The 112,989-nt window shown below is 64.5% G+C and carries 107 protein-coding genes and 1 pseudogene (2 of these 108 running past the window's edge); 51 read left to right on the top strand and 57 right to left on the bottom strand.

The features are described from left to right. From htpG to F6X40_RS05475, 3 genes are all read left to right on the top strand, one after another. A protein-coding gene (gene htpG / locus F6X40_RS05485) for a molecular chaperone HtpG (protein WP_187627065.1) crosses the window boundary here: on the top strand, positions 1-1,537 show its 3' portion. Its footprint begins 362 nt before the window's first position; 1,537 of the gene's 1,899 nt are visible here — the last part of the coding sequence; the start codon falls outside the window, past its left edge; it ends in the stop codon at positions 1,535-1,537. Positions 1,538-1,724: 187 nt separating this feature from the next. After that, entirely contained in the window at positions 1,725-2,441 is a 717-nt protein-coding gene (locus tag F6X40_RS05480) for a chorismate--pyruvate lyase family protein (RefSeq protein WP_187627064.1), read from the top strand. Beyond that, on the top strand, positions 2,441-2,932 hold the full coding sequence (locus F6X40_RS05475; protein WP_187627063.1) for a DNA-deoxyinosine glycosylase: 492 nt from the start codon (positions 2,441-2,443) through the stop codon (positions 2,930-2,932). Before F6X40_RS05480 ends, F6X40_RS05475 begins: the two co-directional genes overlap by 1 nt. A gap of 25 nt (positions 2,933-2,957) precedes the next feature. On the opposite strand, the gene F6X40_RS05470 is transcribed toward F6X40_RS05475, so the two are convergent. The 6 genes from F6X40_RS05470 to F6X40_RS05445 all read right to left on the bottom strand — a co-directional run bounded on the left by F6X40_RS05470 (position 2,958) and on the right by F6X40_RS05445 (position 6,426). After that, the gene (locus F6X40_RS05470; RefSeq protein ID WP_260336411.1) at positions 2,958-3,452 is read right to left on the bottom strand and encodes a GNAT family N-acetyltransferase; all 495 of its coding nucleotides are present in this window, start codon (positions 3,450-3,452) and stop codon (positions 2,958-2,960) included. Beyond that, positions 3,443-3,844: a cupin domain-containing protein gene (locus tag F6X40_RS05465; protein WP_187627062.1), complete on the bottom strand. Its 402-nt coding sequence runs from the start codon at positions 3,842-3,844 to the stop codon at positions 3,443-3,445. The genes F6X40_RS05470 and F6X40_RS05465 overlap by 10 nt, the downstream gene beginning before the upstream one ends. 81 nt (positions 3,845-3,925) lie before the next feature. Beyond that, positions 3,926-4,753 carry an AraC family transcriptional regulator gene (locus tag F6X40_RS05460; protein ID WP_187627061.1) on the bottom strand — a complete coding sequence of 276 codons (828 nt, stop codon included), beginning with the start codon at positions 4,751-4,753 and terminating at the stop codon, positions 3,926-3,928. 142 nt (positions 4,754-4,895) lie between these two features. Next, entirely contained in the window at positions 4,896-5,204 is a 309-nt protein-coding gene (locus F6X40_RS05455; RefSeq protein WP_316251788.1) for a contact-dependent growth inhibition system immunity protein, read from the bottom strand. 85 nt (positions 5,205-5,289) lie between these two features. After that, positions 5,290-5,583, bottom strand: a complete 294-nt coding sequence (locus F6X40_RS05450) for a contact-dependent growth inhibition system immunity protein (RefSeq protein ID WP_187611033.1) — start codon at positions 5,581-5,583, stop codon at positions 5,290-5,292. A 9-nt stretch (positions 5,584-5,592) separates the two neighbouring features. Beyond that, complete coding sequence (locus tag F6X40_RS05445) at positions 5,593-6,426, bottom strand: RNase A-like domain-containing protein (RefSeq protein ID WP_187627060.1); 834 nt, start codon at positions 6,424-6,426, stop codon at positions 5,593-5,595. A 273-nt stretch (positions 6,427-6,699) separates the two neighbouring features. Between F6X40_RS05445 and F6X40_RS05440 the strand changes: the two genes are divergently transcribed. Next, on the top strand, positions 6,700-6,969 hold the full coding sequence (locus F6X40_RS05440; protein ID WP_260336412.1) for a contact-dependent growth inhibition system immunity protein: 270 nt from the start codon (positions 6,700-6,702) through the stop codon (positions 6,967-6,969). A 106-nt stretch (positions 6,970-7,075) separates the two neighbouring features. On the opposite strand, the gene F6X40_RS05435 is transcribed toward F6X40_RS05440, so the two are convergent. Continuing rightward, positions 7,076-7,894 (bottom strand): SIR2 family NAD-dependent protein deacylase, encoded by an 819-nt coding sequence (locus F6X40_RS05435; protein WP_187627059.1) that lies wholly within the window; start codon positions 7,892-7,894, stop codon positions 7,076-7,078. 255 nt (positions 7,895-8,149) lie between these two features. Between F6X40_RS05435 and F6X40_RS05430 the strand changes: the two genes are divergently transcribed. Beyond that, positions 8,150-10,390, top strand: a complete 2,241-nt coding sequence (locus F6X40_RS05430) for an NADP-dependent isocitrate dehydrogenase (RefSeq protein ID WP_187611030.1) — start codon at positions 8,150-8,152, stop codon at positions 10,388-10,390. Positions 10,391-10,480: 90 nt separating this feature from the next. On the opposite strand, the pseudogene F6X40_RS05425 reads toward F6X40_RS05430, so the two are convergent. Further along, positions 10,481-10,771, bottom strand: a pseudogene (locus F6X40_RS05425) (flagellar motor protein MotB); the annotation flags it as partial. 238 nt (positions 10,772-11,009) lie between these two features. On the opposite strand from F6X40_RS05425, the gene F6X40_RS05420 reads away from it, so the two are divergent. The 4 genes from F6X40_RS05420 (at position 11,010) to F6X40_RS05405 (ending at position 15,248) form a co-directional block, all read left to right on the top strand. Further along, on the top strand, positions 11,010-11,945 hold the full coding sequence (locus tag F6X40_RS05420) for a spermidine synthase (RefSeq protein ID WP_187627058.1): 936 nt from the start codon (positions 11,010-11,012) through the stop codon (positions 11,943-11,945). A 260-nt stretch (positions 11,946-12,205) separates the two neighbouring features. Next, a complete protein-coding gene (locus F6X40_RS05415) occupies positions 12,206-12,448 on the top strand; it encodes a DUF3311 domain-containing protein (protein ID WP_184059463.1) in 243 nt (80 codons plus the stop codon). Further along, entirely contained in the window at positions 12,445-13,995 is a 1,551-nt protein-coding gene (mctP, locus tag F6X40_RS05410) for a monocarboxylate uptake permease MctP (RefSeq protein ID WP_187627057.1), read from the top strand. The genes F6X40_RS05415 and mctP overlap by 4 nt, the downstream gene beginning before the upstream one ends. Before the next feature lie 128 nt (positions 13,996-14,123). Continuing rightward, positions 14,124-15,248, top strand: a complete 1,125-nt coding sequence (locus tag F6X40_RS05405) for an FUSC family protein (RefSeq protein ID WP_187627056.1) — start codon at positions 14,124-14,126, stop codon at positions 15,246-15,248. A gap of 26 nt (positions 15,249-15,274) precedes the next feature. Here F6X40_RS05405 and F6X40_RS05400 read toward each other — a convergent pair whose 3' ends face one another. The 5 genes from F6X40_RS05400 to F6X40_RS05380 form a co-directional block, all read right to left on the bottom strand. Further along, positions 15,275-15,694 carry a VOC family protein gene (locus tag F6X40_RS05400; protein WP_090805641.1) on the bottom strand — a complete coding sequence of 140 codons (420 nt, stop codon included), beginning with the start codon at positions 15,692-15,694 and terminating at the stop codon, positions 15,275-15,277. Positions 15,695-15,949: 255 nt separating this feature from the next. Then, positions 15,950-16,903, bottom strand: coding sequence for a transaldolase (tal, locus tag F6X40_RS05395; protein ID WP_187627055.1), 954 nt, complete (start codon positions 16,901-16,903; stop codon positions 15,950-15,952). A 214-nt stretch (positions 16,904-17,117) separates the two neighbouring features. Further along, positions 17,118-18,338, bottom strand: a complete 1,221-nt coding sequence (locus F6X40_RS05390) for a benzoate/H(+) symporter BenE family transporter (RefSeq protein ID WP_187627054.1) — start codon at positions 18,336-18,338, stop codon at positions 17,118-17,120. A gap of 61 nt (positions 18,339-18,399) precedes the next feature. Beyond that, positions 18,400-19,575: a vWA domain-containing protein gene (locus F6X40_RS05385; protein ID WP_187627053.1), complete on the bottom strand. Its 1,176-nt coding sequence runs from the start codon at positions 19,573-19,575 to the stop codon at positions 18,400-18,402. A 28-nt stretch (positions 19,576-19,603) separates the two neighbouring features. Further along, positions 19,604-20,446, bottom strand: a complete 843-nt coding sequence (locus F6X40_RS05380) for an AAA family ATPase (protein WP_184065638.1) — start codon at positions 20,444-20,446, stop codon at positions 19,604-19,606. Positions 20,447-20,762: 316 nt separating this feature from the next. On the opposite strand from F6X40_RS05380, the gene F6X40_RS05375 reads away from it, so the two are divergent. Beyond that, the gene (locus F6X40_RS05375; RefSeq protein WP_184021535.1) at positions 20,763-21,131 is read left to right on the top strand and encodes a c-type cytochrome; all 369 of its coding nucleotides are present in this window, start codon (positions 20,763-20,765) and stop codon (positions 21,129-21,131) included. Between the two features lie 46 nt (positions 21,132-21,177). Next, the gene (locus F6X40_RS05370) at positions 21,178-21,558 is read left to right on the top strand and encodes a c-type cytochrome (protein WP_184065640.1); all 381 of its coding nucleotides are present in this window, start codon (positions 21,178-21,180) and stop codon (positions 21,556-21,558) included. 126 nt (positions 21,559-21,684) lie between these two features. Here F6X40_RS05370 and F6X40_RS05365 read toward each other — a convergent pair whose 3' ends face one another. The 3 genes from F6X40_RS05365 to rsxB form a co-directional block, all read right to left on the bottom strand. After that, entirely contained in the window at positions 21,685-22,119 is a 435-nt protein-coding gene (locus tag F6X40_RS05365; RefSeq protein ID WP_018419890.1) for a DUF1841 family protein, read from the bottom strand. 145 nt (positions 22,120-22,264) lie between these two features. Continuing rightward, positions 22,265-22,909: an endonuclease III gene (gene nth, locus F6X40_RS05360; protein WP_184021540.1), complete on the bottom strand. Its 645-nt coding sequence runs from the start codon at positions 22,907-22,909 to the stop codon at positions 22,265-22,267. Between the two features lie 43 nt (positions 22,910-22,952). Further along, positions 22,953-23,858 (bottom strand): electron transport complex subunit RsxB, encoded by a 906-nt coding sequence (rsxB, locus tag F6X40_RS05355; protein ID WP_187627052.1) that lies wholly within the window; start codon positions 23,856-23,858, stop codon positions 22,953-22,955. Between the two features lie 240 nt (positions 23,859-24,098). On the opposite strand from rsxB, the gene F6X40_RS05350 reads away from it, so the two are divergent. Then, positions 24,099-24,731, top strand: a complete 633-nt coding sequence (locus F6X40_RS05350; RefSeq protein ID WP_013088849.1) for a TetR family transcriptional regulator — start codon at positions 24,099-24,101, stop codon at positions 24,729-24,731. A gap of 123 nt (positions 24,732-24,854) precedes the next feature. On the opposite strand, the gene F6X40_RS05345 is transcribed toward F6X40_RS05350, so the two are convergent. Beyond that, positions 24,855-26,132, bottom strand: a complete 1,278-nt coding sequence (locus F6X40_RS05345; protein WP_090803645.1) for a polyhydroxyalkanoate depolymerase — start codon at positions 26,130-26,132, stop codon at positions 24,855-24,857. A 179-nt stretch (positions 26,133-26,311) separates the two neighbouring features. Further along, positions 26,312-28,201, bottom strand: a complete 1,890-nt coding sequence (locus F6X40_RS05340; RefSeq protein WP_187627051.1) for a glycoside hydrolase family 15 protein — start codon at positions 28,199-28,201, stop codon at positions 26,312-26,314. A gap of 244 nt (positions 28,202-28,445) precedes the next feature. Here F6X40_RS05340 and F6X40_RS05335 point away from each other — a divergent pair, with 244 nt between their 5' ends. Continuing rightward, complete coding sequence (locus tag F6X40_RS05335; protein WP_090803648.1) at positions 28,446-28,691, top strand: hypothetical protein; 246 nt, start codon at positions 28,446-28,448, stop codon at positions 28,689-28,691. Between the two features lie 318 nt (positions 28,692-29,009). Here the strand turns inward: F6X40_RS05335 and F6X40_RS05330 are convergent, their stop codons facing one another. After that, the gene (locus F6X40_RS05330; RefSeq protein WP_013088853.1) at positions 29,010-29,162 is read right to left on the bottom strand and encodes a DUF3096 domain-containing protein; all 153 of its coding nucleotides are present in this window, start codon (positions 29,160-29,162) and stop codon (positions 29,010-29,012) included. Between the two features lie 492 nt (positions 29,163-29,654). Between F6X40_RS05330 and F6X40_RS05325 the strand changes: the two genes are divergently transcribed. Continuing rightward, positions 29,655-30,821, top strand: coding sequence for a lactonase family protein (locus F6X40_RS05325; RefSeq protein WP_184065651.1), 1,167 nt, complete (start codon positions 29,655-29,657; stop codon positions 30,819-30,821). A 104-nt stretch (positions 30,822-30,925) separates the two neighbouring features. Here F6X40_RS05325 and F6X40_RS05320 read toward each other — a convergent pair whose 3' ends face one another. Together F6X40_RS05320 and F6X40_RS05315 are read right to left on the bottom strand one after the other, a co-directional pair. Next, a complete protein-coding gene (locus F6X40_RS05320; RefSeq protein ID WP_187627050.1) occupies positions 30,926-35,008 on the bottom strand; it encodes an FtsK/SpoIIIE family DNA translocase in 4,083 nt (1,360 codons plus the stop codon). Between the two features lie 113 nt (positions 35,009-35,121). Continuing rightward, positions 35,122-35,658: an META domain-containing protein gene (locus tag F6X40_RS05315; RefSeq protein ID WP_184065657.1), complete on the bottom strand. Its 537-nt coding sequence runs from the start codon at positions 35,656-35,658 to the stop codon at positions 35,122-35,124. 247 nt (positions 35,659-35,905) lie between these two features. On the opposite strand from F6X40_RS05315, the gene purT reads away from it, so the two are divergent. The 6 genes from purT to F6X40_RS05285 all read left to right on the top strand — a co-directional run bounded on the left by purT (position 35,906) and on the right by F6X40_RS05285 (position 43,167). Next, positions 35,906-37,120, top strand: a complete 1,215-nt coding sequence (gene purT, locus F6X40_RS05310) for a formate-dependent phosphoribosylglycinamide formyltransferase (protein WP_187627049.1) — start codon at positions 35,906-35,908, stop codon at positions 37,118-37,120. Positions 37,121-37,227: 107 nt separating this feature from the next. Continuing rightward, a complete protein-coding gene (locus F6X40_RS05305; RefSeq protein WP_090803657.1) occupies positions 37,228-37,440 on the top strand; it encodes a DUF6726 family protein in 213 nt (70 codons plus the stop codon). A gap of 125 nt (positions 37,441-37,565) precedes the next feature. Then, positions 37,566-37,949, top strand: coding sequence for an MliC family protein (locus F6X40_RS05300; RefSeq protein ID WP_184065663.1), 384 nt, complete (start codon positions 37,566-37,568; stop codon positions 37,947-37,949). A gap of 257 nt (positions 37,950-38,206) precedes the next feature. Continuing rightward, on the top strand, positions 38,207-39,859 hold the full coding sequence (locus F6X40_RS05295) for an acetolactate synthase large subunit (protein WP_187618145.1): 1,653 nt from the start codon (positions 38,207-38,209) through the stop codon (positions 39,857-39,859). Between the two features lie 30 nt (positions 39,860-39,889). After that, the gene (locus F6X40_RS05290; protein WP_187627048.1) at positions 39,890-41,326 is read left to right on the top strand and encodes an aldehyde dehydrogenase family protein; all 1,437 of its coding nucleotides are present in this window, start codon (positions 39,890-39,892) and stop codon (positions 41,324-41,326) included. 374 nt (positions 41,327-41,700) lie between these two features. Continuing rightward, the gene (locus F6X40_RS05285; RefSeq protein ID WP_184065672.1) at positions 41,701-43,167 is read left to right on the top strand and encodes a DEAD/DEAH box helicase; all 1,467 of its coding nucleotides are present in this window, start codon (positions 41,701-41,703) and stop codon (positions 43,165-43,167) included. Positions 43,168-43,211: 44 nt separating this feature from the next. Here the strand turns inward: F6X40_RS05285 and gluQRS are convergent, their stop codons facing one another. Beyond that, positions 43,212-44,102, bottom strand: a complete 891-nt coding sequence (gene gluQRS, locus F6X40_RS05280) for a tRNA glutamyl-Q(34) synthetase GluQRS (protein WP_187627047.1) — start codon at positions 44,100-44,102, stop codon at positions 43,212-43,214. Positions 44,103-44,154: 52 nt separating this feature from the next. Next, the gene (locus F6X40_RS05275) at positions 44,155-45,018 is read right to left on the bottom strand and encodes a sulfurtransferase (RefSeq protein WP_184059422.1); all 864 of its coding nucleotides are present in this window, start codon (positions 45,016-45,018) and stop codon (positions 44,155-44,157) included. A gap of 303 nt (positions 45,019-45,321) precedes the next feature. Here F6X40_RS05275 and dnaE point away from each other — a divergent pair, with 303 nt between their 5' ends. Continuing rightward, a complete protein-coding gene (gene dnaE, locus F6X40_RS05270; protein WP_187627046.1) occupies positions 45,322-48,888 on the top strand; it encodes a DNA polymerase III subunit alpha in 3,567 nt (1,188 codons plus the stop codon). Positions 48,889-48,936: 48 nt separating this feature from the next. Here dnaE and F6X40_RS05265 read toward each other — a convergent pair whose 3' ends face one another. Then, positions 48,937-49,698: a glycosyltransferase family 2 protein gene (locus F6X40_RS05265; RefSeq protein ID WP_187627045.1), complete on the bottom strand. Its 762-nt coding sequence runs from the start codon at positions 49,696-49,698 to the stop codon at positions 48,937-48,939. A 241-nt stretch (positions 49,699-49,939) separates the two neighbouring features. On the opposite strand from F6X40_RS05265, the gene msbA reads away from it, so the two are divergent. After that, positions 49,940-51,733: a lipid A export permease/ATP-binding protein MsbA gene (msbA, locus tag F6X40_RS05260; RefSeq protein ID WP_187627044.1), complete on the top strand. Its 1,794-nt coding sequence runs from the start codon at positions 49,940-49,942 to the stop codon at positions 51,731-51,733. Between the two features lie 124 nt (positions 51,734-51,857). Next, a complete protein-coding gene (locus F6X40_RS05255; protein ID WP_187627043.1) occupies positions 51,858-52,910 on the top strand; it encodes a glycosyltransferase family 2 protein in 1,053 nt (350 codons plus the stop codon). A gap of 43 nt (positions 52,911-52,953) precedes the next feature. On the opposite strand, the gene F6X40_RS05250 is transcribed toward F6X40_RS05255, so the two are convergent. Then, positions 52,954-53,970, bottom strand: coding sequence for a glycosyltransferase family 2 protein (locus F6X40_RS05250; RefSeq protein ID WP_187627042.1), 1,017 nt, complete (start codon positions 53,968-53,970; stop codon positions 52,954-52,956). Between the two features lie 181 nt (positions 53,971-54,151). Here F6X40_RS05250 and F6X40_RS05245 point away from each other — a divergent pair, with 181 nt between their 5' ends. Beyond that, positions 54,152-55,258: a glycosyltransferase family 4 protein gene (locus F6X40_RS05245; RefSeq protein ID WP_187627041.1), complete on the top strand. Its 1,107-nt coding sequence runs from the start codon at positions 54,152-54,154 to the stop codon at positions 55,256-55,258. Positions 55,259-55,303: 45 nt separating this feature from the next. Here the strand turns inward: F6X40_RS05245 and F6X40_RS05240 are convergent, their stop codons facing one another. Beyond that, entirely contained in the window at positions 55,304-56,605 is a 1,302-nt protein-coding gene (locus tag F6X40_RS05240; protein ID WP_187627040.1) for an O-antigen ligase family protein, read from the bottom strand. Positions 56,606-56,894: 289 nt separating this feature from the next. On the opposite strand from F6X40_RS05240, the gene F6X40_RS05235 reads away from it, so the two are divergent. Beyond that, the gene (locus F6X40_RS05235; RefSeq protein ID WP_187627039.1) at positions 56,895-57,740 is read left to right on the top strand and encodes a glycosyltransferase family 2 protein; all 846 of its coding nucleotides are present in this window, start codon (positions 56,895-56,897) and stop codon (positions 57,738-57,740) included. A 42-nt stretch (positions 57,741-57,782) separates the two neighbouring features. Here F6X40_RS05235 and F6X40_RS05230 read toward each other — a convergent pair whose 3' ends face one another. Next, positions 57,783-58,109: a hypothetical protein gene (locus F6X40_RS05230; protein ID WP_184065699.1), complete on the bottom strand. Its 327-nt coding sequence runs from the start codon at positions 58,107-58,109 to the stop codon at positions 57,783-57,785. A gap of 296 nt (positions 58,110-58,405) precedes the next feature. Between F6X40_RS05230 and F6X40_RS05225 the strand changes: the two genes are divergently transcribed. Next, positions 58,406-59,338, top strand: a complete 933-nt coding sequence (locus F6X40_RS05225; protein ID WP_187627038.1) for a recombination-associated protein RdgC — start codon at positions 58,406-58,408, stop codon at positions 59,336-59,338. Positions 59,339-59,341: 3 nt separating this feature from the next. On the opposite strand, the gene F6X40_RS05220 is transcribed toward F6X40_RS05225, so the two are convergent. The 5 genes from F6X40_RS05220 to F6X40_RS05200 form a co-directional block, all read right to left on the bottom strand. After that, positions 59,342-60,157, bottom strand: coding sequence for a FecR family protein (locus tag F6X40_RS05220; RefSeq protein WP_316251787.1), 816 nt, complete (start codon positions 60,155-60,157; stop codon positions 59,342-59,344). 607 nt (positions 60,158-60,764) lie between these two features. Then, complete coding sequence (locus F6X40_RS05215) at positions 60,765-61,985, bottom strand: MFS transporter (RefSeq protein WP_187627036.1); 1,221 nt, start codon at positions 61,983-61,985, stop codon at positions 60,765-60,767. Positions 61,986-62,069: 84 nt separating this feature from the next. Next, positions 62,070-62,546, bottom strand: coding sequence for a VOC family protein (locus F6X40_RS05210; RefSeq protein WP_187627035.1), 477 nt, complete (start codon positions 62,544-62,546; stop codon positions 62,070-62,072). Between the two features lie 67 nt (positions 62,547-62,613). Further along, positions 62,614-63,099: a VOC family protein gene (locus F6X40_RS05205; RefSeq protein ID WP_187627034.1), complete on the bottom strand. Its 486-nt coding sequence runs from the start codon at positions 63,097-63,099 to the stop codon at positions 62,614-62,616. Positions 63,100-63,242: 143 nt separating this feature from the next. Beyond that, positions 63,243-64,805: an SH3 domain-containing C40 family peptidase gene (locus F6X40_RS05200; RefSeq protein ID WP_187627033.1), complete on the bottom strand. Its 1,563-nt coding sequence runs from the start codon at positions 64,803-64,805 to the stop codon at positions 63,243-63,245. Between the two features lie 158 nt (positions 64,806-64,963). Between F6X40_RS05200 and F6X40_RS05195 the strand changes: the two genes are divergently transcribed. After that, a complete protein-coding gene (locus F6X40_RS05195) occupies positions 64,964-65,389 on the top strand; it encodes a molybdopterin-binding protein (RefSeq protein ID WP_187627032.1) in 426 nt (141 codons plus the stop codon). A 37-nt stretch (positions 65,390-65,426) separates the two neighbouring features. On the opposite strand, the gene F6X40_RS05190 is transcribed toward F6X40_RS05195, so the two are convergent. Continuing rightward, entirely contained in the window at positions 65,427-65,867 is a 441-nt protein-coding gene (locus tag F6X40_RS05190) for a hypothetical protein (RefSeq protein ID WP_187627031.1), read from the bottom strand. 458 nt (positions 65,868-66,325) lie between these two features. On the opposite strand from F6X40_RS05190, the gene F6X40_RS05185 reads away from it, so the two are divergent. From F6X40_RS05185 to F6X40_RS05175, 3 genes are all read left to right on the top strand, one after another. Further along, positions 66,326-66,826 (top strand): GAF domain-containing protein, encoded by a 501-nt coding sequence (locus F6X40_RS05185; protein WP_187627030.1) that lies wholly within the window; start codon positions 66,326-66,328, stop codon positions 66,824-66,826. 672 nt (positions 66,827-67,498) lie between these two features. Next, positions 67,499-67,963 carry a hypothetical protein gene (locus F6X40_RS05180; protein ID WP_187627029.1) on the top strand — a complete coding sequence of 155 codons (465 nt, stop codon included), beginning with the start codon at positions 67,499-67,501 and terminating at the stop codon, positions 67,961-67,963. Positions 67,964-68,154: 191 nt separating this feature from the next. Further along, entirely contained in the window at positions 68,155-68,877 is a 723-nt protein-coding gene (locus tag F6X40_RS05175) for a hypothetical protein (protein ID WP_187627028.1), read from the top strand. Here the strand turns inward: F6X40_RS05175 and F6X40_RS05170 are convergent, their stop codons facing one another. From F6X40_RS05170 to F6X40_RS05160, 3 genes are all read right to left on the bottom strand, one after another. Further along, positions 68,878-69,093 (bottom strand): hypothetical protein, encoded by a 216-nt coding sequence (locus F6X40_RS05170; protein WP_090803696.1) that lies wholly within the window; start codon positions 69,091-69,093, stop codon positions 68,878-68,880. It lies immediately after the preceding gene. 539 nt (positions 69,094-69,632) lie between these two features. Next, positions 69,633-69,968 (bottom strand): YggL family protein, encoded by a 336-nt coding sequence (locus F6X40_RS05165; RefSeq protein WP_090803699.1) that lies wholly within the window; start codon positions 69,966-69,968, stop codon positions 69,633-69,635. A 103-nt stretch (positions 69,969-70,071) separates the two neighbouring features. Next, the gene (locus F6X40_RS05160; RefSeq protein WP_167368630.1) at positions 70,072-70,212 is read right to left on the bottom strand and encodes a hypothetical protein; all 141 of its coding nucleotides are present in this window, start codon (positions 70,210-70,212) and stop codon (positions 70,072-70,074) included. A 48-nt stretch (positions 70,213-70,260) separates the two neighbouring features. Here F6X40_RS05160 and F6X40_RS05155 point away from each other — a divergent pair, with 48 nt between their 5' ends. Continuing rightward, positions 70,261-70,578, top strand: coding sequence for a hypothetical protein (locus tag F6X40_RS05155; protein WP_143037144.1), 318 nt, complete (start codon positions 70,261-70,263; stop codon positions 70,576-70,578). A gap of 144 nt (positions 70,579-70,722) precedes the next feature. Further along, a complete protein-coding gene (locus tag F6X40_RS05150) occupies positions 70,723-71,268 on the top strand; it encodes a hypothetical protein (protein WP_187627027.1) in 546 nt (181 codons plus the stop codon). 637 nt (positions 71,269-71,905) lie between these two features. Here the strand turns inward: F6X40_RS05150 and F6X40_RS42140 are convergent. Next, complete coding sequence (locus tag F6X40_RS42140) at positions 71,906-74,077, bottom strand: SEC-C metal-binding domain-containing protein (protein WP_187627026.1); 2,172 nt, start codon at positions 74,075-74,077, stop codon at positions 71,906-71,908. Between the two features lie 266 nt (positions 74,078-74,343). On the opposite strand from F6X40_RS42140, the gene F6X40_RS05140 reads away from it, so the two are divergent. From F6X40_RS05140 to F6X40_RS05130, 3 genes are read left to right on the top strand one after another with little or no spacing between them, the layout of a single operon-like run. Continuing rightward, a complete protein-coding gene (locus tag F6X40_RS05140) occupies positions 74,344-75,363 on the top strand; it encodes a hypothetical protein (RefSeq protein ID WP_187627025.1) in 1,020 nt (339 codons plus the stop codon). Continuing rightward, entirely contained in the window at positions 75,353-75,784 is a 432-nt protein-coding gene (locus F6X40_RS05135) for a DUF4279 domain-containing protein (RefSeq protein ID WP_187627111.1), read from the top strand. The genes F6X40_RS05140 and F6X40_RS05135 overlap by 11 nt, the downstream gene beginning before the upstream one ends. Before the next feature lie 19 nt (positions 75,785-75,803). After that, positions 75,804-76,370, top strand: a complete 567-nt coding sequence (locus tag F6X40_RS05130) for a PH domain-containing protein (RefSeq protein WP_187627024.1) — start codon at positions 75,804-75,806, stop codon at positions 76,368-76,370. Between the two features lie 720 nt (positions 76,371-77,090). Here the strand turns inward: F6X40_RS05130 and rng are convergent. The 9 genes from rng to upp form a co-directional block, all read right to left on the bottom strand. Continuing rightward, positions 77,091-78,560, bottom strand: coding sequence for a ribonuclease G (gene rng / locus F6X40_RS05125; RefSeq protein ID WP_090803712.1), 1,470 nt, complete (start codon positions 78,558-78,560; stop codon positions 77,091-77,093). 9 nt (positions 78,561-78,569) lie between these two features. After that, entirely contained in the window at positions 78,570-79,199 is a 630-nt protein-coding gene (locus F6X40_RS05120) for a Maf family protein (protein WP_184010124.1), read from the bottom strand. A gap of 255 nt (positions 79,200-79,454) precedes the next feature. After that, a complete protein-coding gene (gene rlmH / locus F6X40_RS05115) occupies positions 79,455-79,925 on the bottom strand; it encodes a 23S rRNA (pseudouridine(1915)-N(3))-methyltransferase RlmH (protein ID WP_187627023.1) in 471 nt (156 codons plus the stop codon). Positions 79,926-79,961: 36 nt separating this feature from the next. Beyond that, entirely contained in the window at positions 79,962-80,411 is a 450-nt protein-coding gene (gene rsfS / locus F6X40_RS05110) for a ribosome silencing factor (protein WP_187627022.1), read from the bottom strand. Positions 80,412-80,415: 4 nt separating this feature from the next. Then, complete coding sequence (locus tag F6X40_RS05105; RefSeq protein WP_221307877.1) at positions 80,416-81,138, bottom strand: nicotinate-nucleotide adenylyltransferase; 723 nt, start codon at positions 81,136-81,138, stop codon at positions 80,416-80,418. A 43-nt stretch (positions 81,139-81,181) separates the two neighbouring features. Then, positions 81,182-82,105 carry an oxygen-dependent coproporphyrinogen oxidase gene (hemF, locus tag F6X40_RS05100; protein WP_184072009.1) on the bottom strand — a complete coding sequence of 308 codons (924 nt, stop codon included), beginning with the start codon at positions 82,103-82,105 and terminating at the stop codon, positions 81,182-81,184. 294 nt (positions 82,106-82,399) lie between these two features. After that, positions 82,400-83,683, bottom strand: coding sequence for a phosphoribosylamine--glycine ligase (gene purD, locus F6X40_RS05095; protein ID WP_187627021.1), 1,284 nt, complete (start codon positions 83,681-83,683; stop codon positions 82,400-82,402). A 104-nt stretch (positions 83,684-83,787) separates the two neighbouring features. Then, positions 83,788-84,516, bottom strand: a complete 729-nt coding sequence (locus tag F6X40_RS05090; protein WP_018419973.1) for a YebC/PmpR family DNA-binding transcriptional regulator — start codon at positions 84,514-84,516, stop codon at positions 83,788-83,790. Positions 84,517-85,114: 598 nt separating this feature from the next. Continuing rightward, the gene (gene upp / locus F6X40_RS05085; RefSeq protein ID WP_026225693.1) at positions 85,115-85,765 is read right to left on the bottom strand and encodes a uracil phosphoribosyltransferase; all 651 of its coding nucleotides are present in this window, start codon (positions 85,763-85,765) and stop codon (positions 85,115-85,117) included. Between the two features lie 215 nt (positions 85,766-85,980). Between upp and F6X40_RS05080 the strand changes: the two genes are divergently transcribed. From F6X40_RS05080 to F6X40_RS05010, 15 genes are all read left to right on the top strand, one after another. Next, positions 85,981-86,760: an SDR family oxidoreductase gene (locus F6X40_RS05080; RefSeq protein ID WP_090803723.1), complete on the top strand. Its 780-nt coding sequence runs from the start codon at positions 85,981-85,983 to the stop codon at positions 86,758-86,760. Between the two features lie 101 nt (positions 86,761-86,861). Continuing rightward, a complete protein-coding gene (locus F6X40_RS05075; protein ID WP_013088898.1) occupies positions 86,862-87,251 on the top strand; it encodes a methylglyoxal synthase in 390 nt (129 codons plus the stop codon). A 46-nt stretch (positions 87,252-87,297) separates the two neighbouring features. Then, positions 87,298-88,272: a quinone oxidoreductase family protein gene (locus tag F6X40_RS05070; protein ID WP_184072016.1), complete on the top strand. Its 975-nt coding sequence runs from the start codon at positions 87,298-87,300 to the stop codon at positions 88,270-88,272. A gap of 180 nt (positions 88,273-88,452) precedes the next feature. Next, positions 88,453-88,563 (top strand): hypothetical protein, encoded by a 111-nt coding sequence (locus tag F6X40_RS05065; protein ID WP_018419977.1) that lies wholly within the window; start codon positions 88,453-88,455, stop codon positions 88,561-88,563. Further along, complete coding sequence (kdpF, locus tag F6X40_RS05060; RefSeq protein WP_013088901.1) at positions 88,563-88,655, top strand: K(+)-transporting ATPase subunit F; 93 nt, start codon at positions 88,563-88,565, stop codon at positions 88,653-88,655. Before F6X40_RS05065 ends, kdpF begins: the two co-directional genes overlap by 1 nt. Further along, positions 88,652-90,457 (top strand): potassium-transporting ATPase subunit KdpA, encoded by a 1,806-nt coding sequence (gene kdpA / locus F6X40_RS05055; RefSeq protein ID WP_184072018.1) that lies wholly within the window; start codon positions 88,652-88,654, stop codon positions 90,455-90,457. The genes kdpF and kdpA overlap by 4 nt, the downstream gene beginning before the upstream one ends. A 91-nt stretch (positions 90,458-90,548) precedes the next feature. Further along, positions 90,549-92,660 carry a potassium-transporting ATPase subunit KdpB gene (gene kdpB / locus F6X40_RS05050; protein WP_187627020.1) on the top strand — a complete coding sequence of 704 codons (2,112 nt, stop codon included), beginning with the start codon at positions 90,549-90,551 and terminating at the stop codon, positions 92,658-92,660. Positions 92,661-92,718: 58 nt separating this feature from the next. Continuing rightward, positions 92,719-93,297 carry a potassium-transporting ATPase subunit KdpC gene (gene kdpC / locus F6X40_RS05045; protein WP_184072020.1) on the top strand — a complete coding sequence of 193 codons (579 nt, stop codon included), beginning with the start codon at positions 92,719-92,721 and terminating at the stop codon, positions 93,295-93,297. A 152-nt stretch (positions 93,298-93,449) separates the two neighbouring features. Then, complete coding sequence (locus F6X40_RS05040; protein ID WP_187627019.1) at positions 93,450-96,344, top strand: DUF4118 domain-containing protein; 2,895 nt, start codon at positions 93,450-93,452, stop codon at positions 96,342-96,344. Then, positions 96,337-97,035 (top strand): two-component system response regulator KdpE, encoded by a 699-nt coding sequence (gene kdpE, locus F6X40_RS05035; protein WP_176109149.1) that lies wholly within the window; start codon positions 96,337-96,339, stop codon positions 97,033-97,035. The genes F6X40_RS05040 and kdpE overlap by 8 nt, the downstream gene beginning before the upstream one ends. Positions 97,036-97,137: 102 nt before the next feature. Continuing rightward, a complete protein-coding gene (sugE, locus tag F6X40_RS05030) occupies positions 97,138-97,458 on the top strand; it encodes a quaternary ammonium compound efflux SMR transporter SugE (RefSeq protein ID WP_184045877.1) in 321 nt (106 codons plus the stop codon). A 232-nt stretch (positions 97,459-97,690) separates the two neighbouring features. Beyond that, positions 97,691-98,302, top strand: coding sequence for a DUF4126 domain-containing protein (locus F6X40_RS05025; RefSeq protein WP_090805650.1), 612 nt, complete (start codon positions 97,691-97,693; stop codon positions 98,300-98,302). 101 nt (positions 98,303-98,403) lie between these two features. Then, positions 98,404-100,893 (top strand): ABC transporter permease, encoded by a 2,490-nt coding sequence (locus F6X40_RS05020; protein ID WP_262421375.1) that lies wholly within the window; start codon positions 98,404-98,406, stop codon positions 100,891-100,893. A 37-nt stretch (positions 100,894-100,930) separates the two neighbouring features. Continuing rightward, the gene (locus F6X40_RS05015) at positions 100,931-101,344 is read left to right on the top strand and encodes a group II truncated hemoglobin (protein ID WP_090803736.1); all 414 of its coding nucleotides are present in this window, start codon (positions 100,931-100,933) and stop codon (positions 101,342-101,344) included. Beyond that, complete coding sequence (locus F6X40_RS05010; protein ID WP_187627017.1) at positions 101,337-101,981, top strand: DUF924 family protein; 645 nt, start codon at positions 101,337-101,339, stop codon at positions 101,979-101,981. Before F6X40_RS05015 ends, F6X40_RS05010 begins: the two co-directional genes overlap by 8 nt. A 54-nt stretch (positions 101,982-102,035) precedes the next feature. Here the strand turns inward: F6X40_RS05010 and F6X40_RS05005 are convergent, their stop codons facing one another. The 11 genes from F6X40_RS05005 to F6X40_RS04955 all read right to left on the bottom strand — a co-directional run bounded on the left by F6X40_RS05005 (position 102,036) and on the right by F6X40_RS04955 (position 112,585). Beyond that, the gene (locus tag F6X40_RS05005) at positions 102,036-104,087 is read right to left on the bottom strand and encodes an ArnT family glycosyltransferase (RefSeq protein WP_187627016.1); all 2,052 of its coding nucleotides are present in this window, start codon (positions 104,085-104,087) and stop codon (positions 102,036-102,038) included. A gap of 281 nt (positions 104,088-104,368) precedes the next feature. Next, positions 104,369-105,115 carry an SDR family oxidoreductase gene (locus F6X40_RS05000; RefSeq protein WP_184021746.1) on the bottom strand — a complete coding sequence of 249 codons (747 nt, stop codon included), beginning with the start codon at positions 105,113-105,115 and terminating at the stop codon, positions 104,369-104,371. 65 nt (positions 105,116-105,180) lie between these two features. Continuing rightward, a complete protein-coding gene (locus F6X40_RS04995) occupies positions 105,181-105,768 on the bottom strand; it encodes a TIGR00730 family Rossman fold protein (protein WP_184072033.1) in 588 nt (195 codons plus the stop codon). A 2-nt stretch (positions 105,769-105,770) separates the two neighbouring features. After that, the gene (locus F6X40_RS04990; protein ID WP_018419991.1) at positions 105,771-106,496 is read right to left on the bottom strand and encodes a TetR/AcrR family transcriptional regulator; all 726 of its coding nucleotides are present in this window, start codon (positions 106,494-106,496) and stop codon (positions 105,771-105,773) included. Positions 106,497-106,776: 280 nt separating this feature from the next. Beyond that, positions 106,777-107,460: a diacylglycerol kinase gene (locus F6X40_RS04985; RefSeq protein WP_184072035.1), complete on the bottom strand. Its 684-nt coding sequence runs from the start codon at positions 107,458-107,460 to the stop codon at positions 106,777-106,779. Positions 107,461-107,480: 20 nt separating this feature from the next. After that, complete coding sequence (locus F6X40_RS04980; RefSeq protein ID WP_184072139.1) at positions 107,481-108,512, bottom strand: glycosyltransferase family 4 protein; 1,032 nt, start codon at positions 108,510-108,512, stop codon at positions 107,481-107,483. 48 nt (positions 108,513-108,560) lie between these two features. Then, positions 108,561-109,502: a UDP-2,3-diacylglucosamine diphosphatase gene (locus F6X40_RS04975; RefSeq protein ID WP_184072037.1), complete on the bottom strand. Its 942-nt coding sequence runs from the start codon at positions 109,500-109,502 to the stop codon at positions 108,561-108,563. A 767-nt stretch (positions 109,503-110,269) separates the two neighbouring features. Further along, a complete protein-coding gene (locus F6X40_RS04970) occupies positions 110,270-110,794 on the bottom strand; it encodes an RDD family protein (protein ID WP_187617969.1) in 525 nt (174 codons plus the stop codon). Positions 110,795-110,815: 21 nt separating this feature from the next. Then, positions 110,816-111,577, bottom strand: a complete 762-nt coding sequence (locus F6X40_RS04965) for a DUF3106 domain-containing protein (RefSeq protein ID WP_187627015.1) — start codon at positions 111,575-111,577, stop codon at positions 110,816-110,818. 16 nt (positions 111,578-111,593) lie between these two features. Continuing rightward, entirely contained in the window at positions 111,594-112,025 is a 432-nt protein-coding gene (locus F6X40_RS04960) for a DUF3619 family protein (protein ID WP_187627014.1), read from the bottom strand. After that, positions 112,022-112,585 carry an RNA polymerase sigma factor gene (locus tag F6X40_RS04955; RefSeq protein ID WP_184072111.1) on the bottom strand — a complete coding sequence of 188 codons (564 nt, stop codon included), beginning with the start codon at positions 112,583-112,585 and terminating at the stop codon, positions 112,022-112,024. The genes F6X40_RS04960 and F6X40_RS04955 overlap by 4 nt, the downstream gene beginning before the upstream one ends. A gap of 356 nt (positions 112,586-112,941) precedes the next feature. On the opposite strand from F6X40_RS04955, the gene F6X40_RS04950 reads away from it, so the two are divergent. Further along, positions 112,942-112,989, top strand: the 5' end (the start) of a protein-coding gene (locus F6X40_RS04950) for an acetolactate synthase 3 catalytic subunit (RefSeq protein WP_184028488.1). It continues 1,716 nt past the right edge of the window; only the first 48 of its 1,764 coding nucleotides appear in the window; it begins with the start codon at positions 112,942-112,944; its stop codon lies beyond the right edge, outside the window.

The raw sequence follows: 112,989 nt of genomic DNA, 5'->3' as shown, positions 1-112,989 counted from the left end.
GTTTGGCGTGGGCTTCTACTCGGGCTTCATCGTCGCGGACAAGATCACCGTCGAGACGCGCCGCGCCGGTTTGCCGGCCTCGGAAGGCGTGCGCTGGGAAAGCGCGGGCGAAGGCGATTTCGCGGTCGAGACGATCGAGCGCGCCGCGCGCGGCACGACCATCACGCTGCATCTGCGTGCCGATGAGGACGAACTGCTGTCGTCGTATCGGCTGAAGTCGATCATCCAGAAGTACTCGGACCACGTCGCGCTGCCGATCCTGATGAAGAAGGAAGAGTGGGACGCGGAAAAGAGCGAGATGGTCACGAAGGACGAGGACGAGACCGTCAACCAGGCGAGCGCGCTGTGGACCCGTCCGAAGAACGACATCACCGACGATCAATACAAGCAGTTCTACCAGCACATCTCGCACGATCATCAAGATCCGCTGACGTGGACGCATAACCGCGTCGAAGGCCGCAGCGAGTACACGCAACTGCTGTACGTGCCGGCGCACGCGCCGTTCGATCTGTGGAACCGCGAGCAGCGCGGCGGACTGAAGCTGTACGTGAAGCGCGTGTTCATCATGGACGACGCCGAGCAACTGCTGCCCACGTACCTGCGCTTCGTGAAGGGCGTGGTCGATTCGGCCGATCTGCCGCTCAACGTGTCGCGCGAAATCCTGCAGGAAAGCCGCGACGTGAAGGCGATCCGCGAAGGCGTGACGAAGCGCGCGCTGTCGATGCTGGAAGAACTGGCCAACGCGGACAACGACGCCGATAAGGAAAAGTACGCCGGCTTCTGGAAGGAATTCGGCCAGGTGCTGAAGGAAGGCATCGGCGAGGACTTCGCCAATCGCGAGCGCGTCGCGAAGCTCGTGCGCTTCGCGACGACGCATACGGGCACGGCCGAGCAGACCGTGTCGCTGGCCGACTACGTCGCTCGCATGAAGCCCGAGCAGACGAAGATCTACTACGTGACCGCCGACACGTGGCAGGCCGCGTCGAACAGCCCGCATCTCGAAGTGTTCCGCAAGAAGGGCGTCGAAGTGCTGTTGCTGACCGATCGCGTCGATGAATGGATGCTGTCGTTCCTCAACGAATTCGACGGCAAGCCGCTGCAAAGTGTCGCGCGCGGCGACCTCGATCTCGGCGCGCTGAACGACGAGGAAAAAGAGGCGCAGGAGAAGATCGGCGAAGCGTTCAAGCCGCTCGTCGAGAAGATGAAGGAAGCGTTGAAGGACAAGGCGAAGGACGTGCGTCTGACGTTCCGCCTGACCGACTCGCCGTCGTGCCTCGTTGCCGACGACGGCGAAATGAGCGGCTACCTGCAGCGTATGCTGAAGGCCGCGGGCCAGCAGGCGCCTGAGTTCCATCCGATTCTCGAAGTGAATCCGGAGCACGCCCTCGTGAAGGGTCTGCATGCCGATAGCGCGAATTTCGATGACTGGTGCCATCTGCTGTTCGATCAGGCACTGCTCGCCGAAGGCGGCGCGCTGGAGGATCCGGCGAGCTTCGTGAAGCGGACCAATGCGTTGCTGCTGTCGCGCGCGGGTTGAGCGTGAGCCGAAAGCGTTGATGTCGTTGCTGGATTGACGCCCGGTAGTTGAGAAATGCGCTGCTTCGGCAGCGCATTTTTTTGCCTTCCGGTTTGCGTCGGCTCCCCTGGCTGAAGCAGCGCGCACGATCGCCGCGGTCGTTGCCGCGAAAAATTACCGTCGGAGCACGCCGCTATAATCCGACACCATGCCTATCCGTTTCGATCCCGCCGACGCCCACTGGCGCGTCGCGCCTTTGGCCACTTTCAGCGCCGCCCAGAAAGACTGGCTGACCCGCGGCGGTTCACTGACCGCGCACCTGCGCGCGCTCGGCGCGGTCGCGGTGCGCGTGACTCGCGAAGCTATCGCGCTGCCGTGGCCCGACGAAGCCGGCGCGCTCGGACTCGCGCCGCGCGCGCCGGTGTGGGTGCGCGAAGTGGTGCTGTCGGTCGATGGCGTGCCGTTCGTCGCCGCGCATAGCGTGACGCCGCGTGCCGCGAGCGTCGGCATCTGGCAGGCGACGCGCCGGCTGCGCAACCGGCCGCTCGCGGAGTTGCTGTATAGCGATAGCAGTGTCGCGCGTTCGTCACTGGTGAGCCGCAGGGTGGGGCAGCGGCATCCGTTGTATCGGTTGGCCGCGCATGAAATCGACGGCGGCGATCGGCATGCGCCGCATGCGCTGGTGGCGCGTCGCTCGGTGTTCGAGCGGCATGGCGCGCCTTTGATGGTGACCGAATGCATGTTGCCGGCACTGTGGGAGCATTTGCGTGCGTTGGACGCGGCCGCTCGCGCGCACGCTGCCGCGTCAGGCACCGGCGCGGCGCATATCGCGCACGCGCGGGTGCGCGAGCACGGTCGTCCGCTCGATCACACCGCGTCGCGTGCGCACAGCGTGCCGCGCAGCGCCGACGAGCGGAGCCGCTGATGTCGTTCAAGCGTTGCTTTGCGCCTGTCGTCGACGCTGATACGCGGGTCTTGATCCTCGGTAGCTTGCCGGGCGAGGTGTCGTTGGCTCACGGCCAATATTACGCACACCCGCAGAACAAATTCTGGTTACTGGTCGGTGAAGCGATAGAACGGGATCTGGTTGGTATGGACTATTCGACGCGTCTCGAGACGTTGCTCGAACACCATATCGGACTATGGGATGTCGTTGCCGAGGCTCGTCGAGCAGGAAGCCTGGATAGCCGGATTCGCGACCATGCCAGCAACGATCTGATTGCTCTGATCGATACGCTGCCGAAACTGGCTACCATCGCCTTCAATGGAGGGACGGCGGCCAAAATCGGGATGAAAGCGTTGGGCGAGCGGGGAGTGCAATATCGGCTTGTCCGTTTGCCATCGAGCAGTCCCGCCCATGCCTCGGTTTCATACGCTCAAAAGCTGGACATATGGCGACGGCTAACCTGCGTCTGATCGACCGACAGGATGCCATTCGCGGTCATAGATCGAGCGCAAGAAACCGTGTGCCTTCGACTGGATTCTCGTAGTAGGGCGCGGTTTCGACGAACCCTAACCGCTCGTAGATGCGCTGTGCAAAACGGGTTTGCGGAACCGAGTCGAGAACCAGCGTCGAGAATCCCAATGTCTTCGCTTGCCCGATCACCGATGTGACCAGCGTTTCGCCAAGCGACAACCCTCTGAATGCTTCACGAACATAGAGCCGTTTGATTTCCGCAGTCTCTGCCGTATGGCGCAGCAGCCCCGCGCAACCGGCGAGCTCGCCGCCGGCGTCGGCGACGAAGAACATGCCGGATGGCAGCGTATAAACGTGTTCGAACGCGTCCATTTCTGCATCGAATCCACGGTACGACAGATCCATATCCAGCCAGCGGACATACTCGTGGATCACGGCGACGAGGTTGTGCGTGTCGGCGGGGAAAACGGCTTCGCGAACGATCGGCCGCGGCGTTTGCATGGCGGCTCTCAGATCCATACGTCGTTTTCGGCCGTTCTTTCGTTGGTCGTATCGCCGGTATTGACGACGCCGCGCGGTTCGATGAGCAGCAGCTTCACCTCGGACCCGGCATACGGCTTGTGCTCGACTCCCTTTGGTACCACCGCCATTTCTCCGGGAAACAGTTCGATCGAGCGGTCGCGGAAGTCGATGCGCAACCGACCTGCGAGGACGATGAACGTCTCGTCGGTATCGGCATGCCGATGCCAGACGAAATCGCCGACTATCTTTACGACCTTGAACTGATAGTCATTCATTTCAGCCACGACGCGCGGCTGCCAGTGGTCGTCGATCTGACTGATCTTGTCGAGCAGGTTGATGGTCTTGTATTGGCCGCGTTGCTCGGGTGTCGGCTGGGAATCGCTTTGCATGGTGGCTCCATTCGGGTGATACCTGGAACAGAGCATAGTCCCGCCGCCGGCGAGTGTCTTGAACGATCGTGCAAGCTTGCGTTAGCCGGCGCGCCGATCGCTCGTCATCGCGAGCCAACGTGCGGGCGGGATCCCGTATGCGTGGCGAAAATGTCGGGTCATGTGGCTCTGGTCGGCGAAGCCGGCTGCGGCCGCCGCGTCCACGAGGGAAACGCTGCGCAGCATCATCGCGCGCGCGGCTTCGAGCCGGCGCATGACCAGGTAGTGATAGGGGCTGGTGCCGTAAAAAGTTCGGAAATCGCGCGACAGGCTCCAGCGGTCCTGCCCGCTGACGACGGCAAGTTCATCGAGCGTGACGGTGTGCGTGCACGATGCGTGCAGATATTCGCGTGCTCGCTGCGCTGCCGCGAAATCTGCGGACTTGCGCGTCTGCCGCGCGCCCGACGCGTTATCCAGCGCGAGCGCGAGACCGGCGAGCGCGTCGTCACGTTCGAGCGGCTCCGCGTCGCCACGCATCTGGCGCAGCGCTGTCTGCGTGGCTTCGAACAGGCGCGGATCGATCGTGACGCCGCCTTCGACGAAGGGCAGGGGGCGGCCGCCTAGGACTTCCTGGATCGCGGCGGGCTGCACGTAAATCATCTGATAACGAAATCCCTCGTTCGTGCCGGCCTGACCGTCGTGCACTTCGTCGGGATGCAGGACCATGGTCTGTCCGGGTAGGCTGGTGCGCAAACCGCGCCGGTAATGGAAGCATTGGACGCCGGCGAGGGTCAGGCCGATCGCGTAGGTGTCATGCCGATGCATGGAGTACGCGTTGCCGTGGAAAAACGCTTCGATGCGTTCGACTCCGTGGGTGGATTCCGAACGGGAAATCCAGTCGGATTGGGCTTTGCTGGTATCGCCGTCCATCACACGCTCCGGCTTGGTTTGGCAGATCTGCGGGAACATCGATATCGGAGGATTGTACCGGTGCGAATGTTCGCACGCTTGGCATGCACGATGGCGCGACTGACGTCAGTCTCTCGTCGCGGGTCCGGTCCTGAGCAATTGCCTACTCACTCAGTAACCGTTTTACTTCATCAAGGAGGGAAGCCGTCGTGTAGCCCCACAAAACAGGATCGAACTGGCGGCCAAACCGCTCCTTGAACTCTGAGTCCAACGTCTCTGGATAGTCGGCTTTGAATGAATCTATGTCAGATATGAGCGCGTCAATGTCGGTCGTTGACATTTTCTCGGTATAGGAAGAAACGAGTTCTTCTACTGAGTTTCCGAAAAGGTCAAAATCTTCGTGGAAACGAGAGCGAATCAACCCCGTCAGATTGCCATATTCCTCACCGTCAACCATACGATAAGCCTTCACTCCCTGTCTGCGTGTTGAGGGGCGCGTGCGTGAAAATGCCCGCGACAATGGCGGGCCTTCTTTATAGTCTGTCCCGAGCAATTGCCTACTCACTCAGTAGCCGCTTCAATTCGTCAAGGAAGGAAGCAGTAGTGTAACCCCACAACTCCGGGCCGAACTGGGAGCCATACGCCTCTTCGAATGCATCGTCCAGATTGCTAAAGTTCTCTCTCTCGAAGTTTTCAATTTCAGCAAGTATGTTCTTTAAACTCTCTTGTGAACTATCTCTTCTGTAGCAACCTACGATCACTTTGATGGTGTTACCCCAGTACGAAAAATCCTCGTTAAGGTACACACCAAAGAGCTGGTTTAGTTCGGGGTACAGCGGATTTTCATTCATAACTGCGTCTCATAAGTCGATGAATGCCGTCAGGACGTAATAGGGCATTCCATTGTATATCTCCCGCTTAAGTACCACCAAAACCTTGTTTCCTTTCGCAAATTGTCCTGTCTTCCTGACAACCCCGTAACCCACGTCCCCAGATATGTGCCTTGTTAAACGCAACGGAGCACTCGTCGTAGACTGGGACCAAGATCTGATGCGGGAAGTTTCGCCCATCATCACTTCCGAAATGGCTTTCTCGGCAGTCTTCTGGTCTTTAAATGATGTCGCCGCTTTTATCCGCGGCTCATCTTTCAGTCTTTGTCGCAACCAGGCCTCATCCTTTCCCACATGCTTCAAAAGTGTATGCCCGCCAACCCCGCGAAGCGTCTTCGCTTCATGCATGTTCAGGTTGATCTCGCCCATCGTGATACGCGCAGCCCGCACCGCCTTGATTGACCCGGCAAAGCTGAACGGCACGACCATGTCAAGTGACAGTCCGATATTGTTGGCCATGTCAGGACTTGCCTTCATTGCCTCGGCCAGCTTCGTCGTGCCCTGCTGGGTCAATGTGGCCGTATCCTGGCCCGTCCAGACCTGACGCAAACCAGCCGCCGCCGTATCAGAACCATGTACGCCGAACACGACACACCCTGCCTTGGTGAGCATGGTCGGTTCCGGGATCACACACAACGCACTTGCGCCGACCATTTCCAGCACGTCACCGACGATTTGCAACCCGCCCCATAGCCGGTTGGAAAGCATTTCGGTCTGGGTGATTGACTGCCTTGCCAGTACCGCCGCCAATTGCGGCGCACTGAGCACCACGCGCACGCCGTCCGCATCCTGTTGATACGACATTCCGAACTTCTCCGTAGTTGTTGGGACTGCCACGCTAGCAGGCGACAACAGGGAGAGGAATGGGCGACGGATGAAAATTCGGGATCTGATTTATTCAGGCCTACTGTTATATTGCTCGTACTTCAGACATGGGGCGGGCTGCGGTCGCGGCGAATCTGTGCATCCCGTTGCGGAGAGACGCGTATGAGCGTTGTACCCGTCATTCTCAAATACGAAACGTACAACGAGACGCCATGCTATGTTCTGAGGGCGTATCTATACTGAGTTCGAGCAATGAGAAAATCTGAATACCCTGAGCTAAGTCAACTATTTGGTGTTTACCTGAACCAGGATTTCGACATATGGGGTGAGACCATTTCCGCTATTGTCGCCTGCTACAAAAGAGATAGCCCGGTGGCTGACCATAAATCAATGCTCGCAGAGATAGAGAGGTTCGAGAGAAAGCACCAGCATGATCTGGATGTCGCGTTCGATCAGGTGTACGGGCTCGAGTTTTCTCCCGTTCCATGGGGCACACGACCGCATCATTTTTTGACGAGTTGAGGCGGCTGCTGAACGAGTAGCCTCCTCCCGACCGAGTCGCCTCACGGCTCTTTTATTGCGATTGCGGCGCGAACTGAAACATCGGGCCATCAGTGCCCCAGATCGCTCAGCCCATCCTTTTGTTCAGCGAACGCAGCACATCGAGCGCGCGACCCGCTAGACCCAGACCTATGCGTGGATCGACCGCACATTCGCGTGGATTGATCCGCACGACGCGCGGTCCAAATCGTTCGCTCTGGTCACGAACGGTCGGTATCGCGCGACCCGCGCCGATTTCGATGACGACAGCTTGCTCGACGCTCAACAGCCACGCCTCGTACCGCATCCGTTGATGCCTCGTGCGAGTTTCAACCCAATGCCAGTCGTCAAACATCAGAATTGCCGGTCGTGCGACGCAGCCGCAGTTCGGGCACTTCGGCAACGGCGATAGCAGTGCACAGCGATTCACGTCCACCTCTGGCTGGAAACCATCAGCCGACCACATCTGATGCGTGCAGGACTGTCCGCATTGCAGGAAGTGGATCGATCCGTGACATTCGAACAGGCGATCGTCGGCGAAGCCGGCCTTCTGGAACTGGCCATCCACATTGCTGGTGAACACGAACCCGCCGCTTCTTTTCGCTGATGCCCAGCGGCGCAAGATCTCGAAACCCGCGTGCGGGACGGTGCGCCGGTACAGGTTGAGCCGATGGCCGTAGAAACCCCATGCGCGGACCGGATCACGCAGGAAGGCCGTTCCATTGGCAATGTCATGGAAATTGATTCCGCCGGTCTTCAACGCCGGATAAGCCGCCCAGAATCCGTGATCGCCTCGAAAGTCGGGTAGCCCGGAATCGACGCCCATGCCTGCGCCCGCCGTGATCAGAATGCCGTCGGCTTCGCGTATCCAGTCAGCCGCGATCGTCATTTGCTCTGCCGTGTCCATGCGTGCTCCCGTTGTTCACATTCCGAATTCTCCTCGCAGCCCAAAAATGAGGCAGAATCCAACCGTGCGACCCGCTGCGCGACGCAGTCCGCCGTGTTCGCTTAATCGTTCCGCTTTGGCGTTCCAGGGCCCCGCGTCGCCATCCGCCACGCACAGCGTTTGTGTCCTAGCGTTGTCGTTTTCCTGATCGACGTTTGCGCATCCTGCCCGTATCACGTGCGAGATGCCTCTCAACCGCCCGCCCAGAGCCTAGCAATGACGACCCAGCAACCGACCATCATCTACACCCTTACCGACGAGGCCCCGCTGCTTGCGACGGCCGCGTTCCTGCCGATCATCCGGACCTTCACCAGGCCGGCCGGCATCGAGGTCGAGACCAGCGACATCTCGGTCGCGGGCCGCATCCTCGGTGAGTTTCCCGAGTTTCTGACCGAAGCGCAGCGGGTGCCCGACAACCTCGCGGAACTCGGTCGCCTGACCTCGTTACCCGATACCAACATCATCAAGCTGCCCAACATCAGCGCATCGGTGCCGCAACTGACGAGCGCGATCAGGGAACTGCAGGCGAAGGGCTACAAGGTGCCCGACTATCCGGAAGATCCGAAGACCGACGAACAGAAGGCGATCCGTCAGCGCTACTCGAAGTGTCTCGGCAGCGCGGTGAACCCGGTGCTGCGCGAGGGCAACTCTGACCGTCGCGCGCCGGCCGCGGTGAAGAACTACGCCCGCAAGCACCCGCACAGCATGGCCGAATGGAGCATGGCATCGCGCACGCACGTCGCGCACATGCGGCACGGCGACTTCTATCACGGCGAAAAATCGATGACGCTCGATCGCGCGCGCGACGTAAAGATGGAACTCGTCACGAAGAACGGCAAGACGATCGTGCTGAAGCCGAAGGTCGCGCTGCAGGACGGCGAGATCATCGACAGCATGTTCATGAGCAGGAAGGCGCTGCTAGCGTTCTATGAAGACCAGATGGAAGATGCGCGCAAGACCGGCATGATGCTTTCGCTGCACGTGAAGGCGACGATGATGAAGATCTCGCACCCGATCGTCTTCGGCCACGCGGTGAAAGTGTTCTACAAGGACGCGTTCGCGAAGCACGGCAAGCTGTTCGAGGAACTTGGCGTGAACGTCAACAACGGCCTCGTCAATCTGTATGAGAAGCTCGAGACGCTGCCGGAATCGCAGCGCGAGGAGGTGATCCGCGACCTGCACGCATGCCACGAGCATCGTCCGGAACTGGCGATGGTCGATTCGGCGAAGGGTATCTCGAACCTGCACGCGCCGAACGACGTGATCGTCGATGCGTCGATGCCGGCGATGATTCGCCTCGGCGGCAAGATGTGGGGCGCCGACGGTCGTCCGAAAGACACCAAGGCGGTGATCCCGGAAAGCACGTTCGCGCGCATCTACCAGGAGATCATCAACTTCTGCAAGACCAACGGCGCGTTCGATCCGGTCACGATGGGCACCGTGCCGAACGTCGGCCTGATGGCGCAGAAGGCGGAAGAATACGGCTCGCACGACAAGACCTTCGAAGTGCCGGAAGACGGCGAGGCGCGCATCGTCGATCTAGCCAGCGGCGAGGTGCTGCTCACGCAGAACGTCGAGCAGGGCGACATCTGGCGCATGTGCGAGGTGAAGGACGCGGCGATCCGCGATTGGGTCAAGCTCGCGGTCACGCGCGTGCGCAATTCGGGCATGCCCGCGGTGTTCTGGCTCGACCCGTATCGCCCGCACGAAGCGGAGCTGATCAGGAAGGTCGAGGCCTACCTGAAGGATTACGACACCACGGGCCTCGACATCCAGATCATGTCGCAGGTGCGCGCGATGCGTTACACGCTCGAGCGCGTCGTGCGCGGGCTCGATACGATCTCGGTCACCGGCAACATCCTGCGCGATTATCTGACCGACCTGTTCCCGATCATGGAGCTGGGCACGAGCGCGAAGATGCTGTCGATCGTGCCGTTGATGGCGGGCGGCGGCATGTACGAGACCGGCGCGGGTGGTTCGGCGCCGAAGCATGTGAAGCAGCTCGTCGAAGAGAACCATCTGCGTTGGGACTCGCTCGGCGAGTTCCTCGCGCTCGCGGCGTCGCTCGAAGAACTGGGCATCAAGACCGGCAACAACCGGGCGAAGATCCTCGCGAAGACGCTCGACACCGCAACCGGCAAGCTGCTCGACAACAATCGCAGCCCGAGCCCGAAGACGGGCGAGCTCGACAATCGCGGCAGCCAGTTCTATCTGGCGATGTACTGGGCGCAGGAGCTGGCCGCGCAAACGGACGACGCCGCGCTCGCCGCGCAGTTCGCGCCGCTCGCGACGCAGCTGACCGCCAACGAGCAGGTGATCGTGGCGGAGCTCGCGTCGGTGCAGGGCGCGCCGGCTGACATCGGCGGCTATTACAAGCCGGACTTCAACAAGCTCGAAGAGGTGATGCGGCCGAGCCGCACGCTGAACGAGGCGCTCGGGGCGGTACGCGTCGAATGACGTGATGCGTGAAGTGAGGTGATGTGAAGACGAGCCGCCGGCGGGCGGCTCGTAGCAGGGAAGGGCGGCCAATGCTACCGGCGAACGCGTTCAATACTGCACGACGATCGCGACCCGCCGGTTGGCCACTCTTGCCGCCGCGTCATTGCCGGCGACCAGCGGAAAATTGTCCGCCCGTCCGATCGCGGCCAGCCGATGCGGCTCGATCCCGCGCTCGACCAGATACCTGACCACGGCCCCCGCGCGAGCCGACGACCGCTCCCAGTTGGACGCATACTTCGCGGTCGAAATCGGCACACTGTCGGTATGCCCCTCGACGAGCACATTCCCCGTCGCATCCTTTGGCAGTCCCTGCGCGATCTGATTGAGTACATCGAACGAATCGACGACCTTCTTGTCATCGTTTGCGCGTGGCGTAATGGCGCAGGTTGGTCGCGACCCAGCGGCCGCAAAAATTTATGGTTCTTCGAGGATGCCGAAGTAAATTCGGCTTCGTCGTGGGCGTGTTGTGAGTTCGTTGAAAGCAGTTTGTGAGCGGTTGATTTGAATGAGCGAACCGCAGCGAATGCTATGCTCTCGTTCGACCAAAAATATTGCGCCTGTCGCGCGACATCCCTACATGACGAATCTGATCAAGCGCGCTTCGGCCGAGGCGCGCGCTTTCCGTAACCGCGACGCCCAAGCCATCGGCGGTAAACAGAAAATGGCCCACAAAAAGGCGCCCAAATCCACGCGCAACGCGAACGGCACCGTCGAGCACGACGCACACGACGCGCCGCAAATCGAAGCGCCGCGCAAGCCGCGCTTCGCACCGGTGACGTTCTCCGAAGAGGGCGGCGTGCGCTACCTGCATTTCGGCACGGAATGGGTGCAAGGCGCGATGCGTCTGCGCAAGCCCGATCACATCGAACTCGAATACGCGCAGCAGATGATGGCCTGGCTGCTATTCCTCGAAACGCCGAAGCGCATCGTGCAGCTCGGGCTCGGCGCCGCGTCGCTGACCAAGTTCGCGCACCGCTTCCTGAAGAGCGCGAAGGTCGAGGCCGTCGAACTGAATCCGGCGGTCGTCGTGGCCGCGCGCACGATGTTCGAACTGCCGCCCGACGACGCGCGTCTGAGCGTGCATGAAAGCGACGCGTGGGACTTCGTCAACGAGAGCGCGAACCACGGCACCATCGGCGCGCTGCAGATCGACGTCTACGACGCGACCGCGCGCGGCCCAGTACTCGACAGCGTCGGCTTTTACCGTGCGGCACGTGCGTGTCTGACCGACGCGGGCATCGTCACGGTGAATCTGTTCGGCGATCATCCGAGCTTCGTGCGCAACATGAAACGTCTGAACGAAGCCTTCGACGGTCGCGTCGTCGCGCTGCCCGAAGTGCACGACGGCAACCGTATCGCGATCGCCTTCTCGGGCCCCGCGCTCGACGTGCCGTTCACCGCGCTAGAGGCGCGCGCGAAGCTGATCGAAGCCGAGCTCGGCTTGCCGGCGCGCAAATGGATCAAGGGCCTGCGCGAATCGACGGGGCAGACGGGCGCATCGTTTGCGATCTGATCGGCGCACGGCCGCTTTGCTTCCGGTATTTTTTTCACGTCTACGCCGCAACGTCATCCAGCCTGCATCGTTGGCGCTTCCGTCGCGTTGTTGGACGCCGACGCGCCTCGGGTCGTCCCTGCTTGACCGGGAGTTCGCCACTCCTATACTCTTTCGAAGCTTTCGGGGAGCCCGTGGCTGACTGCGGGACGACCACCCGCTGAGTTCCACCTCCCGTCGACCGCGGGCAGATAAATTCTAAATAGGAAACAGGAGACGTCATGGCTCACGACGCCGACGTGAAGAAAGCCAGCAAGCACTGGCTCTGGCTATTGCTGCTACCGTGGATCGCGATGATCTGGGTGCCGTCCTACAACCGGATCGAGCCGCAGCTGTTCGATTTCCCGTTCTTCTACTGGTATCAGCTGCTGTGGGTGCTGATCAGCGCGGTTATCACCGCGTTCGTCTATTCGAAGACCAGGTCCCGCTATACGGGTCGCACGAACGGGGGCGCGCAACGATGAACCCCATTGCAACTTTCGTCTTCGTTCTGTTTTTCATCGGCGTCACGATTCTCGGCTTCGTCGCGGCCCACTGGCGGCGCGGCGATCTCGCGCATATCGAAGAGTGGGGTCTCGGCGGCCGGCGCTTCGGCACGATCGTCACGTGGTTCCTGCTCGGCGGCGACCTGTACACCGCCTACACGTTCATCGCGGTGCCGGCGCTCGTGTTCGGTGCGGGCGCAACGGGCTTCTTCGCGCTGCCGTACACGATCCTGATCTATCCGTTCGCGTTCGTCGTGTTCCCGAAGCTGTGGAGCGTCGCGAAGCGGCACGGCTACGTGACCTCGGCGGACTTCGTGTCGGCCCGCTACGGCAGCCGCATGCTCGCGCTCGCCGTCGCGGTGACCGGCATCGTCGCGACGATGCCGTACATCGCGCTGCAACTGGTCGGTATCGAAGTGGTGATCGGCGCGCTCGGTTTCGACACGACCGGCTTCGTCGGCGATCTGCCGCTGATCATCGCATTCGCGATCCTCGCGGCCTACACGTACACGTCGGGCCTGCGCGCGCCGGCCATGATCGCGGTCGTCAAGGACATCCTGATCTACGTGACGATCTTCGCCGCGATCATCGTGATTCCGCCGCAGCTGGGCGGCTTCGGCCATATCTTCGGCGCGGTCCCGCCGGCCAAGCTGCTGCTGAAGTCGCCGGACGTGTCGAGCCTGAACGGCTATAGCGCGTACGCGACGCTCGCGGTGGGTTCGGCGCTCGCGCTGTTCCTGTATCCGCACTCGATCACCGCGGTGCTGTCGTCGAAGTCGGGCAACACGATCCGCCGCAACATGGCGTTGCTGCCGGCGTATTCGCTGGTGCTCGGCCTGCTCGCGCTGCTCGGCTTCATGGCGCTCGCGGCCGGCGTGAAGGACATGCCGGAGTTCGCGCCGTACTTCAAGGCCTTCGGCCCGAACTTCGCAGTGCCGGCGCTGTTCCTGCACTTCTTCCCGTCGTGGTTCGTCGGCGTCGCGTTCGCGGCGATCGGTATCGGCGCGCTGGTGCCGGCGGCGATCATGTCGATCGCGGCGGCGAATCTGTACACACGCAACGTGCACAAGGAGTTCGTCAACCGCAACATGACGCACGAGCAGGAGACCAACGTCGCAAAGCTGGTGTCGCTGATCGTCAAGGTCGGCGCGGTGGCGTTCATTCTCGGTCTGCCGCTCACGTACGCGATCCAGTTGCAACTGCTCGGCGGGATCTGGATCATCCAGACGCTGCCGGCGATCGTGCTGGGTCTCTACACGCGCGTGCTCGACTACCGGGGTCTGTTGCTCGGCTGGGCGGCAGGTATCGCGACCGGCACGTGGATGGCGATTTCGTTGAACCTCGCGAGCTCGATCTTCACGATCCATCTGTTCGGCATGGCGATTCCGGGCTATGCGGCGGTGTGGTCGCTGATCGTGAACCTCGTGGTGTCGGTCGTCGTGAGCCTGATCGTGCGCGCGGTGGGCATGCAGCGCGCCGAGGACCGTACGCGTCCGGAGGACTATCTGGACGTCGTCGAAGGCTGATCCGGCTGCAACTTCACACGCTGAAAAACGCAACGTCCGCCTACGAAAGTTGGCGGACGTTTGTGTTTGCGGGGCACTCCAGGGCAGGATAGCGGAACCGTCCTTTCACGCGTTCGCCGCGCGCCGCCATGGCTGCTGCAGATACTCCCACCGTGATCTCCCGCCGCGCGGCACTCAGCCGGATGGTGCGCGCGGTCACGTCGCCGTATTACCGCTACCGGCACGCGAAGGTACTGCATAGCCTGCGCGTCGGCCTCGCGATGCTGGTGTCGATTCTCGCGACGACCGGCATCGATATTCCGCACGGCATCTGGTCGTCGGTAACGCTGCTGGTCGTGATCGGCGGCTTGCAGCATCACGGCAATATCCGCAAGAAAGCGGCCGAACGCGCGGCCGGCACGCTGCTCGGCGCATCGATCGGGCTCCTGCTGATCGTGCAACAGCACTTCATCGGTTCTCTGCCGCTCACCTATGGGCTGGAGGCGATCATCGCGTCGATCTGCGCGTGGTTCGCGATTGGCTCGTCCGGCTATATCGGGCTCCTGACCGCCATCACGATGTGCATCGTCGCGGGCCACGGCGACAATCTGATCGACGTCGGCCTGTGGCGCACGCTGAACGTGCTGATCGGTATCGTCATCGCGCTGGCGTTTTCGTTCGCGTTTCCGCTGCACGCGACGTATTCGTGGCGCTACGGCCTCGCCGCCAATCTGCGCGAATGCGCGGGCATCTACGCGCGGCTGCTCGACGGCGAAACGATCACCGAGGAGGAGCAGATCAAGCGCTTCCTGCGGATCAACAAGCGGCTCGTGCAACTGCGCTCGCTGATGCCGTCGGTCGCGAAGGAAATCGACGTGCCGCAGACGAGGCTCGAGGAGATCCAGCGGCTGCATCGCTCGGTGCTCAGCTCGCTGGAACTGCTTGCCACGGGGCCGCTGATGAACGCCGATGCCGCCGCGCGCACCGCCTATGCAGCGCATTGCGGCGCCGAGGTGCGCGCCGTGCGGGCGATCCTGTTGTCCACCGCGCGCGGGCTGCGTTTTGGCCGTCCGTCGCGCTTTGGCATTCCGGCCGCGGCGCCGCCCGCGAAGGGGCACGGCGACGTGGCCACCGCGTTGCCGCCCGACTGGCAAGGGCCGTACTGGCTCGGTCAGCGGCTCGCGGAGCAGGTAGACCGGTTGCGCGCGCTATTGCTGGAGACCGAGCCGAACTGGAACATCGAGCGGCACGAGCGGGCGACGCGTGGTAGGTAGGTGCTAGCGCTGGCCTGCCCTAAGCCTCAAACCTGCGGCGGCAGCGTGACCATCCACATCATGCCGAAGCGGTCCACTACCATTCCGAAGCCCTTGCTCCAGAACGTTTGCTGGAACGGCATCACGACCTGGCCGCCATCGGCGAGCGCGTTGAAGCATTTTTCCGCCGACGCGCCGTCATCGACGGTCAGCGACAGACTGAAGCCGTTGAACGGGCCGGCCGCCGGATCGCAGTTGCCGTCGGAAGCCATCCACGTGCTGGAGCCCAGCTGCACGCTCGCGTGCATGATCTTGTCGGCGAGTTCGGGGCGTGGCGGATTGTGCGCGTCCGGCGGCGCTTCCTTGAACAGCATCTTGAAGGTCACCTGGGCGCCGAGCTTGTCGGTGTAGTAATCGAGCGCTTCCTGGCAACGGCCGTTGAAGAACACATAGGGCTGAACGTACATGATCGTCTCCATGGTCAGGCGTTGGGCGGGCGCCGTCGTTCCTCGCCAGCGGCGGTGGGGAGAGGCGTCGAGTTCGATTGTAGTCGGTGGCGGCGCGTCGATTGTGACGCTATGTCGCCAGTGGCGACGCAGCGTAAACGAGAAGCGGCGCTGAACCGTGAGGTCCAGCGCCGCCCGTCATCGATTGCATTCGCGCGGAGCCGCGCGGCGAGCGTGAGCGTCACTCAGCCAGCCAGGCCCGCCGCCTCCGGCGCCTCAGCGCAGCGTGTCGATCAGCTTTTCCAGCTTCACCGCGTCCGCGGCGAACGTGCGGATGCCTTCGGAGAGCTTCTCGGTCGCCATCGCTTCGTCGTTGAGGAGGAAGCGGAACGACTTCTCGTCGACCGGCACGCGCTCGATGTCCGCGTCGTGCGATGTCTCCGGCGACAGCTTGCGTTCGACCTTGTCGGTGCTCTCGTGCAGTTTCTGCAGCAGGTCGGGGCTGATCGTCAACAGATCGCAGCCGGCCAGTTCCAGAATCTGCGAGGTGGTGCGGAAGCTCGCGCCCATCACCTCGGTCTTGTGGCCGAACTTCTTGTAGTACGCGTAGATGCGGCGTACCGACTTGACGCCCGGATCGTTGGCGCCGCCGTCTTTCGCTTCGTCCCACGCGCTGCCGGCGTTCTTCTTGTACCAGTCGTAGATGCGGCCGACGAACGGCGAGATCAGCTGCGCGCCAGCTTCCGCGGCGGCGGCGGCCTGCACGAGCGAGAACAGCAGCGTCATGTTGCAGTGGATGCCTTCCTTCTGCAGCACCTCGGCCGCGCGCACGCCTTCCCACGTCGACGCGAGCTTGATCAGCACGCGGTCGCGCTCGATGCCGTGTTCCTTGTACAGCGCGATCAGCTCGCGGCCTTTCGCGATCGAGCCTTCGACGTCGAACGACAGGCGCGCGTCGACTTCGGTCGACACCCGCCCCGGGATGATCTTCAGGATTTCGGTGCCGAAGGCGATCAGCAACTGGTCGATGATCGCGCCGGGCGGCTTCGACGCATGCGCCTTCACGGTCTTTTCGAGCAGCGGCCGGTAGTCGTCTTTCTGCACGGCCTTCAGAATCAGCGACGGATTGGTGGTCGCATCGCGCGGCTTGTACTGCGCGAGCTGCTGGAAGTCGCCGGTGTCGGCCACCACGGTGGTGTATTGCTTGAGTTGGTCGAGTGCGGTTGTCATGTTCGGGCCTTCAGGGCGCGTGTGCGCCATGGTTCAGGAGAAGTGAGGACGCCGCCGCGCCGGCAGGAGGAATCAGCCGGCGCCGGCGGCCGCGGGTCAAGCCGCAGCGCGTCCCACGATGGCTTGGGAAACGCTGCCGGATACATCTATTCTATGGCGGATCGCCGAGGACGGTATGAACACCGGGTATGGACAGCCGGGCGGGGATATCCGTTCACGCGCGCCGCGCGTTCAGCACGACTTGCGTTACCACGCCGGCGACGAGCCCCCAGAACGCCGAGCCGATCGACAGCAGCGTGAGTCCCGAGGCGGTCACCATGAACGTGACGAGCGCCGCCTCGCGCTGCCTCGTATCCTGCATCGCGTTGGCGAGCCCGCTCATGATCGAGCCGAACAGCGCGAGCGCCGCGACCGACACGACCAACTCCTTCGGGAACGCCGCGAACAGCGCGGCGATCGTCGCGCCGAACACGCCCGCGAGCAGATAGAAAATGCCGCCCCATACGGCCGCTGTGTAGCGCCTGGCGGGGTTTTCGTGCGCTTCGGGGCCGGTGCAGATCGCCGCCGTGATCGCGGCAAGATTGATGCCGTGCGAGCCAAACGGCGCGAGTAGCAGCGATGCGACGCCGGTCGTCGCGATCAGCGGCGCGGACGGGGTCGTATAGCCGTCGGCGCGCAGCACCGCGATGCCCGGCACGTTCTGCGAGGCCATCGCGACGACGAACAGCGGAATGCCAATGCTCACGCAAGCCGCCACCGAAAACGACGGCATCGTCAGCACCGGGTGCGCGAGCGCGACGTGAAAGTGGCTGAAGTCGAGCAGCCCGAGGCCGCCGGCGGCTGCGGTGCCTGCCACGAGCGTGGTCGGAATCGCATAACGCGGCACGAACCGTTTGACGATCAGGTAGGTAAAGAACATCGTCAGCACGAGCGCGGTCTGGTACTGCGCGGCGCGGAAAATCTCGATGCCGATCTCGAACAGGATGCCCGCGAGCAGCGCTGCCGCAAGGCCGGACGGAATCCGCTTCATCAGCGCGTCGAACCAGCCGGTGACGCCGACCAGCGTCAGCAGCGCCGCGCAGAAGATGAATGCGCCGATCGCCTGCGCATACTCGACATGCGGCAGCGACGACACCAGCAGCGCCGCGCCCGGCGTCGACCATGCGATCACGATCGGCGCGCGAAAGCGCAGCGACAGGCCGATCGTGCACAGACCCATTCCGATCGACAGCGCCCAGATCCACGACGAAATCTGCGCGTCGCTCAGATGCGCGGCCTGGCCCGCCTGAAACATCAGCACGAGCGAGCTCGTGTAGCCGGTCATCGCCGCGACGAAGCCCGCGACGATCGTCGACAGCGACGTATCGGCAAGCGGATTGAAGCGCCTGGGCGACGTGGCGGCGCGGGACAGCTGGGGCGACGGGAACGAACTCATGCGAAGGCTTTCTTGTTGTGGAAGTTGAAGCGTCGGGACGTGGATTCTGGAACGGCGGGCGTTACTTGCTCAGCACCCGCATGGCCGTCTCGAGGCCCGCGAGCGTCAGCGGATACATGCGGTGGCCCAGCACTTCGCGGATCGCGCTGACCGACTGCCGGTACGGCCACAGCGCTTCCGGCTCCGGGTTCAGCCACGCGAAGTGCGGGAAGTGATCGGCGAGCCGGCGCAACCACACCGCGCCGGCCTCGGCGTTGTTGTACTCGACCGAGCCGCCGGGCTGCAACACTTCGTACGGGCTCATCGTCGCGTCGCCGACGAAGATCAGCTTGTAGTCGGGCGTGAACTTGTGCAGCACGTCCCACGTCGGTGTGCGCTCGGCGTGGCGGCGGCGGTTGTGCTTCCACAGGAAGTCGTACACGCAGTTGTGGAAGTAGTAGAACTCGAGGTGCTTGAACTCGGCCTTCGCGGCGGAGAACAGCTCCTCGGTGCGCTTCACGTGATCGTCCATCGAGCCGCCGACGTCGAGCAGCATCAGCACCTTCACGTTGTTGTGCCGCTCGGGCACCATCTTCAGATCGAGCCAGCCGGCGTTCGCGGCGGTGCTGCGGATCGTGTCGGGCAGGTCGAGTTCTTCCGCCGCGCCTTCGCGGGCGAACCGGCGCAACCGTCGCAGCGCGACCTTGATGTTGCGCGTGCCGATTTCGACCTGGTCGTCGTAGTCGCGATACGCGCGCGCTTCCCATACCTTGACGGCCGTGCGATTGCCGGCCGCGTCGCCGCCGATGCGCACGCCTTCAGGGTTATAGCCGCCGTGACCGAACGGCGACGTGCCGCCCGTCCCGATCCACTTGTTGCCGCCCTCGTGGCGCTCTTTCTGCTCGTCGAACAGTTCCTTCAGGCGCTCCATCAACTTGTCGATGCCGCCCATGGCCTCGATCTGCGCCTTTTCCTCGGGCGACAGGTCGCGTTGCAGCTTCTTCTTCAGCCAGTCGGGCGGAATGTCGAGCGCGAGCTCCGAGGTCGCCGCGACACCGTTGAAAAAGGCGCCGAACGCCTGGTCGAACTTGTCGAAGTACTGCTCGTCCTTCACGAGCGTGATGCGCGAGAGGTAGTAGAACTCGTCGAGCGACGGCGCGATCACGTTGGCCTTCAGCGCTTCGAGCAGCGTCAGGTATTCCTTCACCGAGACCGGCAGGCGGGCGGCGCGCAGCGAGTAGAAAAAGTCGATCAGCATGCTGGATGTCCTGCGGCGCGGCGCCCGCTCAACGGTTGTTGCGGTTCATGAACAGCAGCCGCTCGAACAGGCTCACGTCCTGTTCGTTCTTCAGCAGCGCGCCGTGCAGGGGCGGCACGATCTGCTTCTGATCGGCCGAGCGCAGTGCTTCGGGCGGAATGTCTTCGGCGAGCAGCAGCTTGAGCCAGTCGAGCAGTTCGGAGGTGGACGGCTTCTTCTTCAGCCCCGCGACGTTGCGCAGCTCGAAGAAGCTCTGCAGCGCCGCGGCGAGCAGATCCTTCCTGATGCCGGGGTAATGCACGTCGACGATCTGCTGCATCGTCGTCGCATCCGGAAACCTGATGTAGTGGAAGAAGCAGCGGCGCAGGAACGCGTCGGGCAACTCCTTCTCGTTGTTCGACGTGATGATCACGAGCGGGCGATGTCTGGCGCGCACCAGCTCGCGCGTCTCGTACACGTAGAACTCCATGCGGTCGAGTTCGCGCAGCAGGTCGTTCGGGAATTCGATGTCGGCCTTGTCGATCTCGTCGATCAGCAGCACGCTCTGCTCGTCCGATTCGAACGCCTGCCACAGCACGCCCTTGACGATGTAGTTGCGGATGTCCTTCACGCGCTCGTCGCCGAGCTGCGAATCGCGCAGACGCGACACCGCGTCGTATTCGTACAGCCCCTGCTGTGCCTTGGTGGTCGACTTGATGTGCCATTGCAAGAGCGGCATGCCGAGCGCGGCGGCGACTTCCTCGGCGAGCATGGTCTTGCCGGTGCCGGGTTCGCCCTTGATCAGCAGCGGACGCTTGAGCGTCATCGCGGCGTTGACCGCGAGCTTGAGGTCGTCGGTGGCGACGTACTGCGATGAGCCTTCGAAACGCATGACGAGATGCTCTTGTGCGGGAAAAAACCCAGTATAAGTCAGAAGGCCTGTTGGCCTGAAACCGGCTGACGTATGGTGTCAGCCGCGCAGTGACGCGGCGGCGGTGCCGCTGTGGCGTCGTTGCGAAGCCGCCGCGGTCACGGCGTGGGGCCCGTCCCGGCGGGCGTTGCGCGGCCCCCGTGTCTGGTGGACGTTCGGCGCGGCGTCGCGGTACAATGAGCCCGATTTTTTTGGCCTGCGCGGCTACCCTACAAGAAGAACGGCGCGGACCGCTGCCTTTGTGGGCACCCGTTTCCCCTCAAGCCAGGTTACATCTATGAATAAATTCGTCGGCAAACACGTCGTGATCGTAGCGCTGTCGGTGCTCGCGGGGTATGCGGCCAATGCGCAGGCAGCGGATGTCGTAGGCAACGCCAAGGCGGGCCAGGACAAGGTCGCGATGTGTATCGGCTGCCACGGCATCCCTGAGTACCGCACGGCTTATCCAGAGGTTTTCCGCGTGCCGAAGCTCGGTGGCCAGAATCAGGCGTACCTCGAAAACGCGCTGCGCGCCTACAAGAAGGGCGACCGCCATTTCGCCACGATGCACGCGATCGCGGTGACGCTGTCGGATCAGGACATTGCCGATGTCGCCGCGTACTACGCAGCGCAAACTGCCGCTTCGAAAAACAATCCCGACAAGTGATCGGCGTCGGTCACCAGCACATCCAATTCGCGGGATAGGAGATTTCATGATCAAGCCCCAACAGGCACTCCACACGGTATTCAAGGCGGTCGGCGCGGCGGCGGTCATCGGTCTGGCCGCGGCGAACGCAGCCCACGCGGCCGACGCCGGCAAGGGTAAGGTGCTCGCCGACAGCCACAACTGCGCGGCCTGCCACGGCCCCAACCTGAACAAGCCGGTGAGCCCGGAGTATCCGAAGCTGGCCGGTCAGTACGCCGACTATGTCTACTGGGCGCTGCGTCAGTACCAGATGGGTACTGGCAATCCAAACCTCGGCCGCAACAACGCGATCATGCAGGCACAGGTGCAGAGCCTGTCGCTAGGCGACATGAAGGACATCGCCGCTTACATCGAATCGCTGCCAGGCGACCTCGTGCAGAAGAAGTAAGCGTCGGGCGCCGGTTTCGCGCCGAAGCTTCAAAAGCAAAACACCCCGCCTTGGCGGGGTGTTTTGCTTTGAGGGCGTCGTACCTCGGCGTGCTGGCGTCGTGCCGCGCCGGAGTTTCCAGTCGCCTCAGTCGCGCGTCGCGCGCCGTTCGATGCGCTGCAGATACGCGTCCGTGTCCGGCGGCGTGCCGGTGCGCTGCGCTTCCCAGATGGTTTCGCCGAGGCAGTCCATGATCGCGTGCTGCGCCTCGTGCGTCGAGCCGAGGCGCGCGGCGAGCCGCTCATGCGCGGCTCGAATGCCGGGCGGCTGATCGATCGACAACTGCTCGGAGATCGCCAGGTGCATCGACAGGTGCAGGAACGGATTGGTCTGGCCGCGCTCCGGCGAATAGTCCTGCGCCTGGGCGGCGGGACCATCGGCGAGATCGGCGTGATATTCGGGATGCTCGACGATCCAGTCGGCTGCGATCGCCTCGAGCGGCGTCAAAATCTCGCCCTGGCGCTGTTTGCGCCAGGTGTCGGTGAAAAAGAGGCGAACTTCGTCGCGGCTGGGATTGAACATCGTGGAACCGGTGCGTGGGAGTGGAGGCGCGGAGCGCGACGGTGCGGGTCCGCAGTGCGCGCTGCGCCGTAAGACACTATTTTACGCGGCGGCCGCGTGGGCTGCAGGCGCGCTGCACGGCCTCGGGTCTCGAACTGGGCCGGCCTTATAGATCGGGTGGCGGGGTCTTCGGCCGGAACTCGCACAGCGGCTCGATCGCGCAATGCCAGCATTCGGGGCGGCGCGCCTTGCACACGTAGCGTCCATGCAGGATCAGCCAGTGGTGCGCATCCTGCCTGAATTCGGCGGGCGTGAATTTTTCGAGTGCCGCTTCGACCGCGCGCACGTCCTTGCCGGGCGCGAGGCCGGTGCGGTTGGCGACGCGGAAAATGTGCGTGTCGACCGCGATGGTCGGATGGCCGAATGCGGTGTTCAGGATCACGTTGGCCGTTTTGCGGCCGACACCGGGCAGCCCCTCGAGTGCCTCGCGATCCTCGGGCACCTCGCCGCCATACCGGTCGAGCAGAATGCGGCAGGTCGCGATCACGTTCTTCGCCTTCGTGCGATACAGACCGATCGTCCTGATATAGCTCGCGACACCTTCCTCGCCGAGGTCGAACACCTTCTGCGGCGTGTTCGCGACCGGAAACATCCTGCGCATCGCCTTGTTGACCGACACGTCGGTCGCCTGCGCCGACAACAGCACCGCGATCAGCAGTTCGAACGGCGTCGTGTACTCGAGCTCGGTGGTGGGATGCGGATTGAGGCTCTGAAGCGTTTCGTAGATCGCGCGGCGTTTGTTCGCGTTCATGCGGAGCGGGTCCGTGTGAGTGGGCCGGGTTGCGTCGGCATGGTCAGCGCGTGGTTGGCGGCGAGTTGGACGGTGGATTGGACTCGTTTGACTCATTTGACTCGTCGGACTGCTGCTCCGAGCCGGGCGCGTCGCCACCGCTGGCAAGACCGAGACGGCGGCGGCGCGCTTCGGCGGCGTCGATCTGTGCCTGCACGTCGGCGCTGACGTTCTCGGTGTTCAGCGGTCCCTCGCCTTTCGCGGCCAAGTCTTCCTTCTTCTTGCGCGCGCGTTCGAGCGCGGCCTGGATGATCGCGCGTTTCTTCGCTTCCGCGTCGTCCGCAATCGGGGCGGCGGGAGCCTCGGACGGCACTGTCGCGCCGCTTGCCGCAACCGCGTCCGGCGCAGCCGGCGGCGCGCTTGCGGCTCGCCGCGCCGCAGCGCGCGCTTCGGCGGCGTCGCGCTCGCGCGCGAGACGGGTCTCGTGGCGGTTATGACGCGCCCGCGCCGCGTCCGCGTGGCTTTGGCTCCATGCATCCCAGCCGGTGGCCTCGCCGGTCACGGGGAGCATCGTGATGCAGTCGACCGGGCAGGGCGGCACGCACAGGTCGCAGCCGGTGCATAGCTCGGCGACCACGGTGTGCATCTGTTTCGGTGCGCCAACTATCGCGTCGACCGGACAGGCCTGCATGCACAGCGTGCAGCCGATGCACACCTGTTCGTCGATAACCGCCAACGGACGCGGACGTTCGACGCCATTGGCCGAATTGAGCGGAATCACCGGTTTGCCGAGCAGCGCGGCGAGGCGCGCGATGCCCTCGGCGCCGCCGGGCGGGCACTGGTTATAGTTCGCCTCGCCATTGGCGACGGCTTCGGCATACGGACGGCATGCGGGATAACCGCACTTCGTGCATTGCGTTTGGGGCAGCAGATCTTCGATGCGATCCGCGAGTGTTTTGACGTCTGTCACGGTTGCGGCGCGGGGGTTTGCCGTGCGATCGCACGACCTGAACTAAATAGCACATTATCGCCGATTTCCCGGATTGCCATTCGCAATCCATGTGCCATAATCGAAGCGCTTCATTCGAAAGACCGCAGAAAAGGGTGTGTTTCCCAACCACGACGCGCCCGCTAAACGCCGCCACAAAAAGGCTCGAGGAGAGGCCGGCGGCGCGATCCGGAGAACGCGGCTCACGAAGACGATGCCACCATGAATCAGCCGAAAATCAAAAGAGATCCTGAAGGCACGAGGCGCCGCATCTTGCTCGCGGCGGCGGAAGAGTTTGCAAATGGAGGGCTGTTCGGCGCGCGAGTCGATCAGATCGCTCGCCGCGCGGAAACCAATGAACGAATGCTCTACTACTACTTCGGTAGCAAGGAGCAGCTATTCACCGCGGTACTCGAGCACGCGTTCAGCGCGCTCAACGAAGCGGAACGCACGCTCGAACTCAACGGAATCGCGCCGGTCGAGGCGGTTACGCGTCTCGCGCATTTCGTGTGGGACTACTACCGCGATCATCCCGAGTTGTTGAGGCTCATCAACAACGAGAATCTGCATGAAGCACGCTATATGCAGAAGTCCACGCGCATACGCGAAATGATTTCGCCGATCGTCGCCACGCTCGGCGGCATTCTCGAACGTGGGCAGCGCGCGGGGCTGTTTCGCACGAACATCGACCCGCTGCGCTTTTACGTGACGCTCTCGGGCATGGGCTACTACATCGTGTCGAACCGTTTCACGCTCGAGGCGACGCTCGGCCGCGATTTCAGCAGCGCCGCCGAACGCAGCGAGGTGATTCAGATGAATACCGAACTGCTGCTCGCGTATTTGTTGAGAAAGTAACGGGCAGTGCCGCGGTGATCATGGCCGCGGCAAAAAATCAGTATCACGAACAAAGCGCGATAAAAAAGCCAACGGCCTCGAACGGGACCGTTGGCTTTTTATATGCTAGTGCAAGTTTGATGCTCAGGCTTCGACTTTTTCTTTCGCCGTTTTTGCTGCCTTGTTGTGCTCGAGAATGAAGTCGCGCAATTGCGGGTAAATGATCGTGCGCCAGCGGCGGCCCGAGAAAATGCCGTAGTGGCCGCATTTCTCCGCAGTGAAGTGACGCTTGTTCTTCGCCGGAATGCCGCTGCACAAGTCGTGCGCCGCGTAAGTCTGGCCGTCGCCGGAAATGTCGTCGAGTTCACCTTCGATCGTAAACAGCGCGGTCGTCGTGATGTCCTGCGGCCGCACCGGTTCGCCGTTGACGACCCACGTGCCCTCGGCAAGACGGAACTCCTGGAACACGACGCGGATCGTGTCGAGGTAATAATCGGCATCCATGTCGAGCACCGCGTTGTACTCGTCGTAGAACCGGCGGTGCGCTTCGGCGTCGTCCTCGTCGCCGCGCAGCAGGCTCTGGTAGAAATCCCAGTGCGACGCCGCATGACGCTCCGGATTCATCGCGACGAAACCGGTGTGCTGCAGGAAGCCGGGATAGACCTTGCGGCCCGCGCCGGGATAGTTCGGCGGCACCGTGAAGATCACGTTGTTCTCGAACCACTCGTACGAGTGCTGCGTGGCCAGCGAATTGACCGAGGTCGGGCTCTTTCGTGCGTCGATCGGGCCGCCCATCATTGTCATCGTGCGCGGCGTGTCCTCGCCGCGGCTCGCCATCAGCGAAATGGCGGCGAGCACCGGCACGGTCGGCTGGCACACCGAGATCACGTGCAGATTCTTCGCGCCGATATGGCGAATGAATTCCTGGATATACGCGATGTAGTCGTTCAGACCGAACCAGCCGGCTTCTAGCGGCACCATGCGCGCGTCGAGCCAGTCGGTGATGTAGACCTTGTGGTCTTGCAGCAACGTGCGCACGGTATCGCGTAGCAGTGTGGCGTGGTGTCCTGACAACGGTGCGCAGACGAGCACGACCGGTTCGTCTTTCAGTTGGCTGACAGCTTCGCTGTCGTCCGCGAAGCGCTTGAAGCGCATCAGACGGCAGAACGGCTTTTCGATGAACGTCTGCTCGACGATCGGAATGTTATGGCCGTCTTTGACAATCTGGTGAATATTGAACTCGGGCTTTTCGTAGTCCTTGCCGAGCCGGTAAAGCAGTTCGTAGCCGGCGGAAAGGCGCGTGGCGCCCGGCACATAGGCTAGCGGACTGGCCGGATTCGCAAATGATTTCGATGCGGCCTGAGCCCAGGCGGTGAGGGGGCTCAACATCGCCCGCTGGAATTCGTGAAATTGATAGAGCATGTTTGCTCCGTTTTAAGCGGTTCGCATGGGGCTTCGCAAACACGCGTGAGGCGTTGCGGCGGGCCATTGTGGTTGTAGGCACATTATTGTCGGCCGACAGTCAGATCGATAATATCGAACAAGGCAAATTTGTGCAATGCAACAATATTCGCATTCAGTGTACGCAAATTGTCACTGCGTCATGCTAATGGCGATGCTGCTCCGCCGCTATCAGGGCTTGCCTGATCCTCAAGCTCCATCGCGCGGATGCCGTTATGCGCCGGATGGCCGGTCGCCTGCGCCATCTCCTGCTCGTGCTTCATCAGGTTCAGTCCGGTGTGCACGAGCGCCACGTGGGAGAACGCCTGCGGAAAATTGCCGACGAGACGTTTATCGACCGGGTCGTACTCCTCGGACAGCAGGCCGACGTCGTTGCACAGCGCGAGCAGCCGCTCGTACATCTCGATGGCTTCCTGCACGCGTCCCTGCAGCGCAAGGTTATCCACCATCCAGAACGAACACGCAAGAAAGGTGCCTTCCCCCGGTGGCAAGCCGTCGTCGTATTCCGTGGTGCGGTAGCGCAGCACGAAGCCGCCGTGCATCAGGTCCCGCTCGATCGCCTCGACCGTGCCCTTGATGCGCGGATCCTGCGGCGGCAGGAAGGCGACCAGCGGCATCAGAAGCACGCTCGCGTCGAGCCGATCGCTGCCGTAGTACTGTGAGAACGCGTTGAGCTGCGGATTCCACGCCTTCTCGCAGACCTCGGCGTGGATCGTGTCACGCATCGCGCGCCATTCGTCGAGGGGGCCGTCGAGCTTGAACATTTCGGCCGAGCGGATCGCGCGGTCGAACGCGACCCACGCCATCACCTTCGAGAACGTGAAATGCTCGGGGCCGCCGCGCGTCTCCCAGATGCCTTCGTCGGGTTCGCGCCAGATCGTGCTCAGGTGCTCGAGCATCGCGCGCTGCACGCTCCACGCGGTGACGTCCGCCTGCAGGCCGCCGACGCGCGCCAGATGCAGCGCGTTCATCACCTCGCCGTAGACGTCGAGCTGACGCTGCCCGACCGCATTGTTGCCGATGCGCACCGGTTTCGCGCCCTCGTAGCCGGGCAGCCAGTCGATTTCGGATTCGGGCAGGCGCCGCTCGCCGCCGATGCCGTACATGATCTGCAACTGGTCCGGCGCGCCCGCCATCACGCGGCCGAGCCAGCTGCGCCAGGCGCGCGCTTCGTCGTAGTAGCCGCCGCGCATCATCGCGAGCAGCGTGATGGTCGCGTCGCGCAGCCAGCAGTAGCGGTAGTCCCAGTTGCGCGTGCCGCCGAGCCGCTCGGGCAGCGACGTGGTGGGCGCCGCGACGATGCCGCCGGTCGGCTCGTAGGCGAGCGCGCGCAGCGTGATCAGCGAGCGGCGGATCGGCCCGGCCCAGCGTCCTTCGACGGTGCCGCGCGCCGCCCATTCGAGCCAGTGGTTCTCGGTGCGCGCGAGCGACGTGTGCGGATCGCGCGCGGGCGGAATGCGCAGATGCGACGCCGCGTACGCGAGCGAGAACGGCACGCGCTCGCCCTCGGTTACCGTGAATTCCGCGACGGTCTTCATGTCTTCGCCGTGCAGTTCGACCGGCGTGCGCAGCACCGCGTTGTCGGGGCCGACGATCGCCTTGATGCCGCTGTCGTGCTTGAGCTTGTCGACCCACGGAATCGAGAAGCCGTAGTCGAAGCGCAGCACGAGTTCCATCTTCATGCGCACGGTGCCGCGCTTGCCGACGACGATGCGGATCAGCTCCGACCAGCCGTTGCCGGGCGGCATGAAATCGATCAGCGTGACGGCGCCGTCGGGCGTTTCGAAGTCGGTTTCGAGGATCAGCGTTTCGCCGCGATAGCGCCGCGTGATGGTCGGCGCGCCGTGCTCGCCCCCGGTAGCGGGGGCGAGCAGCCAACGGCCGTTGTCGGGCGAGCCGAGCAGCGCGGCGAAGCAGGCGCCCGAGTCGAAGCGCGGCCAGCAGAGCCAGTCGACGGAACCCTCGCGGGAGATGAGCGCGGCGGTATGGCCATCGCCGATGAGTGCGTAGTCTTCGATGTGTGCAGGCATGGAAAGCGTGTCGGAAAACGAGTCGTTATTACGGACGGCCACAGCAGCCGCGCTTCGAGTGGGCGTTATTACCGGACCACGATCGGCAGTGTTTGGTTCACCGCACAGTGCGGCAAAACGCGGGTTGGAAAATTGTCAAATCCATGCATACAATCAAATTTCATGCCGATGTCCGGCGACCTGCCGGACTGCGAATCGGCCTTGCTCATGGCGGTTGCAGACGCCGTTTCCGAGGACGAAAGCCATGCTGAACCCTTCGAAATCCGATTGCATCACGATTCTCTCGGCCGCCAGCCAGCTTGCCGGCGACTCCATGTTGCCACTCGATCATGGCCGGCTCGGCCTGAGCCGCAACGGCATGCTGGCTGCCGCCTCCTTCCTGGTCGAGCGGGCCTGCTTCCGGCGCTATCAGCAGGATGCCGATCATTATGCGGTCGGCGCGCTGTCGTTGCAGGGGCGCCTGCGGCTCGAACAGCTGGCGAACGGTTGAGCGGTAGGGCCGAGCGTTCGTAGCGCAGGTTCCTGGCGTATCCGCGCCGGCCATTCGCCGCATCCCTTCGTACCGCGCCTTCGCATTTCCTATCCGTATCTTCACGCCGCGTCGCGTCAGGTCGATCGTTCGCGTGGCGCGGGCGGTCGCGCGCGTCCATCTTGCGCGCGATGCCCGCTTCCCGCATAGGTCATGGCGTGACGTTTGCCGCGCTCTCACACGGGCGAGTGGCGCTGGCACCCAGCGAACCTTCCCTTCGTGCGAAACCACCTCGATACCGGACGCAAATCTCACGCCCGGCGTCGCGGCGCCTGTCGCTCACAGATGCGACGAGCCCACGCCGAAGATCCCGATGATGCCGATGATGATCAGGTAAAGCGCGACGATGTAGTTCAACAGGCGCGGCATGATCAGGATCAGGATGCCGGCGATCAGCGAAACGAGCGGGCCCAGGCTGAGAGTGACGTTCATGGAGACTCCGTGGTTGAGACGCGTGATGCGCGATTGAGAAAACGATTGAAAAACGTCCCGCCGCGCGGGACCCAAGCCGCTGGCGCAGACCGTGCCGCAGCGGTGGATTCACTGCATGATCCGACCTGACGCTCTTATACTGACTTCGACAACAACAACGTGGAACGACGCTCGATTCGCGGCGCGGCAGACCAGACACCGTTACAACCGCTCGTACCCCGGCTCATACGCGAGCCCGTACCAGACAACCGATGTCGAGGAGGTCTCATGCTTCACAGTCGCCGTGCCGTCGGGCGTGTTGCCGTGCGCCCAGTTCCGACTTCCGTTTTTACTTCTGTTCTTGCCAGTGTTGCATTTCAGGGTTCCCGTCCGCGTGGCGCAGACCGCGCCGCTCCATCTGCCGCGGATTGCACGGCGGAAAGCACCGCCCGGCGCGCAACGCGGCCAGTGCCGTTGCGGGCCGCCCGTTCGATAATAAGAGGTTTCGCGCTCATGGTTTCGATTGTTGCTTCGCACGCGTATGCGCAAGATTCTGGCCCGGTCCCCGCGGACGGCGTCTATACGATGCTGGTCGGTACTTACACCAGCGGCAAGAGCGAGGGCATCTACGTCTTTCGCTTCGATACGAAGACGGGCGCGGCGACCGAGGTGTCGGTCGCGCAGACGGTCAATCCGTCGTTTCTGGTCGTGAGCCGCGACCGCCGCTTCGTCTATTCGGTCAACGAACTGCCCGGTGACAACGGCCCGGCCACGCAGCGCGGCGGGATCAGCGCGTTCGGCTTCGATGCCGCGCGCGGGCAGCTGACGTTTCTGAACAAGGTGTCGTCGGACGGCAATGATCCGTGCTATCTGAGCATCTCGGCGGACGGCAAGTATCTGCTGAGCGCGAACTATTCGGTCGCGCCCGATCCGGGCGGCAGTTTCGCGGTGTTTCCGCTGCAGGCGAACGGCCGGGTCGGCACCTCGGTGCAGACCGTGCATCACGAGGGCGGCGGTCCGGTGAAAGGGCGGCAGGACAACTCGCACGTGCATTCGACCGTGTTCTCGCCTGACGGCCGCTATCTGTTCGCGCAGGACCTCGGCGCCGACAAGCTGTACTCGTACCGCTACGCGCCGCAGAGCAGCGCCGGCGCGGGTCCATTCATCGCGACGGACTGGGGCTACACGCAGCAGAAGGCCGGCACGGGTCCGCGCCATCTGATCTTTGGCGCGGACGGCAAGCACGCGTATCTGACGAGCGAACTCGCGGCGACCGTCAGCACGTTCGACTACCACGACGGCAGGCTGAAGCTCGTGCAGACACTGCCATTGAGCGAGCCTGACTTCAAGGGGAAGGTGGGCGCGGCGGCGATCCATATGTCGCCGGACGGACGCTTCGTGTATGCGTCCAATCGCGGCGACGCGAACGAGATCGTGATCTTCTCGGTCGATCCCGCCACTGGACACCTGAAGCAGATCGGCCGGCAGTCGAGCCTCGGCAAATCGCCGCGCGAGTTCACCATCGATCCGACCGGCAACTGGCTGATCGTCGGCAATCAGCTGAGCGACACGGTCTATGTGTTCAAGCGCGATCCGCAGACGGGGCTGCTCGATCCGAATCCGAAGCAGCATTTCGACCTCGGCTCGCCGGTCGACTTCAAGCTGGTATCACCGTCGTGATGCGCGGCACGCGCGGGTAAATGAAAAACGGACAGCTCACATCCTGAGGCTGTCCGTTTTTTCTTCCGGATCATCGCCGACCCGGTTAGCGATTCACCGGGCGCTCATTCCGCCGGCCCCGGCGCCAGCACTTCGCGGCTGCCGTTGATGCTCATCGCCGACACGAGGCCGGCCGTCTCCATCTGTTCGACGAGCCGCGCCGCGCGGTTATAGCCGATGCGCAACTGCCGCTGCACCGACGAGATCGACGCGCGCCGCGTGCGTACGACGAACGCGACCGCTTCGTCGTACAGCGGATCGGCTTCCGCATCCGGCGCTTCGCCGAACAGGTCCTGGGCCGCGCCGCCATCGGCGGCCGGGCCGTCGAGAATGCCTTCCTCGTATTGTGGCTCGCCGAACTGCTTCAGATATTCGACGATCGCATGCACTTCCTCGTCGGCGACGAACGCGCCGTGCACGCGCTGCGGGTAGCCGGTGCCCGGCGGCAGAAACAGCATGTCGCCCTGGCCGAGCAGCGACTCGGCGCCCATCTGGTCGAGAATCGTGCGCGAGTCGATCTTCGACGACACCTGGAACGCGACGCGCGTCGGAATGTTCGCCTTGATGAGGCCGGTGATGACGTCGACGGACGGCCGCTGCGTCGCGAGGATCAGGTGGATGCCGGCCGCCCGCGCCTTCTGCGCGAGCCGCGCGATCAGCTCCTCGATCTTCTTGCCGGCGACCATCATCAGGTCGGCGAGCTCGTCGATGACGACGACGATCAGCGGCAGCGGCGCCAGCGGCTCGGGCGCATCGGGCGTCAGCGAGAACGGGTTGCCGAGCTTCTTGCCCTTCGCCTCGGTGTCGCGGATCTTCTGGTTGAAGCCGGCGAGATTGCGCACGCCGACGGCCGACATCAGCCGGTAGCGCTTTTCCATTTCGCCGACGCACCAGTTCAGCGCATTGGCCGCGAGCTTCATGTCGGTGACGACCGGCGCGAGCAGATGCGGAATCCCTTCGTAAACCGAAAGTTCGAGCATCTTCGGGTCGATCATGATCAGGCGCACTTCCTCTGGCGTCGCCTTGAACAGCAGCGAGCAGATCATCGCGTTGATCGCGACCGATTTGCCCGAGCCGGTCGTGCCGGCCACCAGCATGTGCGGCGCCTTCGCGAGATCGGCGACGACTGGATGGCCGGTGATGTCCTTGCCCATCGCAAGCGTGAGTCGCGAGTGCGAGTTCTGGTACACGCTCGCCTCGAGAATTTCCGAGAGGCGGATCGTTTGGCGCTTCGCGTTCGGCAGTTCGAGGCCCATGCAGGTCTTGCCCGGAATCGTTTCGACCACGCGGATCGACGTGAGACCGAGACCGCGCGACAGGTCCTTCATCAGACCGACGATCTGGCTGCCGCGCACGCCGAGCGCCGGTTCGACTTCGAAGCGTGTGATGACCGGACCCGCCGATGCGCCGACCACCATCACCGGCACCTTGAATTCCTGCAGGCGCTGCTCGATCAGCAGGCCGGTTTCGCGGAGCTTTTCATCCGGGATCGGTTCGATGTCGGCATCGGCGGGGGCGAGCAGATCGAGCGTCGGCAGTTCGACCATCGATGCGGCCGGCGCGTGGAACTCGAAGCCGTTGACCGGCGCGTGGCCGCGCAGCGGCGGGCGGCCGGCGGGCTCGGTAGTGGGTTGGTCGGCGGATTGGGCCTGCGGTTGCGGTGTTAGCGCGGGTAAAGACGACGGAGCGGACGACGGAGCGGGCGATGGTTCGGCGGCCGGCGTGTTCGCGACAGGCGTTGTGCTTGCGCCGACCGAAGGCTCGATGCTGGTCGCCGGCGCGGCGAAGCCCGGGAAACGGACTACGTTCGAGACGACGGCCGGTGCGGTTGCCGGCATAGCGAGGTTCGCCGCACTCGTCGAAGTCGACGACGGCGAGTCGTTTGCGGGGGTGTTCGCGGGCTCGTTCGTGGGCTCGTTCACAGCGGGCAGGGCAGGGGCGTGCGACGTCGCGGGCTCACCTGACTGCGCACGTTCGCTCGCGAGCTCCGAGACCGTCGCGCCGGACCACGGCGGCACGCTTGTGCTCGACGGCGCGGCGGCCTCCGTCTGCGGCGAGTCCGCTGACGCGGCCGCGCGTTGAGCCGCGGCGGGGCCGAGCCTGCTCTCCCAAGGCACGAGCATCTTGTCGATGACGATTTCGCCTACCGGAGCCAGCGCTTGCGGAGGCGTCGCGGTGTCGGCGGTGGCCGGTTCGACGGTTCGCGCGGATTCCTCCCTCTGCGATGCCGGGACGCTGGTGTTTGTCGCTGTCTGCGTCGAATCGTTTTGGACCGCCGGTGCGTCTTCTTGCGAAGCATCGTCCCGTAGGCTGGCTGCGAAGCGCTCGAATGGCGTCGCCGTCGGCGACTCATGTTGCGGCGCGCTTGCGGCGGGTTCGGTGGCGGCAGGCTCAGCCACAGCGGATGCCGATGGCTCGACAACCGCGGATTCGACAGCCGCAGCAGCCACGTCGGCCACCGACTCGATTGCAGTCGTCGTCTGCGGCGCAGCCGTAAGCGGCGCATGAATGACGGGCGGTTCGGTCGGCCATTGCGCAACCGCTTCGTTGCCGCCCTCGACCGACGTCCCGGACTCGGCCACCGCACGCTCAGCCGGCAACTCGACCGATGCGGTTTCTTGCTGCGACTGCGCCGGCGACACCATCCGCGCCGAACTCTCCACGCTCTGCGCCTGCGGCGCCGCAACCGTCTCGCCGTTTTTGACAGGTAGCACGTCCCGCTGCGCCGGTGGCACATCGAACGTCGTCGACGCACGCTCTGCATCGTCAATCTTCGCGCTATCGGCGCCACGGCTGCGCGCCAGGCTCACGCCGGCCATGTCGGTCCAGCGCGCGGCGTTTTCCGCGATGCTGCGCAGCGTTTCCTCGACGCTCGCGGGCGGCGCGACCGTCGACGCGTTCGTCATCGTTCGCGTGAAGTTCGGTGTAGGCCGGCGCACGGTCGACGGCGAGGTCGCGCCGTTGGCGCGCGAAGCGGCCGGGAACGGTTGACGCGGGCTCGCGCCGCGATTGAGCGGCGCGCTGCCGTCGGCCGGACGTGACAGCGACGACGGGCGGCTTGCGCGGCCCGCGGCATTCATCGATCCCGCTGTGATGCCGATACCGGCGCCCGAGGCGGCGGCGCGGCCCGCCATTGCCTGTGCCGCTCGCGCCGACACGCCGGCCGCGTTGGCGGCCGTCGCCGCCAACGCGGCACTGGAGCCGAACGACGCGGCCGCACGCTGATCTCCGACCGAGCGCCGCCCGATCTGCGCAGCGCCATCACGAGCCGACATGCCCGATGCGGCCGAAGCACCCGCCGCACCCAGCGATGCCGTCGCCGCGCGCGGCTCCGTGGTGCGCAGCCAGCCGGCCGGCGCGACCGGCTCGGTCGGCACGAATGGTGCGGCGGATCTGTCCGCAGCCTTGTCCGCGTGCAGCGCCTGCGTTGCCGTCGACGTTGCGGGGCGCGGCGACGCGCTCGACCCCGTGCGTAACACCGGCTCGGTCTGCTTGACCGGCCCGCGCGCCGCGTCGGCGGCCGCATCGGCTCGCCAGCTTGCGCCGGCGCCACGGGCGGAAGCGTCCTTGCTACCCGCGATGCCAGCCGCCGCGGTGCCGGCAGCAGCGGCGGAGCCCGCGCCGCGCCCGCTCGCGGGCGGACGCCACACCGTCGGCCGCGCGTAGCGACCCTTGCTATTGCGCGGCGCCATCGTGTTGGTAGCAGGCGACACATGCGACGGCGCGCCGTCGTCGACGCTGCGGTGGCGGCGCGCATCCTCGTCGCGCTTCGCGAGTCCCCGCGACAGACCGAGGCCGAACGCGCCGTCGGCCCAAACGGCGACGTCGCTCCAGCGGAAGTCGACGAGCCACGGCAGGCTGATCACGAGCAGCGCGAGCGCCGCGAGCGGCGTGCCGACATGGCCGAGCACATGTCCAAGCCCCGCGGCGAGCGCACGACCGAAACCATTGATGCCGGCGATGCCGATCAGCGAGCCCTCGAGCGTGCAACTCGCGATCAGCACGCAGACGAAGCCGAGCCACAGCCGGATCGTGCCGGGGCCGCGCAGACCCGCGCCGCCCGGCAGCATCGACTTCACGAGGCGCCACAAAAGAGGAATGAACCAGACGGCCGACCCGCCGAACCAGCCGAAAACTACCGTGTGCATACCAGACATCTACGAATGACGGAGCGCGCGAGAAGCGCAATCCGTCGAGTTTAAACGGCGCAGCGCGCGGCTTCGAAGGCCGGCGCGAATCCCGAACGCGGCGCAAACTCGCATCACTTGTCGCTGCGATCGAACATCAGGGTGTCGCCGTTGTCGAGGATCAGCTGCATCTGCTGCGGCGCTCGCATCTGCACGCCGGTGCGATCGATGCGCTCGAGCGCATCGAGGAACGGCTTCTCGATGTCGCCGCCCGGCGAGACGCACGCCATGCGTGTGCCGGCGAGGGAACCGAAGCTCAGCTTGCCGTCCTTCAGCATGTACGAACCCATGAAGCGGTTGCAGCCGGAAAAGCCGCTCGCGTGACGCCGGCCGCCTTCGGTCGACAACGTCAGCGTGAGCGGCTTCTGATCCTCCGACGGCACCGCGCGCGCCGTGCCGTCGGCGTTCTTCCACGAGCTCAGCACCCAGCTGGTGTCGTCGAGCAGTTGCGCGGCGGCGGGATTGAACGGATCAGGCGGCGGCGCCGACGAGTCCGGATGCTTCGGGATCGCGCAGGCACCGAGCAGCGCGGCGATGCTCAACGCGGCGACGGCCGTGCGCAGGCACGGAATGATGCGCGCAAGAGGTCGCGGGCGGGAGCGGATGAGCATGGCGTCGTTCCTGTTCAAACTGGCGAAGGCGTAAGGGTAACGTACTAAGCTTGTCGTGCGCGAGCGATGCTCGCGGTGACGTGATCGCGGCTGCGAACGTCGACGCGGCAGCACGGTTCCGCTCGACCGCCACGGCCTCGCGAGCGCACCGAAAGCGCACCCTGAGCGCCGCGCGGCAAGGGGCCCGCATGTTAACATCGCGGTCTATCCAATCCCACCCTCATCCCGACTTTTATCTGGAGTTCCCATGCAGATCGGCCAACGGATCGGCACGCCCCTTTCTGAATCCGCGACGCGCGTGATGCTGCTCGGCGCCGGCGAACTCGGCAAGGAAGTGATCATCGCGCTGCAACGGCTGGGCGTCGAAGTGATCGCCGTCGACCGTTACCCGAACGCGCCGGGCCATCAGGTCGCGCATCGCGCGCATGTGATCGACATGACCGACCGCGCCGCGCTGCGCGCGCTGGTCGAGCAGGAGCGCCCGCATCTGATCGTCCCGGAAATCGAGGCGATCGCCACCGACGAACTCGCCGCGATCGAAACCGAGGCGCTCGCCGAGGTGATCCCGACCGCGCGTGCCACCCAACTGACGATGAACCGCGAAGGCATCCGCCGCCTCGCTGCGGAGGAGCTTGGTCTACCGACCTCGCCGTACGCATTCGCCGATTCGCTCGACGAGCTGCGCGCGGGCATCGCGAAGGTCGGCTATCCGTGCGTCGTGAAACCGGTGATGTCGTCGTCGGGCAAGGGGCAGTCGGTGCTGCGCAGCGACGCCGACGTCGAACCCGCCTGGCAGTACGCGATGGCGGGCGGCCGCGTGAATTTCGGGCGCGTGATCGTCGAGGGTTTCATCGACTTCGAATACGAAATCACGCAGCTCACCGTGCGCGCGATCGACCCGGCGAGCGGCGCGGTCGGCACGTATTTCTGCGATCCGATCGGCCACGTGCAGGTCGCGGGCGACTATGTCGAATCGTGGCAGCCGCAGCCGATGAGCCCGCTCGCGCTCGAGCGTTCGCGCGAGATCGCGCACAAGGTGACGGCGGCGCTCGGCGGCCGCGGCCTGTTTGGCGTGGAACTTTTCGTGCGCGGCGACGACGTATGGTTTTCGGAAGTCAGCCCGCGTCCGCACGACACGGGGCTCGTCACGCTGTGCTCGCAGCGCTTCTCGGAGTTCGAACTGCATGCGCGCGCGATCCTCGGCCTGCCGGTCGATACGTCGCTGCGTGCGGCGGGCGCGTCGGCAGTGATCTACGGTGGTCGCGACGAGGCCGGCATCGCGTTCGAAGGCGTCGCGGCCGCACTTGCGGTGCCCAATGCGGATCTGCGCCTGTTCGGAAAGCCGGAAAGCTTCGTCAAACGTCGCATGGGCGTCGCGCTCGCGACCGGCGAGAACATCGGGCAAGCGCGCTCGCGTGCCAGGCAGGCGGCGGCCGCGGTGCGGCCGGTGTCGGCGAAGTAACGGGCAGGCGGCGAGGCGCGGCGCAAAAGTGTGCGGGACGCACACGAAAGAGCCCACCGCATTCGTTTCTGGCTTATCGAAGCAAAGAGATCGGAGTAGAGGATCGTATGGCGCTTGAATCTCGCAGCAATCCATGGCGCGGCGCGCTTCGCCGGGTCGGCGCACTCGGCGTGGCGTTCGCGCTGTGCGCCGGCATCAGCGGCTGCGGGCTCGCGGCCGCGCCGTGCCGGATCGCTTCGGCGGGACTGAAGATCGTGCCGGTGGTCGGCCACGTCGCCGCTGCGCCGACCGATGCGTGTGCCGGCGTGATCGATCCTTGAAGCGTCGTCGAGCTGTCCGTGAATCGCCCATGAGCTGCCTGTGACTCGGCCGTGACTCGGCCGTGACCGGCGTCGCTGCCGGTGTTGCCTTCCCTGCCTGACCCCCGCAACAATCGAGGTGTTCGATGAAGACATGGCGTGTTGCAATCCTCACGGCGGCAGCATGGACGGTGGCCTGGCTGGCGGCATCTTCCGGCGGCGCATCGGCCGCGCCATTGCAGTTCAAGCACTTCGAGGGCAAGAACCATCAGACGCGCAAATACACCTGCGCGACCGGCAAGATCCTGCAAGTCACCTACTGGAACGCGCAGAACGGCCAGAGCTTCGCCGTGCTGCCGGTGAAAGGCGCGTCGATGCTGTTCGTCAACACGATCTCGGCGTCCGGTGCGAAGTACCAGGCTGGCAGCTATACGTGGTGGACCAAGGGTCCGCGCGCCAACCTGTACGACCTGACGAGCGGCGAGAACGCGCCGCCGATTCTCTCCGACTGCGTGACCGTGATTCGCTGATTTGCTGATCGGCGGACACGTGCACCGCATGCGGCGGCTTCATCCCCGACCGCCGCCTGCTTCTTCTCGCGCCTGGCTTCCTGTTCCCCGCGCCGCCTCGTGCGCTCGCGCGCATCGTTTCCGTTCGAGTAGTAAGCTGTCCGGCATGGCGTTCGCCATGCCGTTTGCCATGCCGCGCGCGCGGAGCGGTGTTTCGCGCGCAGCCGTCGTTGTCGTCTTCGATTGTCCGTTCCCCGAGTCATCAAGCGAGACCCTCAATGAAAGCATCGGACCTGTTCGTCAAATCGCTGGAAGCCGAAGGTGTCGAGTATGTGTTTGGCATCCCCGGTGAAGAAAATCTCGATCTGCTGGAGTCGCTGCGCCGCTCGAAAATCCGTCTGATCCTCACGCGCCACGAGCAGGCGGCCGGCTTCATGGCCGCCACCTACGGGCGGCTCACCGGCCGCACGGGAGTATGTCTGGCGACGCTCGGCCCCGGCGCGACCAACTTCGTGACCGCGGCCGCCTACGCGCAGCTGGGCGGGATGCCGATGCTGATGGTCACGGGCCAGAAGCCGATCAAATCGAGCAAGCAGGGGCACTTCCAGATCGTCGACGTGGTGCGAATGATGGAGCCGCTCACCAAGTACACACGGCAGATCGTGTCGATCGGCAATATTCCGGCGACGGTGCGCGAGGCGGTGCGCCGCGCCGAGGAGGAACGCCCGGGCGCCACGCACCTCGAATTGCCCGAGGACGTTGCGCACGAGGAGGGCGATGGCAAGCCGATTCCGAAGAGCTACAGCCGCCGCCCGGTCGCCGAGGAGAAGGCGGTCGCGCGCGCGGTCGAGGCGATCACCGCCGCGAAGCATCCGCTGCTGATGATCGGCGCGGGCGGCAACCGCAAAACCACCACGAAGATGCTGCGCGAGTTCGTCGACCAGATCGGCATTCCGTTTTTCACCACGCAGATGGGCAAGGGCGTGATCGACGAATCGCATCCGATGTGGCTCGGCAACGCGACGCTCTCCGACGGCGACTTCGTGCACCGCGCGATCGAGCTCGCGGACTGCATCATCAACGTCGGTCACGACGTGATCGAAAAGCCGCCGTTTTTCATGCGCAGCGGCGAAGCGGGCGAGAAGACCGTGATCCACGTGAACTTCCTCGGCGCCGAAGTCGATCCGGTGTATTTCCCGCAGATCGAAGTGGTCGGCGATATCGCCAACGCGGTGTGGCAGCTCAAGGAAAGCCTGAAGACGCGTCAGGAGCATTGGGACTTCACGCGCTTCAAGGAGATCAAGGAGCACTTCGAGGCGCATCTGGTGAAGGGCCAGCACGACGATCGCTTCCCGATGTACCCGGTGCGGATCGTCAACGACGTGTACGAGACCACGCCGGTCGACGGCATCGTGTGTCTGGATAACGGCATGTACAAGATCTGGTTCGCGCGCTACTACCGCGCGCACGAGCCGAATTCGCTGCTGCTCGACAACGCGTTGGCGTCGATGGGCGCGGGGCTGCCGTCGGCGATCGCGAGCAAGATCGTGCATCCGGAGCGCAAGGTGATCGCCGTGTGCGGCGACGGCGGCTTCATGATGAACTCGCAGGAGCTCGAAACGGCGGTGCGGCTGAAGCTCGATCTGGTGATCCTGATTCTGCGCGACGACGCGTTCGGCATGATCCGCTGGAAGCAGGAGAACATGAACTTCCCGGACTACGGCATGACGCTTGCGAACCCGGATTTCGTCGCCTATGCGCAGAGTTATGGCGCGCAGGGGCATAGGATCGAGGCGGCCGAGCAGTTCGCGCCGCTGTTGCGCGAGTGCTTCGCGACGCCCGGCGTGCACGTGATCGACGTGCCGATCGACTATTCGGACAACGAGCGCGTGCTCAATCGCGAGATCAAGCGGCTGTCCGCGCGGCTTTGAGCCTCTGCATCGAATCTAGGAGAACGCGACATGTTGCAGAAAACCTATCCGTACTACCTCGCCAACGAGCCGGTGGCCGCCAACACCGATCTCGAAGTCACCGACAAATTCAGCGGCGAAGTCGCCACGCGCGTCGCAATGGCCGACGCGGCCGCGATCGACAAGGCGATCGGCCTGGCGGTCGATGCGATGCCCGCCATGCGCGCCTACCCGCCGTTCAAACGCCAGGCGGTGCTCGAACATTGCGTCAAGCGCTTTCGCGAGCGCTACGATGAACTCGCGCTCGCGCTGTGCATCGAGGCGGGCAAGCCGATCAACGATTCGAAGGGCGAAGTCACGCGCCTGATCGATACGTTCAAGGTCGCCGCGGAGGAGAGCGTGCGGATCGACGGCGAGATCGTCAATCTGCAGATTTCGCCGCGCGCGAACGGGTATCACGGCTATGTGAAGCGCGTGCCGATCGGGCCGTGCTCGTTCATCTCGCCGTTCAATTTTCCGTTGAACCTGACCGCCCACAAGGTCGCGCCGGCGATCGCGGCCGGCGTGCCGTTCGTGCTGAAACCGGCGAGCCGCACACCGGTCGGCGCGCTGATCATGGGCGAAATTCTCGCGGAAACCGACCTGCCGAAGGGCGCGTTCTCGATTTTGCCCGCGCATCGCGACGGCGCCGACCTGTTCACGACCGACGAGCGCTTCAAGCTGCTGTCGTTCACCGGGTCGCCCGCGGTCGGCTGGGAGTTGAAGCGCAAAGCCGGCAAGAAAAAGGTGATTCTGGAGCTGGGCGGCAACGCGGCGGCGATCGTCGACGCTGACCAGGGCGGCAAGCTCGACTACGTGGTCGACCGGCTCGCGTTCGGCGCGTTCTATCAGTCGGGGCAGAGCTGCATCGGCGTGCAGCGGATTCTCGCGCACACGAGCGTCTACGACGCGCTGCGCGAGAAGCTGATCGCGAAGACGAAGTCGCTCGTGATGGGCGATCCGAAGAACGAAAAGACCTTCGTCGGGCCGATGATTTCCGAATCGGAAGCGAAGCGGCTCGCTGGCTGGATGGAGGGGGCGGTGCAGGCGGGTGCGCAGATCGTCGCGGGCGGCAAGGTCGACGGCGCGATGTTCGAGGCGACGCTGCTGGAAGGCGTGAAGCGCGACACCGATCTGTATCGCAAGGAGGCGTTCGGACCGGTTGCGATACTCGAGCGCTTCGACGATTTCGAGGCGGCGCTCGCGCAGGTCAACGACAGCGACTTCGGCCTGCAGGCCGGCGTGTTCACCGATTCGCTCGCGCATGCGCATCGCGCGTGGGATGCGCTCGAAGTGGGCGGCGTCGTGATCAACGACGTGCCGTCGTTCCGCGTCGACAACATGCCGTATGGCGGCGTCAAGGATTCGGGGCTCGGGCGCGAGGGCGTGCGCTACGCGATCGAGGACATGACCGCGATGCGGCTGATGGTGATGCGCGAGACGTGGTGAGGGGCGATCTGACGTGAGCGGGGGCGGGCGACCGTTCGCAATGGGGCCAGTGCGGGCGCGGGGACGGCTGACGAACGCCGCGCGCCGCCCGCCGAAGTGCCCGGCTGTCACGCCACTGTCGTCTGTGCGCACTACGCTGCGACCGAAGCAACGGCCGCGAGCCGCCGGCCGGCCAGCCGTCACGAGCGTTTTTGCTGAAGTGCTACAATGCTCGGCTTTCGGCGGATGCTTCCGCCAGCCGGAGCCGGCCGCATTATCCGAACTCAGACGGGTCTCGCGCGGAACGACGTGGCTCCGCCTTCATCCTGATGCCCTCCGCGGTCCCGACCGCTGTCGCGCGCATCGCGCCACGCGCCTTTTTAGCGAAAGCCACCATGTCCGACACAGCCGTCACGCCCAGCACCGAGACTTTTGATCAATTCGGCCTCGCGCCCGACATCCTGAAGGCCATCAAGGAATCGGGCTACACGTCGCCCACGCCGATCCAGGCGAAGGCGATCCCGGTCGTGCTGGCGGGCCGTGACGTGATGGGCGCCGCGCAGACCGGCACCGGCAAGACCGCGAGCTTCTCGCTGCCGATCATCCAGCGCCTGCTGCCGCAGGCCAGTACGAGCGCGTCGCCGGCGCGCCATCCGGTCCGCGCGCTGATCCTCACGCCGACCCGCGAACTGGCCGACCAGGTCGCCGCGAACGTGCAGGCCTACGCGAAGCACACGGCGCTGCGCAGCGCGGTCGTGTTCGGTGGCGTCGACATGAATCCGCAGTCCGAGCAGCTGCGCCGCGGCGTTGAAATCCTGATCGCGACGCCGGGCCGTCTGCTCGATCACGTGCAGCAGAAAACCGCGAACCTGGGCCAGGTGCAGATGCTCGTGCTCGACGAAGCCGACCGCATGCTCGATATGGGCTTCCTGCCCGACCTGCAGCGCATCCTGAACCTGCTGCCGAAAGAGCGCCAGACGCTGCTCTTTTCCGCGACGTTCTCGGGCGAAATCAAGAAGCTCGCCGCGACGTATCTGCGCAACCCGCAGACCATCGAAGTGGCGCGCAGCAACTCGACCGCGACCAATGTCACGCAGATCGTCTACGAAGTCGCCGAGGGCGACAAGACCGGCGCGGTCGTGCAGCTGATCCGCGAGCGTGGCCTGAAGCAGGTGCTCGTGTTCTGCAACAGCAAGATCGGCGCGAGCCGGCTCGCGCGCAGTCTCGAACGCGACGGCGTGGTCGCGACCGCGATTCACGGCGACCGCACGCAGAGCGAGCGCATGCAGGCGCTCGATGCGTTCAAGCGCGGCGAAGTCGAGGCGCTCGTCGCGACGGATGTCGCCGCACGCGGTCTCGACATCGTCGAACTGCCGACCGTGATCAACTTCGACCTGCCGTTCAACGCCGAAGACTACGTGCACCGGATCGGCCGCACGGGCCGCGCGGGCGCATCGGGCGACGCGCTGTCGCTGTGCAGCCCGAACGAGCGCAAGCAACTGGCCGACATCGAGAAGCTGATCAAGCGTCCGCTCGACTTGCAGCGCCTGACCGTCGAGGCGCCGATGCGCCATCATCACGAGGACCGTCCGCCGCGCCGCGATCGCAGCGAATCGCGCGACGAGCGCGGCCGCCGTCGCACGGGCGGGGCGTCGGGTTCGTATGACCGTGCGCATCATCATCGCGCGCAACCGGTCGACGATTTCTTTCTGAAGCCGTACGAGCCGTCGCCGGCTTCGGTGCGCACGATCGAGGAGACGGCCGCGTCGAACGGCGCGCCGCAGAAACAGGCGCCAAAGCGCCAGTTGGCCGCGTTGCTCGGTGGGTTCGGGATGCCGAGGAAGACACCTTCGTCGTCGTAAGGCGGGTTGCAGGCTTGGCGCGCGGGCGCAACGCCGCGCGCGCATCATCGGGATGCGCGAATGTTCATCCGTTTTGCCCAGGCCGCGGTCGCGGCGCTGTAGAACTGCTCCAGCGTCGTGGGCGGCTCGCTTCCCAACTTCAGTCCCAGATGCCGTGCCGCCGCGCCTAGTGCTTCGAGCGGCTTGTCGCTATCGAGCGCGGTCGCGCCGTTCTGCTTGCTCAGTTTCTCGCCGTGCTCGTTGGTGACGACCGGCACATGCAGATACTCGGGCGTTGCCACACCCAGACAACGCTGCAGATAAATCTGCCGCGCCGTCGAATCCATCAGATCCGCGCCGCGCACGATGTGCGTGATGCCCGCGTCCGCATCGTCCACCACCACCGCCAGCTGATATGCCCACTGATCGTCCGCGCGGCGCAGCACGAAATCGCCGACCTCGGTCGCGAGATTTTGCGTCTGCGGACCCCGCCAGCGGTCGTCGAACGTGATCACGGCGGGCTCGCCGTCGGGTACGCGCAGGCGCCACGCGCGTGCCGGCTTGCCATGCAGACCCGTGCGGCAGGTGCCGGGGTAGGCGAGTGTAGTGTTGCGCGCGTGCGCGTGCAGCAGCGAATCGGCGATTTCCTTGCGCGTGCAGCCGCACGGATAGACGAGACCGGTCGATTTCAACTGCTCCAGCGCGTGCTGATAGCGCGCCATGCGCTGGCTTTGCCAGACCGGCGTTTCGTCCGCGCGCATGCCGAAACGTTCGAGGGTCGCGAGGATGTCCTCGGCGGCACCCGGCATCGTGCGCGGTCCGTCGATATCTTCGACGCGCACGAGCCACGCGCCGCGCTGCGCGCGCGCGTCGAGCCAGCTCGCGAGCGCGCTGACCAGCGAGCCGAAATGCAGCGGGCCGGTCGGCGACGGCGCGAAGCGTCCGCGATAGGTCATGGTTTGGGGACGACAGGCGAGGCGCCCGCGTCACGGAGCCCCCCGGCTGTCATTACGCGGCGCACGCGGCCTTGCTGTCCGGATGGCACGCCGGACAGGTCTTGCCCGCGACGTACATCGGCGATTGCTGTTGCTCGGGCGTGACCACCGCGCGGCAGCCGAAGCATTGCGCGGTCGCGGTCGGTTCGAGTTGCGGATTCAGCGCGGTGCGGTAGTCGAACACGAAGCAGTCGCCGTGATAATGCGCGCCGCCCACTTCCTCGAAGTATTTGAGGATGCCGCCTTCGAGCTGGTACACGTTCTCGATGCCGACCTCCTTCATATGGATCGCGGCCTTCTCGCAGCGGATGCCGCCCGTGCAGAACGACACCACCGTCTTGTCTTGGAGATCGGCACGGTTGTTCTCGATTACCTCGGGGAATTCGCTGAACTTCGTGATCCGATAGTCGAGCGCGTTGTCGAACGTGCCGACGTCGACTTCGAACGCGTTGCGCGTGTCGAGCATCACGACCGGACGGCCTTCGTCGTCGTGACCGCGGTCGAGCCAGGTCTTCAGCGTCGGCGCGTCGACGAACGGTGCGCGGCCGAGCTCGGGGCGGATCGCCGGCTTTTTCATCGTGATGATTTCGCGCTTGAGCTTGACCAGCATGCGCGTGAAGGGCTGCTTGTCCGACAGGCTTTCCTTGAACTGCAGATTCGCGAACTTGCCTTCGAACAGCGCGTCGTGGCGAATGTAGTCGATGAATGCGTCGGTGCTCTCGCGCGTGCCGGCGATGAACAGGTTGATGCCTTCCGGCGCAAGCAGGATGGTGCCGCGCAGGCCGAGCGCATTGCAGCGTTCGGTGACGAACGGGCGCCAGGCGGCGGTGTCTTCGATGGTTGCGAATTGATACGCGGCGAGATTGACGATACTCATGTGTGTTCTGCGGTAAAGATGGCCGGCGTGGCGAGGGGCGGCGGGATGTGCCGCCGCTGTTGCGCCCCGTATGAGACCCGGGGTTTGCCGCGCGGGTTCGCGCGCGTTTGCCGCGCGTTTGCCGCTTAAATGGCCACGTCGAGAGAGGCGAAACCCCTATTATCCCTCAACCCGGCATTTTCCCCGACCTGGCCGAATGGCTAACGAGTTGCGCTAGCGCAAACAGCGCTCGCTCCGACCTCGTCCTGGCCGGATGGCCAACGCGCCGTTTTGACCTGAAATCCGCAGAAGGGTGGAGTTACAATGTCGCCCATGTCAGATCCCCGCTTCGTTCATCTCCGCGTTCACTCCGAATTCTCGATTGCCGACGGCATCGTGCGTCTCGACGACATCGTCGCGGCGGCGGCCAAAGACGGTCAGGGCGCGCTCGCGCTTACCGACCTCGGCAACGCGTTCGGCCTCGTCCGTTTCTACCAGGAAGCGCGTGGCAAAGGGATCAAACCCATTGCCGGCTGCGACGTCTGGATCACCAATCCTGACGACCGCGACAAGCCTTCCCGCCTGCTGCTGCTGGTCAAGGACCGCCGCGGTTACCTGAACCTCTGCGAATTGCTCAGCAAGGCCTCGCTGACGAACCAGTATCGCGGCCGCGCGGAAATCGAAGCCGGCTGGCTCGAATCCGGTCTGGGCGAAGGGCTGCTCGCGCTGTCGGGCGCGCAGCAGGGCGACATCGGTCTCGCGCTGGCGGCCGGCAACGAAGAGGCGGCGAAGCGCCACGCGCAGCATTGGGCGAAGGTGTTCCCAGGCGGCTTCTATATCGAGCTGCAGCGCTATGGCCAGCCTGGCGGCGAGCAGTACGTGCAGCAGGCGGTCGCGCTCGCGGCATCGCTGAAACTGCCGGTCGTCGCGTCGCACCCGATGCAGTTCATGACACCGGACGACTTCACCGCGCACGAAGCGCGCGTGTGTATTTCCGAAGGCGACATTCTCGCGAATCCGCGTCGCCAGAAGCGCTTCACGGCCGAGCAGTATTTCCGCACGCAACAGGAAATGGCCACGCTGTTCGCGGACATTCCTTCGGCGCTGGCGAACACGGTGCAGATCGCCAAGCGCTGCAATCTGACGCTCGAACTCGGCAAGCCGAAGCTGCCGCTCTTTCCGACGCCCGACGGCATGTCGCTCGACGACTACCTGGTGCAGCTGTCGAAAGAGGGCCTGGAAAAGCGGCTCGAACAGTTGTATCCGGACGAGGCCGAGCGCGACGCGCAACGCCCGACGTACTACCAGCGCCTCGAATTCGAATGCGGCACGATCATCAAGATGGGCTTTCCGGGCTACTTCCTGATCGTCGCGGACTTCATCAACTGGGCCAAGAACAACGGGGTTCCGGTCGGGCCGGGCCGGGGTTCGGGCGCGGGTTCGCTGGTCGCCTATGCGCTCGGCGTGACCGATCTCGATCCGCTGCGCTACAACCTGCTGTTCGAGCGTTTCCTGAATCCGGAACGCGTGTCGATGCCCGACTTCGATATCGACTTCTGCCAGCACGGCCGCGATCGCGTGATCCAGTACGTGAAGGAGAAATACGGCGCGAACGCGGTGTCGCAGATCGCGACGTTCGGCACGATGGCGGCGAAGGCGGCGGTGCGCGACATCGGCCGCGTGCTCGATCTCGGCTACATGTTCACGGACGGCATCGCGAAGTTGATCCCGTTCAAGCCGGGCAAGCACGTGACGATCGCCGACGCGATGAAGGAAGAGCCGCTGTTGCAGGAGCGCTTCGACAACGAAGACGAAGTGCACCAGCTGCTCGAACTCGCGCAGCGCGTCGAAGGCTTGACGCGTAACGTCGGCATGCACGCGGGCGGCGTGCTGATCGCGCCGGGCAAGCTGACCGATTTCTGCCCCTTGTACACGCAGGGCGACGAAAGCGGCGTCGTCAGCCAGTACGACAAGGACGACGTCGAAGCGGTCGGTCTCGTGAAGTTCGACTTTCTGGGCCTGACCACGCTGACCATTCTGGATTGGGCCGAGCGCTACATCCGCCGCCTCGATCCGTCGAAGCAGGACTGGTCGCTCGCCCAGGTGCCGCTCGACGACCCGGCGTCATTCTCGATCCTGAAGAAAGCGAATACGGTCGCCGTGTTCCAGCTGGAAAGCCGCGGCATGCAGGGCATGCTGAAGGACGCGCAGCCCGACCGCTTCGAAGACATCATCGCGCTCGTCGCGTTGTACCGCCCGGGTCCGATGGACCTGATCCCGAGCTTCTGTGCGCGTAAGCACGGCCGCGAGGTGGTGGAATATCCGGACCCGCGCGTCGAACCTGTTCTGAAAGAGACCTACGGCATCATGGTCTACCAGGAGCAGGTGATGCAGATGGCGCAGATCATCGGCGGCTACTCGCTGGGCGGTGCCGACCTGCTGCGTCGCGCGATGGGTAAGAAAAAGCCCGAGGAAATGGCCAAGCACCGCGAAATTTTCGCGGAAGGCGCGGCCACCAACGGCCTCACGCGCGAGAAATCCGACGAAATCTTCGACCTGATGGAGAAGTTCGCGGGCTACGGCTTCAACAAGTCGCACGCGGCCGCCTACGCGCTGCTTGCGTACTACACCGCGTGGCTGAAGGCGCACCATCCGGCCGAATTCATGGCGGCCAACATGTCGCTCGCGATGGACGACACGGACAAGGTCAAGATCCTGTTCGAAGACTGCCTCGCGAACAGGATGGCCGTGCTGCCGCCGGACGTGAACCTGTCCGCGTATCGCTTCGAGCCGGTCGCCGAAGCCGACGGCAAGCGCTCGCGCACGATCCGCTACGGTCTCGGCGCGATCAAGGGCAGCGGCCAGAACGCGATCGAAGAAATCCTGCGCGCGCGCGAGGAAGGCCGCTTCATCGACATCTTCGATTTCTGCAATCGCGTCGATCGGCGCATCGTCAATCGTCGCACGATCGAGGCGCTGATTCGCGCCGGCGCGTTCGACACGCTGCATCTGAACCGCGCGCAGCTGATCGCGTCGGTGTCGCTCGCGATGGAAGCGGCCGAGCAGGCGGCGGCCAATGCGCTGCAGGCCGGCCTGTTCGACATGGGCGACGCGCCGTCGCAAGGCCACGAACTCGTCGACGAACCGGAGTGGCCGGAAAAGCGCAAGCTGCAGGAAGAAAAGGCCGCGCTCGGTTTCTACCTGTCGGGCCATCTGTTCGATGCATACAAGGACGAAGTGCGTCGCTTCGTGCGCCAGAAGATCGGCGAGCTGAAGGAAGGGCGCGACAAGCTGGTCGCGGGCGTGATCGTGTCGCTGCGCACGCAGATGACCCAGCGCGGCAAGATGCTGATCGCGCTGCTCGACGACGGCACCGGCCAGTGCGAAGTGACGGTGTTCAACGAGGTCTTCGAAGAGCACAAGCAGTTGTTCAAGGAAGACGAGCTGCTGGTCGTGCAGGGCCAGGCGCGCAACGACGCGTTCACGGGCGGCATCCGCTTCACGGTCGAAACGGTGATGGATCTCGGCCGCGCGCGCTGCCGTTACGCGGACTCGCTGAAGGTGCAGATGAACGGCAACGCGGACGCGCAGGCATTGCGCCGGGTGCTCGAAGCGCACACCGCCGGCAAGGACGAGCCGTCCGCCACAGCCGCGCCGGCGGCCGCGCCGCGCGCCAATGGCGGTGGGCGTGGCGGCTTCGGCGGCGACGGCGGCCGTCAGCGTCAAGCGGTGCAGATTCCGAACGGGCTCGCGGTGCAGGTCGTTTATCGCAGCGAGCATGCGCAAGGCGAAATGCGTCTGGGCGACGCGTGGCGCGTGAAGCCGACCGATGAACTGCTCGCCGCGCTGCGCGGCGAGTTTGCGGGAAGCTCGATCGAAATCGTGTATTGAGCGAGGTCCGCGCTGTGGATGGGCCGGTGCCGCGTGTACCGGCTAACTTTAGCGCCCGCCCGTTTTTTCCAGGCGCGCCAGCTTCAGAAACCGGTAGTACACCGTCTCCGCATTGAACAGCGCGATCATCAGCCCGGCGCGGCCATCCAGAAAACCGCGCCGCAGCAGATAAGTCCGCACGAACGCCCACAGGCCGCGCCCGAGCGCGAGTCGAATGCTGCCTTTCTGCCCGGCCTCGTAACGCTGCCGCGCGCCGGCCGTCGAATACGCGTCGAGCTTGCGCAGCACGCTCTCATAGTCCTCGTACGAGTAGTGCATCAGCTTGCCGGTCAGGCGTTGCGCGGGCGTGTCGAACACGAGGCGCTCGTGCACGAGGTCGTCGGAGAAGCGCGCGGTGCCGCGTTTGAAGAGGCGCGGAATCCAGTCCGGATACCAGCCGCTGTGATGGACCCAGTGGCCGCAGAAACTCGACAGACGGTCCACCGCATAGACGTCGGCGGCGGGCGCGGCGAGCGTCGCGCGAATCGATGCGGCAAGTTCCGGTGTGACGATTTCGTCGGCGTCGAGCGACAGGATCCAGCTTGTCGTCAGGGCATCGACCGCGCGGTTCTTTTGCGGGCCGAAGCCCGGCCAGTCCGTTTGTTCGATGACACGCGCGCCGTTCGAGCGAGCGATGTCGGCGGTGCCGTCGGTGCTGCCGCCGTCGATCACGACGATCTGGTCGGCAAAGGCCACGGCCTGCAGGCATTCGGCCAGCCGCGCCGCCGCGTTCCGGGTGATGATGGCAACGCCAAGAGTGGTTTCTTGCATACCTGAGTTGCGTGGAGGACGAAGTGACGGAGCGGGTCGCGACCCGGCAATCGAGCAGCGAGTATACACATCTCATCCGGCCCCACACCACGGCGCCGATCCGCCAGGTGTTGCGCGCATGCCGTCGCGCGCCGAGCGCCGGCCGTCATCTGCAACCGATTACAATGCTCTTTTTTGATATTTCACGCGGCCGGCCAATCATGCGCCGCGTGCTCGCCGTTCCGCATTTCCAGAGGATTCCTTGAGCGCGAAGCCAACGTTAAGCAAACCCATAGGTGCAGGCGATGCGTCGTCGCCGGCCGTCGTCCTGCGGCGCCTGTGGCCTTTCATCAAGCCGCTGCTGTGGGTCGTGGTCGGCGCGATCATTGCGATGGCGGTGAGCGCCGGCACCGACGCCGCCATTCCCGCGCTGCTCAAGCCGCTGCTCGACAAGGGCTTCGGCTCGCACGCAGTCGACAAGACCAAGTGGCTCGTGCCGATCGCGGTGATCGGCCTCGCGCTGATTCGCGGCGTGTCGCAGTACGCGTCCGGCTATCTGCTCGCGTACGTGTCGAACAAGATCCTGCTCGAGCTGCGTCTGAAGATGTTCGACCGCATGATCCACACGAGCGTCGCGTTCTTCCAGCGCGAAACCGCGAGCACGGTGATCAACGCGATCGTCTTCGAGGTCAACCAGATCCTGAACGTGCTGCTGAGCGTGATGGTCACGCTCGTGCGCGACTCGCTGACGGTGATCTTCCTGCTCGGCTATCTGTTCTATCTGAACTGGCGCCTGACGTTGATCGTCGCGGTGCTGCTGCCAGGCATCGGCTGGCTGGTCGGCAAGATCAATCGCCGGCTGCGGCGACTGAACCGCGAGCATCAGCTGCTCACCAACGAGCTGTCGTATATCGTCGAAGAAACGGTGGGCGGCTACAAGGTCGTCAAGGTGCACAACGGCGAGCAATACGAGACGGACCGCTTCACCGCGATGAGCCGGCGCCTGCGCGGCTACGCGATGCGCATGACGGTCTCCGGTGGCCTCGCGCAGCCGTTGACTCAGTTCCTCGCGTCGATCGCGCTCGCGGTCGTGATCACGATCGCGGTGGTGCAGTCGTCGTCGGATCAGACGACGGTCGGCGGCTTCGTCGCGTTCGTCACGTCGATGCTCCTGATCATCTCGCCGCTCAAGCATCTGATGGACGTGAACCAGCCGTTGCAGCGCGGCATGACCGCGGCCGAGCTGATCTTCGGCCTGATCGACGAGCCGGCCGAGCCGGAAGGCGGCGGCAAGCCGCTCGCTCACGCGCGCGGCGAGGTCGAGTTCCGCGACGTGTCGTTCATCTACGGCACCAACTCCACGCACAACCGCCATACGCTCGACCAGGTGTCGTTCAAGATCGCGCCGGGCGAGATGGTCGCGCTCGCGGGGCCGTCGGGCAGCGGCAAGACCACGCTCGTGAACCTGTTGCCGCGCTTCTTCGATCCGACCGGCGGCGCGATTCTGGTCGACGGTGTCGCGCTGCCCGAGTACGACCTGCACGCGCTGCGCAGCCAGATCGCGATGGTGAGCCAGGACGTCGTGCTGTTCAACGACACCATCGCGCACAACGTCGCGTACGGTCAGGAAGTCGATGCGGAGAAGGTCAAGGCGGCGTTGCGCGCGGCGAACCTGTGGGACACCGTGCAGGCGATGCCGCAGGGCATCGAGACGCTCGTCGGTGACAACGGCATGATGCTGTCGGGCGGCCAACGCCAGCGTCTCGCGATCGCGCGCGCGATCTACAAGAACGCGCCGATCCTGATTCTCGACGAAGCGACGTCGGCGCTCGATTCCGAGTCCGAGCGCCACGTGCAGGCGGCGCTCGAAACGCTGATGAAAGGCCGCACCACGCTCGTGATCGCGCACCGCCTGTCGACGATCGAGCGCGCCGACCGCATCCTCGTGATGGAGGCGGGGCGGATCGTCGAGCGCGGCAGCCATCGCGAGCTGCTCGAGCACGACGGCTTGTACGCCCATCTGCATCGCATCCAGTTCCAGCAAAGCCCGGTTTGATCCGGCACATCGCGAACGGAAGCGCGGGCCGGTGTTGCGTCTAAGTCTCAATTTATTGCGCTTTTTCGGCGCTAATCGCATGCTGGCGGGCAATCACGGTCCGCCTCGCGGAAATCGACTGCCCATGTCTCACGACGATCCGAGCAAGCCGCTCGTCTCCATCGCGCTCGCGACGTACAACGGCCGCACTTATCTGCCCGAGCTGCTGGCTTCGCTCGAAGCGCAGAGCTGGCCCCATCTCGAAGTCGTGGTATCCGACGACGCCTCCTGCGACGGCACCCGCGAACTGCTCGCGTCCCATACGGGACGCGTGCCGGTGCGGCTCGTCGGCGATGGCACGCGGGCCGGCATCGTCGGCAATTTCGAGCGCGCGCTCGCCGGCTGCCGCGGCGACTACATCGCGCTCGCCGACCAGGACGACGTCTGGGCGCCCGAGAAGGTCACCGATCTGATGCGCGAGCTGCGCCGCGTGGAAAGCGCGGGCGACGCCGCCGCGACGCCGGCGCTCGCGTTCTGCGACATCGAGCTCGTCGACTCGACGCTGTGCTGTATGTCACGCTCGCTGTTCGATATCACCGCGAAGTCGCGCTGCGCGACGCGACTGCGCGATTTTCTGCTGAGCAACCATGTGCCCGGCTGCGCGATGCTCGTCAATCGCGCGACGCTCGAACGCGCGCTGCCGTTCCCGCCCGGCATCGTGATGCACGACTGGTGGCTCGCGATGGTGGTCGCGTCGTTCGGCGAGATTCGCCACGTCGCGGCGCCGCATCTGAAGTATCGGCAGCATGACGGCAATGCGGTCGGCGCAAGCGCGACCAACGAGCGCGGCGCGGCGCGCGACGAATGCGGCGCCGAGGCGGCACGACGGCGCGGCGCGAGCCGGCGGCGGCAGATCGAAGCCATCGCGGATCAGGTGCGGGTGTTCGTGCGACGCTTCGGCGCCGAGCTGCCCGTCGATGCGCGTCACGACATGTATGCGTTTTCGCGCGGTGTCGCGAGCTGGCGCGGCGCATTCGAGTTCGTGATGATCAGCCACACCGGCGAGACCTTCGTGCGCTCGGTGAAGATGTTGCGGCGCTTGCGCGCGAGCGTGCTGAGCTTCGGCGTCGAGGTGCGAAGGCCGAGTCTCGCGCGACGCTTGCGGCAGCGGCGGGGTGCGTCGCGCAGAGTTTCGTGACTCGTGTCGCGTCGCAAAGCACCGCCAGACCCTATCGTCGTCTTCAGGCCTTTCTGCCCCGCACGACCCGCTTGATCCAGATGCCCGGCGCGTAGACCGTCGGGCAACTCGCATACAGGAACATCCGAATCCGCAGCCCGAGCTTCACGCCGGCGCTGCGCGTCACCAGCCCGAGGCGTTCGCCGAGGCTGCCCGCTTCGAACATCGCATGGATGAACTGCTCGCGCGCGAGCTTCGGCGCCATCGCCGCGCGCATGCGTTCGCCCACACCGGCGATCTGAGCGTCGCGCTGCAGTTGCGCGAGCTCCGCGAGTCCGTAGCGATTGCTTTGCCGCATCCGCGCGATCAGCTCGTCGACCGACTGGTAGCGACGCTTGCGCGAAAGTCCGCCGCGCCGATAGCGCACCAGCGGCTCGCGCAGACTGATCGCGCCGCCCGACAGGATCGCGCGCAGCACCATGATCTGATCCTCGGCCGCGGCGCCCGGCAGCATCGGCCCGAAGCGCTCGATCAGGCGTCGCGACCACGTATGTGCCGCGCCGATCAGCCATGGACGCTCGACGAGCCAGTCGTCGAAGCTGCGATAGCGATCGAGCTCGGTCGGGCTCACGCGCTCGTGCACGTGACCCGCTTCGTCCATGTCGGCGAGATCGGTGGCGATCAGGTCGGGGCGGCGCCCATGCGCGAGCCAGCAGTCGACGACGCGCTCGCAGCGCGCGGGCGCCGACATGTCGTCGCCGGCGGCGACGAACAGCAGCTCGCCGTGCGCGAGCTGCGCGAGTTGCGACAGGTGCGCGCTGATGCCCTGGTTCACGGTATTGCGCCGTACGATCACGCGATGCGGGCCCGCGTAGCCGGCGAGCGCCGCTTCGATTGCGGCGTAGGTGGCGTCGCTGGACGCGTCGTCGGAGACGATGATTTCGAGCGGCTCGTAGGTTTGCGCGAGCGCGCTGCGCACGGCGTCGCCGATCTGCTCTGCCTGGTTGTAGGCGATCACCAGCATCGAGACGAGCGGGCGGGTGGTGTCGGCGGTTGCGGCGGACGGCGGGCAATCGGTCATGGAGTCGGGACGAAGGCGATTGGCCTAGATTCTAGCCGCTGACGGTCGCGCCGCGCGACGCACGCGGCAAACCCGGGCACCCCGAGCCGAAGCCGGCGAACGCCATCCTTTACAATTGCCGCTGCCCCGAAACTGCGCACCCACGGCCTCGCCCGCGCGTGCGCCTCACCGAGACCGATCCTTGTCAGAGCCAACCCGCGACGCAGCCCTCGACCCGAACCGCCGTCCCCTCACCGACATCGCGCTGACCGCCCAGGCGCTGAAGAACAGCGGTGGCGCCGAGCGCTACACGCGCGACGTGATCGCCGGCCTGCATCGCATGGGTTTGCGCCCGACGCTGTACGCGCGCGAGATCGACCGCGCGCTGCCCGAGGCCGCGTGGATCGATGCGCAGCCGCTCGACGTACGCTGGGCGCCGCGCAAGCTGCGCAACCTCGCGTTCGACTGGCGTCTGAAGCAGCGGTTGAAGCGGCATCTTCCGGCGTGCGTGTTCTCGATCAATCACTCGACGCATGCCGACGTCGCGTTGTGCGGCGGCACGCATCCGGGTTCGCTCGAAGCCGCGGGCCGCGCGCCGCGCCGCAGCGACGAATGGCAGATCGAGCTCGAGCGGCGCGTCTACACGCGGGCGCGCTCGATCGTCGCGCATTCGCAATTGATGAGCCGCGAGTTGCAGCGGTTTTATGACGTGCCGGCCGCGCGGATCGACGTGCTCTATCCGCCCGTCGATACCGCACGCTTCCGGCCGCTCGACGCCGCCGCGCGCGCGGCCGTGCGCCGCCAGCTCGGCGTGCCCGACGATCGCGTGATGTTCGTGTTCTCGTCGACGAGTCACGAGCGCAAGGGCTATCCGCTGCTCGAAGCGTTTTTCTCGCGCACGACGCTGCCGGTCTGCCTCGTCGTCGCGGGACGCCCGGTGCCGAAAACCGGCGACACAATTCGTTACGCGGGTTACAGCAAGGAGATCGAAAAACTGTTCGCGGCCGCCGATTTCACGGTCGTCGGGTCGGCGTACGAGCCGTTCGGGCTCGTCGGCGTGGAGTCGGTGATGTGCGGCACGCCGCTCGTGATCGCCGACAACGTCGGCTCGGCGGAGACCGTGACCGGTGCCGCGAAGATCGAGTTCTCGCGGCAGACCGCGGGCAGTTTCGAGCGCGCGATCGAGCAGGCGGTCGAGCGCGTGAAGAGCGGCGCCGCGCGCATCGCGACGCCGCGCGACAGCCTCGTGTACGACCCGAGCGTCGACGCGCACGTCGCGGCGCTTTACGAGGTGTTCACGCGGGGATGAGGGCGGCGCTCCGCGCTCGGGTTGCCGCTTCTCGTCAAATCAAAATCAATCGCGCGGCTGCGTCTCGCGCACGACCGCGGCTGGCGCCGGCGGGGTCCGCGCTTCGCTTCGCAACTCGCGCTTGCGTGCATCGATCACCGCCAGCAGCGTCGCCACCAGCGAGGCGAGCAGCACCGCCACCATCATCGGCACCAGCACGTCGATAGTGAGCCCGAAGATCACCGTGCTCGCCGCGACCGCGAGACCCGCGTACGACGCGGCGCGAATCGCCAGATCGGTCGCATGCCGGTGTCGCCAGAAATACACCGTGATCCCGTAGTAGAACAGCAACAGGCAGATCACGCCGACCGCGCCCATCTCGGCGAGCGTCGAGAAAAAGTCGCTATGCGCGCGCTCGTTGACGATCTCGGCCTTCACTTCGCCGCGCTTCGCCATCACGCCGAGCTCGTCGACCAGATGGCCTTTGCCGACGCCCCACACCGGATGCCGCTCGAACATCATCCGCGACGCGTTCCACAGTTGCAGGCGCAGGCCGGTGGCCGTGTCGTCCTCGCCCTTGCGCATCATCGACACGTCGTTCGGCACCTCGGCAAAGCGCTTCTGAACCCGTTCGGTCGACAACAGACCGCCCGCCCCGATCACGATGACGAGCGTCGCGATCAGCAGGCGCTTCTTGTGCGTGAACCAGTGGTACTGCATGCCGAGCAGCACGACGAACACCGGCACGGCGACCCAGCCGCCGCGCGAGCCCGACAGAAACGATGCATAGCCGCCCGACACCAGCGCGAGCACGCGCGGCACCAGCACGCGCCAGTCGCGCGGATTGTCCCAGCCAAGCGTGAACACCGACAGGAACCCGAGCAGCAGCGCGGTATCGCCGAACGGAATCGCGTTCGTGTACGAGTTGTTCAGCCGGTTCGCGTCGGTCCAGCCGCCGGGCGGCTGATCGATGAACGCCCATGCGCCGACCGCGAGCGCGCCGGCCGCGCAGCCCCAGCCGATCAAGCGCAGATTGCGCGACGGCAATTGCCGCAGCAGCAGGAACACCAGAAGCGCGAGCACGAAACGCGACGCATTGTCGAATTCGCGTGGCAGCCAGTAGCCGAGCACCAACTGCTGCGCGCCGATCCCGACGACGAACGCGAGCATGCCGATCGTGAACCAGCGGTAGGTCCGCAACGCGGAGAAATAGCCCGGCATGCGCCGGTTGACGATGGCCGCGCCGAGCGCGAGCGCGACGAGCGCGAAAAAGCAGTAGCCGGTGCCGCCGCGCCACATCAGATTGACGGCGGGCGCGAGAAACAGCAGAGCCGACGTGAGCCAGACCAGACTGGAAGCAAAAATCATAGGTCTACGTTATCGATGAAAACACTACCGTTCCGGTGGTGAAATTGCAGGGGGTGCCGGACCATTTGAGTTTCTCAAGACGGTAGCGCGCTCCGGATTATAACCATGCGCTTCCTTGCGAAATGCTTGCTGCCGCACGCGGGAAGGTTCCGCTGGTCCGCGGCATGCGGGTGGGGCGGCGCGGGCGGCGTCTGTCGTGCGAGCAGGCGGGGGCGGTACAATCGCGCGACATTCATGGCCGGGGCGCGGCGCATGCCGCGCCCCGCGCCCAGCTCAACGGACCGACTCGATGTTCTCAATCATCATCCCGACCTGGAACAACCTGCCTTATCTGCGCCTCGTGATCAGAAGCCTGCGCCGTCATTCGACGCATCCGCACCAGCTCATCGTGCACGTGAACGACGGTTCGGACGGCACGCTCGCGTGGGTGCGCGACGAGGGCATCGAGCACACGGCGTCGCCCGGCAATATCGGCATCTGCCACGCGGTCAATATCGCGGCGGCGCGCGCGACGCAGGACTACATCGTCTACATGAACGACGACATGTACTGCTGCCCCGGCTGGGACGACGCGCTCGTCAAGCGTCTCGCGCAGATGCCGGCCGACAACCTGTTCATGTTGTCGGGCACGATGATCGAGCCGGTCGATTCGGGCAATCCATGCGTGGTCGTGCGCGACTTCGGCCGCGACGCGCAGGCGTTTCGCGCCGACGAGCTGGTCGCCGCCGCGGCCGGTCTCGTGCGCGCCGACTGGCGCGGCGCGACGTGGCCGCCGACGCTCGTGCATCGGGACTGGTGGTTCAAGGTGGGCGGCTACAGCAGCGAACTGAGCCCCGGCATGAGCAGCGACAACGATTTCTCGATGAAGCTGTGGGACGCGGGCTGCCGCGTGTTCGTCGGCGTCGGCGACAGTCTCGTCTATCACTTCCAGCAGAAGAGCACCGGCAAGATCGTGAAGAACGACGGGCGTCGCCAGTTCCTCAACAAGTGGGGGATGACACAGGCGACCTTCGACCGCTATTACCTGCGCCGCGGCACCGCCATCGACGGCGCGCTCGCGGTCAGCGAGCCCGAGCGCACCGGACGGCTGCGCCGTGCACTGCTGAAGTCGCGCATCAAGCGCGCGTTTGGCTGACGGGCGGCGAGCCGAAAACGGCTGCTTGACGCGCTGCGTGTGTCAAACGCCGCGCGTTACGAGCGGCAGCACCGTCAGATCCGGATGCGTGCCGTCGACGATGCTGCGTCCCACGTGCACCGCTTCGTAGAGCGCGTCGGCGAGGCTCGCGAAGCTCTCCTCGCCGTCCGCGTGAAACGGCACCGCTTGGCCGGGAAGCTGGGGGTTGGCGCCCGGATGGCAGACGTAGCCTAGATACGTGTAGCGGCTGTTTTTCGCGGCCGCATCGGCGGCATGCGCCGGGTCGGGCGGATCCTTCGCGACAGGTGACACGTGTATCTCGAAGCCCTCGTATTGCACCGTCTGCCAGCTTGCGGTTTGGTCGGCCATGACCGCCTCCGTCTGGGTCTGTCCTGTCCAAAAGTGTAGGTGATTTGCCGCCAGAACGCGCGGGCGGCCGGCTACGGCCAAACCATGACCGCTTCGACTATGGCGGCGCTCCTGGGAAGTGGGTTGATGAAGCGCATTGTGCTGAGATCGGCGACGTTTTGATAATTGGGCCGCAGTTGGAGAGATTTTCGTTTAATTTTTGAAATTAGGCGGTCTGCAGGATCGCGTCCGCCAGAACGCCCCGGCTGGTTCTCCTCGGATAAAATGTTGCGCTTTGCCTAAATCCGACTTCGCTCATGTGGTTCAAAAACCTTCAGCTGCACCGTCTGCCCGCGCCGTGGTCCGTTAACCCTGAACAGATGCAGAAGTGGCTCGCGCCGTACGCATTCGCGCCCGGCCAGAGCATCGAGATGCAGGCCCAAGGCTGGGCGCCCCCGCGCGACGGCGACTCGCTGGTCTACGCAATGAACGGTCAGATGCTGCTGACGTTCCGTGCCGAGAAGAAACTGCTGCCCGCGTCGGTCGTCACCCAGGTCACGCGCGAGCGCGCGGCCGAGCTCGAGGAGCAGCAGGGCTTCAGGCCGGGCCGCAAGCAGATGCGCGACCTGAAGGAGCAGGTCACCGACGAACTGCGGCCGCGCGCGTTCAGCATCCGCCGCGATACGCGCGTGTGGATCGATTGCACGAATGGCTGGCTCGTGATCGACGCGGCGTCGCAGGCGCTCGCCGACGATGTGCGCGGTCTGCTCGTCAAGTCGATCGACCAGTTGCCGCTGATGACGGTGCGCGTCGCGCAGTCGCCGGTCGCGGCGATGACCGGCTGGCTGCTCGACGGCGACGCGCCGGCGGGTTTCACGCTCGATCAGGACACCGAGCTGCGTTCGCCCGCCGAGGGCAACGCGACGGTGCGCTATGTCGGGCATGCGCTGGACGCCGAAGACATGCGCCGCCACATCGAGGCGGGCAAACAATGCATGCGGCTTGCGATGACGTGGAACGATCGCGTGTCGTTCGTGCTGACGCCGTCGCTGACGATCAAGCGCGTCGCGCCGCTCGACGTGCTCAAGGAAGCGAGCGACCCGACCGCGCAGAACGACGACGAGCGCTTCGATTCCGACGTCGCGCTGATGACGGCCGAGCTCGACCGCATGCTGCGCGATCTGCTCGATGCGCTGGGCGGCGAGCAGGGCGAGCAAGGGTTCGCGTTGACGCAGGCCGTCGCGGCCTGAGCGTCAGATTCTCGCGCTGTCGAGCGCTTCGACGAGGGTCCAGTAAGGTGTGATCGAGCGCAAGCGGATCGGGTAGGTCCGCTGCAGCAGCGCGAGCGTCGCGTCGGTATCGGTGAGCTGATAGATGCCCGACACGCGCAGATCGGCGACGTCGTCGGCATAGCGCAATACGCCGGCGTGATAGCGCGCGAGTTCGTCGACGAGATCCGCGATACGCATGTTGTTCGCGTAGAGCAGGCCACGCGTCCACATCGCCTCGCGCGGGTCGAGCGCTTGCGGCGCCGCGACGCCGAAGCGTGTCAGCGTGCACCGTTGTCCTTGCGTCAGCACCAGCGCCGCGCCCGATGCCGGCTTCACCAACGCGTCGCCGCGAAACGCGGCCACGCGTGTGAAACCATCCCGTTGCCTCACGCTGAACTGCGCGCCGCGCGCTTCGACGACGCCTTCGGCCGTCTGCACGAGCAAAGGCGCATGAGTCGTTCGGGCGCCCGGTGCGCCGCCAACATCGATCACGGGCCGCACCATGATTTCCCCTCCGAGCAGATCGACGCGCCGAACGTTCGCCTCGAACGCGGCGTTGATCGCGCTCGCGCTGCCCAGCGTGATCTGAGTGCCGTCCGCCAGCAGCACGTCGTCCAGTTCGCCAGTCGCGGTGTGGAATTCGGCGGTCCACATCTGCCACGGCAAGCGGCTCGCGAGCCAGCCCGCGGGCGCGGCGATCGCAAGCCCCGAGAGCGTTTTCAGCGCGCGCCGCCGTCCCTGCGACACGCCGGCAGCATCCGCGTCTTCGCGTAGCGCGGGGCCGACGTCCGCGGGCACGGCGCTGGTTTCGCGCCGTAATTGCTGCGCTCGCCGAAGCATTTGTTTAAAGATGCGGTACGCCGGACGCATTTGACAAATGTGATTTAAATTGAATTTAGCAGATCAGGATTTAACGATTTATATCTGTTAATAATGATTTGCGGCGGATATTCGGATCGAGTTCACATCGAATTGACTCACTACCTTATCCTAAGCGGAAGCGTGGGCCCCGATTGCGTCAGGGCATGCAGACCCATTGTCATCGATACAAAAAATTCAGGCTATGTGTGGATCGTTTCTTTTCGTGAATTCTTAAGCAGAAATGCGGCTAATTGCGCTGCAATAGAACGTGACATTTTTGTCACGAATTACAGCGTGCCGGGTTTAGCCGACGGGCGTGTAAATCTGATGAAACTCTTCGCATGCGCACGGCGCTGACGACGGTCTGCGCGCAGCCGGCCGCTCATGAACCCCGGTAAAACTCCGTGCGCTGCCGCACCTTCGATGCAGACGAAAAAACGACAGCCGTATCAAAGGCTTGCGGATTTTTCCGGGAAGTTATGCACAGATTTGCCAACAAAAACTGTGGGTAACTTCGAGCGTGTCGTCGCGCGTCGAAGCGCCGTTAGTCTTCGAGCGCCCACGCACGCCTGCGGCGCAGCAGCGCCGAGCCGATCGGTACCGCCGCGCCGATGCCGCCCATCGTCAGCGACAGCGCGACGATCAGTGGGCCGGTTTGGGTGCTCGCCGAGAACACGCCGACGAGCAGGCCGGCGAGCGGCTGCGTCAGGTTGTTCAGCAGAATCGCGACGCCGATGGTCTTGCCGTAGTCCTCGGGCGGGATGATCTGCAAACGCGCGCTGCGGATGTAGACGTTGAACATCTTGTCGAAGCCGACGATCAGCAGGAAGCCGAGCGCATAGCCCCACGGCGACGCGCTCGCGCCTGCGATCACGCCGCCCGCGCAGATCGTCACGAATGCGACGAGACCGAGCACGCGCGCCGGCCATCCGGCGCGCGCAACCGTCAGCAGCACCAGCACCGTGGCGAGCGCGCCGGCCGTTTGCAGACCGGCGTAGTAGCGGCTCGATTGCGCATGCAAACCCGTCACCATCGCCGCCGACGTCGCAAGCGTGACACCGATGACGAGGTTCTCCGCGGCCGCGAGCATGATGACCTTCTTCAGGCCCGGCAGCGTCCACACGTGATCGAGCGCGATGCGCAGCGGCGTGGTCCAGTGAGCGGCGGGCGTGAGCGATCGAGCGGACACCGGCGAAGGCGCGCGAAAGCCGCTCAGTCGCTGCCAGACGAACAGTGCGGCGTCGGCGCACAGAAACAGCACGCCGGTCGCGGCGACCACCGATTCCCAATGCCACACACCGAGCAGCAACGCGGCGAGCATTGGCCCAAGCACGAAGCCGAGTTGATCGGCCAGTTGCGAATACGCGAGCACCTTCTGGATTTGCTGCGTGCTGAAGATCTGCGGCAGCATCACCTCGCGCGCGACGAGCCCCTGGCTCGTCAGCACGCCGCACGCGGCCGACAGCGCGATCAGCCAGCCGATGCCGCCGAACAGCGCATATGCGGCGATACCGCCGAAGCATGCGAGCGCACGCACCGCCTGGCTCAGCCGCATCAGGCGTAGCGGTGGAAAGCGGTCGCAGAGCGCGCCGAAGAACGGGAACACGAGGTAGCGCGGCAGCGTTTCGATGAAAAACGCGAGCCCCGACCACGAGACCTGGCGCGTCGTTTGAAACACCACGAGCGGCACCAGAAAGAGCAGGATCTGATCGGCGAGACGCGCGATGAACAGCGAGCAGAAGAAGGCCTGATGGTTGACGCGCACCGTGGTTGTCTCGCCGTATTGGGGTCGAGACCGATCCTATCAAAAGATCGCGCGGGCGAGGCGGGGCGCCCGCTGGCCGCCGTCCTATTCGCCGCGATACGCCCGTTCGAGCGGCGCGATATCGAGCTTGACCATCTTCATCATCTGCGCCATCACGCGGCTTGCCTTTGCGCGATCCGGGTCGCGCAGCATCTGCAGCAGCACGTTGGGCGCGATCTGCCACGACACGCCGAAGCGGTCCCGCAGCCAGCCGCAGGCCCACGGCTCGCCGCCGCCGTCGAGCAGCTTCGACCAGTAGCGATCGATTTCCTCCTGCGAGTCGCAGTGCACGAACAGCGAGATGGCCGGCGTGAATTTGTATTGCGGGCCACCGTTCAGCGCCATGAACTCCTGGCCTTCGATTTCGAAGGTGACGGCGACGACCTTGCCCGCCGGTCCTGGGCCGGCGTCCGTGGCGTGCAGCGTGGTGGCGATGCGCGACGCCGAAAACACCGACGTGTAGAACTCCGCGGCTTCTTCCGCGTTGCCGTCGAACCACAGGCACGGCGCGATTTTCTGCATGACGTTGCTCCTTCGGGACTGGTGTCGGTGGGCGTGGGCGTGCGATTGCCCGACGCCCATCGGCCGCTCACTTCTTCTCTTGGGACGAACAGTCCATCGCGGCCATCGCCTGCTGGATTTCCTCGGTGCTCAGGTCGCGCTTGTGCGTCGCGAGCGACCAGCTGTGGCCGAACGGGTCCTTGACCTGGCCGTAGCGGTCGCCCCAGAACATGTCGGTGACGGGCATCGTGACGGTCGCGCCCGCGTCGACCGCCTGTTTGAAACTCGCGTCGACGTCCGGTACGTAGTGGTGAATCGTGACCGGCGTGCCCTTCAGCGTGTTCGGGCCGAAGGTCTGGTGCTCGGGCCATTCGTCGGTCAGCATCAGCATGGAGTCCCCGATTTTCAGGGTCGCGTGCATCACCTTGCCGTCGGGGCCCGGCAGACGGATCTGTTCGACGGCGTTGAAGGCTTTCGTGTAGAACGCGATCGCTTCGGCGGCGTTCTTGCAGATCAGGTACGGCGTGAGCGAGTGCATCCCGTCCGGGATCGGTTTGGCTGCGGCACTGGACATGACGGTGACTCCTTGAAGTAACGGTTCCTCAGGGGAAAGACCGGCTGCATGAGCTGGCTCTTCAACGTTACGACGAGTTGGTCACCGTCGGATCGACACTCCGAAAAAAATATTTTCAGGCGCGGGGGAGGGCGGCCCGCCATTTATCCCGCCGGATTGTCCTCGTCTGCCGGCGGCGCGGACGACGGCGCCGTGCTGCCCGCCGGCGCGCCGAGGATGCTGATCTGGAACGTGGGCGTCGCGGCGAGCGACTGCAGCGTCGCGTCCTCGGGGATGCGCTCGTCGAGCGGCAGAATCACCGAGCCGCCGATGACCGCGCGCCGGCTGTTGTCGGCCGGGCGCAGGCCCCACACGTCCTGATAGACGACGGGGACCGTGGCGCCGTTGCGCGTCGTGTTGCCGAGGTACAGCATCACGTGGCCGCCGATGTAGATCAGCGTGCGCAGCGGCACGCCATGCCGCGCCAGATAGTCGAGCCGTTCGGCGGGTGTCGACTCCGACAGATCGACCATGCGGCCGGCGCCCATCTGCGTCGACGAATGGCGCGGCAGCCACACGCCGAACGCGGCGAAGATGCTTTGCAGTTCCGACGAACAGTCGTTGTAGAGCCCGCTATTGCCCCAGCCGTACGGCCGGCCGATCAGCGCTTTCAACAGCGTGGCGAGATGGCGCGGCGTCGCGGCGAGCGGCATCGGCGTGATCTGCGTGGCGTCGAGCGACGCGGTGCGGATCAGCGCGCGGCCGTCGACGTCGCGCGCGGGAACGAGGAGTTGGAGTGTGCCTGCATTGGTGCTGGTCGCGGCTGGCGATGCCGAGGCACCCGCCACCAGCGGCAGCATCGTCCCGGCCGGGGCAGCGAAGCGGAACACGCCGTGGCTGTCGTTGACCGCCGCCGACGCGACGATCACCGCGCCTAGCGACTTCCCGGCCGCCGCGCGCCATTGATCGATGAAACCATCGTCGGCGAACGCGACGCCGTCGCTGCGCACCCAGCCCTGCACGTCGGGCGTCTGCACGTAATGCCACGCGCCGTCGACGCTGCTACCGAGCACATAGAGCGGCGTGCCGGGCCGCACCGCCGAGATCTGCAGGTTGTCGAACGGATAACCCTCGCCGGCCAGGCGATGGTCGTAGAACGACGGATCGGTGGTAGGCAACTCGCGCACCATCAGGTTGCCGGTCGCGATCGCGCGCCGCTCGGGCTGATAGACCGGCGTTTGCGTGAACTGCGCGAGGTTGATGTTGCGCGCGATCGCGTCGATCCACGCCTTGTCGTGCGGCCGGAAGTTTTCGCCGTAACCGATGATGCCGCCACGCTTGCCGGTGTTGTCGAACCTGTCGATGCGGCGCTGTTGCAGTGCGGCAATGTCCTCGCCCTGCTCGCGAAGCACGCGTGTCGTCACCCAGGCGGGATTCCACGGCGACGGCGCGTTCTCGCCCGTGCCGAAGTAGCGCGCGAACAGCGCGTCGAAATGTGCGCGCTGCTCGGCGGCGCTGAGAAACGGCCGATCGTAGTCGGGGCTGTTCGGATCGAGCCAGTGATCGACGTTCTGGTCGTAATGGGCGAGCGAAAACAGCGTGACGTTGTCGACGAACGCGTGCGTGCCGCGCGGCGGCGTTGGCGTGCTGCACGCGGCGAGCGTCGCGACGGCGACGCACAGCACGACGGCGCGGCAGGCACGGCGGGAGAGAACGGCGACGGGCATAAAGATTCGGCGTATGAGGTGCACGGCCAAGATGATACGGTGTCGGCGATGCGCACGGCGCATCGGATGTTGGGCGGCGGCGCGCGCGGCTTCGACTACACTCGCTTCATCCGTCCACCCGCGCGTCGCCACGCGCGACAATCGCCAGGGAGTCTGCCATGAAAACCAGCGCACGCAATCAGTTCAGCGGCGAAGTCACCGACCTCAAGCACGGTGCCGTCAACGACGAAGTCACGCTGCGCACGCCGGACGGTCTCGAGGTCGTCGCGATCATCACGCACGGCAGCGCGAAGTCGCTCGGGCTGGCGACCGGCAAGCAGGCGTTTGCGCTCGTGAAGGCATCGTCGGTGATCGTAATGGTCGATGTCGCGAGGCAGCAGGTGTCGGCGCGCAACTGCATCGAAGGGACCGTCGCAGCGGTGACGAGGGGCGCCGTCAATTCGGAAGTGACGATCAGTGCCGGCAGCGCGCAGATTGCGGCGATCATCACGAACGACAGCGTCGAGCGCCTCGGCCTCGCGAGCGGCAAGGCGGCGACGGCGGTTTTCAAGGCGTCGAGCGTGATTATTGGGGTCGATCAGTAAAAGGCCCGGGCCTCTGGGACGGGTACTCAACGAGCTCTCACTGATCGCGGATGGCGCGAACGATGATCCCGTCCCATCCAAAAACAATCCTGTGAGCGTCCATCCGGAAGATCGCAAAACAATTGTCGCTATCTACGACAACGGTTGTAGCGGGCAACCCGGTCTCATTCACGCGAAGGTCGAACTGTTTCTTCAACGCCGAAAGCGTGTCAATTCGCTTGACGGTAAAACCTGTGTTGGGCTTGCAGGTTTCACTGTCGAAGCTCATGGATTGCGGCGTAATTGTCATCGTCATGCCGAGAATCCGTTTTGCTTCGGGGATGCCACCAGAAATATCGGCATAGTCAACTACATCGGTCACGACCCAATTGCCGATGAAATCATTAATCGTAGCGTGTGGTGGTGTTTGTGCCGTGCACACGCTTGCCGAGGCGGTCAGCGTGAGAGCCACATACGAAAAAAGCTTGTGGCCTGTCATTGTGCCGACTGCCGGAAGGGCGCGGATTCTCGTTGACGGCGGCTCATTAGTCCCCGGCTTATCTTCGCGGGACCTATCTTTCGGCCATTGCGATCACGGGGGTAATCATCACATTAAGCATCATTTTTTCTGCTGCCGCTAGCATGTCTCCGGTATTTGCGGGACCTAACGCGTCGCGTGTGTTCTGACGTGACGAGTTATAGGCAAAAGACACGGCCGGTAATATAGCAAAAATAGAGTCGACAAAAAACCCGTTCGATTTAAGCTAATGCGAAATGAATATTGATGTTATCAAGATAGAAACTATTAATAAGAAGGGATAGTCGAGAACCGAGGGGGACGGCGAGCGTAGACGCGCGGCGCGTGTCACAGCGTTCGACACCCGCGCGCGGGGATTGCGCTTGCTTTACACTTTACCCCTTACCGCTTTCCATCCTGCTCTGATCACGGACGCCGTCATGTTCGAAGTTTCCTCCACCTCGCATCTGCCCAAAGCCGCGCAATATGAAGAACTGGTCGCGCAGGCGCGCGCGCTGCTGGCCGGCGAAACGGACTGGATCGCCAACGCCGCGAATTTCTCGTCGTTCGTCTTTCATTCGTTGAGCGATCTGAACTGGGCCGGCTTTTACTTTCACGACGGCCGCGAACTGGTGGTCGGCCCGTTCCAGGGCAAGCCCGCGTGCGTGCGCATTGCGCTGGGCAAGGGCGTCTGCGGTACGGCCGCGCATACCCGTCAGACCCAGGTTGTGCGCGACGTGCACGAGTTTCCCGGCCATATCGCATGCGATTCGGCGTCGCAATCGGAAATCGTCGTGCCGCTCGTCGCGCCCGACGGCACGCTGATCGGCGTGTGGGATGTCGATAGCCCGGTCGTCGCGCGCTTCGACGAGGAGGACGCGAAGGGCATGGAAGCGTTGTGCGCGGTGTTCATCGAGGCAGCGCTGCCGCGCGGCGTGTAGCGTTGCCGGTCCGCTCCGCTTCGGCCAGCAAGTCGCGTACCGCGAGGCGTAACGGAGGGGCAGGAACGCATCACGCGTCGGCGCGATGTTCGCGAAGGCGCACGCGCGCACGCACGCGGACCCGACCCTCGCGCCGATGTTGGCCGCGTTGGGCACGTGGGCCAGGTCGCCGGATGCGTCGTTGGCTGGCCGCAATCTGCACCAGAGGGCGCAGGCTGTGTTGGAGCAGACGGGGTGTGACGTGGCGGCTGAGAGATTAGGGCTTGAGGTATGACAGACGGCCTCGACGCGATTGCCAGCCGGGTCGACCAGAAATGCCGCGTAATAGTCGCGGTGATAGTGAGGCCTCAATCTAGGCTCTCCGTGGGATTTGCCACCAGTCGAGAGTCCTGCTTTGATGAATGCATGGACGTGATCTCGGGACGGCGCTTTCAAGCAACAGTGCCGCCTGTTCTCTGTTACTTCGCCAGGATCGAGGTAAGCGGCCAGATAGGTCGATGTTGTGTCGTCGGTCGTGCAACGCTTGCCGGTTGAGTACCGCGTGACGGGGCGGTGCACGAAACAATGTTATGAATTGTGTCGAACATATTCCCCCGTCTCCCGCGTCGTGCTAGATATACCCGCTTCAGAGTGATTTGGAGGCGCAACGCATGTTGATCGGGTTGCAGATAGATGGCGATTGACTTCAAAGTCGGGGCGCGCCGGCGCTGCAGGCTCTACTCGCGACGGGAATATCGCGGCAACGCATTGAGCGACGAGGCGCGTGCCGGTCGCAAGCTCATTACCTCGGCTAGCTCATGGGAACTCACGTACGACGCGCGCCAGCTAGCGCAGCTCGTCGGGTTCATGCGCAATGCGCGTGGCGGCGCATATGCTAGCGGCTCTGCGCCAGAGCAACTCGCCCGAGAGCTCCAGTCCGCGATCGAGAGCGGCCAGGTGATCGCGGTCGTGTCAACGCCGCAAGCGTCGTGCACGGGCGGCGCGCCTATCGAACAGGAAATCCGGCCGTACTATGTGACTGTCACGCCGTCGCAGCTATTCGGGCGCGTGCTGTCTGCCGTGCCTGCTGCACGTTCATTCGAGCGTCCAAGACTGCCGCGGCTCGCCCAGCTCGGCATGAACAGCTGTAACGCATGACGGCGATTTCACCCTGTACACCGAAAACTACAACGCTCGCGCCGAGGGCTACGCGGCTGCACTGGCCGGTGATCCGTTTCGGCGTTTGACTACCATCTAGTTTGCATAAGTCAACTTTAAGGTGATGCTATCCGGTTGCTAGCCCGTTTAGGGCTGTTTTTCGATATAGCGATTTGTTTTAGCATCTTCGGATGGAAAAGGACCAACACGAGAATTTCTTCGCACGCCTGATTTCACCGATGCTCGATCAACTTAGGCGCCTTGCATATGGCACCCGAGGGGAGCAGTCAGTCGACGATTTGAAGACTGAAGCTTGGATCGCTGCGCAGGATGTTCGCAGCGAGATTGGAGAGGCCATCGAGCCGGAGGACGAGCGCCTACAGACTGCCGTGCTGTCAAAACTGCGAAAAGCATTTGGCAAGTTCGCGAACCGGAAGATGCGGTTCGCCGTGCAGCTCGATCACGAGCAGTCGGGTGACGACGGCGATTTTCTGCCAAATTCCGTCGGCGCTAGTCTGGCCGCGCCGGATGTCTATGAGCCCGAGATCGCAATAGAACGTGCCGAGGAGCTCGCGGCACAAGAGCGTTGTCTTGCCGAGCGATTTACCGAGGCGGTCGCCTATCTCCGGACGTTGAATCACTTCGACCATGATCGGCAGACGATCGCGAGATACTTGGCGATCCCGGCCAGCACGCTCGAGACGAGGCTGCGTCGCGCGGAGAGCGTTGCAGAATCTCAACCGTCAATGTTCGATCACGTCGAGGCGGTACCAATCGACTTCGTGCCGCAGCCTGGGTGCTTCAGGCCAAGAAGCATCAGAAAGAGCAAGGTATTTAGAAGCATGTGCCCCGTGATTCGGCCGTGGCAATGCAACTTATTTTCTGTCTGGGCCACGGTGTTCGCTAGACGATAGCTACCGAGCCAGTTCCCGCTTGGCCGCCTCCTCTGCCAGTCCCATGGCTTCAGCCTCGGTTTTGACCGGACGGCCCGCATCTCGACCGACAACGTGACGGAGGATTTGAGTTCCGCGCTTTACGGTTATTCGGACATAGCCCTTGAACATGCCGCCGGGAGCTGCCTGCACGCAGGCTTCGACGGTTTTGTTGCCTTTCGTCTCTTGGAATGCCATGACGGCCTCCTCCGGGTCGGTTGTGAGCCGATCCTATCATGGGCGAAACGCGACGTCGGCAACCGCGTTGTCAAACGTGGAGGGTAATCTGGGCCCATCGAACAACGGGAATCTGATCGTGACAGACATCGCAAATGGAAAGCGGGTTAGCGCGACCGAGGCGGCTGAGATCCTCAGTGTGCCGCGGTACGCAATCAGCCGCATTAACCGGGGCGGCGAGATCATAAAGCGCTACAAGCTGGGTCACAAGACACATGTGTATGACCGTGACTCGCTCTATGCGTACCTCGATGCTTGCTTGGTAAGGCCTACCCCACTGCCTGACGTAAAGTCGAACGCGTCCGTGCATGCGCGGATCTGCATTTCGAGCCCCGAGAGTAAGCCATCCGACCTGCGAAAATTTCTTGAAAAGCTTGAGGAGTTTAAGCGGAAGGAAAAGTAGCTGGGGTGAATGAGTCCAACCCGAGCCACCACCCCGAAGAGGTCACCCCCAACGGGGACTCCGCGTAACCTTTTGGTCGGCCGCCTTGGCGCCGTTGTTATGGCGATGCATGCCACGCGTCGACCATCTCGCCCACCACCGAATCGGTCACGCAGTTTTGCGTAGACAGCCAGGAATGCACCGCGGATCGTTGGTCTTCGGTCGTCGATCCACGTGGCGCGTCCGAAATGATAAAGGCGTCGAAATCAGTGCTCGTCGAGACGGCCGCCAGCATTCCATTTTCTTCAATGAACGCGATGAACGCATCGAGGATCGCCTCGCGCTGAGCGGCCGGGGTATCCGGGATAAAGCGTGCAGTGGCGGAGAAGCCCATCTCTTGGAATTCTCCGATGTGCAGTTTCTTGCGCTGACGACGGTTGTGGTTCTTGCTCATAAGGTTTCCATGTGCATCGCCGAAATGGAAGACTGCGCTCTAAGGGAGGCGCCAAAACAAAAAACCCGCCACTGGGCGGGTCGGCCATCTCAAGGCTTGCGGATTATTTCTTCTTCGGCTTTGCTGTTGCCGGCTTCTTCGCTTGTGCCAGATCGGATCCGGCAACCGACTTTTGGGCTGGCGTGCTCTTCTTGTTGGACAGCTGTTTGCTCGCGAGTGACGCGTCTTTCTTTCCCGTGGCCATAGATACCTCATGCTGGTGATTAGTTTTGCACTGCGCAGCTAATGTAGGATGAAAAAGACCCCTCGGCGACTAGCGTTTACCCGCCAGCGCGGCACCCAGAATTTCAAGACAGTGAACTCGCCATTCCATGGCCCGATAAGCCTTTATCGACATCCCTTCGCTATGACGATCCGGACGAACGATGAACTGATTTTACTGACTGGAGGTTTGAAGCAAGGGGCTGCGCAGATTCGATGGATCGAGCGCGAGCTTGGGTTCAAGCCGCCGCGCAAGATCGATGACCATCCGATGATCACGTGGGAGCAGGTGAATGGGAAGCCACAGGAGCGCAGAAGAACTGAGCCGAAGTGGAAGAAGGCTCTTTGACGGGGAGACGCCCGAAGGCGCCGCTACCGCGCGTGTCATCGTCGGAGTAATGCTGTATTTATATACAGTGGTCTGGCGTACCATGTGTCGGTGGCCTGCAGTTATCACGACGCCTAAAGGATGCCCGCACATCACGGAGGAAGCGTGCCTGTAACGCACTTCTACAACAGATCGCTTTTTGCGGTATTAGGCATCGGTGTCCCCGAGCAGTTGGTAAACTGGGATGCGGGCCACGACGCAGGCGCGCGGCTCGAGCGCGAACGCATTGCCGCCATTCTCAATCACCCAGCGGCGCAAGGCCGGCACAAATCGGCTGTGATGCTCGCCCTTACCCCCGGCATGGCGCAGGAAACGGCGGGGAGTCTCCTGGCGACGTTTCCCAAAGGCAATGGCCAACGCGGCGGCGCTGGCATTTCCGCTGGTGTCGTCGGTCAGGCCGGCGCGAGTGCGCAAGCCTTCGGAGAACGGGCGGCCGCACTCTGGACGCAATACGGCGCGAGTGCTACCGACAGCAGCCCAGATGAAGCCGATGGAACGCTCGACGGTGACGAGGCCAGCGGCGACCCAATACAAGCAAGTGAGACGGCCCCCGAATCAACCGCGCCGGCTGCTGACCAGCAAGCCGGCGCACAGTCCTTCCGGACGCATGCCGCTGCGCTTTGGAGACAACATGGCAAGCAGGAAGAGTGACCTGTTGACGGACGCGGCCACGCAGCCACTTGATGAGAAATGGTGTGGGCTTGGAGGGCGAGTCATTGCCCGGTACACCAAGGCCCGCGCTGCGCGCGGGTAAGCGGTCGGTACTGTAGATGTTTGACCAACCGAACCCGCGTACAGACGACGAGGGCGCGAGAGGCACAAGCCCTCACCGTGCCTCTTGCAGCCCGCCACGCGGCCTGTACGCCCACGGCAGGCCCGAAAAACAAAAAAAGGTACTCCTGGAGCATCGACCAACCGCGGGGAATGCTGCGACGCTCGGTCTTTAAGTAATTTTCGGTTCCAAAAGAGGTCCAGTCACAGTCACAATCGCCTTCATGCGTTTTTATCATGACCCTTCGAAAGGCTTTGTGGGTAAGGCTTGCAGCGATTTCATGAACTCGAAAACGATCGATTCTGGTGCCAGAATTACCCCGGAACTTTGACTGCGCTTTTTTTACGACTGCACTTTGCGCGCCGTTCGGCAGAGGACCGGTCGAGAGAAAGCCCCACCATAAAGCCTGATTTGCGCCTTCCTGCCGCCCGCAAGCCGCTTCTGGGTAGGGCCCCGAGCCAATTGAAAGGTTGTTGTTAGCATTGTATTTTCGCACCTTTTCTCTACATTCTTGGACTACGGAGCCCATGCAGTAGCCGGCTTCCCAAGACAACACTTTTTGAATTTTGTGCCGCTGCCGCATGGACACGGATCATTGCGTCCGACCTTGACGCGCGGGGATCCGCGTATTTGTTCGGCAAATTTGGCGGCGGGCATTGGTTGCCGCATGTCAGCAGTGGTCAGATCCATTTCGTCGGACTGCTGCCAGTTCGATTCCACGACAACCCCAAACTGTAGGTTGGCCTTGGCATCCAAGGAGACTCCAAACCATCTCTGTGCCCTCCGCGCGTACTTGCGACATTCACAATAGGCCCCGAGCTTTGTCTTTGCGTCTTTGGACGGCACAGGGTTGCAATGGAAGGTAATTCCACCGTAATCACCCGCGATCGTGAAGTCATGGGTCTTTCCGTCTGTTCGAGTCCGGCGCGTAATGAACTCTAGCCCGTGATGGATGGTTTGGCAGGTGTCCTCGCCTAATGCCAGCAGCAGAAAGCCCAGTTCCATCGTGGCCGGGTCGGGCTGCTTCTCGATTTGAAAGAGAAGATGCTCGAACAGCGTACCCGCAAGACGGGTGAGGATGTCTTCTGGCGTGCGCGCGCCCGACACGTTATCGCGCCGCACAGTCATCGCCAGGTCGAGGTCGACGGCGATATCGTCCTCCAACTGGATCACGTCGACTTCTGACTCGATCCAGAGGTTCCTCTTTAGGTGAAAGCCGAGCGCCGTGTGCTCGTGACTCATGCTCAGCCGTTCAATATTCTCGACTCGCAGTTTTGCGTAGCTCAGAAGCCGAAGCGGCGTATTGAGCATCTCGGTCAGCGTGTCGAGCAGGAACACGTCCATCACAAAGGGCGCGGGGACCTTGTCGGAAGTCTGGTACTTCAGGAACTGCCTGGTCTGGAAAGCCAGTGCGGGATAGTGATCCGCAACCACATTGAAGATGAGGATTTCCGTCGGCGAGAGCGGCGGCAAAAGCTCCGCTCCCTTGGCGTCCAGCAATCTGCAGTCGCCGGCGAGGATCGCCTGCGCACACAGCCACGCCTGATCGTATGAGTCTTGGATAGCGGCAGCGAAGTCCTTAAGCAACTGGCCGTCGTTGCCGCGGCGTGCCTCCAAGGTCAGCCTCTTCGATTTTGCTTGAACAATGATCAGCCGATCGCCGAAAACCACGAGCACGTCGATTTCGCCGATGGTCGTCCCTTTGCTTTGGCCCAGATGCACATTGCTGTGTACGCGTTCTATTCCGAACACGCTCGCCAGGCGCCGAGCGGCGAACGCCTCCGTAAATGCGCCTCGGTGTTGCGCGGCGGTTGCCTGATAGGCCTTGTCGGCCATCATCCAATAGAACGGAGACTCATACAGGGACTCGTAGATGCTGTAGTGCTGAAACAGAAGCACCCTGTCGCCGCCAGCAGCCAGTAGCGGCGTCGCGTTCAGCGCGTTGAAATCCCCCAGCGACTGGAACTGGGTGTTGTTGCCGCGTAATGTAAACGCGTCGAGGAACGCTCGTACTTGCTCAATAGGCAGGCCGGATCGGAGCGCGATCTCGTCCGGCGACTGCTCGAAGGCTGAGAGCCAGCTCAATGGCGAGACCCCTGATTTCTTCATCGCGTTTAAGGCCCGGGTCACCTTTTCATCAAGTAGCGCACACATCGTACGGGCGATCGTCTGCGCTTGAATGACGGAGAACCCCTTGATTTCGACTAGCCAAGGATTGTCGGCGCTGTATTTCTCCGAGACTAGTTCCCGATACTGGAAACTGTAGGCCGACTCGCCACCGTAAAAAATGGGTTCTCGCAGAGCTTCAGCACGCCAGATGTCGACGTCTCGCTGTCCGGCCTTGCCGACATCGATCATTGCTTCCCAAATCGGAAATCCCACGGCCTCGTGCAGTTCCTCCATGAGGCGGTCGGTACGATCGACGTATCCCTGCAAGATGCTCGCAGCAGGTTGCGAAAACTCAATTGGCGCCCGCACGAGCAGCCCAAGGATCGTGGTGATTTCGGTCCGAATGAGACGCTCCCGGCTGAAAAGTCTCTCCAGGTCCGAGGCTTTCATCTCGTTCGCATAGGTCACCAGGTTATCGCGATAGCAGATTTGTGCGATTGCGTGAAGGTAGCCTGGCGCGCGCGTGAGAGCAGCCAGATCAACAAATACCTCCGCTTCGCTGCGAGAAGGTTTCTTCATCCGCTCGATTCTCCAAGAACATCGACGGCAAGCAACTACTTTACGGTGTCATTCCCTGCGAGGTCTATGGTCGATTTACGTCGACAGTCAGGATAAAGGGCAGTACGCCGGTTCCCGGCTGGGCAGCGCGATTCCTTGATATGGCGAACCAGATAACGCGCATCGCTGCGCCGACGACCCACCCATGGCATGACGGCCATATCCCAAAAACCCGGCGCGGCAATCATCTGCTAGGTTTACGCCGTCACACGGATAGAGACCATCGTATGCCCTGGCACACGCTAGAAATTCCGCTGGAGTGCAGCTGGCAGTGCACGCTGCATGCCGCCAGCCAGTATCACAGCATGGAGCGAGAACGGCGCAGCAGCCTGTTTTGGGATCGAGATAGCAGCCGCTCGCGAGGCTGGTCGTCGTTCATGAGGGACGACAGGCGGGACGACGAAGAAGAAGACGCGCGCAGGCAGCTTGAACAGGACCGGCGGGATTTCGACAGGTATTTCCGGCCACGCCTGGACCTGCGGACGATCACGGGCGGTCAGGCTCTACGCGAAATCCAGATCTATGTCAGGGATGCGCTGGGTCTCGCGCACTGGAACCTGCCGACCGACAACGCGAGTATCGAGCGCGTTCTCAGGCAGGCGGTGAAAGATGGGCGGCTCGTCCCGGTGGTCCACCGTGACCGGCGTTCCGCGCTGGGGCGTGTGTACAGCCCCACCCCTGCACCGCTGCGCTGGCCGTCATCAGGGGGTGAAGGTGGAACCTACTGGAGCCGCTCACCCAATCTGTTCCCTCCCGGCACCACCTCATTCAACGGCGAGCCGGTCCTGTCCAGCCCGTACGATCCCGCCACCATCGAGGTCAGACGGATGGCCGCGCGCGCCGCAATGTCCAGCAGCAGTAGCGGCGGTGGCTTCGACCTGCTCGGCGTGGTCGAGTCGGTGGCCGGAGCCGCGCTTGGTGACAGCGACAGCACAGACGACGAGGCTGAGGTCGCAGGCGCGGAAACGACCAGCGACACATCTACACCGCTCGGCGATGCGCAGCCGTTCGACTACACGCCGGATGCGGTAAGCGGTGACGTGGAAGATCTGGCGGCCTCAACGAATAGTCCGAAGTTTGCCGCGAAGATGCTTGGTTACGACCAGAACACTTTCAGCAAAATGCTGCACCTCCTCAAGCCAGAGAATGGATTGCGCCCATCGGATAACGTGATTTTCCACGACGACGGAAGCGTCGAATTTAACGGACAACTGCTCGATGACAACATCCACAACTATGCACCCTGATTCCTCAAGTACCCGGCCGCTTGCTCATGCGACGTTCTACATCAATGGGGACGCCGTATCGCCGGACTTTTGGACCGACTATTTCGGCGTGACGCCGAGTCGGAGCAGAACGAAGGGAAAGCCGTACCTTTATCCATCTGGCAAGCTCAGCGACCATCCGGCGAAACGTGGCTCCTGGGCAGTTGAGAGCGAGCACGCTGTGCAAAGCAATCAGTTGGAACCGCATCTCCGGTACCTGATAAAGACGCTCGCCTTGCCTCGTCACGGTCTTCGCGATCTCGTTTGCCGGGACGGGGTAGCTATGTCGATCTGGTGCTACTGGATGAACGAGACCGGCGACCGCGTGCCCGACGTGCCCGACGACATTCGGGCGATGACGGAAGCGATGGGCGGCACCATCGAGATTGACGAGTACCGATAAACAGGAGAAGGCCCCCACGATGTTTGATTTTAAGAATGCCAGCAAGCAGGAGCTGAAAGCTGAGTACAACCGCATCGCCCGCGAAATTGGCGATGACCAGTTCTTCACGAAAAAAGAGTTGAATCACCTCCCCGAAATCCTCATGGACGGCGAGCAGGTTTTAGCTTTTGCATCAGGGGTGATGGACAACAGCACATGGTTGATTGCCTTGACTGACCATCGCGTGATTTTCCTTGATAAGGGCCTTCTGTTCGGACTGAAGCAAGTCTCTATCAACCTGGACAAGATAAACGCAGTGTCTGGTAGCACAGGACTGGTTTTCGGAACCATCCGCATCGAGGACGCGGCCAGTGAGCGCGTGATTAAGAATGTCCGGAAGCAGACAGTGGCGGGCTTCACCAACAAAGTACGCGATGCATTGAACGTATACCGAAGACCTGCCCCTGTCGCTACGCCGTCAGAGACCGCGGCAGTACAGACAGACGATATTGTTTCGAAGCTAGAACGGCTGGCCGTCCTAAGGGAGCGCGGTGCTCTTACCGAGGCGGAGTTTGTTGAACAGAAGACTCGGGTGCTTGCCCAGTGAGCTTGTCCGAATGGCGACGAACCTGGCTACCGGCTTCACGCTGCTCACCGTCATTCTGCATACAGCCGCAGTGAAGGAAGCACAGTTGACAATGCGCAAACGTGTCCAGTCGTGGGACCTATGATGTAAGCGACACCCTTACGTCAGAGGCAAACCATGACGAGCCGGGATGTGCTGGGGGCGGGGCGACGCGAGGCCGTACGGCGAGCAGCGTACAGCCTTGCCGACAGCGGCAAGTATGCAGGGTGGCAAGAGATCGAAAAAGCGCTTCGGGCCCGTTATGGCGTGCTTGATGCTCACCAGTTGCTAGGTAACCCGGTCGTGCGCGCCAACATCGATCAACGATGCGTCGCTGCGCGGCCGAAGCCTCACGCGGCATGACCACCAACGAGCGCAGACCCAGCCGGCGGCCCGTGGCCACATGGAGTGTGTATGTCCTCGCGGCCACGCTTTTTTCATTGATCGCTATCGGTGCGATTCTGGCCGAGGGCTGGGCATCGCAGGGCGAGTGTCGATAGCGCGTCATCTATACAGGAAGGGCTCGCCGGAGCGATCCGTGCGGGCCTTTCTTTTCTGAGTTCGAATTCTGACGGTCAGGGAACGGCCCGTTGATCCTCGTTCATCGCCAGCGCACCTAAAATGGGTAGCTAGATGGGTAGCTAGCGCGAAAAATCGGCCATTTTTTTAGCCGCTATCCTTACTGGATAAGGCATTTGGCGATTACATCAAGACAATATCGTACTGCTCCTGACTCAAATTCGACTCCACCTGCAACGACACCGGCTTGCCGATGAAATCGATCAGCATTGCCAGATGCTGCGACTCTTCCTCGAGAAACAGATCGATCACCTGCTGCGAAGCGACCACGCGAAACTCGCGCGGATTGAACTGCCGCGACTCGCGCAAAATCTCCCGCAACACGTCATAGCACACCGTGCGCGCAGTCTTCACTTGCCCCTTGCCCTGGCAAATCGGGCAAGGCTCGCACAGCACATGCGCGAGCGACTCACGCGTACGCTTGCGCGTCATCTCGACGAGCCCGAGTTGCGAGAAACCATTGACGGTCACCCGCGTGCGATCGCGCGACAACGCCTTCTTCAATTCGCCTAGCACCTGGTCGCGATGCTCGACGTTCTCCATATCGATGAAATCGATGATGATCACGCCGCCAAGATTCCTTAGCCGCAGTTGCCGCGCGATGGTATGCGCGGCTTCGAGGTTGGTCTTGAAGATCGTGTCGTCGAAGTTGCGCGCGCCGACATAGCCGCCGGTGTTCACATCGATCGTCGTCATCGCCTCGGTCTGGTCGATCACGAGGTAGCCGCCCGACTTCAGATCCACGCGACGCGATAGCGCGCGCTGAATCTCGGCCTCGATGTTGTACAGATCGAACAGCGGCCGCTCGCCGGTGTAGTGGTGCAGCTTCGACGATACCGCCGGTGTGAACTCGGCCGCGAAATCGGCGAGCATCTGATGCGTCTCGCGCGAATCGACCTGGATGCGCGATGTGTCATCGTTGACGAAATCGCGCAGCACGCGCTGCGCGAGATTCAGATCCTGGTAGAGCAGGCTGGTGGGCGGCATGCGCTGGGCCTGCGACAGAATCGTCGCCCACGTCTTGCGCAGATACGCGACGTCGGCTGCGAGCTCTTCGCTCGTCGCATCCTCGGCGATCGTGCGCACGATGTAGCCGCCTTTCTCGTCGGCGGGCAGCACGGCGGTCAGACGCGCACGCACGGCCTCGCGCTCGGCTTCGCTTTCGATTTTCTGCGAGATGCCGATGTGCGGCTCCTGCGGCAGATACACGAGCGTGCGCCCGGCGATGCTCACTTGCGTGGACAGCCGCGCGCCCTTGGTGCCGATCGGGTCCTTGACGACCTGCACCATCAGCGTCTGACCTTCGAAGACGATCTTTTCGATCGGCTGATGCGGTGTTTGATGTTGCGCTTCGCCGGCGATGCGCGGATGCCAGATGTCGGCGACATGAAGAAACGCGGCGCGTTCGAGGCCGATGTCGATGAACGCCGACTGCATGCCGGGCAGCACGCGCACGACCTTGCCGAGATAGACATTGCCGACGCGGCCGCGCGACAGCGTTCGTTCGACATGAAGTTCCTGGACGGCGCCCTGTTGAACGAGCGCGACGCGCGTTTCCTGCGGCGTGACATTGATCAGGATTTCTTCATTCATGGTGTTGTTCTAGAAGTCGATGCGCGCTGCACGCAGGAGGGCAGCGGTTTCAAAAAGCGGCAAACCCATAATACCCGAATAGGACCCGTCTATATGCTCGATAAACTCCGCCGCGCGTCCCTGCACGCCATACGCCCCCGCCTTGCCGAGCGGCTCACCGCTCGCCGCGTAGCGACGCAACGCGTCTGCGTGCACTGCAGCAAAACGCACCTTCGAGACCGACAACGCCGCGGGCAGCAGCGCGCCGTTGGCATCGATCACGGCGAGCGCGGTCAGCACTTCGTGCGTGCGGCCCGCGAGACGTGTAAGCATCGCGACCGCATCGTCGGCATCGATGGGCTTGCCGAGAATCGCGTCGTCGATCGTGACGGTGGTGTCGGCGACGAGTATCGGCCGCACCTCGTGACCGCCGTCGAGGAGCCGCGCGCGGGCCGCCTGCGCCTTCGCGATGCACACGCGCTGCACGTAGTCGCGCGCGTGTTCGCCGGGCCGTTCGGCTTCGAGCGCTTCGGCGTCTTCATCGGGGCGCGGCAGCAGCAATTCGAAACGCACGCCGAGCTGTTGCAGCAGCTCCTGGCGGCGCGGACTTTGCGAGGCGAGGTAGACGAACGGATGCAGCGAAGCGGAGGGCGTGGGCATGAACGGGTCTCGATGGAGCGGGAAACGGATGGCGCGGGGTGGTGAACGCGGGTGGGCGTGGAAGAGTGAGCGGGGCGAGGTAGACCCGGTGATCCGATCGATGCGTTGCATCCATTAGCGGCATCGATGCACGGCGCGTCGGGCGCATCATCGCATGAAGCGGCGGCAATACGCTCAAGCGTATGGAGCAGAGCGCCCGCGACGCGTCAGCAGCAACGAATCGTTGCCAGGCGTCGCCGCGCAAGGCTCCAGCACCTACGCGCGATGATACGGATGATTTTGCGTGATGGTCCACGCGCGATAAAGCTGTTCGGCCAGCAGCACGCGCACCATCGCGTGCGGCAGCGTGAGGCTCGACACGCGCAGCATCATATCGGCGCGTGCCTTCAGCTCGGGATCGAGCCCGTCCGCGCCGCCGATCAGAAAGGCCACGTCGCGGCCGTCTTGCTGCCAGCCCGGCAACGCGCCCGCGAGCTGCATCGTGGTCCAGTCCTTGCCGCGTTCGTCGAGCGCGACGATGCGTGCGTTCTTCGGCAACGCGGCTTCGAGCTTCTGCCGTTCGGCGGCCATCACGCTTTCGGCCGAACGGCCCGACGAGCGCTGCTCCGGTTTGATCTCGCGCAGTTCGATGCGCAACTCCGGCGGCATGCGTTTCGCGTATTCGTCGAAGCCGGTCGCGATCCAGTCCGGCATCTTGTGGCCGACGGCGAGGATGTGCAGTTTCATCGCGAGGACAGTAGCGCTGTGGCCGACACGGCCCGCTTACTTGCGGCGCGCCGTGGTCTTGCGCGCGGGCTTCGCGGCGGGCGCTTCCTCGTCTTCCTCGTCGTCGGGCTCGCTTGCGCGCGCGCCGCCGAACGGATTCGGCGTCGACAGCTTGATGCGCACCGGCTTGTCACCCCAGATTTCCTCGAGGTTGTAGTACTGGCGCAGCGCCGGCTGCAGGATGTGCACGATCGCGTCGCCGCAATCGACCAGCACCCATTCGCCGATATCCTCGCCCTCGGTGCTGATGATCTCGCCGCCGGCTTCCTTCACGCCTTCGCGCACGCTCGACGCGAGCGCCTTGGTTTGCCGGTTCGACGTGCCGCTCGCGACGACCACGCGATCGAACAGCGAGGTCAGGTGGCTGGTGTTGAACACTTTGATGTCTTGCGCCTTGACGTCTTCGAGAGCGTCGACGATTACGCGTTGCAGTTTGCGAATATCCATGGAGTTACCGGTGGTACAGATGATGTTGAAGAATATAGTCCCACACCGCGGCGGGGACGTGACTCGCGGCCCGATCCTGGCTTGTGCCGCCCGCACCCGCGTGGGCGAGCCGCTGGTTGACCTGCTCGCGCAGATGCGCGCGAATGTCGGTGGCCGACACGTTGAACGCGAGCGTCGTGTCGATCAGCAGATGGCCGCAGGGTGTGGCCTGCAGCACGTCGGCGCGCGCACGGCGCGCGGCGATTTCCTTGGCGACCGCGGGGGCGACCGACGCGAGGTCGAAGCCGGGCCGCGTGGCCGCGCCGATATGCGCGAGCTCGAACAGGCGCCGCCAGTCGCGCCATGTGTCGAGATGCACCAGTTGATCCGCGCCAATCAGCAGCGTGATCGATGCGTCGTCGCCTTCGCGCTCGCGCCAGCATTGCAGCGTCTCGACCGTGTAGGTCGCGCCATCGTGCTCGATTTCGTCGGTCGCGACGCGTACCGTCACGCCGGGGATCGCTAGCGACGCGGCCGCCGCGCGCGTCATCGCGAGCCGATGCTCGGCGGGCGACACGTCGGCTTTCTGCCACGGCTGGCCGGCCGGCAGCAGCACCAGCTCGGTCAGCCGCAGCACGTCGGCGAACCGCCGCGCAAGCGCGAGGTGGCCGTCGTGGATCGGATCGAATGTGCCGCCCAGCAGACCGATCCGGCGAGGCAGGGCGACAGGGTGAGCGTTCGGCTTCAGGTGAGGGTCCTTTGTCGTGACCGTAAGCGAGACAGGTGGCGCGTCATACCCACTCGCGCGGCACGAGGAAATCGCTGTACAAACGCGCTTCCGGCGTGCCCGGCTCGGGGTGCCAGTCGTAGCGCCAGTTCGCCACGGGCGGCATCGACATCAGGATCGATTCCGTGCGTCCGCCGCTCTGCAGCCCAAACAGTGTGCCACGGTCGAAGACCAGATTGAACTCGACGTAGCGGCCGCGCCGGTAGGCCTGGAACGCGCGCTCGGCTTCGCCGTACGGCGTGTCGCGGCGCCGCTCGATGATCGGCAGGTACGCCTTGAGAAAGCCTTCGCCGACGCTTTTGAGCATCGCGAACGATTGCTCGAAGCCCGGCGCCGAGAAATCGTCGAAGAAAATCCCGCCAATGCCGCGCGGCTCGTTGCGGTGCTTCAGGAAGAAGTACTCGTCGCACCAGCGCTTGAAGCGCGGGTACAGATCCGCGCCGTACGGCGCGAGCGCGTCGCGACACACCTGATGGAACTGCCCGGCGTCCTCTTCGTAGCCGTAGTAGGGCGTCAGGTCCATGCCGCCGCCGAACCAGAACACCGGTTCTTCGCCTTCCCTCGTCGCGATCAGCAGGCGCACGTTCATGTGCACGGTCGGGCAGTGCGGATTGTGCGGATGCAGCACGAGCGACACGCCCATCGCCTCGAAGCCGCGCCCGGCCAGTTGGGGCCGCGCGGCGCTTGCCGAGCCCGGCAGCGCGTCGCCCGCGACGTCCGAGAAGCCGATGCCGGCGCGCTCGAAGAACTGGCCGCCTTCGAGAATCCGCGTGACGCCGCCGCCGCGCAGCTTCTCGCCGGGCGCGCGCTGCCACGCGTCGGTAGCGAACGCGGTGCCGTCGAAGGCGCCGAGCGTGTCCGCGATATGCGATTGCAGGCCTTGCAGCCAGCTGCGCACGGCTTGTGCGTCGTAGCTCGAATTGCTCATGAATGCAGGTGCTTGGGCGGCACGCTCGTCGTGCCGCGGGTTCTTCGAAAGAAAGCGATGGCCGCGTCGGCGCCGGGTGTCTGCGAACTCGGACCGCTGGTTCGGATTGTGCCTGGTTGCCGGAGGCGAACATGAGAGGCGGCTTGCCGCTTCAGTCGATTCGCGGGCTCCGGGCCCGTCTGCCGCGACGAGCGGGAAAGATTCAGTGTAGCGCGCGTCGTGTAACGTGCCCGCACTGCGGCGCCTGTGGCACCGGCAGTGCGCCGCCCGCACGGCGTCCAGCGCTAGCGAAGCTTACTTGCCGTCGTGCTTGCGGTTGAGCGCGCGATAGCCGATGTCGCGGCGGTACTGCATGCCGTCGAACGCGATCTGGTTGATCGTGTGGTACGCGGCCGCCTGCGCGGTGCGCACCGAATCCGCGAGACCGACGACGCACAGCACGCGCCCGCCCGAGGTGGTCAGCTTGCCGTCCGTCAGCGTGGTGCCGGCGTGGAACGTGACTGAATCCGCGGTTTCGGCGGGAATGCCGTTGATGCGGTCGCCCTTCCTCGGCGTGTCCGGGTAGTTGTGCGCGGCGAGCACGACACCGAGCGCGGTGCGGCGGTCCCATTCGAGCTCGACGGTGTCGAGCGTGCCGGCGATCGCGTGTTCCACCACCTTCGAATAGTCGCCTTTCAGACGCGCCATGATCGGCTGCGTTTCGGGGTCGCCCATCCGGCAGTTGAATTCGAGCGTCTTCGGGTTGCCTTGCGCGTCGATCATCAGGCCCGCGTACAGGAAGCCGGTGTAGCGGATACCTTCCTTCTCCATGCCGCGCACGGTCGGCAGGATGATTTCGCGCATCACGCGCGCATGCAGCTGCGGCGTGACGATCGGCGCGGGCGAGTAGGCGCCCATGCCGCCCGTATTCGGGCCCTGGTCGCCGTCGAGCAGACGCTTGTGATCCTGGCTCGACGCGAGCGCGAGCACGTGCTTGCCGTCCACCATCACGATGAAGCTCGCTTCCTCGCCGGCGAGGAACTCCTCGATCACGACGCGCGCGCCGGCGTCGCCGAGCTTGTTGTCCGACAGCATCATGTCGACCGCGGCGTGCGCTTCTTCCAGCGTTTGCGCGACCACCACGCCCTTGCCGGCGGCGAGGCCGTCGGCCTTGATCACGATCGGCGCGCCCTTGGCGTCCAGATACGCGTGCGCGGCGGCGACGTCGGCGAAGGTTTCGTACTCGGCCGTCGGGATGCCGTGGCGCTTCATGAACGCTTTGGCGAAATCTTTCGAGCTTTCGAGCTGGGCGGCCTCTTTGGTCGGCCCGAAGATCTTCAGACCGCGCGAGCGGAACAGGTTGACGATGCCTGCCGCGAGCGGCGCTTCCGGCCCGACCAGCGTGAACGCGATCTGTTCTGTTTCGACGAAATCAGCGAGCGCGGCCGGCTCGGTGATGTCGAGGTTGAGCAGACGCTCATCCTGAGCGGTGCCGCCGTTGCCCGGCGCGACGTAGACGAGCTGGACCCGCGGCGATTGCGCGAGCTTCCATGCCAGCGCATGTTCGCGACCGCCGGAACCGACGACGAGTAACTTCATGTGAATCCCCGAGACTTGAAAACCATAAACGGCCGAGCGGTGTGCTCAGCCGTGCAATAAACCATCAACAGCAAGGGCAAACGATGCCAGAGCCCGGCGCGCCATCACTCGCCGGCGATCGACGCGTTTGTATAGACTTCCTGCACGTCGTCCAGATTTTCCAGCGCGTCGAGCAGCTTCTGCATTTTCACGGCATCGTCGCCGGTGAATTCGACTTCGGTCTGCGGCTTCATCGTGACTTCGGCCAGTTCGGCCTTGAAGCCCGCCGTTTCGAGTGCAGCCTTCACTTTCGAAAAATCGTTCGGCGGGCACAGCACCTCGATACTGCCGTCCTCGTTCGTCACGACGTCGTCGGCGCCCGCTTCGAGCGCGGCTTCCATCAGCGCGTCTTCGGCGGTGCCGGGAGCGAACAGGAACTGGCCGACGTGATCGAACATGAACGACACCGAGCCGTCGGTGCCCATGTTGCCGCCGTTCTTCGAGAACGCGTGACGCACTTCCGCGACCGTGCGGGTGCGGTTGTCGGTCATCGTGTCGACGATCACCGCCGCGCCGCCGATGCCATAGCCTTCGTAGCGGATTTCCTCGTAGTTCGCGCCGTCCGCGCCGCCGACACCGCGCTGGATCGCGCGGTTGATGTTGTCTTTCGGCATGTTGGCGTCGTACGCCTTGTCGACCGCGAGCCGCAGACGCGGGTTCGAGTCGATTTCGCCGCCGCCCAGACGGGCCGCAACCTGGATTTCCTTGATGAGCCGCGTCCAGACCTTGCCGCGCTTGGCATCGGCCGCTGCTTTCTTATGCTTGATGTTGGCCCATTTCGAATGACCCGCCATACTTTTCTCCGTCGCGCGCGCGCCAGCGGGGCGCATGCATAGTGCAATTGTCGTTGCGATGTCGGGCGCCTCGCGTGTTGCGCCTCGATGTCAATCCGTCAGGTGAAAGGCTGCCGGCCGCTCGTGCTTGTTGCTCGTGTTGGCCCGTCGAGGCAGCCACCTGTGCCGCCGATCTCAGCCTGGCCGTTCCCGCGCGTCGTTCCGCGCTTGCCCGCCGGTGGGCGTTCGTGCCGGTTCGTGCATGATCGGCCGGCCAGGCGCAGCCGCAGGGCGGCAGCGCGGTGGAGCGGGGCAGCTTGCGCGGCCAGGCGCCGCATGACCTGATGCGAAAGCGCGGGGCGCCAGTCGAAATTGCAGGCGGTGGTGCGAGCGATCGTGCGGGTCGAGCCGCTCCGTCGAGCGGATTCGAATTTTATCATGCCGCGAGGGTGCGGCAGAGGGGGCCGCGTCGCGAAACCGGCCGCAAATGCAATGAAATCGACGCGAAAATGAATGGAGGCGGCGCGGATGTGTCGCCGGGAGGGCCGGATGCGGGCGAAAGCGGGGCCGGTTCCGGGGCGGCGGCATCGCCAGGCCACCCCCGCTGGCCCTCGGCGCGTCAGTTCTTCGTACCGAACAACCGGTCGCCCGCGTCGCCCAGGCCCGGCACGATGTACGCATGCTCGTTCAGATGCGAATCGAGCGACGCGATGAACAGCTTGACGTCCGGGTGCGCGTCCTGGAACACCTGCACGCCCTCGGGCGCGGCGACGAGCGCGAGGAACATGATGTTCTCGGCGGCCACGTTGCGGCGCTTGAGCACATCGACCGCGTGCACGGCCGAGTAGCCGGTCGCGACCATCGGATCGCAGAGGATGAACACGCGGTCTTCGAGGTCCGGCAGCCGCACCAGGTATTCGACCGGCCGATGATCCTCCGCGCGATACACGCCGATATGGCCGACGCGCGCCGACGGCACCAGCTCGAGCAGGCCGTCCGACATGCCGACGCCCGCGCGCAGCACCGGCACGATCGCGAGCTTCTTGCCGGCGATCACCGGCGCGTCGATCTCGACGAGCGGCGTGGTGATGCGGCGCGTGGTCATTGGCAGGTTGCGGGTGATTTCGTAGCCCATCAGCAGCGTGATTTCGCGCAGCAGTTCGCGGAACGTGCGCGTCGACGTGTCCCGGTCGCGCATGTGCGACAGCTTGTGCTGGATCAGCGGGTGATCGAGGATGAAGAGATTGGGGAAACGGCTGTCCTGGGTCATGGCGGGCTCGCGCGCGGCGGCAAGGTGGATCGGTTCGGCGCGCTCATCCGTTGGCTCAGTCCGCGCTCGAAGGTCGGACGAACGGTGGAAAAGTGCGCCACCGCGCAGTTTACCGAAAGAGTACCGCCCGGCGATACCTGAGATTGCAGCGACGCGGCACAGTCCGGCACCGATTCTTCTAGAATCTGGGGAAACTTCGCCAGGAGGGCATACACATGGACATGGGAATCGCAGGACGCCGCGCGCTGGTTTGCGCGGCGAGCAAAGGTCTGGGACGCGGCTGCGCGGAAGCGCTGGCCGCCGAGGGCGTCGACCTGACGATCGTCGCGCGCACCGCCGAAACGCTCGAAGCGACCGCCGAGGCGATCCGCAAGCAGAGCGGCGTCGAGGTGAAGACCGTCGCATGCGACATCACCACGCCTGAAGGGCGCGCGGCCGCGCTCGCGGCCTGCCCGCAGCCGGACATTCTCGTCAACAACGCGGGCGGTCCGCCGCCGGGCGATTTCCGCAACTTCACGCACGAGGACTGGATCCGCGCGCTCGAAGCCAACATGCTGACGCCGATCGAGCTGATCCGTCAGACCATCGACACGATGAGCGCGCGCGGCTTCGGGCGCATCGTCAACATCACGAGCTCGGCGGTGAAGGCGCCGATCGACGTGCTCGGTCTGTCGAACGGCGCGCGCTCCGGCCTGACCGGTTTCGTCGCGGGGCTCGCGCGCAAGGTCGCGCCGACCGGCGTGACGATCAACAACCTGCTGCCGGGCCTGTTCGACACCGACCGTATCGCGGTCACGTTCGAGGCGCAGGCGAAGACGCACAACATTTCGATCGACGAAGCGCGCAAGCAGCGCATGAAGACGATCCCCGCCGGCCGCTTCGGTAATCGCGAAGAATTCGGCCGCGCCTGCGCGTTCCTGTGCAGCACGCACGCGGGTTACATCACCGGGCAGAACTGGTTGATCGACGGCGGCGCCTATCCTGGTACGTACTGAGCTGGTACGTACTGAGCAGGCACGTACCGAGCCGCCGCGCGCGAACGACACCGGTCACATTACAACAACGATAGTCACAAGGGTTTGAGGAGTCTTACGTCATGAGCACCCGCATTGCGCTGATCGCGCACGATCACAAGAAGGACGACATCGTCAAACTGGCCGGCGAATACGTCGACACGCTCGCGCGCTGCGAGATCGTCGCAACCGGCACGACCGGCGGACGCATCAGCGACGCGCACGGCCTGACGGTCGAGCGCATGCTGTCGGGCCCGCACGGCGGCGACCTGCAGATCGGCGCGCAGCTCGCCGAAGGGCGCGTCGACATGGTGATTTTCCTGCGCGACCCGATGACGCCGCAGCCGCACGAGCCGGACATCAACGCGCTAGTGCGCGCGTGCGACGTGCACAACATTCCGTGCGCGACGAACATTTCGACCGCCCGCATGGTGCTCGACGTGCTGACGCTGCGCCTGTCCGGCGAGGCGTGAGCGCGCGCGTCGCCGCACCCACATCCATACAGATGAAGGAGACGTGATGGTCAAGGCAATCCGTTTCGACAAAACCGGCGGACCCGAAGTCATGAAATGGGTTGACGTCGAGGTGGGCGAGCCCGGCGCGCGCGAGATCCGCATTCGCCAGACGGCGGTCGGCCTCAATTACATCGACGTGTATTTCCGCACCGGTCTGTATCCGCTGCCGCTGCCGGGCGGGCTCGGCGTGGAAGCGGCCGGCGAGGTCAGCGCGGTGGGCTCGGGCGTGACCGGTCTGAAGGTCGGCGATCGCGTCGGGTATGTCGCGCGGCCGCCCGGCGCGTATGCGCAGGAGCGCGTGCTGCAGGCCGCGCTGGTCGTCAAGCTGCCCGATGCGATCAGCGACGAGCAGGCCGCGTCGGCGATGCTGCAAGGCTTGACTGCGCAATATCTGCTGCGCCGCACGTATCGCGTGAAGGCCGGTGACACGATCCTCATTCAGGCCGCAGCGGGCGGCGTCGGCCTGCTCGTGTGCCAGTGGGCGAAGGCGCTCGGCGCGACGGTGATCGGCACGGTCGGTTCCGACGAGAAAGCCGAGATCGCGAAAGCGCACGGCTGCGATCACGCGATCGTCTATACGCGCGAGAACTTCACGAAGCGCGTACGCGAGATCACCAACGGCGCGGGCGTGCCGGTCGTCTACGATTCGATCGGCAAGGACACCTTCGAAAAATCGCTCGACTGTCTCGCGCCGCTCGGCCTGTTCGTGAGCTTCGGCAACGCGTCGGGTCCGCTGCCGCCGATCGATTCGTCGGAATTCGCGGGACGCGGCTCGCTGTTCTTTACACGACCGACGCTCTTCACCTATATGGCGAAACGCAGCGACTACGAGGCGATGTCGGCCGAGCTGTTCGACGTGCTGAGCTCGGGCAAGGTCAAGACGAGCATCAATCAGCGCTATGCGCTGCCGGACGTCGGGCAGGCACATGCGGACCTCGAAGGGCGCCGCACGACGGGGTCGACGATCCTGCTGCCATAAAAAGTGTCAGCGCGGCCTCGGGCTGCGCTGCACGTCATCCATCAGGGCCGTTTCATCGCGAGATGAAACGGCCTTGTCCGTTTACGCGATTTTTACGCGCACCCCGCGATCTTTGACCAGCTCTTTAGGCCGATCGGCATACCGTTCTATCCATCCAAAGTCCGTGAATGGAGAACGAGAATGGATGTGCTGTATGTCGGGGGCCTGGCGCTGTTTGCCTTGCTGACCTTTGGGCTGATTGGCGGCTGCGAGAAGCTGATGCAGTTGCGCCGCGGACAAGGAGCGCGCTGATGACCTGGATGCTGTGGCTGGCCGGCGCGTCGACCGCGCTGCTGTTCGTATATCTCGTGTATGCGCTGCTGCGCGCGGAGGACATTGAATGAACACGAACGATGTCCTGCAGGCGAGTCTTTTTATCGTCGTGCTACTGGCCGCCGCGGTGCCGATGGCGAGCTATCTCGGCGCCGTGATGGACGGCAGTTCGCGCGTGGTGCGCTTCGGCGCGCCGCTCGAACGGCTGCTTTACCGTATCGCGGGCGTCGATCCAGCGGCGGAAATGGGCTGGAGGCACTACGCGGTCGCCACGCTAGCGTTCAACGTGCTCGGCGCGGCGTTCCTGTACGTGCTGCTGCGCGTGCAAGGGTGGCTGCCAGGCAATCCGCAGCAGTTCGGCGCGATGTCGGTCGACAGCGCCTTCAACACCGCGGTCAGCTTCGTGACCAACACCAACTGGCAGGACTACACGCCCGAGCAGACCGTCGGCTATCTGACGCAGATGCTCGGCCTGACCGTGCAGAACTTCCTGTCGGCGGCGACCGGCATCGTCGTCGTGTTCGCGTTGATGCGCGGCTTCGCGCGTCATACCGCGCAGACGATCGGCAACTTCTGGGTCGACATCACGCGCGTGACGATGTACGTCCTGCTGCCGATGGCGGCGATCATCGCCGCACTGCTGATGAGTCAGGGCGTGATCCAGAACTTCAAGGCATATCAGGAGGTGCCGACGCTGCAGACCACCACCTACGCCGCGCCGAAGCTCGACGCGCAAGGCAATCCGGTGAAGGACGCGAAGGGCGATCCGGTGATGCTCGACACGCCCGTGAAGACGCAGACCATCGCGATGGGCCCGGTCGCGTCGCAGGAAGCGATCAAGATGCTCGGCACCAACGGCGGCGGCTTCTTCAACGGCAACTCCGCGCATCCGTACGAAAACCCGACGCCGTTCTCGAACTTCGTGCAGATCATCTCGATCCTGATCATCCCGGCGGCGCTCGCGCTCGTGTTCGGCCGCGTGATCGGCGACCGGCGGCAGGGCGTCGCGGTGCTCGCGGCGATGACGATCGCGTTCGGCGTTTGCGTGTTCGGCGAGATCAGCGCCGAGCAGAGCGGCAATCCCGCGTTCACGGCGCTCAACGTCGATCAGTCGGCGAACGCGCTGCAGGCGGGCGGCAATGCGGAGGGCAAGGAAACGCGCTTCGGCATCGCGCAGTCGGGCATCTTCACGGTCGCGACGACGGCGGCTTCGTGCGGCGCGGTCGACAACATGCACGATTCGTTGACGCCGCTCGGCGGCCTGTATCCGATGCTGCTGATCCAGCTCGGCGAAGTGATCTTCGGCGGTGTCGGTTCCGGCATGTACGGGATGCTCGTGTTCGCGCTGCTCGCGGTGTTCGTCGCGGGACTGATGATCGGGCGTACTCCTGAATATGTCGGCAAGAAGATCGAGGCCTACGAGATGAAGATGGTGTCGATTGTCGTGCTGCTCACGCCGCTGCTCGTGCTGGTGGGCACCTCGATCGCGGTGCTCAGCGCGGCGGGCAAGGCCGGCATCGCAAACCCCGGTGCACACGGCTTCTCCGAGATCCTCTATGCGTTCAGCTCGGCGGCGAACAACAACGGTAGCGCGTTCGCGGGTCTCACGGTGAATACGCCGTTCTACAACTGGCTCACCGCGATCGCGATGTGGTTCGGCCGCTTCGGCACGATCGTGCCGGTGCTCGCGATCGCCGGTTCGCTCGCCGCGAAGAAGCGCATCGCCGTCACCGGCGGCACGCTGCCGACGCACGGACCGCTGTTCGTCGTGCTGCTGCTCGGCACGGTGCTGCTGGTCGGCGCGCTGACCTACGTCCCGGCGCTCGCGCTCGGTCCCGGCGTGGAGCATCTGATGATGATCGGCGTGCAGTGACCCACGGCAGTGACCCAGGCCGCGAGCCAACGACCGAACAGGCGCCTGCACGCCGCAAGCCTGCCAGCGCCCACGGACATTCGAGGATTCAATGACTGAACATAACGCTACCCGGTCCATGTTCGACCCGGCGCTGCTGCGCCCGGCGATCGTGGACTCCTTTAAAAAGCTCACGCCGCGCACGCAGTTTCGCAACCCGGTGATGTTCTGCGTGTACGTCGGCAGCATCCTGACGACCATTCTGTGGATCGCCGCGCTCGGCGGTCAGGCCGAGGCGCCCGCGGGCTTCATCCTCGCGGTCACGCTGTGGCTGTGGTTCACGGTGCTGTTCGCGAACTTCGCGGAGGCGCTCGCCGAAGGCCGCTCGAAAGCGCAGGCCGCGTCGCTGCGCAGCGCGAAGAGAGACGTGATGGCGAAGAAGCTCAACGAGCCGCATCCGAAGTCGCCGATCCGCATCACGACCGCGACCGATCTGCGCCGTGGCGACGTCGTGCTGGTCGAGACCGGCGACGTGATCCCGGCCGACGGCGAAGTGATCGACGGCGTCGCTTCGGTCGACGAATCGGCGATCACCGGTGAATCGGCGCCGGTGATCCGCGAGTCGGGCGGCGACTTTTCGTCGGTGACGGGCGGCACGCGGGTGCTGTCGGACTGGATCGTCGTGCGCGTCACAGCGAATCCGGGCGAGGCGTTCCTCGACCGCATGATCGCGATGGTCGAAGGCGCGAAGCGTCAGAAGACGCCGAACGAAATCGCGCTCACCATCCTGCTCGTCGCGCTGACCATCGTGATGCTGCTCGCCACCGCGACGCTGCTGCCGTTCTCGATGTTCTCCGTCGAAGCCGCGAAAGCGGGCCACGTGGTGACGATCACCGCGCTCGCCGCGCTGCTCGTGTGTCTGATCCCGACGACGATCGGCGGCCTGTTGTCGGCGATCGGCGTGGCCGGGATGAGCCGCATGATGCAGGCGAACGTGATCGCGACCTCGGGCCGTGCCGTCGAAGCGGCCGGCGACGTCGACGTGCTGCTGCTCGACAAGACCGGCACGATCACGCTCGGCAACCGCCAGGCGTCGCAGTTTCTGCCGGCGCCAGGTCTGACCGAAGAGGCGCTTGCCGATGCCGCGCAGCTGTCGTCGCTCGCCGACGAAACGCCGGAAGGCCGCAGCATCGTCGTGCTCGCGAAGCAGCGCTTCAATATCCGTCAGCGCGATATGGCCTCGCTGCATGCGGTGTTTCTCGCGTTCACGGCGCAGACCCGCATGAGCGGCGTCGATCTGTCTCCGCAAGGGACTCCCTACGGGACTCATGGCCGTGAAATCCGCAAGGGCGCGGCCGATGCGGTCAAGCACTACGTCGAAGCGAACGGCGGCCGTTTCCCGAATGAAGTCAGCAACGCGGTCGCCGATGTCGCGCGACGCGGCAGCACACCGCTGGTGGTCGCCGAGAAAGGCGAGCAGGGCGCGCGCGTGCTCGGCGTGATCGAGTTGAAGGACGTCGTGAAGGGCGGCATCAAGGAGCGCTTCGCCGAGCTGCGCAAGATGGGCATCAAGACCGTGATGGTGACGGGCGACAACCGCCTGACCGCCGCCGCGATCGCGGCCGAAGCGGGCGTCGACGACTTCCTTGCCGAGGCGACACCCGAAACGAAGCTCGCGACGATTCGCGCGCATCAGGCCGAAGGGCGTCTGGTCGCGATGACCGGCGACGGCACCAACGACGCGCCCGCGCTCGCGCAGGCCGACGTCGCGGTCGCGATGAACACCGGCACGCAGGCGGCAAAAGAGGCCGGCAATATGGTCGACCTCGATTCGAATCCGACCAAGCTGATCGAGATCGTCGAAATCGGCAAGCAGATGTTGATGACGCGCGGGTCGTTGACCACGTTCTCGATCGCCAACGACGTCGCCAAGTACTTCGCGATCATCCCGGCCGCGTTCGCGTCGACGTATCCGGCGTTGAACGCGCTGAACGTGATGCATCTCGCGACGCCGACCTCGGCAATCATGTCGGCGGTGATCTTCAACGCGCTGATCATCGTGCTGCTGATTCCGCTGGCGCTGAAGGGCGTGCGCTATCGCGCGCTAGGCGCCGCGATCCTGCTGCGCCGCAATCTGCTGATCTATGGCCTTGGCGGGATCATCGTGCCGTTCATCGGCATCAAGCTGATCGATATGGTGCTCGCCGCGTTCGGCTGGGTTTGAGCGCGCAGCGCGTCATTACGCCACAACCAGAAGTGATGAAAAGGGAAAGAGACCCATCATGAAAAATCTGTTCCGTCCGCTGATCGTGATCTTCGCGGTGCTGACCGCGATCACAGGACTCGCCTATCCCGCCGTGATGACCGCGTTCGGCCAGGCGGCGTTCCACGAACAGGCCAACGGCAGCCTCATCGAGCAGAACGGCAAGGTGGTCGGCTCACAGCTGATCGGCCAGCAGTTCGACGCGCCCCAGTACTTCTGGGGCCGGCTGTCGGCGACGAGCCCGATGCCGTACAACCCGCAGAACTCGGGGGGCTCGAACCTCGGGCCGACCAACCCCGCGCTGCTCGACGAGATCAAGGGCCGTCTCGCCGCGCTGAAGGCGGCGGGCACCGACATGTCGAAGCCGGTGCCGGTCGATCTGGTCACGTCGTCGGGCAGCGGGCTCGATCCGGAGATCAGTCCGGCCGCGGCCGCGTATCAGCTCGAGCGGGTCGCGCAGGCCCGTCATCTCGCGCCGAACGACGTGCAGGCGCTCGTCGAGCGCTACACGACGGGGCGCCAGTTCGGCGTGCTCGGCGAGCCGCGCGTGAATGTGCTGAAGCTCAATCTCGCGCTCGATGAAATGAAGCGCGGCTGACACTGAACGCAGCGACGACGCACCAGCCGCAATTGCGGTTCATCGCTGAAACAGCGGCGTTTCGCGTGGCGCCGCGCCGCCATTTGCGGGCCGGCGCGAGCCGTGCCACCATGCAGACACCGCCGCTCGCACGACTATGACAACCACTGAGCATGAACCGCCCCGATCCTGACGAACTGCTCGACAAGCTGCAGCGCGACGAAGAAAAACGCCAGCGCGGCCGGCTGAAGGTTTTCTTCGGCGCGTCGGCCGGCGTCGGCAAGACCTATGCGATGCTGCAGGCCGCGAGCCGCCGCCAGCAAGAAGGGGTCGACGTGCTGGTCGGCATCGCCGAAACGCACGGGCGCAGCGAAACCGCCGCGTTGCTCGCGGGGCTCGACGTGCTGCCGCTCGCGCAGATCGAGTATCGCGGCCGCAAGCTCGGCGAGTTCGATCTCGACGCCGCGCTCGCGCGCAAGCCGCAACTGATCCTCGTCGACGAACTCGCGCATTCGAACGTGCAGGGCGCGCGTCATCTGAAGCGCTGGCAGGACGTCTACGAACTGCTCGACGCGGGCATCGACGTTTATACGACCGTCAACGTGCAGCACCTGGAGAGCCTGAACGACGTGGTCGGCCAGATCACCGGCATCCGGGTGTGGGAGACCGTGCCCGATCGCGTGTTCGATCATGCCGACGAAGTCACGCTCGTCGATCTGCCGGCCGAGGAACTGCTCGACCGCATGCGCGACGGCAAGGTCTACATGGCGCAGCAGGCCGAGCGCGCGGTGCGCAACTTCTTTCGCAAGGGCAACCTGATCGCGCTGCGCGAACTCGCGCTGCGCCGCACCGCCGATCGGGTCGACGCGCAGATGCGCGAGTACCGCGCCGATCGGTCGATCCAGCGTATCTGGCAGGCGCGCGAGCGGCTGCTGGTGTGTGTCGGTCCTGGTCCGGAAGCGCCGGCGCTGGTGCGCTCGGCGGCGCGCCTCGCCGCGAGCCTGAAGGCCGACTGGCTCGCGGTCTATGTCGAAACGCCCGCGTTGCAGCGCCTGCCCGACGCCCGACGCGAACGCACGCTGAACGCGCTGAAGCTCGCCGCCGAACTCGGCGCCGAAACCGCGACGCTCGCCGCCACCGATGCGCTCGACGCGTTGATCGGTTACGCGCAGGCGCGCAACGTATCGAAGCTGGTGGCGGGCGCATCGTCGCGCACGGGCGCGAGCCGCTGGCTGCGCCGGCCGCTGGGCGAGCGCATCGCCGAGAAGAGCGGCGATCTCGATCTCACGCTGATTCGCCTGTCGTCGGAGCGCGACGGCGGCGAGCAGCGGCGGCTGTTGAACACGACCGCGAACGCGTGGCGCGAGGCGTTGAGCGCGGCCCGCGAGCGTCGCTCGCCGCCGCGCGCGTACGCGTTCGCGCTCGCGATCGGCGCGGCGATCACGTTGCTGACGAGCCAGTTGATCGTCCGCATCGATCTGACCAACCTCGTGATGCTGTATCTGCTCGGCGTGATCTTCACCGCGGTGAAGCTCGGGCGCGGGCCCGGTGTCGTGCTGTCGTTCGCGAGCGTCGCCGCGTTCGATTTCTTCTTCGTGCCGCCGCGCATGTCGCTGTCGGTCTCCGACACGCAATACCTGCTGACGTTCTTCGGCATGCTGCTGACCTCGCTCGTGATCAGCCATCTGACTTCGAGCCTGCGCCACGAGGCGAGCGTCGCGCGACGCCGCGAGCAGCGCACCGGCGCGATGTACGAGATGGCGCGCGAGCTCGCCGCGGCGCTCGCGACCGAGCAGATCGTCGGCATCGGCACCCGGCACGTGAGCGAGGTGTTCGGCGCGCGTGTGGCGATCCTGCTGCCCGACAGCGCCGACCAGATCAAACAGAAGATCGAGGACCCCGACGCGGCGATCACGCTCGAAGGCGACGCGCTCGATCTCGACGTCGGCCAGTGGGTCTACGATCAGCAGAAGCCGGCCGGCCACGGCACCGATACGCTGCCGGCTGCCGCGGCGCTGTATCTGCCGCTGAAGGCGCCGATGCGCACGCGCGGCGTGCTCGCGGTGGTCGTGCGTGACGAGCGCGAGCTGACCGTGCCCGAACAGCGCCGCATGCTCGATGCGTTCGCCGCGCAGATCGCGCTCGCGCTCGAACGGGTGCACTACGTCGATATCGCGCGCGATGCGCTCGTCAACATGGAGTCGGAGCGGCTGCGCAATTCGCTGCTGTCGGCGATTTCGCACGATCTGCGCACGCCGCTGACGACGATCGTCGGGTTTTCGTCGATGCTCGCGCAGGGGCGGCAGGCGGGACAGGGGCGGACAGAAGGCGAGGTGAATGCTTCTTTGCGGACCGACGCGCAATCCGCCGCGCGGCGTGACGACGAACTCGTCGACGCAATCCACGAAGAAGCGCTGCGCATGACCGGCATCGTCACGAATCTGCTCGACATGGCGCGCTTGCAGGCCGGCAGCCTGCAACTGAACCAGCAATGGACGCTGCTCGAGGAGACCGTCGGCGCCGCGCTGCGCGCGTGCAAGCGAGTGCTCGCGGATCATCCGGTGCGGGTTACGCTGCCCGCCGATCTGCCGCTGCTGCATCTCGACGCGGTGTTGATGGAGCGCTTGTTCTCGAACCTGTTCGAGAACGCGGCCAAATACACGGCGTCCGGCACGCCGCTCGCGATCGGCGCGCAGCAGATCGACGCGGACGGCACGCCGTTCGTGCGCATCACGATCGACGACAACGGCCCCGGCCTGCCCGCCGGCATGGAAGCGCGCGTGTTCGAGAAGTTCACGCGCGGCGAGAAGGAGTCGGCGAAACCAGGCATCGGCCTTGGGCTCGCGATCTGCCGCGCGATCGTCGAGGCGCACGGCGGTACAATCGGCGCGCTCAACCGGCTGGCCGCGGATGGCCACGTCGAGGGCGCGCGCTTCTGGTTCACGCTGCCGGTCAAGACGCCGCCCGACGCACCCGAGACGTTTGATACGCTCGAAGACGAAGGCGCAGCCACCGACACCGACACCGCCGCCGACCTCAACCCGCTTACCCGCCCCGCCCATGAGTGACCTGAGCATCACCGTCGTTCTGATCGAAGACGAGAAGCAGATTCGCCGCTTCGTGCGCACGGCGCTCGAAGGCGAGGGCATCGCCGTGTACGACGCCGAGACCGGCAAGCAGGGGCTCGTCGAAGCGGCGACGCGCAAGCCCGATCTGGTGATCGTCGATCTGGGCCTGCCCGACACCGACGGCCTCGACGTGATCCGCGAGCTGCGCGGCTGGAGCGAGCTGCCGGTGATCGTGCTGTCGGCGCGTACCCAGGAAAGCGAAAAGGTCGCCGCGCTCGACGCCGGCGCCGACGATTACCTGACCAAGCCGTTCGGCGTGTCCGAGTTGCTTGCGCGGATCCGCGCGCATCTGCGGCGGCGCAATCACGGCGGCGCGAACGAATCGCCGCAGGTGCGCTTCGGTGCGGTCACCGTCGACCTCGCGCTGCGCCAGGTTACGCGCGACGGCGCCGCGGTCCATCTGACGCCCATCGAATACCGGCTGCTCGCGACGCTCGTGCGCCATGCGGGCCGCGTGCTCACGCACCGGCAGTTGCTGCGCGACGTGTGGGGGCCGTCGCACGTCGAGAGTCACCACTATCTGCGCATCTACATGGCGCATCTGCGCGGCAAGCTCGAGCGCGATCCGGCGCAGCCGGAGCATATCGTCACGGAGACGGGCGTCGGGTACCGGCTGGTGGGTGCGGTGTGAGTTCGTCCGCGATGCCGCTTCGTTATAATCTCCCGACGTAAGGACGACCTTGCGCCTGCATCAATCATCGGGGACGGCCCCATTTTTCATGGAGCTGTGTCGATGTCCTGGTTTCTTCTCCTGATTGCCGGTCTGCTCGAAGTCGCGTGGGCGGCCGGTCTCAAAACTTCCGAAGGTTTCACCCGCTTGTGGCCGTCCCTCTTCACGGTCGTGACCGCGCTCGGCAGCTTCGTGCTGCTCGCGCTCGCGATGCGCCAGTTGCCGCTCGGCACAGCCTATGCTGTTTGGACAGGGATCGGCGCGGTCGGCGCGTTCATCTTCGGCGTCGTGATGATGGGCGAGGCGTTGACGGTCGCGCGCGTCGCCAGTGCGTCGCTGATCGTGATCGGCCTCGTCGGCCTGAAGCTGTCGTCGGGGCACTGACCGGGCGGCCACCTCCGCTCGGGGCACGGCCGCCATTGCCTGCAAGCCACAGCGAAGGCTTCGCCGCTCGACGTTCTGCGAACTATCGTAGCTATAATGAGACAGAAACGACCTTGAGATTGCCCGCGGCCTAGCTGGCGCGGCCAGCTTGGCGAGCCTGATGGCTTCGGCGCGGAACGCCCGCTCGTTCCCGCCGCGGCGCCTGGCACGCACTGAACGCGTGGAGGCGGCCATGCTTGAATCACTTTCACTTGCAGCGGGCCTTTCATGGGGCAGCGGTCTGCGCCTCTATCTGACGGTCCTCCTGGCCGGCGTGTTCGAACGTCTTGGCCTGATTCACTTGCCGAACACATTGTCCGCGCTGTCATCGCCATGGGTGATCGGTGCGGCGGCCGTGCTGACGCTGGCCGAATTCCTCGCCGACAAGATCCCCGCGTTCGATTCGCTGTGGGATGCGATCCACACCTTCATCCGCATTCCGGCCGGCGCCGTGCTGGCCGCCGGCGCGCTCGGCCACGCCGATCCGACGCTGCTGAGCGTTGCCGCGCTCGCGGGCGGCACGCTCGCCGGCACCGCGCATCTCGCGAAGGCGGGCACGCGCGCGCTGATCAACCTGTCGCCGGAGCCGGTGTCGAACGTCGTCACGTCGACCGCCGAGGACGGCCTCGTGGTCGGCGGCGTACTGCTTGCGCTGTTCGTGCCGCTCGTGTTTCTGGTCTTGATGGTAGGCTTCCTGCTGCTCGCGGCGTGGGCATTGCCGCGATTGTGGCGTGGCGTGCAGGGCGGTTTTCGCGGCATGGCCACGCACATGGTGTCGCGATTTGCGAGGAGCAGGCACGATTGAGCGAAGCACTACCAGGATCCAAGGCGGGTTCAAGAACGCGCGCCGACACGAGACCGGCGCGGCGGCTTGGCGGCATCGATCTGTTGCGCCAGGCCATGCGGATGACGGCGCGCGACTGGCGCGCGGGCGAACTGACGATGTTGCTGCTCGCGCTCGTGCTGGCGGTCGCGGCGTTGTCGAGCGTCGGGTTTCTGGGCGATCGGCTGCATCAGGGGCTCGAGCGCGATGCGCGGCGCATGATCGCCGCCGACTTCATCGTGCGCGCCGATCATCCGGTCGATCCGCAATTCGCCGCCGAGGCGCACGCCCTGGGCCTGCGCACCGCCACCACGGCGATCTTTCCCAGCATGATCAATTCGACCGGCGCGCAGCCGGCGTCGCGGCTGGCCGCCGTCAAGGCGGTGTCGCCCGGCTATCCGTTGCGCGGCGCGCTGCGCATCGCGGCGGCGCCGGGTGCGGCCGATCATCCGGCGACGTCGATTCCGGCACCGGGCACCGTGTGGGTCGACCAGCAGCTGCTCGACGCGCTGAAGCTGAAGATCGGCGATGCGGTGAAGCTCGGCAATCGCAACTTCACGGTCGGCGCGCTGATCACGCGCGAGCTCGATCGCGGGTTTTCGTTCGTCAACTTTTCGCCGCGCCTGATGCTGAATGCCGCTGACGTACCGTCAACGGGCCTGATCACCTATGGCAGCCGCGTCACGTACCGGCTGCTGGTCGCCGGTTCAGACGACGCGGTCGCGCGCTTCGCGCAGTTTGCGCATGAGCACGTCGACGGCGGCAAGCTGCGCGGCGTCGCGCTCGAGTCGCTGCAGGACGGCCAGCCGCAGGTGCGTCAGACGCTCGATCGCGCGGGCCATTTTCTGACGCTCGTGTCGCTGTTGACCGCGCTGCTCGCGGCCGTCGCGATCGCGATGGCTGCGCACCGCTATATGCGCCGGCATCTCGACGGCTGCGCGGCGATGCGCTGTCTCGGCGTGAGCCAGGCCGCGCTGCGTGCGCTGTTCACGCTCGAATTCGTCGGGCTGGGCGTACTCGGCGGCGTGCTCGGCGTGGCGCTCGGTTATCTCGGGCATCTCGCGCTGCTGACGTGGCTCGGCGGCCTGATCGACGTGGTGCTGCCGCAGCCGACGCTGTGGCCCGCGCTCGAAGGCATCGCGGCCGGCCTCGTGCTGCTGCTCGGCTTCGCGCTGCCGCCGCTGTTGCCGCTCACGCGCGTGCCGCCGGTGCGCGTGCTGCGGCGTGAATGGGGCGAGGAGGGACGCACGGCGTGGGCCGCCTATGCGTTCGGCATCGTGCTGTTCGCGGGGCTGCTGATACTCGCCGCGGGGGAATTGAAGCTCGGGGGCATCGTCGCGGGCGGATTCGCCGGCGGGCTGCTGGTGTTCGCCGGCATCGCGCGGCTCGCGTTGTGGGGCGCGGCGCGCGTGGTGCGCAGCGAGCGCGTCAATGCGGGCATCGGCTGGCGCTATGCGCTGGCGTCGCTCGAGCGGCGCAGCAGTACCAGCGCGCTGCAGATCACCGCGCTCGGCATCGGCCTGATGTGCCTGCTGCTGATCGCGATGACGCGCAACGACCTCGTGCAGGGCTGGCGCAAATCGACCCCGCCCGATGCGCCCAACGAGTTCATCATCGACATCCAGCCCGATCAGCGCGACGCGGTCACGCAGTATCTGGACGCGCACGGCATCGCCGGCGCGGCGCTGTCGCCAATGGTGCGCGGGCGGCTCGTCGCGATCAACGGTAAGGCGGTCGATCCGGATTCGTTCAAGGGCGAGGATGCGCGGCGACTGGTCGACCGCGAGTTCAACCTGTCCTACACGACGCAACTGCCCGACGACAACCGGATCGCCGCGGGAACCTGGTTCGGCGAGACGACGAAGCCGCAGATCTCGATCGAGCAGGGTCTCGCGAAGCTGATCAACGTGAAGCCCGGCGACGTGCTGCGCTTCGACGTGACGGGGCTGACTGTCGAGGCGCCGGTGACGAGCGTGCGCAAGCTCGACTGGGGTTCTTTCAAGGTCAACTTCTTCGTGCTGATGCCGCCGGTTTCGTTGCAGGATTTTCCGGCGACGTTCATCACGAGCTTCCATCTGCCGGCGGACAAACAGTCGACGATCGATGGCCTGATCGCCGCGTATCCCAATCTGACCGCGATCGATACCGGCCCGATTCTTGCGCAGGTGCAGCGCGTGTTGCAGCAGGTGATCGGCGCGGTGCAATTCCTGTTCGCCTTCACGCTCGCGGCCGGCGTGCTGGTGCTATACGCGGCGCTCGCCGGCACGCGCGACGAGCGTATGCGAGAATCCGCGCTGCTGCGTGCGCTGGGCGCATCGCATCGTCAGGTGCGGGCGGTGCAGGTGGCCGAATTCGTCGCGGTCGGCGCGCTTGCCGGCCTGATGGCGGCGCTCGGCGCGCAGATCGTCGGCTCGATGCTGGCCACGCACGTGTTCGAGTTTTATCTGGACTTCGATCCGTGGCTGCTGCCGGTGGGCATTGCGGCCGGCATCGCGTGTGCCGGTGTCGGCGGGTGGCTGGGTTTGCGGCATGTGTTGGCGCGGCCGGCGCTGCAGTCGCTGCGCGACGCGTGAGTTTTCCTGGTGATGTCTTTTTGCTGTTGAGCAGGGTATGAGCGATTTGAACGACGAAGTGTCCTCGGACAAGCCGACGGCCTTCGAACTGGTGGGCGGCGAGTCGCGCGTGCGCGACCTGGTCGACCGGTTTTACGACCTGATGGATCTCGAGGCGGATTTCGCCGGGATTCGCGCGCTGCATCCGGCGTCGCTCGAGGGGTCGCGCGACAAGCTATTCTGGTTTTTGTGCGGCTGGCTCGGCGGTCCCGATCATTACATCGGCCGCTTTGGCCATCCCCGTCTGCGCGCGCGGCATCTGCCGTTCGCGATCGCGTCGAGCGAGCGTGACCAGTGGTTGAGGTGCATGGCATGGGCGATGGAGGATGTCGGCTTGCCGGAACCGCTGCGCGAGCGCCTGCTCGGCTCGTTCTTCGAAACCGCCGACTGGATGCGCAACCGCAATGGCTGACACGCCGCACCACGCCACCTCGGCACCGTACTCGGTCGAAGCCGACCATGCGGCGCTCGCGCCGCGGGCGCGCGAGGTTCTCGACTGCTGGTTCGGTGCGCCGGGCACGCCGCAGCGCGGCACGGAGCGCAAGTTCTGGTTCAAGCGCGATGACGCCGTCGATACGATGCTGCGCGAACGTTTCGGTAACCTGATCGATGCGGCGAACGCGGGTGAGCTCGACGCATGGCACAGCACGCCGTTGGGTGCGTTGGCGCTCGTCATCGTGCTGGACCAGTTTTCCCGCAACTGCCATCGCAATACGCCGCGCGCCTTCGCGACCGATGGCAAAGCGCTGCAAACCGCGCAACGGATCATCGCGAGCGGCGCCGATCGGCTGTTGCCGGACGTGCAGCATCGCGCGTTCGCGTATCTGCCGTTCGAGCACGATGAAACGCTCGCGAGCCAGCAGGAGTCGCTGCGTCTGTTCAAACAGCTTGCGGCGGAGCCGGGCGGTGACGGCTACTATCAGTACGCGCTGCGCCACGCGAAAGCGATTGAACGATTTGGCCGCTTTCCACATCGCAACGGGTTGCTCGGACGTGAATCGAGCGACGAGGAGATCGCGTTCCTGCGCGAGCCCGGTTCGTCGTTCTGACTCGACGCGGACGTGCGCGCGAGACACTCGGCCGGCGCGACGCGTTGCGCGGCTCTATTCGTCGCCGTGCAGCTTGCCCGCCATCGGCGTGCGCACGAAGACGCGCAACAGCTCATCCGAATCGCCCGGTCGCGCACCGGACCAGAACAGCCGCCATTCGCCGGCCGGCGGCCGCGCGTTGTCGCGGCGGCTTTCCTCGATCAGCCAGGTGCAGGCGGTCGTGCGCGGATCTTCGCTCGGCTGATGCACGATGCCCGTGTAGTAGAAGAGCATCGGCGCTTCGGATTCGCCGAGTCCGGAGCTTGCCATGCAGTCGCCGTCGTTCCATTCGATATCCATCTTAGCGCCGAGGTCCCGGAACACCGAGCGGTAGCTTTTCGCGTAGTCGAGCCACGGCAGCAACAGCGTGCTGACGAGCCCCCAGACGAGCATCGCGCCCGCGCACCAGCTGAGCGCGCCGCGCCATTTGCCCGCGTACTTGAACGACGGCAACAGCCACAGCCAGCCGATCGTCAGCAGCAGCGCGCCGACGATCAGCGCGGGCGAAATCGGCAGCACCCAGTCGAGCGGCAGCCAGCGGCCGAGCAGATGCAGCGACGCATGCGTGCTCGCGGGGGTCGTCATGATCGACCAGACGATCCACACGAGCGCGGCCGCGCTGCCGAACAGCACTCGGCTAGTCATATCCCAGCCGGTATGCAGGCGCGCCGGCAAACGTTCGACGCCCTGCATCGCGACCAGCGCGAGCGGCGCGATGAACGGCAGGATGTATAGCTCGCGAACCGTCGCCGAGCTTTGCAGCACCGCGAAACCGATACCCGCGAACAGCACCGGCAACGCGACGCGCGGATCGCGCCAGCGCCGCCATGCGCCACCGGCGAGCGCGGCCAGCGCGAGCGGTACGACCGGAAAGCCGACGCTCAGCACGGTGCGCAGTACGAACAGGTGGCTCTCGTTTTCGGAGCCGAGCTCGGCGACCGAAAAACCGAAGAAACGCCCGACGTTGTTGTCCCACAGCCACACCTTGAAGAGTGCCTCTGAACGCAGGTAGAAGCAGATCGGCCAGATCAGCGCGAACGGCGCGCAGACGAGCGCGGCGAGGCCGAGCGCGCCGGCGAAGCCGCGGCTGCGGCATGCGGGATAGAGCAGCAGCGCCGCGCAGGTGGTGGCGCCGAACACGAGCGGTACGAACAGCCCCTTGGCGAGCAGCGAGACGCCGACGCCCGCGCCGAACATCGTCGCGCCGCTGATGATCGCGTGACGCCGCCCGCGGGCATCGAGCGGTTCGGTGTACCGGGCGGCTTGCGAGTGCATCGGTAAATACGACGCGGCGCGCGGGTCGTCACGCAGATGCACGAGTACGAGTTCGAACAGTCCGCAAAAGCCGAGCGCGGCGCCGGCCATCAGCGCGACGTCGGTCATCATGTCGTGCACGTGCTTGACGACGACGAGCGTGCCGCCGAACAGCGCGAGCGTGCCGATCACGCGCAGGTCGAACCAGCTCGACGCAGCGACCGCGCGACGCGCGACCCGCGCGGTGTAATACACCGTCAGGCCCGCGAACAGCGCACTCGCGAGCCGTGCCGCATCGTGCAGCGGCAGATAGCGGCCGAACATCCACGCGAGGCCCGTGGCGACCCAATCGTAGATCGGCGGCTTTTCGACGAAGGGCTGGCCGGCATTGGTCGGCACGACGAGGTCGCCGGTATCGAGCATGTGCTGGACGATGCCGAATGTGTAGGTTTCGTCCTGCTTCCACGGTTCGTGGCCGAGAATGCCGGGGGCGAGCCACGCGCACAGGATCGCCAGCGCGACCAGCCACAGCAGCGGGCGGATCGCCGCGAGCGCGCGCCAACGCTGCAGGCCGCGCGTTGCGCGGTCGGCAGAAACGGCGGAGCCCGATGGATGGGCGGTGTCGGCGCTGTATACCGCTGCGGCCGAAGCCGCGGGGTCCCCGGCCGCCGGCTGGCTCTGCGCGCCGGCAAACGGGTGCGCGGTGCCGGCGGAAAGCGAAGCCTCGTGCGCGCCACCTGCTGGAGCGGCCGAGGTCGGGGCCGTCGCGTTGGCACTGTGCGCGCGCCAGCGCGTGGACTGCTTGTGTTGCATGGAAGTCTCTGGTCAGCGTACGCGGCGGCGTTGGCCTCGTACTTATGCTTTGCTTACGTCGCCTGCAGATGCATACGATCTGGTCAATTGTAGCGCCGCATTATTACTGAAGATTACACACGAACGAACGCGCGCGCATTCGATGCGCGACTGTGCCGGTTTCATGAGAAATCGACCAGGGTGCTGGGGAAAGAGGAGAGGGGGAGCGGGCTGGAAAGGCGCGGCCGTAGTGGACCGCGCCAAGTGTTTAAGGCTTGCGCCGCGTTGCGTGCGGCGTTCGCTCAGCGGCCGCCGGCGACGTCGAACAGCGCGCCCGTCACGTACGACGACGCGTCGCTGAGCAGCCACACGATGGCCTCGGCGACTTCGTCGGCGCGGCCGGGGCGGCCGAGCGGCGTAGTCGCGCCCAGTTGCGCGGCGCGCTCGGGTTTGCCGCCGCTCGCATGGATCTCGGTGTCGATCAGGCCCGGACGCACCGCGTTCACGCGCACGCCCTGCGGGCCGAGTTCTTTCGCGAGGCCGAGCGTCATCGTGTCGATTGCGCCTTTCGACCCCGCATAGTCGACGTATTCGTTCGGCGAACCGAGCCGCGCCGCCGCCGACGAAACATTGACGATCGCGCCGCCCGCGCCGCCGCGCTGGGTCGACATGCGCCGTGCCGCTTCGCGTGCGCACAGATAGGCGCCGAGCACGTTGACGTCGAACACGCGTTTCAGACGCGCGAAGTCCATATCGGCGAGCTGGCTCGACGGCGCGACGATGCCCGCGTTGTTGACGAGCGCATCGATGCGGCCGAAGGATTGCTGCAGCGTATCGAACATGCCGGTCACGTCGGCTTCGTTCGCGACATCGCCGGCGATCGGCACCGCGCGGCCGCCCGCGTGTTCGACCTCTGCGACCGTCTGCTGCGCGGCGGCGAGGTCACGCACGTAGTTCACGCCGACGCACCACCCGCGCGCGCCAAGCAGACGCGCGGTGGCACGGCCAATGCCGCGGCTGCCGCCGGTGATCAGAACAGCTTTCGTCATCGCAATCTCGTCGTTGGGGTGGTGCGTGCGCGGCGCGCTTCGCTCGGGTTCGGCGGACCCGCGATTCAGATCGCGTCGCTTTGGACCGCCGCCCATTTGTCGCGCGCGGGCGGCGCGTAGCGTTGCAGCTTGCCGATCAACGCGAGCGGATCGGCGTCGATCTGCAGCATGTCGAGATAGGTCTTGCGCATGAAGCCTTCGTCGACCGTGTGCTGAAGCAGGTCGATCAGCGGCGCGTAGAAGCCGTCGGTGTTCAGGAGTGCAACCGGTTTGCCGTGGTAGCCGAGCTGCGCCCACGTGAAGACCTCGAACAGCTCCTCGAGCGTGCCCGCGCCGCCGGGCATCGCGACGAACGCGTCGGACAGCTCGGCCATCATCTTCTTGCGATGATGCATGTCGGGCACCACGTGCAGTTCGGTCAGGCCGTTATGCCCCACTTCCTTGCTGACGAGCAGCTCGGGAATCACGCCGATCGCGCGGCCGCCTTCGGCCATCACGGTATCGGCGATCACGCCCATCAGCCCCACCTTGCCGCCGCCATAGACGAGCGCGAGATCGGCCTCGACCAGCGCACGGCCGAACGCGCGCGCCGCCTGCGCATACAACGGTTTGGCTCCCATCGAGGAGCCGCAATAGACACACATCGACTTCATGCTCAACTGTCCTTCGATTCGTTGCGAGGCGCGGCGCCTTCACGCGGCGGCAGGTAGTCGTAGAACTCGCGCTTGGGCAGCGTGCCCGATACGAGGTCGTCGAACAGCTGCCGCGAGCGGCCGCGCAGGTAGGGCGCCATCAGCGAGACGATCTGCACGCTGACCTGATGCAGCTCTTCGCGGATCGCTTCCTGCTCGTTGTATTTGCGCGGATTCATCACGAACTGATATGACAGCCAGTACGTGCCGATCACGCCGACGTTGGTCGCGATCACCTGCATTTCCTGCGGCGTCGCGACCATTTCGCCGTCGGCGACGAGCTGTTCGCAGAACTGGCTCGCGAAGCGCACCTTATGGCTGATGATCTGCTTGAAGTGCGTCTCGAGCGTGCGGTTGCGCGCGAGCAGGTCGTTCAGGTCGCGGTACAGGAAGCGGTAGCGCCACGTGAAATCGACCATGTACTGCAGATACGACCACATCTCGTCGATGGTCGCGCGATGGTCGTCGGGGAAACGCAGACGCTTCTCGATCTCCTGCTCGAACTGGCTGAAGATGCTGTTGATGATGTCGTCTTTGTTGCGGAAGTGGTAGTACAGGTTGCCTGGGCTGATTTCCATTTCCTCGGCGATCGTCGTCGTCGTGACGTTCGGCTCGCCGATTTCGTTGAACAGCTTCAACGACAGTTCGAGAATCCGTTCGCGCGTGCGGCGGGGAGGTTTGGCTTCCATGTCGTCCGGCCCTGGTTATGCCGGGCTGGGCGCGTGGCGGCGTGCCGCTGCTGCGTGTTCCACCCGGATGCGGTTGGTATATTGAGCTCTCCCGAACCCGCCGACACGCGGCGGGCCCCCCGAAAGGGCAGGATGAGGCGAGGCGCGGATCCGTTTGCGCGAGCGCTTTCCTGTGAGACTGTTAAACGATTATAAACCGAGCGTTCTAATACCCAACCGCCTGCGCGGATTTTCATCCTGGGGGGCGTGGCGAAGCGTGCGCTTCAACCCGCATCGAACCTCAAAGCCACGCGCGAACCCAGCCGACGACCAGCGGCCCGACGATGACTCCCCACGTCATCACACACATGCCGAGCGCGACCATCACGGCCGCACTGCCGAGATCCTTCGCGCGGCGCGACAACTCGTGACGTTCGAGCGAGATCCGGTCGATTGCCGCTTCGACGCTCGAGTTGAGCAGCTCGACGATCAGCACGAGCAGCACCGAGCCGAGCAGCAACACGCGCGACACGGGATCGACCGGCACCACGAGGCCGCACGGAATCAGGATCGCGGCCAACGTGAGTTCCTGACGAAACGCGCTTTCCTCGCGAATCGCAACGCGAAAACCGGCCAGCGAGTTTTTCATCGCGTGCCATGCGCGCGTGAGGCCGCGGTTGCCTTTGTAGGGGTTGAAGGGCAGCGGGGCGAGCGGGTCGTCGGGGCTGAGCGGTTCGTTGGGGGCGTCGTGGCTCGAGTCGCGAGTCGTGTCGTGGGTGGCGTCAGGTTGCACGCCACCCGCGACGCTGGCGCCGCCGGTCATGGTCCTCGCGCCGTTCACCCGATGCACGGTATCCGCATGCCCGGTCATAACCGGCTCGCGTACGTCGTCGAACGGTTCGATGCTGGTGGTGTCGCGGGTGGACTCGACGGCGCGCAGTGCGCCGTTCGACGCGCCTTCGGCGCTGGATCGACTGCTTCGCATGGATGGCTCCGCGCGCCGCATCACGCAGCGGCGCTTTCCTCACGATACGCCGTCTCGCGCAGCGGCTTCAGATGCGCGGCGAATTGTGCGGACGCCGCTGCCCACGAGAAGCGCTCGGCCCATGCGCGCGCATGCAACCGATCGATCTTCAGTGCCTCCAGACACGCTTCGCGCAGATCCTCGTGCATTGCACCGGCGCCGCCGTCGCCGAGCACGTCGATCGGGCCGGTGACCGGATATGCGGCCACCGGCGTGCCGCATGCGAGCGCTTCGAGCAGCACGAGTCCGAACGTGTCGGTGCGGCTCGGAAACACGAAGACGTCGGCGGCCGCGTAGACCTTCGCGAGTTCGGCCTGCGACAGCACGCCCAGATAGTTGACCTGCGGATAGCGCGACTTCAGTTCGGCGAGCGCCGGACCTTCGCCCGCGACCCACTTCGAGCCGGGCAGGTCGAGCTGCAAGAATGCCTCGACGTTCTTCTCGACCGCCACGCGTCCCACGTACAGGAAGATCGGCCGCGCGGTGTTGAGCACCTTCGAGTCCATCGGACGGAAGATTTCGAGATCGACGCCGCGCGTCCACAGCACGACGTTCGTGAAGCCGAACTTCTCGAGGTCCTGCTTGACGACGGGGGTCGGCGCCATTACCGCGAGCGACGGCTTGTGGAACCAGTGCAGAAACCTGTAGGTCGCCGCGAGCGGGATGCGAAAGCGCGCCTGCACGTACTCGGGAAAGCGCGTGTGATACGCGGTCGTGAACGGCAGCTTGTGTTCGAGCGCATACGCGCGCGCGGCCATGCCCAGCGGACCTTCGGTCGCGATGTGCAACGCGTCGGGCGCGAAACGGTCGATGCGCTCGCGCAGCCGGCGGCGCGGCAGCAACGACAGGCGTATCTCCGGGTAAGTCGGGCACGGGATGGTGCGGAATTCGAGCGGCGTCAGCAGATCGACCTGATGGCCGAGCGCGGTGAGTTCGCGCCGGGTGTTCTTCAGCGTGCGTACGACACCGTTGACCTGCGGCTCCCATGCGTCGGTGACGATCATGATCTTCATCGCGTTGTTCATCGCTGCGGGCCCTTTGGAAGTGGAGAGTGGAAGTGCTCAGGCAGTGGCGCGGGCTTTTTGCGTGCCCGCCTGGGGCGCGCGCAGCGCAGTCCAGAAGATCACCTTGAGCTCGCCTTCATAAGTCTCGACGAGCGCCGACAGACTCTCGACCCAATCGCCATCGTTGCAATAGAGCACGCCATCGATCTCGCGCATCTCGGCCTTGTGGATGTGGCCGCAGACGACGCCGTCGCAGCCGCGGCGACGCGCTTCGTCGGTCATTACGCGTTCGAACGACGAGATGAAGTTGACCGCGTTCTTGACCTGATGCTTCAGGTATTGCGACAGCGACCAGTACGGAAATCCGAGCTTGCTGCGAATGCGGTTGAACCAGCGGTTCAGCACGAGGATCATCGTGTACAGCGTGTCGCCGAGATAGGCGAGCCATTTCGCGTGCTGGATCACGCCGTCGAACAGATCGCCGTGCACGATCCACAGCCGCTTGCCGGCGAGCGTCGTGTGGAACGCTTCGCCGCGTACGTGGATGTCGCCGAACGCGAGGTCGCAGAACTGGCGCGCGGCTTCGTCGTGATTGCCGGGCACGTAGATGACCTGAGTGCCTTTGCGCGCTTTGCGCAGCACTTTCTGCACGACGTCGTTGTGCGCCTGCGGCCAGTACCAGCCTTTCTTCAACTGCCAGCCGTCGATGATGTCGCCGACGAGGTACAGGTACTCCGATTCGTTGTGGCGCAGGAAGTCGAGCAGATATCCCGCCTGGCAGCCGCTCGAGCCGAGATGGATATCCGAGAGCCAGATCGTACGATAGCGATGCGGATCGTCGTGGCCGTCATCGGGATGATCGGCGTGGGCATCGAGTGATGGCGTCGCGGGCAGCGGCAGGCCGTGTTGAGTAGAACCCGGAGCGGGCCGGAACGCGACGGGGTCGACGCTCGGTCCGGTTTGACGAAACAGGGAAGTCGCGGACGTATTGGGGTCCATGGCTCACGCGTCGAGTGGCGGTGCCCGTATTGGGCCGGGTGCGCGTGACTGCGACGTGACAGTCATGAGAAGTTCTTATTACGGAGGGGCCTTGGCGGGGCCTGTTTTTTCGTTGTTCTGGCTTGGTTGGCCTCTCCTTGTTGTCTTATCGGTCTATTAGCGTTGCCCCTGTGCGGGGCGGCACCTACTTTCTTTGCAGCAGCAAAGAAAGTAGGCAAAGAAGACAGCTCAAACCGCCAACTCTTAAGCGGGTCCCCTGGCTTGGAAGGGGTAGTGGTGCATCTGGAATCCGGGCCCCCGTACATTCCCCGTTCGTGACAAAGCCGTCATCCCTCCCGCTCCGCACTGCGTGCGTCGTGGACGGGTCTGCCTGGGAAACCAACGGCTTTGCCCGCGCAGCGGGGACCCTCGGCTGCGCCTCGGCGACGCGCCGAAACAACCAGTGGTTTTTGAGCGGGGATTCGGCGCGCGTAGCGCCGCCGGAAGAATGACAGCCTTGTCACAAGCGCGGAATGTGCGGGAGCACGGATTCCAGATGCACCACTACCTCATGCAGACCGAGGGACCCGCTTAAGAGTTGGCGGTTTTAGCTGTCTTCTTTGCCTACTTTCTTTGCTGCTGCAAAGAAAGTAGGTGCCGCCCCGCACAGGGGCAACGCCAATAGACCGATAAGTCAGCAAGGAAAGGCCAACACCGCACGAACAAAGGCAAAAAAGGCCTCACCCCGCCCAAGCAGAGCAACGCATTCGGCCCATCGCCCACGCGCGCTAGCGCCCCACCGCTACCACCCGCGTCCCCGCGAGCCGATCATGCAAAAACTGCCGCTGCGGATCAAAACGCCCACTCGCGGCCCACACCACGAACCAGACGCCCGCAATAACAAGCGTCTGCGGCACACGCAACCCAAGCAGTGGATGCAACGCCAGCGGCGGCAAAAACCACAACCAGGCGAACACATACCGCGCAATCGCCCGCCCAACCGAAACCGGCGCGCCATCAGCGCCAACAACCCGTAATCGCCAGGTTTTCATCGGCAGCGTCTGGCCGCCGTGCGTCCAGAACCAGACGAAGTACACGCCAACCACGAGGCCGATCCAGCCGGCGAGCAGGTTGTGATGCGCGAGCCCGTTACGCTGCTGCGTCAGCGTGCTGAACAGATAGCCGGCGAGAAACACGACGCCGAACAGAATGACCGCTTCGTAGAGCAGTGCCGCGAGCCGTCGCCGGACGGTGGGCGCCGTGCCGCCGGGTGCAGCGGCAGGCAGGGTGGGGGTGGCGAGCGGCTGGGACACGTAATGGGTTCGGGGTCGGAATCAGGAACCGTGGAAGATTGCCGGCGCTTCGGCAGGCGACACGGGCACCGGCGTCGCCGGTACGAAGCTGCCCGCCGCCGGAATCGCAGGCGTTGCCGGCAGCGAGGCCGCGGCCGGCGCGGAGGCAGCCGGCGCGGCGCTCGCCGCCGCGGCAGCACTGGCGCCGTGCTCGCGCGCATTCACGAACCGGTCGATGCCCTTGATCTCGTTGCGAGCCGATGGCGGCGCGCTGACGACGCTGGGGCGACGCTTGCGTTCGCTCGCGGCGAGCCGCTCCTTCGTTTCTTCGGGCAGCTGTTGGTACGCTTTCCACGCGTTCTGGCGCGCCTCGCGCGGCAACTCCTTCGAAACCTGGTAGTTTTCGCGCGCGACGCGGCGCTGATCGGGCGTCATGCGCACCCATTCACTCATGCGCTCATGCAGACGCTTTTGCGCATCCGGCGACATCTTTGCGTATCGCGACGCAATCTTGATCCACTTTCGCTTGCGTTCGTCGCTAAACGAATCCCATTGCGATGCGAATGGGGCCAGCGCGGCGTGGTCGGCGGCGCTCAGGCGTGACCACGCGAGGGGGCTATTGCTGCCCGGCAGGCCGGGCAATTCGACGGAAAGTGCGGGGGCGGGCGCGGCGACGTTGACGCCGGGCGACGGATTGCCCGCCGACGATGGGCTCGGGTGAAAGCGCGGATAGGTCGCGACAAACGACACCAGGGCCGCGATCGTGCATCCGAAAACAACGGCCAGGCCGCGCTTGTAACTCACCCGAGGAATCTCCCGCTCAGTGGGCGCGTGAAAGATACGCGTTGAAGCCGTGGTCGAGATAGGCATTGAGCGGTAGGTCGTCGCTTAGCATGGCGGCATCGATATCGGCAAGTTCGGCGGTCCGCTGGTGATCTTCCCAGTACGCGATGCCGATCAGGCTCACGACCAGCGCGGCCAGCGGCCACGCGAGCGCGAAGCGGCGCAGCGGCCAGCGGCGGCGCGGCTCGAAGCCTCCCTGCGGTAGCCCCGCCATCCCGGCCGGCATGGCGGCGAACGCAGGCACGAACACCGGCGCGCTGACGGCTTCGGGCTTTTTGCGCGCCAACGCGGCACGACGCGCGGCAGCGAGCCGGTCGACGGTGGCGGGAGGGAGGCTGGCGGTGTTTTCGTCAAGCGCGCGGCGCAGTTGACGCGCAAACTCGAGTTCTGTGTTTTCAAGGGAGCTCATAGCGTGATTCCTTTCGCCTTGAGCGCTTGCGCCAGCGTGTGAGTGGCCCGGGAGCAGTGCGTTTTCACGCTGCCTTCGGAGCAGCCCATTGCGGCGGCAGTCTCGGCGACATCCATATCTTCCCAATAACGCATGAGAAACGCCTCCCGTTGACGTGCCGGTAATTTCTGGATCTCGTTGTCGATCGACTGCAGGACCTGCTCTCGTTCGAGCTTCTGTTCGTTGCTCTCGGCGCCAGCCGAACCCGCCTCGGCCTCGAAGGTTTCCAGCGGATCGAACTCGTCATCGTCGGCATTGCCGAGCGACGAGAATAGACTAACCCAGGTGTTGCGTACTTTGGCACGGCGGAAATAGTCGTGCGTCGCATTCTGCAGAATACGCTGAAACAGCAGCGGCAGCTCGGCCGCCGGACGGTCGCCGTATTTCTCGGCGAGCTTGATCATCGCGTCTTGCACGATGTCGAGGGACGCATCGTCGTCCCGCACGGCGTAGACCGTCTGCTTGAATGCGCGCCTTTCGACGCCCGCCAGAAAATTGGCGAGTTCCTTGTCTGATGCCATCCGGTTGGGGTCGGCGCAGCAAGCGTGCGCGTAATCGGTCGAAAAATGTCGTAAAACTCGCGGATGCTAACAAACTTTTGCTCCGATAGGGGTGAAACCTGCTCAAGCTTGCATTTGCATGACGGTCGACATTCCGTCCGATCGCGCGCTCCTACGCACGAGCCAATGGCAATATTTTCTTGACCGCGAGCGCGCCAGAAGCTATCGTCGCTGGTTCGCAACATAAGTGAGTTGTCTCAATTGAGGTGTGGCCCAAGAAGCCCGCCTGCCAACTGGACGCGCCGCTTGAACCCGAGTCACGAGCCCGGCAGAGAGCACCCGATCAATTTTTTGCCGAAAATTCGAAAGGTGAATCAATGAATATGCCCAGCGCGGAATTCTCCACGTCGGATACGACCCCCCAT

The sequence above is a fragment of the Paraburkholderia sp. UCT31 genome, assembly GCF_014397655.1.
Classification (GTDB): domain Bacteria; phylum Pseudomonadota; class Gammaproteobacteria; order Burkholderiales; family Burkholderiaceae; genus Paraburkholderia; species Paraburkholderia tuberum.
This window is presented reverse-complemented; position numbering and strand designations above follow the sequence as displayed.

Excerpts from the sequence above, each read along its gene's own strand:
- F6X40_RS05290 (WP_187627048.1), top strand. The coding sequence starts at position 39,890 with ATGTTGCAGAAAACCTATCCGTACTACCTCGCCAACGAGCCGGTGGCC.
- F6X40_RS05185 (WP_187627030.1), top strand. The coding sequence starts at position 66,326 with ATGTTCGAAGTTTCCTCCACCTCGCATCTGCCCAAAGCCGCGCAATAT.
- F6X40_RS05155 (WP_143037144.1), top strand. The coding sequence starts at position 70,261 with ATGAAAAAGACCCCTCGGCGACTAGCGTTTACCCGCCAGCGCGGCACC.
- F6X40_RS05000 (WP_184021746.1), bottom strand. The coding sequence starts at position 105,115 with ATGACGAAAGCTGTTCTGATCACCGGCGGCAGCCGCGGCATTGGCCGT.
- F6X40_RS05170 (WP_090803696.1), bottom strand. The coding sequence starts at position 69,093 with ATGGCATTCCAAGAGACGAAAGGCAACAAAACCGTCGAAGCCTGCGTG.
- F6X40_RS05240 (WP_187627040.1), bottom strand. The coding sequence starts at position 56,605 with ATGATTTTTGCTTCCAGTCTGGTCTGGCTCACGTCGGCTCTGCTGTTT.
- F6X40_RS42140 (WP_187627026.1), bottom strand. The coding sequence starts at position 74,077 with ATGAAGAAACCTTCTCGCAGCGAAGCGGAGGTATTTGTTGATCTGGCT.
- mctP (WP_187627057.1), top strand. The coding sequence starts at position 12,445 with ATGAACCCCATTGCAACTTTCGTCTTCGTTCTGTTTTTCATCGGCGTC.
- F6X40_RS04990 (WP_018419991.1), bottom strand. The coding sequence starts at position 106,496 with ATGGAAGCCAAACCTCCCCGCCGCACGCGCGAACGGATTCTCGAACTG.
- kdpF (WP_013088901.1), top strand. The coding sequence starts at position 88,563 with ATGACCTGGATGCTGTGGCTGGCCGGCGCGTCGACCGCGCTGCTGTTC.
- F6X40_RS05140 (WP_187627025.1), top strand. The coding sequence starts at position 74,344 with ATGCCCTGGCACACGCTAGAAATTCCGCTGGAGTGCAGCTGGCAGTGC.
- F6X40_RS05375 (WP_184021535.1), top strand. The coding sequence starts at position 20,763 with ATGAATAAATTCGTCGGCAAACACGTCGTGATCGTAGCGCTGTCGGTG.
- F6X40_RS05165 (WP_090803699.1), bottom strand. The coding sequence starts at position 69,968 with ATGAGCAAGAACCACAACCGTCGTCAGCGCAAGAAACTGCACATCGGA.
- F6X40_RS05435 (WP_187627059.1), bottom strand. The coding sequence starts at position 7,894 with ATGGACACGGCAGAGCAAATGACGATCGCGGCTGACTGGATACGCGAA.
- F6X40_RS05015 (WP_090803736.1), top strand. The coding sequence starts at position 100,931 with ATGAGCGATTTGAACGACGAAGTGTCCTCGGACAAGCCGACGGCCTTC.
- F6X40_RS05440 (WP_260336412.1), top strand. The coding sequence starts at position 6,700 with ATGAGAAAATCTGAATACCCTGAGCTAAGTCAACTATTTGGTGTTTAC.
- F6X40_RS05200 (WP_187627033.1), bottom strand. The coding sequence starts at position 64,805 with ATGCCCGTCGCCGTTCTCTCCCGCCGTGCCTGCCGCGCCGTCGTGCTG.
- F6X40_RS05330 (WP_013088853.1), bottom strand. The coding sequence starts at position 29,162 with ATGAACGTCACTCTCAGCCTGGGCCCGCTCGTTTCGCTGATCGCCGGC.
- F6X40_RS05300 (WP_184065663.1), top strand. The coding sequence starts at position 37,566 with ATGAAGACATGGCGTGTTGCAATCCTCACGGCGGCAGCATGGACGGTG.
- F6X40_RS05345 (WP_090803645.1), bottom strand. The coding sequence starts at position 26,132 with ATGCTCTATCAATTTCACGAATTCCAGCGGGCGATGTTGAGCCCCCTC.
- rlmH (WP_187627023.1), bottom strand. The coding sequence starts at position 79,925 with ATGAAACTGCACATCCTCGCCGTCGGCCACAAGATGCCGGACTGGATC.
- F6X40_RS05365 (WP_018419890.1), bottom strand. The coding sequence starts at position 22,119 with ATGTTCAATCCCAGCCGCGACGAAGTTCGCCTCTTTTTCACCGACACC.
- F6X40_RS05075 (WP_013088898.1), top strand. The coding sequence starts at position 86,862 with ATGAGCACCCGCATTGCGCTGATCGCGCACGATCACAAGAAGGACGAC.
- rsfS (WP_187627022.1), bottom strand. The coding sequence starts at position 80,411 with ATGGATATTCGCAAACTGCAACGCGTAATCGTCGACGCTCTCGAAGAC.
- F6X40_RS05040 (WP_187627019.1), top strand. The coding sequence starts at position 93,450 with ATGAACCGCCCCGATCCTGACGAACTGCTCGACAAGCTGCAGCGCGAC.
- F6X40_RS05370 (WP_184065640.1), top strand. The coding sequence starts at position 21,178 with ATGATCAAGCCCCAACAGGCACTCCACACGGTATTCAAGGCGGTCGGC.
- F6X40_RS04960 (WP_187627014.1), bottom strand. The coding sequence starts at position 112,025 with ATGAGCTCCCTTGAAAACACAGAACTCGAGTTTGCGCGTCAACTGCGC.
- rng (WP_090803712.1), bottom strand. The coding sequence starts at position 78,560 with ATGAATGAAGAAATCCTGATCAATGTCACGCCGCAGGAAACGCGCGTC.
- tal (WP_187627055.1), bottom strand. The coding sequence starts at position 16,903 with ATGACAACCGCACTCGACCAACTCAAGCAATACACCACCGTGGTGGCC.
- F6X40_RS05190 (WP_187627031.1), bottom strand. The coding sequence starts at position 65,867 with ATGACAGGCCACAAGCTTTTTTCGTATGTGGCTCTCACGCTGACCGCC.
- F6X40_RS05005 (WP_187627016.1), bottom strand. The coding sequence starts at position 104,087 with ATGCAACACAAGCAGTCCACGCGCTGGCGCGCGCACAGTGCCAACGCG.
- sugE (WP_184045877.1), top strand. The coding sequence starts at position 97,138 with ATGTCCTGGTTTCTTCTCCTGATTGCCGGTCTGCTCGAAGTCGCGTGG.
- F6X40_RS05175 (WP_187627028.1), top strand. The coding sequence starts at position 68,155 with ATGGAAAAGGACCAACACGAGAATTTCTTCGCACGCCTGATTTCACCG.
- F6X40_RS05275 (WP_184059422.1), bottom strand. The coding sequence starts at position 45,018 with ATGAGTATCGTCAATCTCGCCGCGTATCAATTCGCAACCATCGAAGAC.
- F6X40_RS05325 (WP_184065651.1), top strand. The coding sequence starts at position 29,655 with ATGGTTTCGATTGTTGCTTCGCACGCGTATGCGCAAGATTCTGGCCCG.
- F6X40_RS05445 (WP_187627060.1), bottom strand. The coding sequence starts at position 6,426 with ATGTCGTATCAACAGGATGCGGACGGCGTGCGCGTGGTGCTCAGTGCG.
- F6X40_RS05380 (WP_184065638.1), bottom strand. The coding sequence starts at position 20,446 with ATGCGTTTCGAAGGCTCATCGCAGTACGTCGCCACCGACGACCTCAAG.
- F6X40_RS05390 (WP_187627054.1), bottom strand. The coding sequence starts at position 18,338 with ATGAGTTCGTTCCCGTCGCCCCAGCTGTCCCGCGCCGCCACGTCGCCC.
- F6X40_RS05305 (WP_090803657.1), top strand. The coding sequence starts at position 37,228 with ATGGCGCTTGAATCTCGCAGCAATCCATGGCGCGGCGCGCTTCGCCGG.
- F6X40_RS05350 (WP_013088849.1), top strand. The coding sequence starts at position 24,099 with ATGAATCAGCCGAAAATCAAAAGAGATCCTGAAGGCACGAGGCGCCGC.
- F6X40_RS05020 (WP_262421375.1), top strand. The coding sequence starts at position 98,404 with ATGACGGCGCGCGACTGGCGCGCGGGCGAACTGACGATGTTGCTGCTC.
- kdpE (WP_176109149.1), top strand. The coding sequence starts at position 96,337 with ATGAGTGACCTGAGCATCACCGTCGTTCTGATCGAAGACGAGAAGCAG.
- gluQRS (WP_187627047.1), bottom strand. The coding sequence starts at position 44,102 with ATGACCTATCGCGGACGCTTCGCGCCGTCGCCGACCGGCCCGCTGCAT.
- F6X40_RS04985 (WP_184072035.1), bottom strand. The coding sequence starts at position 107,460 with ATGCGAAGCAGTCGATCCAGCGCCGAAGGCGCGTCGAACGGCGCACTG.
- F6X40_RS05405 (WP_187627056.1), top strand. The coding sequence starts at position 14,124 with ATGGCTGCTGCAGATACTCCCACCGTGATCTCCCGCCGCGCGGCACTC.
- F6X40_RS05210 (WP_187627035.1), bottom strand. The coding sequence starts at position 62,546 with ATGCAGAAAATCGCGCCGTGCCTGTGGTTCGACGGCAACGCGGAAGAA.
- F6X40_RS05450 (WP_187611033.1), bottom strand. The coding sequence starts at position 5,583 with ATGAATGAAAATCCGCTGTACCCCGAACTAAACCAGCTCTTTGGTGTG.
- kdpB (WP_187627020.1), top strand. The coding sequence starts at position 90,549 with ATGACTGAACATAACGCTACCCGGTCCATGTTCGACCCGGCGCTGCTG.
- F6X40_RS04995 (WP_184072033.1), bottom strand. The coding sequence starts at position 105,768 with ATGAAGTCGATGTGTGTCTATTGCGGCTCCTCGATGGGAGCCAAACCG.
- F6X40_RS05430 (WP_187611030.1), top strand. The coding sequence starts at position 8,150 with ATGACGACCCAGCAACCGACCATCATCTACACCCTTACCGACGAGGCC.
- purT (WP_187627049.1), top strand. The coding sequence starts at position 35,906 with ATGCAGATCGGCCAACGGATCGGCACGCCCCTTTCTGAATCCGCGACG.
- F6X40_RS05080 (WP_090803723.1), top strand. The coding sequence starts at position 85,981 with ATGGACATGGGAATCGCAGGACGCCGCGCGCTGGTTTGCGCGGCGAGC.
- F6X40_RS05025 (WP_090805650.1), top strand. The coding sequence starts at position 97,691 with ATGCTTGAATCACTTTCACTTGCAGCGGGCCTTTCATGGGGCAGCGGT.
- kdpC (WP_184072020.1), top strand. The coding sequence starts at position 92,719 with ATGAAAAATCTGTTCCGTCCGCTGATCGTGATCTTCGCGGTGCTGACC.
- F6X40_RS05295 (WP_187618145.1), top strand. The coding sequence starts at position 38,207 with ATGAAAGCATCGGACCTGTTCGTCAAATCGCTGGAAGCCGAAGGTGTC.
- F6X40_RS04955 (WP_184072111.1), bottom strand. The coding sequence starts at position 112,585 with ATGGCATCAGACAAGGAACTCGCCAATTTTCTGGCGGGCGTCGAAAGG.
- F6X40_RS04975 (WP_184072037.1), bottom strand. The coding sequence starts at position 109,502 with ATGGACCCCAATACGTCCGCGACTTCCCTGTTTCGTCAAACCGGACCG.
- F6X40_RS05340 (WP_187627051.1), bottom strand. The coding sequence starts at position 28,201 with ATGCCTGCACACATCGAAGACTACGCACTCATCGGCGATGGCCATACC.
- F6X40_RS05195 (WP_187627032.1), top strand. The coding sequence starts at position 64,964 with ATGAAAACCAGCGCACGCAATCAGTTCAGCGGCGAAGTCACCGACCTC.
- F6X40_RS05480 (WP_187627064.1), top strand. The coding sequence starts at position 1,725 with ATGCCTATCCGTTTCGATCCCGCCGACGCCCACTGGCGCGTCGCGCCT.
- F6X40_RS05250 (WP_187627042.1), bottom strand. The coding sequence starts at position 53,970 with ATGACCGATTGCCCGCCGTCCGCCGCAACCGCCGACACCACCCGCCCG.
- hemF (WP_184072009.1), bottom strand. The coding sequence starts at position 82,105 with ATGAGCAATTCGAGCTACGACGCACAAGCCGTGCGCAGCTGGCTGCAA.
- F6X40_RS05335 (WP_090803648.1), top strand. The coding sequence starts at position 28,446 with ATGCTGAACCCTTCGAAATCCGATTGCATCACGATTCTCTCGGCCGCC.
- F6X40_RS05180 (WP_187627029.1), top strand. The coding sequence starts at position 67,499 with ATGGCGATTGACTTCAAAGTCGGGGCGCGCCGGCGCTGCAGGCTCTAC.
- dnaE (WP_187627046.1), top strand. The coding sequence starts at position 45,322 with ATGTCGCCCATGTCAGATCCCCGCTTCGTTCATCTCCGCGTTCACTCC.
- F6X40_RS05400 (WP_090805641.1), bottom strand. The coding sequence starts at position 15,694 with ATGTACGTTCAGCCCTATGTGTTCTTCAACGGCCGTTGCCAGGAAGCG.
- F6X40_RS05225 (WP_187627038.1), top strand. The coding sequence starts at position 58,406 with ATGTGGTTCAAAAACCTTCAGCTGCACCGTCTGCCCGCGCCGTGGTCC.
- kdpA (WP_184072018.1), top strand. The coding sequence starts at position 88,652 with ATGAACACGAACGATGTCCTGCAGGCGAGTCTTTTTATCGTCGTGCTA.
- nth (WP_184021540.1), bottom strand. The coding sequence starts at position 22,909 with ATGAACGCGAACAAACGCCGCGCGATCTACGAAACGCTTCAGAGCCTC.
- F6X40_RS05415 (WP_184059463.1), top strand. The coding sequence starts at position 12,206 with ATGGCTCACGACGCCGACGTGAAGAAAGCCAGCAAGCACTGGCTCTGG.
- F6X40_RS05465 (WP_187627062.1), bottom strand. The coding sequence starts at position 3,844 with ATGCAAAGCGATTCCCAGCCGACACCCGAGCAACGCGGCCAATACAAG.
- F6X40_RS05010 (WP_187627017.1), top strand. The coding sequence starts at position 101,337 with ATGGCTGACACGCCGCACCACGCCACCTCGGCACCGTACTCGGTCGAA.
- F6X40_RS05205 (WP_187627034.1), bottom strand. The coding sequence starts at position 63,099 with ATGTCCAGTGCCGCAGCCAAACCGATCCCGGACGGGATGCACTCGCTC.
- F6X40_RS05255 (WP_187627043.1), top strand. The coding sequence starts at position 51,858 with ATGTCTCACGACGATCCGAGCAAGCCGCTCGTCTCCATCGCGCTCGCG.
- purD (WP_187627021.1), bottom strand. The coding sequence starts at position 83,683 with ATGAAGTTACTCGTCGTCGGTTCCGGCGGTCGCGAACATGCGCTGGCA.
- F6X40_RS05230 (WP_184065699.1), bottom strand. The coding sequence starts at position 58,109 with ATGGCCGACCAAACCGCAAGCTGGCAGACGGTGCAATACGAGGGCTTC.
- F6X40_RS05385 (WP_187627053.1), bottom strand. The coding sequence starts at position 19,575 with ATGCTGATCGACTTTTTCTACTCGCTGCGCGCCGCCCGCCTGCCGGTC.
- F6X40_RS05420 (WP_187627058.1), top strand. The coding sequence starts at position 11,010 with ATGACGAATCTGATCAAGCGCGCTTCGGCCGAGGCGCGCGCTTTCCGT.
- F6X40_RS05460 (WP_187627061.1), bottom strand. The coding sequence starts at position 4,753 with ATGGACGGCGATACCAGCAAAGCCCAATCCGACTGGATTTCCCGTTCG.
- F6X40_RS05065 (WP_018419977.1), top strand. The coding sequence starts at position 88,453 with ATGGATGTGCTGTATGTCGGGGGCCTGGCGCTGTTTGCCTTGCTGACC.
- F6X40_RS05235 (WP_187627039.1), top strand. The coding sequence starts at position 56,895 with ATGTTCTCAATCATCATCCCGACCTGGAACAACCTGCCTTATCTGCGC.
- F6X40_RS05285 (WP_184065672.1), top strand. The coding sequence starts at position 41,701 with ATGTCCGACACAGCCGTCACGCCCAGCACCGAGACTTTTGATCAATTC.
- F6X40_RS05320 (WP_187627050.1), bottom strand. The coding sequence starts at position 35,008 with ATGCACACGGTAGTTTTCGGCTGGTTCGGCGGGTCGGCCGTCTGGTTC.
- F6X40_RS05475 (WP_187627063.1), top strand. The coding sequence starts at position 2,441 with ATGTCGTTCAAGCGTTGCTTTGCGCCTGTCGTCGACGCTGATACGCGG.
- F6X40_RS05470 (WP_260336411.1), bottom strand. The coding sequence starts at position 3,452 with ATGGATCTGAGAGCCGCCATGCAAACGCCGCGGCCGATCGTTCGCGAA.
- F6X40_RS05160 (WP_167368630.1), bottom strand. The coding sequence starts at position 70,212 with ATGGCCACGGGAAAGAAAGACGCGTCACTCGCGAGCAAACAGCTGTCC.
- F6X40_RS05135 (WP_187627111.1), top strand. The coding sequence starts at position 75,353 with ATGCACCCTGATTCCTCAAGTACCCGGCCGCTTGCTCATGCGACGTTC.
- F6X40_RS04980 (WP_184072139.1), bottom strand. The coding sequence starts at position 108,512 with ATGAAGATCATGATCGTCACCGACGCATGGGAGCCGCAGGTCAACGGT.
- F6X40_RS05130 (WP_187627024.1), top strand. The coding sequence starts at position 75,804 with ATGTTTGATTTTAAGAATGCCAGCAAGCAGGAGCTGAAAGCTGAGTAC.
- F6X40_RS05070 (WP_184072016.1), top strand. The coding sequence starts at position 87,298 with ATGGTCAAGGCAATCCGTTTCGACAAAACCGGCGGACCCGAAGTCATG.
- F6X40_RS05315 (WP_184065657.1), bottom strand. The coding sequence starts at position 35,658 with ATGCTCATCCGCTCCCGCCCGCGACCTCTTGCGCGCATCATTCCGTGC.
- F6X40_RS05090 (WP_018419973.1), bottom strand. The coding sequence starts at position 84,516 with ATGGCGGGTCATTCGAAATGGGCCAACATCAAGCATAAGAAAGCAGCG.
- upp (WP_026225693.1), bottom strand. The coding sequence starts at position 85,765 with ATGACCCAGGACAGCCGTTTCCCCAATCTCTTCATCCTCGATCACCCG.
- F6X40_RS05120 (WP_184010124.1), bottom strand. The coding sequence starts at position 79,199 with ATGCCCACGCCCTCCGCTTCGCTGCATCCGTTCGTCTACCTCGCCTCG.
- F6X40_RS05265 (WP_187627045.1), bottom strand. The coding sequence starts at position 49,698 with ATGCAAGAAACCACTCTTGGCGTTGCCATCATCACCCGGAACGCGGCG.